76 protein-coding genes, 1 tRNA gene, 1 pseudogene and 1 CRISPR repeat array (2 of these 79 running past the window's edge) are annotated in these 115,343 nt (G+C 47.6%); of the genes and pseudogenes, 41 read left to right on the top strand and 37 right to left on the bottom strand.

Going from position 1 to position 115,343, the window contains the following annotated elements; genetic code table 11:
• The 3 genes from S7335_RS14390 to S7335_RS14380 all read left to right on the top strand — a co-directional run.
• A protein-coding gene (locus tag S7335_RS14390; protein WP_006456969.1) for a hypothetical protein crosses the window boundary here: on the top strand, positions 1 to 650 show its 3' portion. It extends 238 nt beyond the left edge of the window; the window shows 650 of its 888 coding nt (coding positions 239–888); the start codon falls outside the window, past its left edge; the stop codon is at positions 648 to 650.
• Between the two features lie 366 nt (positions 651 to 1,016).
• Positions 1,017 to 2,048, top strand: a complete 1,032-nt coding sequence (locus tag S7335_RS14385; RefSeq protein WP_006457022.1) for a formamidase — start codon at positions 1,017 to 1,019, stop codon at positions 2,046 to 2,048.
• A 75-nt stretch (positions 2,049 to 2,123) separates the two neighbouring features.
• Positions 2,124 to 3,452 carry a cytochrome P450 gene (locus tag S7335_RS14380; RefSeq protein WP_006456645.1) on the top strand — a complete coding sequence of 443 codons (1,329 nt, stop codon included), beginning with the start codon at positions 2,124 to 2,126 and terminating at the stop codon, positions 3,450 to 3,452.
• 34 nt (positions 3,453 to 3,486) lie between these two features.
• Here the strand turns inward: S7335_RS14380 and S7335_RS14375 are convergent, their stop codons facing one another.
• Both S7335_RS14375 and S7335_RS14370 read right to left on the bottom strand, forming a co-directional pair.
• Positions 3,487 to 4,209 (bottom strand): dienelactone hydrolase family protein, encoded by a 723-nt coding sequence (locus S7335_RS14375; RefSeq protein WP_038016264.1) that lies wholly within the window; start codon positions 4,207 to 4,209, stop codon positions 3,487 to 3,489.
• 104 nt (positions 4,210 to 4,313) lie between these two features.
• On the bottom strand, positions 4,314 to 5,120 hold the full coding sequence (locus tag S7335_RS14370) for a fatty acid desaturase (protein WP_006456566.1): 807 nt from the start codon (positions 5,118 to 5,120) through the stop codon (positions 4,314 to 4,316).
• A 313-nt stretch (positions 5,121 to 5,433) separates the two neighbouring features.
• Between S7335_RS14370 and S7335_RS14365 the strand changes: the two genes are divergently transcribed.
• Positions 5,434 to 6,660 carry a TetR/AcrR family transcriptional regulator gene (locus S7335_RS14365; RefSeq protein ID WP_006456633.1) on the top strand — a complete coding sequence of 409 codons (1,227 nt, stop codon included), beginning with the start codon at positions 5,434 to 5,436 and terminating at the stop codon, positions 6,658 to 6,660.
• A 305-nt stretch (positions 6,661 to 6,965) separates the two neighbouring features.
• Here S7335_RS14365 and S7335_RS14360 read toward each other — a convergent pair whose 3' ends face one another.
• Positions 6,966 to 7,412, bottom strand: a complete 447-nt coding sequence (locus tag S7335_RS14360; protein WP_006455333.1) for a YaiI/YqxD family protein — start codon at positions 7,410 to 7,412, stop codon at positions 6,966 to 6,968.
• A 365-nt stretch (positions 7,413 to 7,777) separates the two neighbouring features.
• Here S7335_RS14360 and asnB point away from each other — a divergent pair, with 365 nt between their 5' ends.
• A complete protein-coding gene (gene asnB, locus S7335_RS14355) occupies positions 7,778 to 9,268 on the top strand; it encodes an asparagine synthase B (protein ID WP_006457601.1) in 1,491 nt (496 codons plus the stop codon).
• Between the two features lie 89 nt (positions 9,269 to 9,357).
• Here asnB and S7335_RS14350 read toward each other — a convergent pair whose 3' ends face one another.
• From S7335_RS14350 to S7335_RS14335, 4 genes are all read right to left on the bottom strand, one after another.
• On the bottom strand, positions 9,358 to 10,272 hold the full coding sequence (locus S7335_RS14350; protein ID WP_038018466.1) for a glycine betaine ABC transporter substrate-binding protein: 915 nt from the start codon (positions 10,270 to 10,272) through the stop codon (positions 9,358 to 9,360).
• A 47-nt stretch (positions 10,273 to 10,319) separates the two neighbouring features.
• Positions 10,320 to 11,393, bottom strand: coding sequence for an ABC transporter permease (locus S7335_RS14345; protein ID WP_006455283.1), 1,074 nt, complete (start codon positions 11,391 to 11,393; stop codon positions 10,320 to 10,322).
• Between the two features lie 63 nt (positions 11,394 to 11,456).
• A complete protein-coding gene (locus S7335_RS14340) occupies positions 11,457 to 12,137 on the bottom strand; it encodes an ABC transporter permease (protein ID WP_006454026.1) in 681 nt (226 codons plus the stop codon).
• A gap of 63 nt (positions 12,138 to 12,200) precedes the next feature.
• Positions 12,201 to 13,337 carry an ABC transporter ATP-binding protein gene (locus S7335_RS14335; protein ID WP_006455078.1) on the bottom strand — a complete coding sequence of 379 codons (1,137 nt, stop codon included), beginning with the start codon at positions 13,335 to 13,337 and terminating at the stop codon, positions 12,201 to 12,203.
• 430 nt (positions 13,338 to 13,767) lie between these two features.
• Between S7335_RS14335 and S7335_RS14330 the strand changes: the two genes are divergently transcribed.
• Positions 13,768 to 15,459, top strand: coding sequence for a PucR family transcriptional regulator (locus S7335_RS14330; protein WP_006453851.1), 1,692 nt, complete (start codon positions 13,768 to 13,770; stop codon positions 15,457 to 15,459).
• Here the strand turns inward: S7335_RS14330 and S7335_RS14325 are convergent.
• Entirely contained in the window at positions 15,394 to 16,722 is a 1,329-nt protein-coding gene (locus S7335_RS14325) for an SRPBCC family protein (RefSeq protein WP_050765897.1), read from the bottom strand. The two genes, S7335_RS14330 and S7335_RS14325, sit on opposite strands and share 66 nt — an antisense overlap.
• A gap of 3 nt (positions 16,723 to 16,725) precedes the next feature.
• Positions 16,726 to 17,964: an N-methyl-L-tryptophan oxidase gene (gene solA, locus S7335_RS14320; RefSeq protein WP_006457725.1), complete on the bottom strand. Its 1,239-nt coding sequence runs from the start codon at positions 17,962 to 17,964 to the stop codon at positions 16,726 to 16,728.
• A 174-nt stretch (positions 17,965 to 18,138) separates the two neighbouring features.
• Between solA and S7335_RS14315 the strand changes: the two genes are divergently transcribed.
• The 3 genes from S7335_RS14315 (at position 18,139) to S7335_RS14305 (ending at position 21,860) form a co-directional block, all read left to right on the top strand.
• Positions 18,139 to 19,854 (top strand): amidase, encoded by a 1,716-nt coding sequence (locus S7335_RS14315; RefSeq protein ID WP_157620249.1) that lies wholly within the window; start codon positions 18,139 to 18,141, stop codon positions 19,852 to 19,854.
• A gap of 245 nt (positions 19,855 to 20,099) precedes the next feature.
• Positions 20,100 to 20,711, top strand: a complete 612-nt coding sequence (locus tag S7335_RS14310) for a pentapeptide repeat-containing protein (protein ID WP_050765896.1) — start codon at positions 20,100 to 20,102, stop codon at positions 20,709 to 20,711.
• A 171-nt stretch (positions 20,712 to 20,882) separates the two neighbouring features.
• On the top strand, positions 20,883 to 21,860 hold the full coding sequence (locus tag S7335_RS14305) for an alpha/beta fold hydrolase (RefSeq protein WP_006456667.1): 978 nt from the start codon (positions 20,883 to 20,885) through the stop codon (positions 21,858 to 21,860).
• Between the two features lie 83 nt (positions 21,861 to 21,943).
• On the opposite strand, the gene S7335_RS14300 is transcribed toward S7335_RS14305, so the two are convergent.
• Positions 21,944 to 22,432: a nucleoside deaminase gene (locus tag S7335_RS14300; protein ID WP_038018458.1), complete on the bottom strand. Its 489-nt coding sequence runs from the start codon at positions 22,430 to 22,432 to the stop codon at positions 21,944 to 21,946.
• Between the two features lie 117 nt (positions 22,433 to 22,549).
• Here S7335_RS14300 and S7335_RS14295 point away from each other — a divergent pair, with 117 nt between their 5' ends.
• The 8 genes from S7335_RS14295 (at position 22,550) to S7335_RS14260 (ending at position 30,203) form a co-directional block, all read left to right on the top strand.
• Positions 22,550 to 23,620, top strand: a complete 1,071-nt coding sequence (locus S7335_RS14295) for a BMP family protein (RefSeq protein ID WP_006457147.1) — start codon at positions 22,550 to 22,552, stop codon at positions 23,618 to 23,620.
• 9 nt (positions 23,621 to 23,629) lie between these two features.
• Positions 23,630 to 25,162, top strand: coding sequence for an ABC transporter ATP-binding protein (locus tag S7335_RS14290; protein WP_006456275.1), 1,533 nt, complete (start codon positions 23,630 to 23,632; stop codon positions 25,160 to 25,162).
• A complete protein-coding gene (locus S7335_RS14285; RefSeq protein WP_006456960.1) occupies positions 25,149 to 26,222 on the top strand; it encodes an ABC transporter permease in 1,074 nt (357 codons plus the stop codon). Before S7335_RS14290 ends, S7335_RS14285 begins: the two co-directional genes overlap by 14 nt.
• Positions 26,223 to 26,260: 38 nt before the next feature.
• A complete protein-coding gene (locus S7335_RS14280) occupies positions 26,261 to 27,181 on the top strand; it encodes an ABC transporter permease (RefSeq protein WP_006457585.1) in 921 nt (306 codons plus the stop codon).
• 211 nt (positions 27,182 to 27,392) lie between these two features.
• On the top strand, positions 27,393 to 27,776 hold the full coding sequence (locus S7335_RS14275; protein ID WP_038018456.1) for a pentapeptide repeat-containing protein: 384 nt from the start codon (positions 27,393 to 27,395) through the stop codon (positions 27,774 to 27,776).
• A 415-nt stretch (positions 27,777 to 28,191) separates the two neighbouring features.
• Positions 28,192 to 28,749, top strand: a complete 558-nt coding sequence (locus S7335_RS14270) for a DM13 domain-containing protein (protein ID WP_006457179.1) — start codon at positions 28,192 to 28,194, stop codon at positions 28,747 to 28,749.
• Between the two features lie 20 nt (positions 28,750 to 28,769).
• Positions 28,770 to 29,681 (top strand): shikimate dehydrogenase, encoded by a 912-nt coding sequence (locus S7335_RS14265; protein ID WP_006456820.1) that lies wholly within the window; start codon positions 28,770 to 28,772, stop codon positions 29,679 to 29,681.
• Between the two features lie 51 nt (positions 29,682 to 29,732).
• On the top strand, positions 29,733 to 30,203 hold the full coding sequence (locus tag S7335_RS14260) for a hypothetical protein (protein ID WP_006453748.1): 471 nt from the start codon (positions 29,733 to 29,735) through the stop codon (positions 30,201 to 30,203).
• 121 nt (positions 30,204 to 30,324) lie between these two features.
• Here S7335_RS14260 and S7335_RS14255 read toward each other — a convergent pair whose 3' ends face one another.
• The gene (locus S7335_RS14255; RefSeq protein ID WP_006457308.1) at positions 30,325 to 31,173 is read right to left on the bottom strand and encodes a hypothetical protein; all 849 of its coding nucleotides are present in this window, start codon (positions 31,171 to 31,173) and stop codon (positions 30,325 to 30,327) included.
• Positions 31,174 to 31,743: 570 nt separating this feature from the next.
• Complete coding sequence (locus tag S7335_RS14250; protein ID WP_006455119.1) at positions 31,744 to 32,346, bottom strand: YqhA family protein; 603 nt, start codon at positions 32,344 to 32,346, stop codon at positions 31,744 to 31,746.
• A gap of 671 nt (positions 32,347 to 33,017) precedes the next feature.
• Here S7335_RS14250 and S7335_RS14245 point away from each other — a divergent pair.
• On the top strand, positions 33,018 to 34,679 hold the full coding sequence (locus S7335_RS14245; protein ID WP_157620247.1) for a hypothetical protein: 1,662 nt from the start codon (positions 33,018 to 33,020) through the stop codon (positions 34,677 to 34,679).
• Between the two features lie 133 nt (positions 34,680 to 34,812).
• Positions 34,813 to 35,880 carry a hypothetical protein gene (locus S7335_RS14240; protein WP_006456029.1) on the top strand — a complete coding sequence of 356 codons (1,068 nt, stop codon included), beginning with the start codon at positions 34,813 to 34,815 and terminating at the stop codon, positions 35,878 to 35,880.
• A 20-nt stretch (positions 35,881 to 35,900) separates the two neighbouring features.
• Here the strand turns inward: S7335_RS14240 and S7335_RS14235 are convergent, their stop codons facing one another.
• Both S7335_RS14235 and S7335_RS14230 read right to left on the bottom strand, forming a co-directional pair.
• A complete protein-coding gene (locus S7335_RS14235; protein WP_038016259.1) occupies positions 35,901 to 36,590 on the bottom strand; it encodes a hypothetical protein in 690 nt (229 codons plus the stop codon).
• The gene (locus S7335_RS14230) at positions 36,587 to 39,166 is read right to left on the bottom strand and encodes a CHASE2 domain-containing protein (RefSeq protein WP_006454501.1); all 2,580 of its coding nucleotides are present in this window, start codon (positions 39,164 to 39,166) and stop codon (positions 36,587 to 36,589) included. The genes S7335_RS14235 and S7335_RS14230 overlap by 4 nt, the downstream gene beginning before the upstream one ends.
• 176 nt (positions 39,167 to 39,342) lie before the next feature.
• Between S7335_RS14230 and S7335_RS14225 the strand changes: the two genes are divergently transcribed.
• The 7 genes from S7335_RS14225 (at position 39,343) to S7335_RS14195 (ending at position 59,462) form a co-directional block, all read left to right on the top strand.
• Positions 39,343 to 41,583 carry a caspase family protein gene (locus S7335_RS14225; RefSeq protein WP_006457403.1) on the top strand — a complete coding sequence of 747 codons (2,241 nt, stop codon included), beginning with the start codon at positions 39,343 to 39,345 and terminating at the stop codon, positions 41,581 to 41,583.
• A gap of 69 nt (positions 41,584 to 41,652) precedes the next feature.
• Positions 41,653 to 42,642: a tetratricopeptide repeat protein gene (locus tag S7335_RS14220; protein WP_006456145.1), complete on the top strand. Its 990-nt coding sequence runs from the start codon at positions 41,653 to 41,655 to the stop codon at positions 42,640 to 42,642.
• 3 nt (positions 42,643 to 42,645) lie between these two features.
• The gene (locus S7335_RS14215) at positions 42,646 to 45,660 is read left to right on the top strand and encodes a CHAT domain-containing protein (RefSeq protein WP_006453680.1); all 3,015 of its coding nucleotides are present in this window, start codon (positions 42,646 to 42,648) and stop codon (positions 45,658 to 45,660) included.
• A gap of 34 nt (positions 45,661 to 45,694) precedes the next feature.
• Positions 45,695 to 50,353 (top strand): tetratricopeptide repeat protein, encoded by a 4,659-nt coding sequence (locus S7335_RS26035; RefSeq protein ID WP_050765893.1) that lies wholly within the window; start codon positions 45,695 to 45,697, stop codon positions 50,351 to 50,353.
• A 129-nt stretch (positions 50,354 to 50,482) separates the two neighbouring features.
• Complete coding sequence (locus tag S7335_RS26030; protein WP_006453571.1) at positions 50,483 to 53,701, top strand: CHAT domain-containing tetratricopeptide repeat protein; 3,219 nt, start codon at positions 50,483 to 50,485, stop codon at positions 53,699 to 53,701.
• 46 nt (positions 53,702 to 53,747) lie between these two features.
• Positions 53,748 to 56,381, top strand: a complete 2,634-nt coding sequence (locus tag S7335_RS26025) for a CHAT domain-containing protein (RefSeq protein ID WP_006454237.1) — start codon at positions 53,748 to 53,750, stop codon at positions 56,379 to 56,381.
• A gap of 135 nt (positions 56,382 to 56,516) precedes the next feature.
• On the top strand, positions 56,517 to 59,462 hold the full coding sequence (locus S7335_RS14195; protein ID WP_006457098.1) for a CHAT domain-containing tetratricopeptide repeat protein: 2,946 nt from the start codon (positions 56,517 to 56,519) through the stop codon (positions 59,460 to 59,462).
• A gap of 123 nt (positions 59,463 to 59,585) precedes the next feature.
• Here S7335_RS14195 and S7335_RS14190 read toward each other — a convergent pair whose 3' ends face one another.
• The 8 genes from S7335_RS14190 to S7335_RS14155 form a co-directional block, all read right to left on the bottom strand.
• Positions 59,586 to 59,912: an AzlD domain-containing protein gene (locus S7335_RS14190; RefSeq protein ID WP_006455622.1), complete on the bottom strand. Its 327-nt coding sequence runs from the start codon at positions 59,910 to 59,912 to the stop codon at positions 59,586 to 59,588.
• A gap of 16 nt (positions 59,913 to 59,928) precedes the next feature.
• A complete protein-coding gene (locus S7335_RS14185; protein WP_006456919.1) occupies positions 59,929 to 60,699 on the bottom strand; it encodes an AzlC family ABC transporter permease in 771 nt (256 codons plus the stop codon).
• Between the two features lie 53 nt (positions 60,700 to 60,752).
• Positions 60,753 to 61,604 (bottom strand): AraC family transcriptional regulator, encoded by an 852-nt coding sequence (locus S7335_RS14180; RefSeq protein ID WP_006453563.1) that lies wholly within the window; start codon positions 61,602 to 61,604, stop codon positions 60,753 to 60,755.
• Positions 61,605 to 61,683: 79 nt separating this feature from the next.
• Entirely contained in the window at positions 61,684 to 62,466 is a 783-nt protein-coding gene (locus S7335_RS14175) for an ABC transporter permease (protein ID WP_038016256.1), read from the bottom strand.
• Between the two features lie 54 nt (positions 62,467 to 62,520).
• A complete protein-coding gene (locus S7335_RS14170; RefSeq protein ID WP_006454929.1) occupies positions 62,521 to 63,378 on the bottom strand; it encodes an ABC transporter permease in 858 nt (285 codons plus the stop codon).
• Between the two features lie 272 nt (positions 63,379 to 63,650).
• Positions 63,651 to 64,964, bottom strand: a complete 1,314-nt coding sequence (locus S7335_RS14165; protein WP_006454002.1) for a PotD/PotF family extracellular solute-binding protein — start codon at positions 64,962 to 64,964, stop codon at positions 63,651 to 63,653.
• Between the two features lie 367 nt (positions 64,965 to 65,331).
• Positions 65,332 to 66,537 carry an ABC transporter ATP-binding protein gene (locus tag S7335_RS14160; RefSeq protein ID WP_006457446.1) on the bottom strand — a complete coding sequence of 402 codons (1,206 nt, stop codon included), beginning with the start codon at positions 66,535 to 66,537 and terminating at the stop codon, positions 65,332 to 65,334.
• Between the two features lie 22 nt (positions 66,538 to 66,559).
• On the bottom strand, positions 66,560 to 66,898 hold the full coding sequence (locus tag S7335_RS14155; RefSeq protein WP_006453985.1) for a hypothetical protein: 339 nt from the start codon (positions 66,896 to 66,898) through the stop codon (positions 66,560 to 66,562).
• 353 nt (positions 66,899 to 67,251) lie between these two features.
• Between S7335_RS14155 and S7335_RS14150 the strand changes: the two genes are divergently transcribed.
• From S7335_RS14150 to S7335_RS14135, 4 genes are all read left to right on the top strand, one after another.
• The gene (locus S7335_RS14150; RefSeq protein WP_006456938.1) at positions 67,252 to 67,674 is read left to right on the top strand and encodes a gamma-glutamylcyclotransferase; all 423 of its coding nucleotides are present in this window, start codon (positions 67,252 to 67,254) and stop codon (positions 67,672 to 67,674) included.
• Between the two features lie 2 nt (positions 67,675 to 67,676).
• Positions 67,677 to 69,092 carry a dihydropyrimidinase gene (hydA, locus tag S7335_RS14145; protein WP_006456012.1) on the top strand — a complete coding sequence of 472 codons (1,416 nt, stop codon included), beginning with the start codon at positions 67,677 to 67,679 and terminating at the stop codon, positions 69,090 to 69,092.
• A gap of 1,106 nt (positions 69,093 to 70,198) precedes the next feature.
• Positions 70,199 to 74,551, top strand: a complete 4,353-nt coding sequence (locus S7335_RS14140) for a LamG-like jellyroll fold domain-containing protein (protein WP_006455176.1) — start codon at positions 70,199 to 70,201, stop codon at positions 74,549 to 74,551.
• 72 nt (positions 74,552 to 74,623) lie between these two features.
• On the top strand, positions 74,624 to 76,291 hold the full coding sequence (locus tag S7335_RS14135) for a BamA/TamA family outer membrane protein (protein ID WP_006455187.1): 1,668 nt from the start codon (positions 74,624 to 74,626) through the stop codon (positions 76,289 to 76,291).
• Between the two features lie 73 nt (positions 76,292 to 76,364).
• Here the strand turns inward: S7335_RS14135 and S7335_RS14130 are convergent, their stop codons facing one another.
• Entirely contained in the window at positions 76,365 to 78,293 is a 1,929-nt protein-coding gene (locus tag S7335_RS14130; RefSeq protein ID WP_006455603.1) for an ABC-F family ATP-binding cassette domain-containing protein, read from the bottom strand.
• Positions 78,294 to 78,589: 296 nt separating this feature from the next.
• On the opposite strand from S7335_RS14130, the gene S7335_RS14125 reads away from it, so the two are divergent.
• Positions 78,590 to 79,630: a fatty acid desaturase gene (locus tag S7335_RS14125; RefSeq protein WP_006456693.1), complete on the top strand. Its 1,041-nt coding sequence runs from the start codon at positions 78,590 to 78,592 to the stop codon at positions 79,628 to 79,630.
• Positions 79,631 to 79,716: 86 nt separating this feature from the next.
• Here S7335_RS14125 and S7335_RS14120 read toward each other — a convergent pair whose 3' ends face one another.
• Positions 79,717 to 81,429 carry a DEAD/DEAH box helicase gene (locus S7335_RS14120; RefSeq protein ID WP_006457666.1) on the bottom strand — a complete coding sequence of 571 codons (1,713 nt, stop codon included), beginning with the start codon at positions 81,427 to 81,429 and terminating at the stop codon, positions 79,717 to 79,719.
• Positions 81,430 to 82,521: 1,092 nt separating this feature from the next.
• On the opposite strand from S7335_RS14120, the gene S7335_RS27330 reads away from it, so the two are divergent.
• Positions 82,522 to 83,001: a Na-translocating system protein MpsC family protein gene (locus tag S7335_RS27330; RefSeq protein WP_006454398.1), complete on the top strand. Its 480-nt coding sequence runs from the start codon at positions 82,522 to 82,524 to the stop codon at positions 82,999 to 83,001.
• Positions 83,002 to 83,238: 237 nt separating this feature from the next.
• On the opposite strand, the gene S7335_RS14110 is transcribed toward S7335_RS27330, so the two are convergent.
• Entirely contained in the window at positions 83,239 to 83,628 is a 390-nt protein-coding gene (locus S7335_RS14110; protein WP_006456556.1) for a hypothetical protein, read from the bottom strand.
• 881 nt (positions 83,629 to 84,509) lie between these two features.
• Between S7335_RS14110 and S7335_RS14105 the strand changes: the two genes are divergently transcribed.
• Positions 84,510 to 85,766, top strand: coding sequence for a sensor histidine kinase (locus S7335_RS14105; RefSeq protein ID WP_006454363.1), 1,257 nt, complete (start codon positions 84,510 to 84,512; stop codon positions 85,764 to 85,766).
• Between the two features lie 17 nt (positions 85,767 to 85,783).
• Here the strand turns inward: S7335_RS14105 and S7335_RS14100 are convergent, their stop codons facing one another.
• The 5 genes from S7335_RS14100 to S7335_RS14080 all read right to left on the bottom strand — a co-directional run bounded on the left by S7335_RS14100 (position 85,784) and on the right by S7335_RS14080 (position 91,853).
• Positions 85,784 to 86,653, bottom strand: a complete 870-nt coding sequence (locus S7335_RS14100) for a glycosyltransferase (RefSeq protein WP_006455230.1) — start codon at positions 86,651 to 86,653, stop codon at positions 85,784 to 85,786.
• A gap of 82 nt (positions 86,654 to 86,735) precedes the next feature.
• The gene (locus S7335_RS14095; RefSeq protein ID WP_038016253.1) at positions 86,736 to 88,055 is read right to left on the bottom strand and encodes an O-antigen ligase; all 1,320 of its coding nucleotides are present in this window, start codon (positions 88,053 to 88,055) and stop codon (positions 86,736 to 86,738) included.
• Entirely contained in the window at positions 88,042 to 89,502 is a 1,461-nt protein-coding gene (gene wbaP, locus S7335_RS14090) for an undecaprenyl-phosphate galactose phosphotransferase WbaP (RefSeq protein ID WP_227500000.1), read from the bottom strand. The genes S7335_RS14095 and wbaP overlap by 14 nt, the downstream gene beginning before the upstream one ends.
• Before the next feature lie 148 nt (positions 89,503 to 89,650).
• Positions 89,651 to 90,811 carry a glycosyltransferase gene (locus tag S7335_RS14085; RefSeq protein WP_006454410.1) on the bottom strand — a complete coding sequence of 387 codons (1,161 nt, stop codon included), beginning with the start codon at positions 90,809 to 90,811 and terminating at the stop codon, positions 89,651 to 89,653.
• Between the two features lie 259 nt (positions 90,812 to 91,070).
• Entirely contained in the window at positions 91,071 to 91,853 is a 783-nt protein-coding gene (locus S7335_RS14080) for an aldo/keto reductase (protein WP_006453611.1), read from the bottom strand.
• A gap of 124 nt (positions 91,854 to 91,977) precedes the next feature.
• On the opposite strand from S7335_RS14080, the gene S7335_RS14075 reads away from it, so the two are divergent.
• Positions 91,978 to 92,916: a LysR family transcriptional regulator gene (locus S7335_RS14075; protein ID WP_006454262.1), complete on the top strand. Its 939-nt coding sequence runs from the start codon at positions 91,978 to 91,980 to the stop codon at positions 92,914 to 92,916.
• A gap of 55 nt (positions 92,917 to 92,971) precedes the next feature.
• Here the strand turns inward: S7335_RS14075 and S7335_RS14070 are convergent, their stop codons facing one another.
• Together S7335_RS14070 and S7335_RS14065 are read right to left on the bottom strand one after the other, a co-directional pair.
• The gene (locus tag S7335_RS14070) at positions 92,972 to 96,211 is read right to left on the bottom strand and encodes a cyclic nucleotide-binding domain-containing protein (RefSeq protein ID WP_006454053.1); all 3,240 of its coding nucleotides are present in this window, start codon (positions 96,209 to 96,211) and stop codon (positions 92,972 to 92,974) included.
• Positions 96,208 to 97,788 carry an MFS transporter gene (locus S7335_RS14065; RefSeq protein WP_006454946.1) on the bottom strand — a complete coding sequence of 527 codons (1,581 nt, stop codon included), beginning with the start codon at positions 97,786 to 97,788 and terminating at the stop codon, positions 96,208 to 96,210. The genes S7335_RS14070 and S7335_RS14065 overlap by 4 nt, the downstream gene beginning before the upstream one ends.
• 237 nt (positions 97,789 to 98,025) lie before the next feature.
• Here S7335_RS14065 and S7335_RS14060 point away from each other — a divergent pair, with 237 nt between their 5' ends.
• Together S7335_RS14060 and S7335_RS14055 are read left to right on the top strand one after the other, a co-directional pair.
• A complete protein-coding gene (locus S7335_RS14060; RefSeq protein WP_006454455.1) occupies positions 98,026 to 98,793 on the top strand; it encodes a ferritin-like domain-containing protein in 768 nt (255 codons plus the stop codon).
• Positions 98,794 to 98,873: 80 nt separating this feature from the next.
• Complete coding sequence (locus S7335_RS14055) at positions 98,874 to 99,965, top strand: aromatic ring-hydroxylating dioxygenase subunit alpha (RefSeq protein ID WP_006454913.1); 1,092 nt, start codon at positions 98,874 to 98,876, stop codon at positions 99,963 to 99,965.
• 18 nt (positions 99,966 to 99,983) lie between these two features.
• On the opposite strand, the gene S7335_RS14050 is transcribed toward S7335_RS14055, so the two are convergent.
• Entirely contained in the window at positions 99,984 to 102,833 is a 2,850-nt protein-coding gene (locus S7335_RS14050) for a cation-translocating P-type ATPase (RefSeq protein ID WP_006457034.1), read from the bottom strand.
• Between the two features lie 107 nt (positions 102,834 to 102,940).
• Entirely contained in the window at positions 102,941 to 104,806 is a 1,866-nt protein-coding gene (locus S7335_RS14045; protein WP_006455778.1) for a serine/threonine-protein kinase, read from the bottom strand.
• A gap of 225 nt (positions 104,807 to 105,031) precedes the next feature.
• Between S7335_RS14045 and S7335_RS14040 the strand changes: the two genes are divergently transcribed.
• Positions 105,032 to 106,909, top strand: a complete 1,878-nt coding sequence (locus S7335_RS14040) for a M3 family oligoendopeptidase (RefSeq protein ID WP_157620243.1) — start codon at positions 105,032 to 105,034, stop codon at positions 106,907 to 106,909.
• Between the two features lie 131 nt (positions 106,910 to 107,040).
• On the opposite strand, the gene S7335_RS14035 is transcribed toward S7335_RS14040, so the two are convergent.
• The 3 genes from S7335_RS14035 to S7335_RS14025 form a co-directional block, all read right to left on the bottom strand.
• Complete coding sequence (locus S7335_RS14035) at positions 107,041 to 108,162, bottom strand: saccharopine dehydrogenase family protein (protein WP_006457610.1); 1,122 nt, start codon at positions 108,160 to 108,162, stop codon at positions 107,041 to 107,043.
• Between the two features lie 208 nt (positions 108,163 to 108,370).
• Positions 108,371 to 110,152, bottom strand: coding sequence for a bluetail domain-containing putative surface protein (locus tag S7335_RS27815; RefSeq protein ID WP_006455245.1), 1,782 nt, complete (start codon positions 110,150 to 110,152; stop codon positions 108,371 to 108,373).
• 939 nt (positions 110,153 to 111,091) lie between these two features.
• Entirely contained in the window at positions 111,092 to 111,529 is a 438-nt protein-coding gene (locus tag S7335_RS14025; RefSeq protein ID WP_006456227.1) for a peroxiredoxin, read from the bottom strand.
• A 677-nt stretch (positions 111,530 to 112,206) separates the two neighbouring features.
• Here S7335_RS14025 and S7335_RS14020 point away from each other — a divergent pair.
• The 4 genes and pseudogenes from S7335_RS14020 to S7335_RS14005 all read left to right on the top strand — a co-directional run.
• Positions 112,207 to 112,905: a sigma-70 family RNA polymerase sigma factor gene (locus S7335_RS14020; protein ID WP_227499999.1), complete on the top strand. Its 699-nt coding sequence runs from the start codon at positions 112,207 to 112,209 to the stop codon at positions 112,903 to 112,905.
• Between the two features lie 89 nt (positions 112,906 to 112,994).
• Entirely contained in the window at positions 112,995 to 113,999 is a 1,005-nt protein-coding gene (locus S7335_RS14015; protein ID WP_006454825.1) for a DUF1822 family protein, read from the top strand.
• Between the two features lie 284 nt (positions 114,000 to 114,283).
• A tRNA-Val gene (locus S7335_RS14010) sits at positions 114,284 to 114,357 on the top strand.
• A 375-nt stretch (positions 114,358 to 114,732) separates the two neighbouring features.
• A CRISPR array of direct repeats spans positions 114,733 to 115,055; the repeat unit is 37 nt; unit sequence CTTTCAACCCACCCCGTCCAAGATGGGTGATTGCGAC.
• Positions 115,056 to 115,177: 122 nt separating this feature from the next.
• A pseudogene (locus tag S7335_RS14005) lies at positions 115,178 to 115,343 on the top strand (tyrosine-type recombinase/integrase); it runs 362 nt beyond the window's last position.

Here is a 115,343-nt window from a genome sequence, read left to right as displayed (position 1 = left end):
GAGAATTCCTACAGCCAACCCAAGATGGGACACAATACGGCTTCGAACGGGTCGCTCATTTTTTACCTTACTATCTTCCTGGAGGAGAGAGCTGTAGCCTAGAGCCTCGACGCTCAGCCCTAGGCCTACTTTACGGCTGCTATGGCGAAGCAGCTTTCGAGATGACAGATCTAGCGCCAATCCAGTTTTTCACAAAATCTCAACTAACGACTTTACAAAAAACCCTTACTCAAAAAGTTAATGTATCGGCCACTTCTAGCGTAGGACGCATGTTCGATGGCGTGGCTTCTCTATTGAATCTGCATCACTACGTTGGATTCGAAGGGCAAGCAGCACTGACACTTGAATTCGCCGCCACTCAATCTTCTACAAGAAGTGTTTATCCATTCACTGTGACAGATACTTACCCCAACATAATTGATTGGAGAGAAACTTTCCAATCAATTGTAGAAGACTGTCGTAATGCGGTGATGACACCTGTAATTGCAGCAAAGTTTCACAATACGCTTGTAGAAATCGTGGTAGAAATTTCTCACCGAACTAATAACTCTCAAATTGTTCTAGCGGGTAGCTGCTTTCAAAACAAGATCTTAATTGAGCGGGCTATTCGCCGTCTCAGCGCAGAAGGATTTACTCCCTATTGGATTTAATTCACTTCATATTCAGCGTAGAAACATAGTTCTAGATGAAATATCTCTAGTAAGCTCTTTGATAGTAAACTCTCGGGTCTTACTGGTTGATTTTTGCTGGTTGATGTAGGTTCTAGTGCAGACGCAAGAAATGCAAGCTGAGTAATTCTTTAAAGCTCTTAGCAATCGTAATGTCGCTTAAATGACTGAGCAGATACTCAGACGTAAACACTTCTAAGCTTTCAACAGAAGCTTAAATGCCTGCTCGAATACACAACTACGTTCATCATTCCTGCAACAACCGCCACAGAATTGCTTTGCTATTTCCTTGTAGTTTAATACCTACTTCAAACTAAGAACCTTGAAAATTTTCAAGAGGACATATCAATGAGCGGACTTGGCGGACTCAATAAATCTCCCAACGGGGTCGTACTAGGCATGGTACAAGCGCAGCTTCCTTCAGTCGCCACTCCAGACGATCTGGCCGCTCAAACCAAGGTTATTTGCGACATGGTTGCCAAAGCTCGCCGCAACATGCCCACAATGGATCTCGTTGTCTTTCCTGAATATTCGCTACATGGCCTTTCGATGGACACCAATCCTGACATCATGTGCCATCTAGATGGGCCAGAAGTCACCGCCTTCCGCCAAGCCTGTATCAATAATCGGATTTGGGGTTGCTTTTCTATCATGGAATTCAATCCTAACGGCAACCCCTATAACAGCGGTCTGATCATCGATGATGATGGGGAGCTACAGCTCTACTACCGCAAACTTCATCCTTGGGTACCTGTCGAGCCCTGGGAGCCTGGAAACATTGGTATTCCAGTCTGCGACGGTCCAAACGGTAGCAAAATTGCTTTAATCATCTGTCATGACGGTATGTTTCCCGAAATGGCCCGAGAATGTGCCTACAAAGGTGCTGACATTATGCTCCGCACCGCTGGCTACACGGCTCCCATCCGTCATAGCTGGCAAATTACCAATCAGGCCAATGCCTTTTGTAATCTTATGGTTACGGCTTCAGTGTGTATGTGCGGCACCGACGGTACCTTTGACTCTATGGGTGAAGGCATGATTGTCAACTTCGACGGTCAGCCATTAGTCATGGGTAGTCACCGCCCTGACGAGATCATCACCGCTGAAGTTCGCCCTGATCTAGTCCGCGAAGCTCGCAAACACTGGAGTGTAGAAAACAATATCTACCAGTTTGGGCATCGAGGTTACACGGCTGTCAAAGGCGGTGCTCAAGACTGTCCTTATACCTATATGAAAGATATGGTAGACGGCAACTATCGTCTACCCTGGGAAGATGAAGTTGTCTATACAGATGGCACCTCCTGTGGCTTTAAGGCACCGACAAGAGACTATCAGGGAGAAGAACTCCCGTTAGCAAATGTTGAAAAGACAGTAAGCTAACTAGATCATCTTCTAGGCACCTATCAGGTTGTGTGTTTAGGCTGTATCAATTAGCTTAGACGTCTGCTGACTCTTATGATCAATTCCCAACGTAGTGCTTTACCGCCTGGCGATTTCGGTCTTCCAATCATTGGCAAGACACTGGATTTCTTCACCGACCCCGACTTTGCTAGCAAACAACATGCCAGGCATGGTCCATTGTTCAAGACCCGTCTGCTTAACCAGCCGACTGTTTTTATCAAGGGGCCGGACGCCACCCGGTTTCTGTTTAGTCAAGAAGGCGATCGCGTCGTCGTCACTTGGCCCCCTAGCGTCAAAGCTCTATTGGGACCGCTTTCTCTAGCGCTACAAACAGGCAGTGTGCATGCCGGACGTCGCCGCCTCATGGCTCAAGCGTTTCAGCCTAGAGCGCTAGAAGGCTATATCGATACTATGGTCTCTATCAGCGATCGCTACTTTCAACAATGGACCGAGATCTCAGCTCAAGACGATAGCTTGACTTGGTATCCGCAACTACGTCGCTACACCTTCGATATTGCCTGCAAGCTCTTAGTCGGCTTAGATGATGCATCTAAGACAACATTAGGAAATTTGTTTGAGGTTTGGTGTGCAGGACTATTTTCGCTACCGATAAACTTGCCTTGGACGGCCTTTGGCAAAGCGAAGCGTAGTCGAGAGCGGCTGCTAGTGGCACTAGAGGCGTTGATACGCGATCGCGAACAATCATCCTATTCTCCTGCTACCCCTGATGCTTTAGAACTATTGCTAACTGCCAAAGACGATGATGGCAACTCTTTGACTATCGAAGAGCTAAAAGATCAGGTACTGCTATTGCTATTTGCGAGGCACGAAACATTGACTTCTGCGCTCACTTCTTTTTGTCTACTAATGGCACAACACCCAGAAATTAGAGCAAAAGCTGAAGTAGAACAGAACGAACTAGCAGATCAAAGACTAACGCTAGAAACGCTCAAACAAATGACTTATTTAGAACAAAAATTAAAAGAGGTATTACGAATGGTGCCACCGGTCGGTGGCGGATTTCGCCGAGTGCTAAAAACTTGCGAGTTTGATGGCTATCAGATTCCAGCAGGATGGATGGTTCTCTATCAAATCAAACAAACTCACCAAGAACTAGAAATATACGCTCAAGCAAAGAAATTTGATCCAGAACGATTTGATCTAGAACAGTTTGAGCAAAAGCGTAAACCCTTCAGCTATATCCCGTTTGGTGGTGGCCTGCGCGAGTGTTTAGGCAAAGAATTCGCCCGTTTAGAGATGAAGATATTCGCCGCAAAGCTGCTACGCGATCATCGATGGGAGCTGCTGCCAGAGCAAGACTTAGCATTCACAATCGCCCCAACGCCTGTTCCCAAAGATGGTCTCAAAGTAAAGTTCTTTTGACTTTCACCCAACTTCCTATCAGGCTAACTAGCTCTCAATCTGACAGCTGCTCTGATAGAAAGTCTTGCATCACTTTCCATCCTCGCTCTGCTGCTGACGGTACAAAGAACATCCCTTCTGCTTTTGCCTGCGCCTTTGGATTTGTAAACGCATGAGCCGTATGCCCATACATATGAATCTGCCAATCGGCTTCCTTTTGCGTTAGCTCATCTGCTAAGGCTACCGTCTGCTCAGGCGGTGAAAGCGGATCTTCCCATCCATGTAAGACGAGTACCGCCGCTGAAATATTTTTGGCCTGTGCCACAGGTGGCGGATCGTATATTCCATGAAAGCTGACAACGCCTTTTACGTCCGCGCCACTTCGCGCTAGATCCAGCACACACTTTCCGCCAAAGCAGAATCCAATCGCGGCGATTTGACTTTCATCCACTTGAGGCAACGCTCTTATTGTCTTTAGCGCCAACGCCATCCGCGACGCCAACAATGCTCTATCTCCATTGAGCACTGCCATTAGCGACCCAGCTTCCTCTGGGGAAGTCGCACGCTTTCCTTGGCCATACACATCAATTGCAAATCCGACGTAGCCAAGCTCTGCCAACAGTTCTGCTTTCTGGGTCTCAAAATCAGACTGACCCATAAAAGTAGAAGTGATCATCACCCCTGGTCTAGGTTCGCTGTGGGTATCATCCCAGCTTACTGTCCCTTCGAATGGATTGCCCATCTCGTCTTCGTACACCAGTGGCTCTGTAACAATCACAGCGCTTCTCTCCGGCTAAAAAGCAATGTTCAAACGCTATCACATCCAGAGGGCGATCGCCCTACCTACCAAGCCCTTCTAAAGCTGAGTAATCTACGTAATCACTAGGATAAAACCCTTGCTTTCACCGGCGGCATCACCACCTTAGTCGCTAGCCCAGCCGACTGTAATCCTTTAATCAACCACCAAGTCGTATCAATTTCCCAGGGTCTCAAACCAGACTTGGCCATCTTTGGAAACGCATGATGGTTATTATGCCAACCTTCGCCATAGGTCAGTAGAGCCACCCACCAAAGGTTACGAGAATTGTCATCACTCTCAAAATTGCGATAGCCCCATAAGTGGTTGGCAGAGTTAATCAGCCAAGTACAGTGCCACAGCAGGACAGCTCGGACAAACACACCGTAAATTACAAATGACCAGCCGCCGACAGCATACAGCGCAAATGCAAGAGGAACTTGCAAAACTAAGAAGTATCGGTCGAGAAAAGCATAGTAGCGATCGCGAGCAATATCAGGCGCATACTGCGCATACACCCGACGATCAAAGACTTCAGGCTTCAAATAGAACATCCATTGCATATGGCTCCACCAAAATCCCCTCGCAGAAGAGTAGGGATCTTTTTCTGTGTGCTCGGTGAAAGCGTGATGCTGACGGTGCCCAGCCACCCAAAAAGTGGGACCGCCTTGCATCGCCAAAGCGCCGATAGTCGCAATAATATACTCTAGCCACTGAGGGACTTTGAAGCTACGGTGGCTAAGCAATCGGTGATAGCCCAAACAGATGCCAACGCTGCCAAAAAGCCAGTGAAAGGCGATCGCCATGCCTAGTGCCGACCATGAGAAAAACCAGGGAGCAAGCAGAGCCACACCGTGGACAGCAGCAAAAAAGCCAACACTAGCCCAGCTCATTCTGTGCGTAGTCGGCTCCGCAACTGATGATGAACGGCCCCGAAGCCGTGTAGGTAGATTACCAGTCGTCATAATTGTCCGGTACATGCTAAAGTGCATGCAAGTAATACTTACATCTACTAAGTTAGCTCTTCTATCGCAAACATGCAAGTATCGCTTTCATTTTTCTACAGGCCGGAGGCTGTCTCCAGTTCGCTCGTAAATGGTAGAAGGCCTATAGATAGTTCAGATTTCAGATGATTTGAGGAACTTGTAGGATGCTTATAGTCCTGAATTAAATGAACCATGTACTTAGCAGATTACCGGTGAACTAATGGCTGAAAGAAGGTTGTCTAGCCGTGAAAAAATTGTAAAATCGGCGCTAGAGCTCTTCATCCAAAAAGGGACTATTGCCACAACCACAAAAGAGATTGCAGAGCGGGCAGGCGTTAATGAAGTTACGCTCTTTAGACAGTTTGGTAGCAAGCAAGGCTTGCTTCTAGCCGTTTTAAAAGAAGCCCCGGTCCTAGATAGAATGCAAGCAGCACTGTCAGAAGTTGCCGGTTCAAACCAGCCATTGATCGCTTATGGGGAGACGACTCTAGAGCTGTTAGGGCAAATACCAGAACTCACGCGATCACTCATTTGCGAATCAGGTCAATCACCCCTTGAAAACCGCCAAGCCCTAGGTCAAGTCCTAAAGCAAGCCAACCTACAAACCGAAGGCTATCTACGCAGTACTCAAATTGCGTGGTCAGGGCTCTCTATCGAAGCCACCGCTACCCTACTGAATACGTTAGTCATTGGCCATGTCATATTATCGGCAAGCAGCGGTGGTCTTTGGCAAGACCAAACAAATTTTCTGCAAATGCTAAACGATTTGTCTCAACTGCAAAATCAAGCAGAGGATGCTATTGAAAGTAACAATGAAGCCAGTAATACTCTCACCGTCCCCGCAGCGTCAAACAATGCGGTGATTGATCTACCTGCTGAAGTCGTGCGATCGCTTTTTCAAACCGCTAAGAAACTAGGCCCGCAGCAATATGCTTTAGTCTATGTCCTCTTTGGCGCTGGGATAACCATAGAAGAAGCTGCAGAGCTCACCTCACCTTGCGTTTTTGCTACCAAAAGCCAGCACCTGCTAACGATTACCGACAAGATCGCTAACTCTCGGCAGCGGCAGGTACCCGTGAACCGTTGGATCATGGGAAATCGCTACGGCACCTATTTAAAGAATCCGCTGACTCAATGGATTAAATCCCAGCCAGATGAAAAGACTACAGTGTTTGTTTCAGCTGATAGTAAGGCACTAGAAACCGCTGGGTTACTAGCCCTATGGAACTCGATTGCAAGTGGGACTACAACCATCACAGGTAACCGTGCAACGCCTTTTCAGGCACGCCAGACTTGGTGCATTGAGCTTCTGATGAAGGGGATGAGCATAGAAAACTTGAGCATCTTGTCCGGGATGAGCTTTCAAGAACTCGAACCTTACGCTCGTCGTGCAAAAGAGAAAGCAGCACTAGAACAGGCTCTGGCAATCGATCAGAAAAAGAATTAGCCAGTGATCTAGCCTGAACTCACCTCCAAACTCAAAAGCAAAACCTTATTCAATTGCAGAGGCAGAATAGGGCATGAGAGTCATTAGGCTAAGTAAGATGATCAAACCAGCAGCAAAAAGCATTAGAGTTCCCCAGGCTGCCTGGTTTTGTCTGATCTGCTGCCTAAGAGACGTCAGGATATTTAAAAGCATCATTGTTTACCGCAAAGCTGTGATGCTTCTACCCTATAGAAAAGATATGAGGAAATGTTGAAGTACTGATTGCCATTAGTAGGTTTCGCTCTTAATTGTCCAAATCCAACTCCTTACTGATGATGCTTTGCCAAGAATCGATCCAAGCGATTTGCAAAGTTAGCTTTGTCTTTGTTGTTTAGAGGCGGCGGCCCGCCACCTATAGGCTCTGCGCCGCCTCTAAAAGACTCTAGAAAATTTCGCACCGAGAGCCGATCACCAATATTGCGAGCAGTATACTCCTCTCCTCTGGGTGTAAAGACATAGCCTCCTTTTTCTAGCACTTTCGCCGCCAGTGGAATGTCTGCACTAATCACTAAATCGCCTGATTCTAGCAGTTCTACAATTTTATTGTCAGCTCCATCAAATCCTGGAGGTACCACCAGCATCTGTACATCGGTAGGTACTTGCACCGGATAATTAGCCACTAGCGTCAGTTGACAGTTCGTCCGCCTTGCAGCTCGAAAGATAATTTCCTTGATAGCGTTAGGACAAGCATCTGCGTCTACCCATATCTTCACGGATTTCTCTCCATACCTCTTTTTTCCGTATGTCTAAGTTTAGTGCTTTATAAGACGGACGCGTTTTAGTCGCTGCTCAGTATCCATCGAGGTTTGGCAGTTCGCTCATTAGTGGGAGGAATAACGCTAAATGGGAAAAAGAAAGTGCGTTATCTACCCTGGGAAATGACCATAGTTAGCCTGATACGGCCGTCAATCAGTCGATGAATAAGCCAGGTGATGAATAAAACATCACCTCCTGTCATAACGAACTCGATCCAGCTGATAGCAATGCCAACGAGGCATCATCACCTAAGTCGAGAGAAATGAGGTAACTTTGCCGTGTTACGCTGACAACGCAGAAACCAAGACGTAAAGGATTAATTATGTGTGGTATCGCTAGTGTCTTTGGTTCTAATGCATCGACACAATATGACGTTTCCTCTATTTTGTCGCATATCGTTCATCGGGGACCAGACGATACTGGAGTGGCCAAAGGAGATAGTTGGGCGCTAGGGCATCAGCGTCTCTCTATTGTGGATGTGGCTGGTGGACATCAGCCTATGCAAGCTGTACCAACACAGCTCTACAGCATTTGTAATGGTGAAATATATAATTTTCGAGAATTACGATCGCACCATTTCTCGGACTATTCCTTCCAAACAGAAGCAGACAGTGAGATTCTCTTACCCCTCTTTCAGCAGTTTGGCAAAGAGCTGGTTCAGCATTTAGAGGGGATGTACAGCTTTGTTATTAGTGATGGCGAGGAATGGCTAGCGGGGCGCGATTGCGTTGGCGTTAAACCTTTGTATTACGGAACTACAGACGACACTATATTCTTTGCTTCCGAGCTAAAAGCATTGGTCAACTGCGCTGAGCGGATCTACGAGTTTCCCAGCGGCCACTACTATCACTCTCAAGCAGGCTTGGTGCCTTACTATCAGCTGCCTAAGACAGTCACCTTCGAGAAAGACGTCGACACTATCGTTGGCGATATTCGGCAGTCGCTGACCCAGAGCGTTCAAAAACGGCTAATGTCTGACGTCCCTGTCGGTGTCTTCCTCAGTGGCGGTCTAGATTCAAGTATCGTTGCTGCCTTGATGAAACAACAGGTCAAAGAGCTACATTCTTTTTCTGTGGGACTGTCTCATTCACCTGATCTCAGGGCAGCTCGACTGGTTGCAGAACATTTAGGCACTGTGCATCACGAATATGTCTATTCCGAAGCAGAGATGCAGACCGTTTTGTCTGATGTTATTTACTATCTAGAGTCTTACGATCCGGCTCTTGTTCGTAGCGCGATTCCTTGCTACATGGTCTCACGGTTAGCTAGTGAATATGTCAAAGTTGTGCTCAGTGGCGAAGGGGCAGATGAACTCTTCGCAGGCTATAGCTACTTCGCTGAATACGACGATTCTATGAAACTGCATCGAGAGGCGATCGCAATTCTTCAGGGTTTGCACAACCTCAATCTACAGCGAGTTGATCGCATGACGATGGCCCATAGCTTAGAAGGGCGGGTGCCGTTTTTAGACATTGACTTTATCGAACGCTGCATGTGCATCGACCCGCAACTGAAGCTCCAGTCCCCTTCTAGACCTGAGAAATGGCTACTGCGCAAAGCGTTTGAGGACTTGCTGCCACAGGAGATTGTCTGGCGTGACAAGATGGAGTTTGCCCAAGGATGCGCGTCTTCAGGCCTCCTAGAACATCACGCTAAGGCTGAAATTTCTCAAGAAGCGCTAGCCGCAGCAAAGTTGCAGGGACTGCCTGTTGATACTCAAGAAGAGCTATTCTACTACCGCATTTTTGAGCAGCATTTTCCCCATCCAGACGCGGCTAAGGTCATTGGTAGGTGGGGCGGAACGCTTCACTAAGGAGTAGAGTTCCGCCCTGGCACTCCTTGTCATGGCTTAGAGGCGAAGGTGTCTTATCTTCAACCAACGTTACAGCCAGTTGCTAACATCTAGCTGCCAATCAAACCATTCTCTTCCAAAAACTCTCTAGCCACTTCATCGGCCTCGCGCCCATTACCCGAGACTTCCCAATTCAGCTCTTGCATAGTATCTGCGTCAATCGTTGCAGAAAGCTGATTCAACAGCTCGGCTACCTCTGGATGCTCGTCGACAACTGCTTGTCTGACAATCGGCGCTGCGGGATAGGGCGGCCAGAATTTCTTGTCATCTTCTAAGACCAGCAAATCGTAAGCCGCGATTTGTCCGTCTGTACCAAAGCCAGTAGTCACATCGATCTCACCTTCCTCGATGCCTGAATACAGTAGGCCTGGATCAAGCGCAACAATCTCTTCAAAGTTGAATCCACCATAGGTTTCTCTTAATCCAGGAAGACCATCATCTCGTTCGGTAAACTCTTGAGTGGTACCAAAGGTTAGATCGCCACCTTTAGTAGATAAATCGCTGACATTTTTGATGTCTAACTCTTCTGCTTTTGGCTTAGTCATTACCAAAACGTAGGTGTTGTTAAAGTCTGTAGGCTCTAGTACCGCTAGCTCAAAGTCGTTAGCATAGGCATCTTTTACCGTGCTATAAACCGTATCCGCGCTCATGCTAGAGTCAAACTCCATGCCCAAGTGAGTTAATAGCGCAGTGCCAGTGTATTCAGGGTAAATGTCAATATCGCCGTTAACGATAGCCTGATGGTTTTCGCTAGAGCCGCCTGCGGGCTTATAGTCTGCATCAAAACCCGACTCATCTAACAAAATCTCGTAGAGGTTGCCAAGGACGTATTGCTCAGTAAAATCCTTTGAGCCAACTCTAATTTCTGGCCCACCTCCCCCACCGGTACAGGCCGTAATGATCGTCATAGAAGCCGCTATAGAAGCGCCAATTAAGCTGTGGGTAAAGGGTCGTCTCTTCAACATCAAAGTCATCCTCAAGGGAGATAAAACAAACGTTAGCAAACAGTTGCCTACGCAGAGGGAGCGGTAGCCACAATACGACTAGGATCAGCCTGACGAGCGCGGTAATTCAAGATGAACTCATAGCCTGTGATCAGCGCGATCACAAATACCGCAAACAGCAGCAACCCAATTCCAACCTGCAATTGACCCACGCTAATTACTATACCTACTGTAAGCCATATCAGCGAGGCGATCGCCAGCCCAGCAGTAATCGCAGAAATGGCAAAGGCATACCCCTTCAATCGAGGCAGCATAGCCGCCAGCAGGCTCATTACCAAAACCGGTAACCCCACTGCTCGATACTCACTATGCAGCCCAGTTAGCACCGTTGGCGTACCCGCGCTATCAACTGTAATATCCCAGGGAAGCAAAACACCGAAAATCAACGGCATAACTGCTGCGGCGAGGAGCACAGCCATTAAGCCAACTGCCGCTTTTGTGTGTTCTTTTAGCCCTTTGGGGGTTGCCCAGCTCTCTAACCGGCCAAACGCTTCTTCAAAATAAAATGCCAGGAGGGTAGCAGGTAGTGCGCCTGCTAGCATCACATGGTCTCGATTGAGAGAATGTCCGCGCAAGATCAAATCACCAAGGCCACCGCCGCCAATAAAGGCTGCTAGCGTTGCACTAGCGACTACCACCACTGCCGCTGTACGAACTCCTGCCATGATAATGGGAATGGCAATCGGTAGCTCTAGCTGCATCAAAATTGCGCGATCACGCATTCCCATCCCTCTTGCCGCCTCTTTCGTATCAGCGTCTACCTGCTCAATTCCAATCGTCGTGTTGACCAGCACAGGCAAAGTACCAATGAAGCTCAACGCCAGTAGAACAGGCGGCTTACCAATGCCCAGCAGCGGCAAAGCTAATGCCAAAATTGCCAAGCTAGGAATTGTTCGGCCAATTTTACTGAGCGTTAGCAGCGAGTTTCTTAGCCAGGCGACTCGCGAACCTAAAATCCCAAGGCCAAGGCCAAGCACAATAGAAATAGCCAATGCAACAAACGTGATGATGAGATGTTCGCTCAGCGCATTGGTAAACACCTGCGACTCATTGATGATGTAATCAAATATCTCTCCGAACACAGGAAGATCTCCCCTTTTTTTCTTTTCTTTTGGTCTATTTCTATTAAAACGACAATCGAGAATCTATCGAGCGGCCGACCCCGGTAAAGCGTTCTCTATTCGACTAATCGCCCAGTCAAACACAATGGCCAGCAACGCGGCCCCGATTGCCCCTGCTACGATCTTGTCGTTGCGTGTTCCCCCAGCGGAGATACCTTCAAAAATTAGGCTACCTAAGCTGTCGGCCCCAAAAAATGATGCCAGTGTCGCTAAACTGATAGTGGAAACGGTGGCAATTCGAATACCGGCGAAAATGACGGGCATTGCCAGCGGCAGCTCTAACTGCATCAAAATTGCGTGATCGCGCATCCCCATTCCCCTGGCCGACTCAATAACAGCCGGATCAACACCGTTAATGCCGACCGCTGTGTTACGGATAATCGCGAGTAAAGAGTAAAGCGTTAACGCAACAATGGCGGGCCTAAAGCCAATGCCAAAGATAGGAACTAGCACGCCGAACATCGCTAAGCTAGGCACGGTATAGAGCATTCCAGCGAGCTTGATGACTGGATCGTAGAGCGATCGCACCCGCGTAATCAAAATGCCAATTGGCACGCTAATGAGCACAGCAAACATCATCGTCACTAGCGTAATCAGCAGATGTCCAAGCAAAAACTCAAGCACTCGATCGGGGCGACCCACCCCTGGAATGTAGTACAGCAATCCGTCTTTAATGCTGATAAAAAACTCAGCTAGATTCTCCATCTTCTATCTTTCCTCTTCTATTTGACTTCTGCTATTGATCGAATCTTTGAGAAAAGGGAGTTTTCATCTAGCCACTGCCATTTCTGGTTTTTGCCGGATTAGCCGCTGAGCATCGTCTGCAGACACCAGGCCAACTAGGTGTTTTTGATTGTCGATCACCGGTAAAAAACGAATGCCATAGCTCAGCATCGCTGAAAAGGCATCGCGCATTGTCGCTTCTTCTTCTGTAGTTGCAACAATATCGCTAATCATCTGTGATGCTAGCCGACTGGGGTTCATCTGAGCATCTTCCAAAGTAACGTAGCCAACTAGCTTTTGTAGATCGTCAACAATAAACAAGCTTTCCATATCATGCCGCCGCATTTGACTGATGACCTCAGCGCCCGTGTCATTGTAGTTGCCGACCGTAGGCGTTGTCTGCATGACCTCACTCACCCGTACCAGCGTTAGCTTTTTCAAACCTCTATCCGATCCAACAAAGTCTGCAACAAAGGGATTAGCTGGTTTAGAGAGAATATTCTTAGGCGTATCTAGCTGCTGGAGCACACCACCAACCTGCAAAATGCAAATAAGCGTCCCCATCTTCAGCGCTTCGTCAATATCGTGAGTGACAAACATAATGGTTTTTCTAAGCTGCTTTTGCAGACGGAGGAACTCATTTTGCAAGCGATCGCGCGTAATCGGGTCAATTGCACCAAACGGTTCGTCCATCAGCATCACTGGCGGGTCCGCAGCCAGCGCTCTAGCAACACCTACCCGCTGCCGCTGTCCGCCGGAGAGCTGTCTAGGATAGCGATCACGAAACTGAGACGGATCTAGCCCAACAATGTCCAACAGTTCATCAACGCGGCGAGCCGTACGCTCTTTGCTCCAGCCCAACATATCGGGCACGAGAGCAACATTGTCTTTAATGGTAAAGTGCGGGAACAATCCTACCTGCTGAATAACATAGCCAATACTACGTCGAAGCTCGATTGTATCTTGCTTAAGCACGTTTTTCCCGCCTACAAAAATAGTGCCACCACTGGGCTCTATCAGGCGATTTACCATCTTCATGGCGGTTGTTTTCCCACAGCCCGAAGGACCAATCATGGCACAGGTTTCTCCTTCGGGCACAGAGATAGTCAAATGGTTCACCGCAGGCTGATCAGACCCTGGATACACTTTCACTACGTCATCAAACTGAATCATCGGTATCATAGGAAGCGGCCTGCTAACGACTTAGTAGTGGACTGTTAACGGATGTTTCTATTAAAGATAAACTGGTGCGCGACTGCTTCGACTAAACAAACGGAGAAAATTTACAGAAGATAAGAAAATGATGAGAATTAGCTAGCCTTGATAGGCTAAGGCTTTTAGTTGCTTCAATCTAACGCGCAATTGAATCTACAGATGAATTTACAGAAGCCAGCGGTGTAAAATCCAGCGGTGTAAAATGTCTAAACAACGATTGCGAGCAACCAAAAACTACGGTCTAACTGAACTGTTTTGAACGAGTCGCTTTCAGCTATTAGTATAGTATTTGCATACTTAGAATGAGTTTGTTCCAAGCACTACAAAACAGTGCGAAAAAGAAGATAGATTTAGAGAGGAAAATCTTCTTATAGCGATCTAACCTTTGAAAGTGGATATGCTCACAGTTCGCAAGGCTTTGAATCTGCCAATTTTCTCATCAACTCGATTAGTTGCTGGTAAAAAAGGGCTAGATAATTCGATTAATTGGGTCCATACAGTCGATAAAACAAACGCCCACTACGAATGGGAGCGGCAGGGCGTTTTGCTATTGACGAGCGGTCAGGGATTGTATGTAGAACCAAAGAGCCAAACGATGCTGATTTCTAAGCTGACTCAGCTAGGATTTTCAGGGTTAGTGCTCAGCACCGGCCACTACTTTGATCGAACGCCAAAGATTATTTGCCAGGAAGCTAACCGCCTTGGATTTCCTATTATTGAAGCACCGCCCGATCTGCTATTTATTGAAATTACAGAGGCCGTCCTCAAACGCACGGTTAATGACCAGTATGCACTGCTACAGCAGTCGGCTCAGATTAATCAGCAGCTAACATCACTTGTGCTACACGGCGCTTGTCTAAATGGTTTAGCCGAAAGACTTTCTGCATTACTTCAGCGATCGATTACGATAGAATCGCCTTCATTTCAGATACTAGCTACGGCCCAAGCGAGCGACGTAGATAGCGCTTGGGCGCATAGTCTTTCTATCAAACGGACAGCGCCAGAAATCACAGCGCATCTGACTAAAAACAAAGTTTACCAACAGCTGATAGAGACATCAAAACCGCAGAGGTTACCCGCAGTACCAGCGCTTGGAATGACAATGGAACGCATGATTGCACCGATTGTTGTTGGCGAAGAAAGCTATGGTTATATATGGCTGATTTCAGGTGTGCAGCCGCTAACGCCTTTAGATGAATTAGCCCTGAATCATGGCGCAACGGTCGCCGCGCTAATTTTAGTGAAAGAACAAGCCGTTCAAGCGGTAGAAGATCGGCTGCAGGGCGACTTTTTTAGTCAGCTGATTGCGAGCGATCGCCCCTCCTTGAGTCAGCTACAGGCACTAGCTAAAAGGTTTAACTATCACCTTAACTACGCGCATCAGGTTCTAGTCGTTCGGCATTCTTGCATCGCCCCTGCTAGTCTTTCATCCCTAAGAAGATCACTTCAGTCACAGCTTAGCCAGTCTTGCTTCTCATTTTTATTAGTCGCTCTCGAAAGTCATTTTGCGATTGTTCTAGAATACCATCCAGAGCAAAGTGATAGATTGATTAGCGAAAAAAGAGGAGAAGCGCTTGCTGACAAGATACTGTCAACACTTGACCAGACGGCTGAGAATTTAGTCGTTGGCGTAGGCTCTATTTGTATGGGGGAAGTGGAGGCTACTAAAGGGCTATTAGAAAGCTATGAGCAAGCCCAAGAAGCAGCGCACATTAGCCTTCTACTTTGTAAAAGATCTCAATCCGTAGGCGTGAGATACCCACGGGCACTCGCCTTTAAAGACTTGGGTTTGCTGCACTGGATTTATCACCTTACCCCAGCGCAGAGATCGGCCAACGCTTACCTACAGCACGTTCGTACATTAGTTGCCCACGACCGAAAGCGAGGAACGCAGTTGCTAGACACGCTAGAAATTTACCTCGACCATGGCTGTTCTATTTCAGAAACGGCCAAAGCACTTTATGTCCATAGAAACACTCTGCTAAATCGGATTAAAAGTATTGAATTACTTTGCCAGCTCGACTTAAGAGATGCCGTTCAAGGCTTCAATTTGAACGCTGCTGTTAAGAGCTACCGGTTGCATGGCTGAGCGAGATTCTTTGGCGTCAATATCACGGGAAGTCTCCTGCAAAGGTAGACCGAAAGCTTCGCGATTTGACTGAAGCTTGCGAATATACCAATCAAGAAAAGAGACAACAGAAGATTCTATTATCGGGGAGAGCTGTCCTGGTTGATAGACAGAAGAACAGATGCCCGCATAGTTATTTTCGCAAAGCATCCAGTCTTGTTCGCTAGTTGCCTGCCAAATAGCCACAACCTTTTCAAGTTCATAGTCGATGCCTTCGATAGCATCTTCGTCTACTAAAAAAGCAACTTCTATCTGGGTTTGATGGGCGTTGATAGGTATCACCCGAGTGGTCATCGTGTAGTCAGCATTCGCATGGGCCCAAAAGTTAGGTAGTCCTATTAGTCGCAAACTACCAACCTGTTCGCTCGGTAAATCACCCATCAGAGGTGCAGTAAGCTGTCCGTCCAGGCTCTCAGTCACAAACCCATCTTTAAGCGGAAAGCGAGAAACTCGAAACCAAGCGCCGTTTGGAAAACTCACCTCGTGAGGGTTTAGACCCATTGACTTCCAGAATTGATAAGCCTTGGCCAGTTCTTGTTGGAAGCGGCTGTTACTCCCACGATTATCACCCGGCAGCCCGGCATCATAGTTCGCGCTGATGAACTCAGGATGTGCGACTTGGCAGTGGTAGCACTCTCGGTTGTTCTCGAGAATTGTTTTCCAGTTGGCATTTACGACGTAGCGATCGCGTCCAGCTACTTTTGCTTTCTCTAGTCGATGCGGCGAAAGTTGAGGAGCGATCGCCTTGAGCGCAGCCTCAAAATCTGGTGGCTTAAAGGACAAACAGATAAACACAAGGCCGCAGAGTTCTCGTAGCTGAGCGCAGTATAAAGGATAATCTTTTGGCTCAAAGTTGTCTCCCATAAACCGAGCCGCCTTAAGATGACCGTCTAAGCCATAAGTCCAACCATGGTAAGGACAGACTAGCGATCGCGCGCAGCCCTTGGTTTCGTTCGTTAGCCTTGAGCCTCGATGACGGCAGAGATTAAAGTAGGCCTTTAAGGTGTCTCGGCTCTCGCGGATAATGATTAAGGACTCAGTGCCAATCGAAACCGTGAAATAATCTCCCGGCTCTCGCACCTCGCAGCTATGCCCTACAAACAGCCACTGCGTTTGAAAAATGTTCCTCATTTCAGCAGCAAAGACCTCTTCGTCTGTATAAAAAACCTGAGGAAGTGTCATTCCAGACTGATAGCTGCTGAGTATCGAAGGGAGTCTGTTCATCACTTACACCCGCAGCGAAGGAACAAAGTCTTGCTCAACTAGCGCAGGACGATTGAAGCTAAATGGAGAGATATTGTGCTGAGAAACACCATCAATCGCTAGTTCGCTCAAGATTTTACCCAGCAGACTAGCAAACTTGTAGGCATGCCCAGCACCAACTGCCGCAAAGATTTGAGGATACTTAGGCAGCGCGTCGAGAATAAAGTCTCGATCGGGTGGCATGGCATACAGACAGGTTTTGCTATAGAGGGTTGGCCCTGTAAAGCCTGGGATTTGAGTTGTTAGAAAGTCTCTGAGCTGCTGTTCCCTTTGAGGATTGGGCATAAAGTCTCGGGTTTTAGTCGTGACGGTATGCCCGGAAGCATCGATGGCAGCCTTGGTAGCCACCTCGCCGTAGACTGGAAAACCATAGTAGCTAAAGTCATCTTTCCATTGAAAAACCGGAAACTCTCCTATCGAGAACGCTTTTAGATTGAGCGTGGAATAGTAGCTAACCTGCTCTTGAGTCACTTTTAGCGGTAGCTGCATGCCTACCGACTCCAACAGTTTACTCGTCCAAGCTCCGGCAGCAACAACAAGGCGATCACAGGTAAAAGCCCCTTGTTCTGTTTTTACCAGCACGCCCTCTCCAGAATCCCCAGGCTGAAGGCTAATCACTGGACAATTCTCTAAAACAGTTGCGCCGGTGCTACGTGCCAGAGAAATATGAACAGCATTACCCCGAGCCGGATCGACAATTCCTGTCTGCGACTGGTAAAGGGCTACGATTTCACCCTGAGGTTGGAACTGAGGAAAGCGATCGCGTAGCTGCACGTTATCCCACCGTTCGTATTCAATACCTGCAGCGTCCATCGCAATGGCATAGTCTTCGACAATCTGACGATAGGGCCGATCTTTGTAGGCGATCTGCACACCGCCCGTCTTAGTCACTGGCGCCACGCCTGATTCTTTCGCAATCGTGTCCCAGGCCTTGTACGCATAGGGTGTTAGCCGGGCATACTTTTCTTGGTGGTAGGCCAGTCGAATGATCCGTGAATAGTCCTGAGATCCTCCATTTGGATGAAACAAAGAAAACTGCTCAATGCCTAGAACTGATGTGCCCGCTCTTTTAGAGAGCCAATAGAGTGCCGCGCTACCAATACCACCACAGCCCAAAACAATGTAGTCAAAATGGGATTTCAAAGCAGAACTCGCTCTTTCAGAACGAACGATAAAGCACCGAGTAGAGAGTCGGTAAGCCATCAATAGTAGTGACGGTGCCAGAGAGAATTCAAGAGCGATCGCGCACAATATTTCAGACCTATCTCTGTGCAAACTGCACAACCTGTCTATTCAGAAGCGTCTGCTACCGATTGATTTTGTCTGTCCATATAGACTCTATCAATCTTGCCTACCCAAAACGCTCTGACAACACTTATGCGGCACTTGCAGACAACTGAAAGCATCATCGACAGCAGCACTGATGTTAAGCAGTCCGAAGTTAAGAAATCTATTGATGAGCGATCTAGCCGCCAAACAACAAGAACACTTCAAAAGTCTCTAGCTTCAGCAACCGCAAAATTATTCACGCTCAACCTTGAGACAGCAACAATTGCTGATATTCATCTGGCATTCGAGGCCAAAACGCTCACCGTTGAACAGCTAGTTCAGCTCTATCTGAATCGAATCGAAACATACGACAAACAGGGACCCGCGATCAATGCTTTGATCAGTATTAATCCTAATGCGTTAGCAACGGCTCGACTGCTAGATCAGTTCATGCCTCAGAAGCTTAGTTCGCTCTACGGCATTCCTATCATTCTTAAAGACAACTTCAACACCATCGATTTGCCGACTACAGGCGGCTCTGCTGTTCTAGCAAACTCAATTCCCCCCGAGGATGCAGTCGTTGTCAAGCGACTTAAAGAAGCAGGGGCAATTATTCTTGGCAAAGCCAACATGAGCGAATTTGCACTCTCGGCGGGCCGATTAGGCTACAGCTCCCAAGGTGGCCTTACGCTCAATCCGTACGATCTAAACCGAGATGCTTCTGGTTCAAGCAGTGGCTCGGCAGCCGCGATCGCCGCTAACTTTGCTGTTTTCAGCACGGGTTCTGATACTGCTGGCTCAATTCGTGGGCCAGCTTCTTTTACAGGATTAGTAGGCATTAAGCCCACATCAGGTTTAATTAGCCCAAAGGGCGTTATTCCTTTAGCACCGTCAGTAGAGGCGAATGGCCCCATTGCCAAAACAGTCACCGACGCAGCAATTGGACTTGGAGTGATGGCTGGCCTTAGTTCAAACAATTCGGCTACGCTAGGAAGCATAGCAAAACCCTTCAAAGACTATACGCAGTTCTTAGACGTAGACGCTTTGAAGGGTGCTCGAATTGGAATTGTTCGAGATTTTTTGAGCGGCAATCCAGAGGTTGATCAAATCTTTCAAGACGCATTAGGCACTCTATCGAGCTTGGGTGCAACCGTTGTAGAGGTAAAACTTTCTTCTGATGGGTTGGCCGTTGATAGCTATGGCCACCTACTTGATTCGATTATTCAATCGGAGTTTTTCCCGCAGATTGAAACCTATCTACAGACACTCGATGATGCGTATCCAAAGACGCTAAAAGCGTTGATTGAAGCTAGTTTAGATTCTGATCTAATGAGTTCTAATACGCCTGTTAATCCAAACCGAATTGCCCTCTACCAAGCGTCTATAGAAACTGGGGGACTTTCTAATTCAGAGTATGTAGCAGCGATCGCTCAGCGCTTAGATCTTCAAGATGCTGTCTTTAGCACTTTCTCACTCAGTAATCTAGATGCCCTGGTTTATCCCACTGTAGACGGTTTACCTTCACTAACCAAAGCAAACAACAGCAATGAACTCAAAGACTCAATCTTCCCTCACGATTTTGATTCAATCAAAAACGATCCCTACCGAGTTGGCTATTTAGCTAACTTGACGGGCTTTCCAGATATCACTGTCCCTGCTGGATTTACGCAGTCAGCGCTACCCGTAGGGCTTTCTTTCTTTGCACCAGCCTATAGTGAGCCTAAGCTTTTAGGATTAGCTTACGCCTTCGAGCAGGCAACGAAAGTCCGACGCAACCCAGTCAATACGCCACCATTATTTGGCGAAGCTATCGGGGGTGAGTAATTCTATCTATGGCAAGCTGTCGACCAGAACAGTGGCGTACTCGGTATTGTGATGCAGCGTGATCGTAACAGAGCGGCTGCTAAAAAGGTTTTCGCAAATGGCTGAAAGCGAAGTTAGATTTATCCATTGCAAGTAAATTTACATTTTGTTACATTAGTACTGTTAACTTAACTTTACATTACTACTGCTAATACTTTCAAAAGGCTTAAGCAGTCTTTCAGGTTAATGAGGTACTAGCGTTAGGTGTGGCAGATTGGATGAATGCTTGTCAGCTAGGTGCGATCGCACTTTCAAAAAAATATCGAGCAGGCTGTCGTAACTTTGAGCGAATTGATCTCAAAGATCATCATTTGGTCTCATTTCAGCTTTCTAACACGCGACTTTGTTGGACAGATCTGACCAATGCTGATCTAACTGATAGCTTCCTAGATCAGGCGGATCTAACCGGCGCTATGATGTGGCGTACTCAGCTTAATTATGCTCGTCTGCTGTGGGCGAATCTCCATCAGGCGGTCATGGTTCGCTGCGAAGCCGATAGCGCTAACTTTACGGGTGCGAACTTGCACCGAGCCGACCTGCGTCTAGCTAGTTTGAGAGGCGCTTGTCTTGCAGGCACAGACCTACGTGGTGCCAAACTCTGCTACAGCGATTTGAGCGGCGCTGACCTAACCGGCGCTGACCTAACCGGTGCCGATCTGACCGGCGCCAACCTAACCGGTACCTGCATTAAAGCAGTTTGCTGGCGAGCAGCCGTCCTCCCTCAAGAACAGGTCGATCTAACAATAGCCGCTGACTTGAAGCAAGCAGTCGCCGAAATGGACAGTGATCCGAAACGTAGACCGCTGACGGCTGTTTAACCTAGCCTTAAAAGCAACTTATTGCCACTTCGCTGCGTCTTATATGCCCTCTTATACTAGAAGATCGCTTTACCCTTCCAAAGCCTAAGAGATTGTGCTTTGACATTGTGTAGAGCAACGTGGCGACCCTGATAAGTGCAGATTGCGGTGAAAATCTCACTCGAGGAACATATGGAGTTTTATACCTGGCAAGCGTATCGCTGTGCTTATGAAACAATTTCAGCCGATACGCTTTCACCTGATACGCCTTTAGATAATCAGTCGTCACAAAAGCCCGTATTGGAAAATAGCCCACCGGCACTGCTGCTTATTCATCCGATAGGCGTTGGTCTTTCTCGTCATTTCTGGCAGCCTTTCATCGAAGCTTGGCAGACTGCTCGTTCAGCCCAGAAAATTTACAACCTCGATCTACTGGGCTGCGGCGATAGCGATATGCCACGGCGGGCCTACTATCCGCAAGACTGGGCTGAGCAGATTGCTTACTTTATCGACCAGATAGCACAAGAGCCGGTTGTTCTTGTCGTACAAGGTGCGCTATTGCCAGTCGCGCTCAAGCTGATGAGTTTACCGGCAGCCACATGGGTGAGAGGGCTGGTTCTTTCTGGTCCACCCGCTTGGCCACTGATGACAACTTCAACACCAACTTGGAAGTCAAAGCTAGCTTGGTCTCTATTTAGTTCACCTTTGGGTAGTGCGTTCTATCGATATGCCCGGCGAGAAGAGTTCTTAAAGTCCTTTTCTGAGCGACAGCTATTTGCAAGGCCTGAAGATGTGACGGATGACTGGCTAATGATGCTGCGTAAGGGGTCACGCAATATGAACAGTCGATATGCGGTATTTTCCTTCTTAGCGGGGTTTTGGCGAGAAGACTATGAAAGTGCAATCAACAGCATTCAACAGCCTGTGCTAGTGGTAATGGGTGAGAGTGCCTCTACGATTGATCGAGATGTAGCTAAGCAGGTTGATAAGGTTGCCCAAAAGTCGCAGCAAAGACTAAAACCTTATCTAGTTCACTTGCCCGTTGCCAGTGGAGTGGGCATTGCCGCCCGGAACATTCCGCCTTACGAATCGGCCTACGATTTTAGTCAGGTAGTTCGCACTTTTGTTCAAAATCTCCCTGGTCAGCCCGATCGAATAAATAAAGAATAGGCTTTATTCGTCTTCGATCGACACTATGGATGCTTCAGATGCTTTTAGGGAAATAAACCTCTAGGGGACAAAACCGGTAAAAACTACAGCATCCTTTGCCAGAAGCGTCGATGAACAGCTGCTATTTCAGACTCAACTTCAGCCACTGGCCCTTCAATCGTAATTGACTTTTGACCTCGACTAAAAACCTCTCGGCAGGGCAAGTTTAGAGTTGGGTTCTCAGAATGATTTTTGGTAATTTCTAACAAGGTTGTTTCAGAAAGACCGTACACTAACCGTCCAACATTCGCCCAGTATTGAGTTGCTGCGCACATGGCGCAAGGTTCGACTGTTGTATAAAGGGTACAGTTCCACAAGTATTTAGCACTAAAGTTAGTCACTGCGGTTCTCAATAGAACAGACTCGGCGTGGTTCACCGTATCGACGTTGCCTTGCGCCATCAAAACGGTCTGATCATCAGGAGCAACCAAGATTGCTCCAAAGGGATGATGTCCAAATTGCTGAGCGCGCATGGCAATTGTATTCGCGTAACGTAAATGCTCGATAATCTGGGTAGAAGTTAGATCACTCATAGAACAAAGAGGTAGGAAACTACGCTGAAGCGTTTCAGTAAATTTGAGCACCGAATCGCTCTCCTGAATCTGTCTATCGTATACAGTGAACTGGAAAGTCTACGGGAAGGCATACCGATGGTAGATCGTTTTAACCGACGCCGATTTTTGGGATATGGCGCAGCTACTACATTCAGCAGTATCTTACTTAAGGCTTGCGCTTCTCCTAGCACAGAGGTAGAAAACACAAACGTAGAGAGTGGTGATTCAAAGGCAGATTCAGCGGTCAAGGGGCTAGCGATCGCCCTGCCCGGAACAATCACAGATGGAGGCTGGAACCAGCTAGGCTATGAAGGAGTCAAACGTGCGGGCGATCAGCTTAATATAGAGGTCGCCTATGTTGAACAGGTTGATAACGCCGATCAAACAGAGGCCTTAGCCGATTTTGCCCGTCAGGGGTACGGGCTAGTAGTTGGGCATGGAGGCCAGTTTGATGCAGCCATTGAGCAGGTAGCACTTGACTTTCCAGAGGCTTTCTTTCTCGGCGTTAATGGCGACATCGCCGGCGACAACTATGCCTGTGTACGCACAAACTACAATCAAATGCTGTATCTTAGCGGGATGATTGGCGCGGCTATGAGCCAGTCAAAGAAGCTAGCTTACCTAGCCGGGATGGAATTTAAGTCTACGCAACAGCAGGGCGCAGCGATGGACCTAGGTGCGAAGGCTATGGATCCAAGTGCTGAAGTTGTGTCGAGTTTTGTGGGAGATTTTAATGATATTGCCAAGGCTAAGGAGTCAGCGTTGGCTTTGATCGCTAGTGGCGTCGATGTCATCTTTCATAATCTAGATAATTCAGCCCCAGCAGTTTTACAAGCTTGTGAAGCAGCCGGTATCTATGCCATCGGCAATAACGTCGATCAGTTTGAACTAGCACCCGAGGCCATCTTAACCAGTGCCATCCAAGATATTGGTGGCGCCATCACCGAAGTTGCCGCTCTATCAGCTACGGGCGAGATTGAAGGAAAGAAATATGTCATTGGATTAGAAAGTCCTGAACTTGTTAGGTTTGGAACTTTCAATCAGGCCGTACCGCCAGAAGTACGAGAGCAGGTAGACGCGGTGGCGGCTGATATGGTGGCTGATAAGCTCACTTTTGAAGACACTGAAGAAAATGGTAAAGCGTCTGTCAAAGTCGTCATGTCGTAAGAGGTTTTTATGGGCAATCTGCGCCTAACGGCAATCACAAAGCGGTTTGGTGCGATCGCGGCAAACGACAACGTTTATCTGACTGTTCGTGAGGGCTCTATTCACGGTTTGCTCGGTGAAAATGGAGCTGGTAAATCCACCTTGATGAACATTCTTTCTGGACTCTATCAGCCAGATTCAGGAAAAATTTTTCTAGGGGAAGAGCAGATACAAATTAGATCGCCCGCCGATGCAATTCGTTATGGCATTGGCATGATTCATCAGCACTTTATGCTGGTAAATCAGCTAACAGTGGTAGAGAACGTAATTTTAGGCCAGTCGAAAAGAGCGGGCACGGGGCTACGGCTAAACCTAAAAGAACAATCTCAGGCGATCGCCCACTTAGCAAAAACCTACGGTCTAGAAGTGCCACCAATGTCTGTTGTCAGTACGCTTCCAGTAGGAATACAACAGAGAGTTGAAATTCTCAAAGTTCTCTATCGTCAGGCTCGCATCTTGATCTTAGATGAGCCAACAGCTGTCCTAACGCCAAGCGAGATTCAGTCTTTTCTAAACGTTTTGAAGCAGCTCGCAGCTCGCAACCACACCATTATCTTTATTAGTCATAAGCTAGACGAGGTAATGGCTGCCTGCGACGAGGTAACGATTCTTCGGCGTGGCCAAGTCATCAGAACTCTGCCTACGAACAAAACCAGCCGCACTGAGCTAGCACGGCTAATGGTAGATAGGGCCATTGAGATCAATACTAGACCGTCGCCTCAGCGAGCGGGTGATGTTGTTCTTGATATTCAAGATCTTTGGGTTAGTGCTGAACATCGAGAGGTAGCGGCGCTACAAGGGCTATCTTTACAGCTGCGAGCGGGTGAGATCTTTGGAATCGCCGGTGTTGATGGCAATGGGCAAAGAGAACTAGCCGATGTGATCGCCCGCCTTCTGCCTATTCAAAAAGGCTCAATTCAAATTATCTCTCCAACGCCCTCAACCAAACCTAGGTCTACCTCCATTGCCTACATCCCGGAAGATAGACAAAAGCAGGGATTAGTCCTCAGCTTTTCGATCGCTCGAAACCTGATTATCAAAGCTTTCTCCAAGCTACCTTTTTGTCGACAGTGGATACTCAGGAAAAAAGAGATCACCGCTCATGCCAACCAAGCAATTCAAGCTTTTGACATTCGAGCAAGTAGCCCACAGCTTAAGGCTAGTCAGCTCTCCGGTGGTAACCAGCAAAAGATTATTTTGGCCCGCGAGTTAGCAGGTCGTCCGGCGCTGATTATAGCAATGCAGCCAACTAGAGGACTCGATATCGGCGCGACCGCAGCCGTTCAGCAAAGTTTACTCGCCCAGCGAGGGCAGGGCGCAGCTATTCTGTATATCTCAACTGAATTAGAAGAAGTCATGGCAATGAGCGATCGCCTGGGCGTTATCTATCGCGGCCAGCTAATCGATAGTCTAGATCCCCATACCGCCACACTAGAGCAAGTTGGCCTGTTGATGGCAGGTCAGGCCTCAGCAGAGCCTCAGGAGTCTAATGGGTCTGTCTAGACGCCTGCAGAATGCGCTGCAAGCAGCTTGGCCACCCGTTGTTGCCGTATTAGCTGCCCTACTGGTCGGAGCCCTACTGATGCTAGTCGCGGGCGCCAGCCCAATCGCTGCCTACAGTGCGTTGTTTCGTCAGGCACTCACCACCTACTTTGGCTTCGCTGATACGCTAACAAAGACAACACCGCTTCTATTGGCTAGCTTAGGCGTCTTAGTAGCACTTAGGGCCGGACAGTTCAATCTAGGCGCAGAAGGCCAGCTCTATATGGGCGGGCTAGGAAGCTTATTAGTAGGTCTTGCATTTCCAGACTGGCCAATATGGATACATCTACCGCTGGCACTACTTGGGGGATTTAGCTTTGGAGCTGCGTGGAGTGCGATCGCTGGATACCTCAAAGTCGCCCGTGGACTAAACGAAGTGCTCACTACCTTACTCTTGAACTACGTAGCCCAGTACCTAATCAGCTATCTTGTCAACGGCCCGCTCAAAGCTGACAACGCTCCAAGTCCTTTTTCTGAGCTAGTCGCCGCCTCTGCTCGCCTGCCGACAATTTTGCCAAAAACGCAGGCCCATGCCGGTATTTTTCTAGGATTAGCGATCGCCATTTTACTGACTGCTGCCTTTGCGCTCACGCCATGGGGCTACCAGGTAGATGCTGTCGGCCAAAATCCGATTGCCGCTCGCTATGCAGGCATTTCTACGAATAGAACCCTCTTAAGCGTAATGGCGATTTCAGGAGGACTCGCTGGGTTAGCCGGCAGCAGTGAAGTCCTTGGCCTCAAGCGCCGGCTGTTTGAGAATTTTTCTCCCGGATATGGATTCGACGCGCTGGCGATCGCCCTGCTCAGTCGAGGTAATCCTGCCGCGGTCATTCTCACCTCATTTTTCTTTGGCGCTATTCGTAGCGGCGCTAATGTCATGCAACGCAGCGCCTCTGTACCGGTTTCTATCATCTATGCCATCCAAGGCCTGATTGTTCTTTTTGTCGCTATTAGCCTAACCTTAGACACTCAAAGTAAAGTCAGCCTGTTTAATAAACCAATCGATAAGCAAGAAAGTTGAATGACCAGCATTCATACACTAAGCTCTCTCTACCCTCTATGACACCCACCGATCTTCTATCAGACTTTCTTTCGGCCTGCCTTCGGCTTAGCGTTCCGCTTGCATTTGCGGCTATAGGAGGTTTGATTTCAGAACGCTCAGGTGTTCTAAACATTGGCCTAGAAGGCATGATTTTAACCGGTGCTTTTGTCAGTGCCGCTACTGCTCTGGTACTTACAGACCCTTGGTTAGCAGTAGGATTGGCCGTTTTTGCAGGCGCTGTTGTCGGTCTTTTGCATGCCTATCTTTGTGTCAGCTTGGGTGTCAATCAACTAGTCTCTGGGCTAGCGATTAACCTTACTGCTGCAGGTCTGACGACCTATGGCGCCAGGCTAGCATTCGAAACCGGAACAGTAGCACTACCCGGCATCGAACCTTTGTATATTCCTAGATTCCAGCAGCTTCCGATCGTAGGTGTATTTTTCCAGCAAGATCCACTTTTCTATTTCCTGTTGTTTCTGCTTCCCATAGCGACATACGGACTTTTTCATACTCATTGGGGACTATCCTTGCGGGCCGTGGGTAATGCACCTTCAGCCGCCGATACAGCCGGTATTTCCGTTAGTAGCGTTCGATACTTCTGTGTCATCATCTGCGGCGGCCTCTGTGGACTTGCAGGCGCTTATCTGACCCTAGTCCATGTTGGATTTTTCACTGAGAACATGAGTGCGGGCAAAGGGTTCATCGCACTAGCCGCACTTATCTTTGGTCGCTGGCATCCTATTGCTACTACGCTAGCATGTCTTCTATTTGGCGCCACCGAAGCGCTCCAGCTCCGCATTCAAGCATACGGTCTAGATATCCCTTACCAACTGCTGGCAATGCTTCCTTATATTATTGCCCTAGCTGCCCTCACAGGTCTTGCTGGCAAAGCGACCCCTCCAGCAGCTTTAGGCATTCCATACCGAAAAGAGAAATAGGTAAGCAGTAACAACTAGGTCAGTGAGCTTTCTAGGCTTTGATCAGGCGCTGTAGGGACAGTAATCTTCTTCAACTGCAGCCACTTGCTCATGGCTATGGATTCTAGCGCTGCAAAGGATAAAAGTTGACTGCTTAACAACGGTTCAAACTGTGTGCAAAATTGCTATAGATCGCACTATGGTGAGTAATGATAGTTTCTTTATGGTCGCTATGTCTAAAGCTGATTCACCCATTGAGACTGCTGAGGCTTTACTCTCTGCCTACAAGTCACAGCAGCGAAATTTTGTGCATGCAAACTTACCAGGTGCGGATCTAAGTGGCGTAGATCTAAAGGGTGCGGATCTAAGCTATGCAGATTTGAGTTCAGCAAACTTGTCGAAAGCCAATTTACGTGGCTCAGACCTAAGCTATGCCTCTCTTGTCGGCGCTAACTTGAGCGAGGCTGACATGCGCGGGGCGATGTTACTTGGCACCGATTTAAGAGAAGCAACACTAGACAAAGCGTCCTTTAAAGACGCAGACTACGATCCCCAAAAAACTCACTTTCCTCTAGACTTCGATCCGAAAGTCGCTGGAATGCAGGCAGACTACTAGCACTTTCTAACAAAGTAGAAGATAGCAAAGTAAGAATTCACCGACGCCCTGGAGTTTAGACTTGCTGTTGGGATCTGAGGATGAACAGCCAGGGTTGCTGGCACACCTTGAAACTGAGTTAGCTTAGGCGTCTAGCAGAGTGGTGGTTCAAAATTGAATTAAGACAAGCACGTGTCTATGGAGCACTTAGCTTGTCGTTTCCAGCAGCTAGTCGTATCTCAAAGATTACTCGAAAAATAGACCATGCATTTCTCAGACTTTCTTTGAAACTCCTTTTCTTCACCTCAGTCAACGCTTATCGAATTTTCATACGCCATTTTGAGGTGGCCATCATACTGATATCAACAAGGCAAAGCTACCGTCGCTCTTAGCCTTTATCCATCGATATCAGGGCCTTTATAAAGGTATTCGTCTTATGCAATTTACTTCTATCAGACAGCAAATTCAGCGCATCGGCTTTGCGACACTTGTAACCGCGGTTGCCTATCAACCCGCACTACAGGCCCAAGGACAACAGCTTCCTCAACCCTCTCCGACTGCTCCGGTGATTAGTACGCTGGTTGCGCTAAATTCCAATGCCAAGACTGCTTCAGTCAACCTCGTTCAAGCAGCTTCGTCAACTAGTCAAGTCAAGTCTAGTCAGCCTACTGAATCCGTTGATTCTGCCCCTTTTGTCGGCGCGGGACATCCCACTAGCGGCGCAGCTCAAGTGGTTGCAATCGATGGGCAGTCCTACTTAGAATTTGACTCGGCTTTTAGCAGTGACAACGGCCCTGATCTATTTGTGCTCTTGCACGCCGAAGCAGTACCAGAAAGTTATAGTGCTGACAAATACGTTAATTTGGGTCGACTTCAATCGGTAGCAGGCGAACAGCGCTACGCTATTCCTGAAGGTGTCGATGTAAGTGCGTTCAAATCAGCGGTTATTTGGTGCCGTCAGTTTAATGTTACGTTCGGTTACGCTACGCTCTAGTCATGTATAGATAAACAGACATGACCATCAAAGGAACTACTCAGCTACTAGGAGTAATTGGTTACCCAATCAAGCATTCGTTTTCTCCGCTGATGCACAACGCGGCGATCGCGCATTTGCGAGAAACGGGTCCGGCTGACTATGTCTACCTGCCGTTTCCGGTTCACCCTGAAAATCTAAAAGATGCGATCATAGGGTTCAAAGCCATCGGCCTGCGAGGATTCAATATCACAATTCCTCATAAGCAGACTATCATCCCTTTGCTAGATGAAGTTAGCGAGGTAGCCAAGGCAATTGGCGCAGTCAACACCGTCTGGTACGGCACTTGGAACAAAGGCGACGATAGTAGCCAGGAATCCGGCTGGTGTGGCACGAATACAGATGCTATTGGCTTTCTTTCTCCTCTACAGGCATTAAAGCAAGACTGGACCAACACGCGCGCTATCGTTCTTGGCAATGGCGGGGCCTCTAGAGCAGTTGTCGCGGCCTGTCATCAGCTCGGCTGCAAGCGAATTAGTGTTGTTGGTCGCAATCTTGAGAAGCTGGCCTGGTTCGCCGAAAGCTGGGCAAATAGTCCTGATATTGCTGCTCGGCTAAAAGTAATGACTTGGGAAGAGCTACCCGATCAACTACAAAGGGCTGGCCTTGTCGTCAATGCAACGCCAGTGGGAATGCACCCTAACACAGACGCTTCGGTGCTAAGCGATGACGAGCTTGCGCTACTACCTACAGGTGCGATCGCCTACGATTTGATCTACACGCCACGGCCAACCAAATTTCTCAGGCAGGCAGCAGCAGCCGGGCTGACCACTGTAGACGGTCTAGAAATGCTCGTTCAACAAGGTGCTGCTGCACTAGAAATTTGGCTAGATCGGCCTGCTCCTATAGATATTATGCGCCGTAGCCTGTTAGATCATCTTGCACAGGCCTAAAGCGTCATCGAAGACGGTAAGCTAAAAGGATATTAGGCTAGCAATTTCGTCATGATTTCACTTCTACGCACGCGAGTACTTCCACTGCTTCTAATCAGCTGTCTGTGGTTTCTAAGCTGGAGCCCAGCTGCCTATGCACTTACTCAAATCGATCTCAAAGATCTCGTTGCCGAAGAGTGTCCTGCCGATGCCGCCTACGCTGAGAACCTCACTACTAGTGGTTCCTCAATGTCTGCTACTTGCTACCTAGTAAAGGGTACCGCTGTCAACAACTCTGCAAGAGATATTGTTGATGCCGACATCTTCGGTCGGATCTTTGACGCAGAAGGCAATGCCGTTATGAAAAATCGCTATCGGCTTGGTGGGATTGAATATGTTCCTATGGGAGAGAGTGCCTTTTCTTTTAGAATCTCTGTTCCCTCCGTTCAACCTGCACCGCTGCGCTTAGAAAAGTTCAAGGCTTCTGGATTTGCCAGTAAGGTGCGTCGCTTTCAAGAGTGGAATCAATCGATTGATGAATAGCGTTGTAAGAATTGAGCGAATAGAATGCTGTTGCTCAAAGTTTTCTCTATAGTCATTTTTTATAGTCAATAGAGGCTATCTCCGATTCAATAGATGGCCTCTATCCTACTACCTTTGGCAATTAGGCCGAAACAAGTACTTTCTCTTGTTCTTTGACTAACTGCATTTGAGCATTCCAAAAATCAACCCACAGATCGCAGTACTGCTCGCACATTGCTTCAATGTTTTCATACTGCTCAGGTGATAGAGATTGCATCAGGATATACCAAAGATCGTCCTCATGAGTATCATCATCTCCTTCAGACTGCTCATCGTCACTAGCACCATGAACCATGTAGTACCCTTTTGAAGTGTCAACCCCCACTGTTTTGGCATTATCACGAAGCGGCGAACTGAAAAGAACAACCACTCTCTCCCCAGCTGCAAGCAAACTAACTACCTGAGAAAGATCGTCATAAGAACTCTCTAAAAAACTTCTTAATTTGCGAGAGAACTCACTAGGTTTATATTGTTCTCGTTCAATCCGATCAATACCAAGCTCATCGAGCACTTCCTCGTAGAGGGGATAGTGAGCGCCCAACGCATTTCCTCGATAATAGCCAGAGTCATCAACACCTGGCTTGAATCCAAACTCGTCTAGGACGTTAAGCGTCAGCAGAAAACGAGCATACATCTTTACACCAGACTCAAAATCAGGTTCGAGCTGCTTGGTCTGCACTTGAGCCATTAACAGAGCATCTGTAAATATCTGAACAATGGCATGTCGATATTCTAAATGAATTTGTTGGATAGCTTCTAGATCGAACGTAGAGCTTCTCAGAGCTTTGATAGCTGGATGTTTAGAAACTGGATGCTGACCGATGCGTTCACGAAGGCGATCCAAGAATTCACCGTTTTGCTCCCATCGCTCGTTGGGAACGCTTTCTTTCAAAAGTTCTCTAGCTGACTGTCGAGGATTGTTGAGTTGCATTATCGTTAGTCTCTAATAACTGTTACAAGATACCTACTTCACGGACGCAGGCCTCTCTATATTGAACAGCAATATTTAAAAATATTCAGTCATATTTCATAATAATTACCTAAATGCGTCGAAAGATATATGAGCTAATAATTTTGATATATTAAACAACAGTAGTTTCACTGAACTTCTACCCATAAGCATCTTCTATGTATCCATCTATTTACGTGAATTCTCTATCTATACGCCAGTAATCGGTCTTTTTACCGACTTTCTAATGCAGCTAATTTTACCCGAAAAAGTTCGTTCTTAAACAACCAAATGGTTACTTACTATACTGTTTATTGTCTACCTAGTTGATACATTCAACAGCCTAATCGCTACAGATTGAAAGCTCGTTGCGAGCTTGAGCTATAGATATCTCTTGAATTTTCTATCAACGTATTCTCACCTTCTTTGCTTGACCTTTGGGGTTGAACGTTTTACTCAACTCCCTACTCACGAATTTTAGAAATTTTGGGAAGATACCTCTTGACTTTCTTTGATAGTTTTAGGAAGCCTTTGATACTATTTTATTCCCCGCTAGTCGACAGGACGCTTCATTCTAATTGCTGAAGAGTTAGAAGAATCTTCCTTCGCCACTTGGGAACGACTGTTGATAGTTGTTTCGTGCATTTTTGTATATTGCAACTGGAGAAGATAGCTACTGACAGAAATCAGTAGGATAGCAAGCGCACCGTAGGCTAGATCACTAGCTTGGTTGAGCTCTAGTCCAAGCATTCTTTTGAACAAACTGACGATTAGTGCAACTACAATCACTTGCACCAGCTTACTCTTTAGCTCTTCTAGAGATTCACTTTGTAAAATATTGACTTCATGTTCGAACTTAACATCAATCTCTGAGATGAAAAGTTCGTAGATGCCTAAGGCGAAGATAAGTAGAACAATACCGATTAAGTAGTGATCTACGCCGCCGATAATATACGAGACTATCCGATTCGTGATATCGCCTTCAGGATCGCTCACATCAAATCTTAAACTAAACCCTGCCCAAATATCTAGAGTACCTATGATGAAGAACTTGACAGCGCTTAATAGGCTAAAGATGACGGGTAATAGGACGAAAAATCTGAAGTTCCAAATAATTGTCTCGAAGGTGATCTCTATTTTCTTGGATAGTCTCATAGATTCTCTCGACAGCACTATGTGTGTCTGATGGGGCGCATCTAATCAGGCATGTCTAACTATGGTAAATTAGCTGACGATATACGATTGAACTATACTGTGCCACGGCATGGACTCTGCCTATGTAAGGCTATGTAACTAAACCAACGTAATCAACATAAATATGTCAATCGTTAGATGCACTTGTTCGGTGTTATCTAGCGGTTGAAGGAAATTAGGTATGAGCGGTCTTAAGAAAGCTTGCGTGCTCGCCAAAGGTTAAGCCTTGAAGAATTTATCGCTTTAGACCCAGACTACCGAGTACGATGAGACCCTGACAAAGGGCTAGTAATGCCTAAGCTGATAATGCCTAAACAGTTTCAGACAATTCTTAATCAGAGTCTGGCGCAATAGCTGCTACTAGAGGTCGGGCTGTAGGGGTTATGGCTGTGCTCTCTATCTGTATTGAGCCTTAGGCTCGGCGCTACGCTAGTCAGTGAAAAGTGATGGTGCGAACTGTCACAGCTATCTAGATTGAGTTGCGTACGCAGGCTAGCTTGAAAGGTGAATAGCTACAGAATTGCGAGAGATATGTACAAGTGGTGTATCTTGCGGTTCTGTTTGTTGATAGGCCCGCCTGTCCTACTATGCGTCTTTCTCGATTTCGCTCTTTTCTGGCAACTGTACTCGTCGTGACTTTTCTCGTAGGGCTGTTTGGATATAACGCTCCTGTGAGGGCGAATTATCCTGGCTATTCTATAGAGCATAACTTTAGTGATCGCCCCGGCAGGAACACTGGCCGGGGCGATCACCACAGCAACTACCAATTAACCGAGCGTAGGCAAGGCAGTTTTGTGTTTGGTGTAAAAGGGCGAGATGGACGAGATGGGCGAAGCGGGCGTACGGCTCAAGACGCACCGGATAGGGCTATTGATCTGATAAACACACCGCTGTCGGATACTTTCTACGATTTTTCAGGAGCTGAGGGCGAATCAGGAGAAGATGGAGCGCCAGGTGAGATTGCTCAAAGTTGCCGAGCGCCCTATCGCCCAGCCTATTCACTGATTGGTGCTGATGGCGGTGATGGCGGTGATGGCGGTGATGGCGGTGATGGGGGTAACGGCAGTGACATCTCTATCTACTTTGAAGATGTAGCAGTGTTGAAGCAAGTGGCGATCGCAAACGCTGGGGGAAAGGGCGGTCGTGCGGGTCGAGGGGATGTGGGTGCAGATGGGTGCGAGTGCGTGGAGCCCACTTGGATAGTGAAGTTCTGCGAATGGGAAGTTTGGCGACGGCGAAACCCTACAGAGGATCAAACTGAAGATTCTGAGTGGGAATATGCCGCTAGAAAAGTAGTTCCTTGTACAGGCGTTAGACATCTTGATGTGCGAGAGCATGTACCGTCTATCGACAGCCGCGACTATATTCCTAGAAGATACTCAAGATATGCGGATGACTACCGCTATGATCTTCGCTATCAAGGAGTTTCGCACGTTAGAAGCTTTGGCTGCGAGGATGGCGATCGCGGCAAACCAGGCGCTGATGGGCGCGATGGTGGAGAGGGCCGCTACGGTAGCTTTCGCTTGATTCCTCGCGGTGATATTCCTCAAGAGAGAATTGAATCTAGTGGCACACTGCGCACGCAGCTAGGTCAAACAGTCGAGCTGGTTAAAAATATTTGGGAGCAAAGAACAGGGTTGCGATCGCTTCTGAGTCCGGCCTCTGACACGCCTGATAGCTACGTGTACCTCAAATCAACTGAGCGACCAAAGTATCGCCTGGAGTGGGCAGCAGAGGAGACTCCAGAAAGTTTAGGGGTAGCGGATGTGCGTACGAGCGTTGAGGCTAGTTCCATAGGCGATCAAGCTGTGCTTAATCTTGATATCCCTGGCACACTGGACTATCGCTTGAGTGAAGCTTCGGGAGTGCAGGTTGCTAAGATTACGGGGGGATTTTCGCCCAGTCGAGTGCAGTCCTTTGAGCTAGAAGCGGTGTTTGCCACAGATGGGGAGAGTGAGCTAGTTTTAATCGACAGAGGAGAACTGCGAAATCTGCTCTCTCAGATAGAAATTGAGATCGCGCTACTAACTAAACAATCAGCTAGTGGCCTAACAACGGAGACCTATCAACTGCGGCACGAGGCCACTTTCAATATCAGAAAAGGAACAGAACCCATCGACTTGGGTAATCTTAAGGTGGTGGAAAACACCTACACTTTTGACCTAGGCAACCGATTTAAACCGTGGTTAAAACCAGGCTACGAGGCGCTGTATGAAGTGAAGATTCTACAGACAACGAATAGCGGCACAGTCTATACACAAACCGAAGAGATTCCCTTTCAAGTTGACCTGTGACCGACAGACTAATGCTCTTTAGATACATATTAAGAGACATAACGGTACTTAAGATCGCTGCTCGCTCTAGCGCATCATTGTCGGCATTAGATTAGCAAGAAGATCTTAGAGCGCCAACGCGTTTCTTTTGAGTATGTCGTTTTCCTTTGATGCCGAAGCCACTCAACAGCGGGTCGATAGATTCTGGCAGTTGCCAGCTAGCTTCGGCACTGAGCGCAATGCTTATCACAACTATCTCAATGAGATTGTCAGCGATCGCTATGCGCTAGTTAGGGGGCTACAAATCTTGCGAGATGAGCTACAGTTTGCGGCAAATAGTCCTACAGAAATGAACGTTTGTGGAGCCGACCTGAGCCTGCCAAGCGTAGTGACGACACTTGCCTATACAAACTGTGGCGATCGCATTCACCAGGGCGAAGCCACCAAACGCTATCGAGATGTCGTCGCCTCGCGATTCGCAACTCTCTCAGAAATCGGCGAACTAAAGCTAGAAGCTTTTTTTCCCGCTGGCGGCGGTACAGACAATGGCGCCACGCTCGCCCACGTGACCGTTGCCCACGAGCTTGACGAACAACTCAAGCATCGACTCTATGCAGGCAACCCCCAATCAATCTCTCTAGTCGCCATCGATCTTAAAACGCATGTTGGCCGGTTACGAGAAGGTAATAGGCACGTCGTCTATGGCAAAACCCGTGAGTCTCCGTGGCGAGAGCCTAGAGCAGCCTGTGGTGCAATTGTGGGCGCACTGAACGACTACCACCCACAAAATTTGATCCATCGCCGCATTAGAGGCGATTTAGGAGAAAACAACTTTCAGTATCTATCACAAAATCATATCCTCACTGATGAAGGCGTAGATATCACGATGGCAGTAGCAGCTGTGATTGTTGCCATTCGAGGCATCCGAAATACTGCGATCGCCCTTGGTCAAGAAATGGATGAACGCGGCGTCGCTCATCTAACTGCTAGCACTACCGTCAATCGCCCCTCTAGAGACGATTTGGTGATTTACCTTGCTAGAGCGACTGTATTCAATGGAAGAATCCGTCTTCAGGGCTTAGGGCTAGATGCCAAACGCTACTGCGCTGGTCTAGTGAGTCACGCAGGCGAAAAAAGGCTGCAGCTACGCTATAACAATTGGAATAGTGAGGATTTACCTATTGAGGAAATTAACTACAAAGTACGAGATTCTGGGCTATGAAACGTGTGAGATAGAGAGACCTACTCGCATAACCTATCTACCGTCTCTTGCCGCGCTTCTACTAGATCTACATCCGTTGAGTTGATTAAAAAAAGAGATTGCAGTGCATCCGTAGGCAGCCCTCGCGCGGCAAAATACTCTACCCTCGTCAGTTTTGAGGCTGCTATCCCTGCCACCTTACTCTCTGCAATAGCCAATCCATTCGCCACTAGCTGTTGCTGGGCTCTAGACATCACCTCAAACGAAGCAGAAGCAATCGGTGCCGTTGATTCCCCATCATCATAGACCTGCCAACGATAGAGGCGACCAGATTGTAAAGGCTCCCCTTCGTATTGCACGAATCTCTGCTGTAATTGCGGCTCATACTCCCACATCACAGCGTTGTTCACACTATCTACGACTGCCATCTTTGCGATCGCTCCTCGCCAAACAAAAACAGGACCTTCATGCCACACCAGCATTTCTTGCCCAGCCCAAGCGGGGGCTAACAAACATAGCTCACCTCTAGAAATAGTGGGCGGATCTTGCCATTCATCATCTCGAAAAATTCTCTTAAACAACTGGCGAAACGAGAAATCTCTAGCGGATAGCTCTCTTTCAAGAGTTTGCGCGCTTGCTGCTTCAATTTGAACACTCATACCCGCTGACCATACAGTGGGCACTAGCAACATCGATATACCAACAGACTTTAGTACAGCGAAAAAGGTCATAAGAGACTTGAAGATTGTTTAGCAGCAAAGACAGTAGGTAGAACCATTGGCAGACAAAATACCCAGACGGTAGCAACTGGCAATAGCCAAGGAAGCAACAGTTGGCTAGTAACACCTAGCTGTAGGCTAAGCCCACCATATCCCAAACTAGCTCCTAGCAACGCAAGTTGCCGATGACGGTAGGGAGGCTGCCGGCGCTGGTAAAGCCAAACAGCTCCTGCGCCTACAAATACGCCAATGCCCACTAGCCAAGTATCTGGAATGGGTGTCAGATAATGCCTTCTAAGAAAGTGATGAACGGCGTAGGCGTTGGTTTCGCCGCCTGTAAATCGAGTCATTCCCCGCGATTGGTCACCTGTTTGAGATCTCCAGAAAGCGATCACACCTGGCGCACTAATATAATCTCTAATTGCGCCAGTTCCCGCTTCATCGTAGGCACCTGAAGCGATAATAATAACCTGATTTTGCCAATCGATCTGATTCGCTAGCTGCGCCTCTGGGAAGTGTAAAAGCTGATAAGCACTAAGTTTGCTGTAGATTGCATCAGGCGGTAGTGAGTAATCTAGCAGAGGGTGCAGCCAGCGTTGATTCCACCAGCGTGAGATACTTGCCCACGGAGAAAGTCTTAGCCCATAGAGATCGCTTGGCACTAGATCACTATCTTGTCGTTGTACAGTGGTGAGTAGCGTGCGGCGATAGTCAGTTTGGCTATCGAGATCGGGAGCGATCGCCAATTGCAGTTCGGTCTGGAGATCAGCTTGACGGACAGTTCGTTGGGCTGCCTGGTGAGCTGTTTGGGCGATCGCTAGCAGATATGAGAAAGGACAGCGCTCTACACAACTACTCCCTGCTGGCAGTACCCGCAAGTACCCTCTGGGTGTATTGGTATAGCCCTGCATTGCCCAGTTCAGACTAGCGAGATCTTCTCTAACTCCAACCTCGCCTTCAGGCTGTAGAACCGAACCGAACACTAGTGTGGTTCCTTGAGCTACAGACTCAGAGACTGCTTGAGCAAAGCGCTGATCGTTTTGCTCTTGAGCGCGATCAAGCAGATAATCGATCCCTACTACCTGTGCTTGTAAGGCACTGAGCCGATCGAGAATGCTAGCAAGATAAGCTCGGTCGATCGGATTTGGAATCCCGTTTGGAAAGCCTTCTCGGATTGATAAGTCATCGATCTCTACTAAAGTCACGGGCGACGGCTCTGTGGGAACTTGCCTAGTAATGCTTCTGTAAACAGCTTGAACCTGTAGGCGCCGAGCGGTGAGTGCCTCAGTTGCCGGATTAAACAAACTCAGCCCTGCAATCAGACACAAGGCGGCGGTTTGCCAACGGGTATGCGGCAAAAGCTCGTTGATCCGAGCCCGCCAGCCAACGGGCTGTAGCCGAAATAGAACAGCATCGCTGTGGCGAAAAAGAGAAGGAACGAGATGAGCCGATGGGTAGGTAAGATTACTTTTCGAACGTAGGAACTGACTCGCTTTTTGCAAGGCCGTATGCACATCGTCAAAGCTCGCAAGACTTTGCATGAATTGAATTAAAAAGAGTTGGGCCACACGGTTATGTATCGGCTCGCGCATAACGGCAACCTGGTTTAGACCAATATCGATCAAAGCGTTGGCGATATCGAGTCCTTTGCAAGAATTGAAAAGTGCAAACTTTAGTCCCCGCTGTTTGGCTTTTCGCAAATAAGGATCTAGCTCGCGCAGTGAAAGCGTAGTCTGTGGGGCGATCGCAATTTGTCCACCTACGGCATTAGCCTCATTACTATGACCAAAGAACAACAGCATATCCCAGCCAGAATCTCTCTGAATGGTGTCGCAGATCCTTTGCTTTAACCAGGTAGTATCTACACCTGGCTGCCAACCTATGACCGTAATTTGGGCAAGCCGCTTTAGGGCAACAATCGCCGCTAGCTCTGCTTCAAAATCTAGACCCGTATCGTCACCTAGAATGACTAGCACCCTAGCAGCCGTATGGGACCGGCGAACCTGCGTGAGCGCTTCATGTACGTTCATCGGCAACCGGGCAATGCGTACGAGTCGGTTTGAACCATACTCAGCGTTGATCTCCCACTCTTCCCAAGGCCACCGACCTAGGTCTAATGGATCGCAGGCAACTAACAGATCTAAACCTACTGAGCCTTCTCCAATAGGTTTAGCAGGCGGTGGCTCAGCTATTCTTCGCGCTAGCTCACTGCGAATATCGAATAGCGCCGCATTCCGCAGCCATTGGTGAAATTCATACAGGAGCTTAGCTTCAGCCTGTACAAGTTGTCCATGCCAATCGGTTTTAGCCGTAAGCTGGCCAGAGGTCACAGCTCGCCCTCTTAGGCCCAAGTTCGTGCCTAAATTAAGACCGGAATCAGGGCCAAGGTTTGGATCTAAATTCAAAGCGTCCGGACGCAGCGCCGATTGATAGTAGTTTAGATAGACTCGCTGCCAGCTTTGATAGAGGGCTTCTACCTGAGCGGGATACGGAAGCTTTGCGGTGAGTCGACGACCTCTACCCCAAGTCAGCTCAAAAAAACAGACCTGTTCGACCTGAGTGACTTTTAGGCTATAAACATCTGTCATAAAAAAATTGTAGACCGGATGTAAAGAGGTTTTTCTGGCGGTTTATGAAGTTATTCAGATCATTCCATTGACTTTGTAACTTTATTTTCTACGGTTGAAAATTATCTGAATAGGATGTGTTTACGTAGAAAGATACCTAGGTAACGATAGTTTATTGCAGGATTTAGACCCGAAATATGAAGCGTCGACATTTTTTACAGTTTGCTGGCTCTACCCTAGCTGCAATGGGCCTAAGTCAGGCAAACTTTTTAAAGCAGGCAGAAGGATATAGGCAGGCGATCGCCCAGAGCACTCCCCGTAAGCTAGCGCTGCTGGTTGGTGTAAATGACTACCCCAGCCCAATTCCTGACTTAGGCGGCTGCCTGACCGATGTGGATTTGCAGTATGAGCTACTGGTGAATAAGTTTGGCTTTGCGCCCTCAGACGTGCTCAAAATTTCGGACGGTGAAGATATCGGTCCCACTCGGCAGAATGTGCTAGATGCCTACAACGAGCACCTAGTGAAGCAGGCCAAACCAGGAGATGTCGTGGTATTTCACTATTCGGGTCACGGTGTGCCGGTAAAAGATCCTGATCCAATCTATGAAAATAGTGATGAAAATGGCGCGATTATTCTGAATGATCCGCTGTCTAATGTCGGTGGGGGTACGCCCAAGCTGCCAGTGATTACGGGCCGCACGCTGTTTTTGCTAGCGCGATCGCTTCAAACCAACAACGTCACGACGATTCTTGATAGCTGTCATTCTGGCGGTGGTACGCGGGGTACTGGCCGAGTTCGAGCGATCTCTCGCGATTTGCTTAGAGCTGGCAGTTCTGGCTATGAGGCCATTCCTGCGGAGTTCGAGTTACAGCGCCAATTGCTAGCAGCCCAGGGACTTTCCCCAGAAGACTTTTTAGCAGAGCGAAAAGCGGGCATTTCCAATGGATTGAGCATTGGTTCAGCCCAGTTCAGTGAGTTAGCCTTAGACGCGCCTTTTGACGGCTTCAAAGCAGGCGCATTTAGCTACCTGCTCACTCGCTATCTGTGGCAGCTACCCGGTAGCACCAGAGCAGAATCTATCCGTGTAAACCTAACTCGCAGCACCAAAGCCGCCGCTGCTGCCAAACATCATTCACAGGTGCCTTTGTTCCAGGCCGCACCCGGTAGCGATAGCCTAGATAAGCCGATCTACTTCACATCGCCAGCTAGCGGACCAGCAGAGGCTGTTATTACTAGCATTAGCGGCGACGAAGTTGAGTACTGGCTAGGCGGTCTCTCTGCTCAATCTTTAGCACTCACCAATGAAGCCCTGCGATTCACGGTGCTAGATGCCGCCAGAGAACCGGTCGCAGAGATAGAACAAGCTTCGCGGAACGGGCTACGGGCGATTGGTAAGAAAATATCGGGAGAGGGAGAGCCGAAGCCAGGAATGCTGCTGCGTGAGACGCTAGTGGGATTAGAGAGTAATCCACAGCTGAGAGTTGGCGTACATGAATCGTTAGGAGAAGAGGTTGATCAAGCGATCGCTGCTTTATCTAACGCGCTAGTTTCTGAAGGCAGTGGGCGATCGCAGCTAGAAGTCACTGCTGTCGATGGCACCACTCCATTGGACTATATCTTTGGTCGTATGACGGAAGAGTATAGAGCTGAGCTGATCGCCGAAGGCTACGAAGATACTCTCCCTCCTGTGAATACACTTTCTCTATTTTCTCCAGCGATGGAGCCCACACCTACTTCCTACGGGCGCATAGACGAAACGGTTACCGCAGCGGTGAACAGACTAAAGCCTCAGCTCAAGCTGCTGTTAGTCAACAAAGTATTAAACGCGCTATCGAATACCGCTTCTTCTTTGGAAGTATCCGGTGAGATCTTTACCGTCGGTGGAGGGCCTTCGCTACCTTTGTCTGGTTCTAGAGCGCTCAATTCTGAAGCGCGATCGCTTGACTTAGAGATTGAGCCTTTCAATGCCGGTAGTCAGCTTAGAATTCGCGTCCAGAACAGTGACCCGAATCAATCCCTGTATCTAAGCTGTTTGGTAATTGATCCTTCTGGCAAAATGACGGTGGTTTATCCCTACGAATGGGACGCGCCAGAAGACGCGGCCCTAATCGCACCTGATTCTGAAGTGGTCATCCCCAAGCCTGAAACGGGCAAAGCTTTTGAAGTTGGTGGTGCTGGCTTTTTAGAAGTAATGACCATCACTAGCACGGGCTCTTTGCGCAACGCTCTGCGCGGACTGCAGGAAATTTCTCGCAGTGCGGATGGCTATGTGCCAGTCGGTGGTGATGACAGTATTGGATTCCTAGGCTCTTTGCTCAGTGACTTTGACAATATCTCTCGGAATGCGACTTTTGGAGTAGCAGATGTGAATAGCACTGCCAGTGTTGTCGATGGCAGCGCGATCGCTATCTCTTCTACCGTGATTGAGGTTGCATAAGGAAATGCATAAGTCAGAGCATCTAGAAAAATAAATGGAAGAGCAAACGTGAGAGGAAGTAGAACTACCGTGGCAAATCGATTTCAACGACTGTCAGTATTGGCGATGTGTGTTCTAGGTATTAGCTGTATGCCAATGATTTCTTTGAGGGCAACTGCGCAAGAGACCACAACTACAGAAGCAGACTTTGAAGCAACACTTGAAACACTGACTCAAGAAGAACAGCTAGAGCTAGCCTATAGAATGAAAGGGGCCTCTCAATGGCTGCATCAAGAGGGCCGCTATGAGGAAGGCATTGCTAATGGCCAAAAGGCGCTAGCTATCTTTGAGCAAATACTAGGACCAAATCATGTAGATGTTGCCTACATGCTAAACGACCTGGCAGTCTATTACCATACCGTAGGGGAGCCAGAGACTGCCCTTTCGCTGTTAGAAAGATCGCTGGCCATTAAAGCAGATAGCCTTGGCACCTTTCATCCAGAGTATGCTGCAAACCTCAGTGATATTGCCATCATGCATTACGAGCTAGGCGATACTGACAAGGCAATTGAATTCTATGAAAGAGCCTCAGACGCACAGAAAACCGCAATCGGCGAGGACCATCCAGACTACGCTAGAACGCTCAACAACTTAGCCGAACTTCATAGAAGTACAGGAGATTATCCAGCAGCGATCGCAACTTACGAGCAGGCGATCACTGTCAAAGAAGCTGCCTTAGGCCCAAACGATCCAAGTCTGGCGATATCGCTAAACAATTTGGCCGGGACTTATCGAGAGGCAGAACAAAATGAAGTAGCATTACCTCTCCATGAAAGGGCGATCGCAATATTAGTCGCAGCCTATGGCGAAGAGAACCCTACGACCTTGACAGCCTACGGGAATCTTGCACCAACGCTCAACAATTTAGCTTTGGACTATCAAGAACAAGGTAACTATGACCAAGCGGTTTCTCTGTTTGAACGCGCTATTGAAATTATCATTAACGTTCATGGAGAAGATTATCCAGGGCTGAGCGTAGTTTCCGAGAATTTGGCAAATCTTCGAGCAGCAGGTAGATAAAGCATGAAACTCCGACAGCGCCTCTTCTTAGCTGTTTGTATGGTTAATCTGAGCGGCTTTCCACTTACGCTTGCGGTCACAGCTCAACCCGAACAAACCACGACCTCATCTCAATCGATAGAAGCTGCAGACGAATTAATTGAACAAATTGCATCGCTCTACACAGCAGGTAACTACGCAGAAGCATTACCGCTCGCTATAGAAGCTCTGGCGATCAGGGAAAGCGCTTTGGGCCTAGAGCATCCAGATACAATCAACAGCTTAAAAGATGTGGGCGAGCTGCACTTTCAGCTAAGTGACTACGACTCTGCCCAGTCGTTCTATGAAAAAGCCTTATCCCGTAGTGAAGCAGCTTTAGGCCAAGATCATTACACCACTGCTGTAGTATTAAACGGTCTCGCAAAAGTGTATGTAGAACAAGGAGACTACAATCGCGCTATTCCTATGTTTGAAAGAACTGTTGCGATTATTGAAAATGCAAATGGCGCTGAACATATCCATGTTGCCTATGCGCTGACTTCACTGGGCAAAGCCTATGTCGACGTCGGCGACTATGAGACGGCATTGCCTGCGTTTGAGCGATCACTTGTGATCAGAGAAAGCACCTTTGGCACAGAAAGTGAAGACTATGCGTCAGGGCTGCATTCTATCGCCAACCTCTACGCTGCGACAGGTGATTTTACAGCGGCTATTCCGGTCTATGAGCGAGCGATCGCCGCATACAAAGCAGATCCACAGAGCGAAGATACTCGCCTAGCGGCTAGCCTAGCGGGTTTAGGTTCGACTTATCAAGGTCTAAACAACTACTCAAAGGCCACACCGTTAGTAGAACAGGCACTTGAGATATTAGAACAAGCCTATGGAAAAGAGCACATCCGTATCGCCAATACGCTGGAAAGTTTGGGCTCGATATACTCTGGACAAGGCGAATATACAAAGGCGCTGCGGCTGTACGAGCGGGCGCTATCGATCAGATCATCTACCTTAGGCAGAAATCATTACTTGGTTGGCGCTAGCCTCAACAATTTAGCGCTACTATACGCGGCAAAAGGCGATCATATTCCAGCTATCTCGCTCTACAAGCAAGCGCTCGTAGTATTAGAAGCTGTCTTTGATGAACCAAATACCATCATCGCCTCGACGCTACACAATCTGGCTCTAGCCTATACAAGTCAGAACAATTTTGACACAGCGCTGCCCTTGTACGAACGCTCAATTGAAATTACGCGATCACTCTACGGAGACAACCATCCAGATACAGCTCGCGCACTAAACAGCCTAGGCGATCTCCAGCATGAGAACAACAATATAGCGCAGGCCATCGATTTATTCTGGCAGGCCAATGCTATCGAAGAATTTAATCTTAATACAGTTCTAGCAAGTGCTTCAGAATCTCGAAGGCAGGAATACATCAAAGGGATTTCGGCTTCGATCAATGCAAACATTTCTATTCATCTGGTCGACTCTCTATCTGATACTGACACGAAGAGAAAGGCAGCGACTCTAGCCGCAACCACTATTTTTCAAAGAAAAGGAAGAATTTTAGAGGCGGTTGCTAACACTTCCCAAGCACTTAGAGCCGATTTATCTGCTGAAGAAAAAGCACTATTTGATGAACTTAATACGGTTCGATCAGAACTAGCAACGCTTAAGTTTGATCGCGACCGTCTCCAAGCTGATACGGACTATAGCGATAAAGTCCAGGATTTAGAAGTTCGCGCGGAAGAACTTGACGAAGCGTTGGCCCGTCGCAGCGCAGCGTTTTCAGCAAGTTCTGAAGAAATCACCATAGAATCCATTAGCAGAAATATTCCTAGAGACGCTGCTCTAGTTGAGTTTGTTCGCTATCACGCGTATAGTCCGCATGTTCGCGAACGGGGATACCGCTATGCGGCCTATGTGCTAACAGATCAAGGGAATATTCAGGCCGTAGATTTAGGGGATGCTGAGCCAATTGAACAGTTAGTTTCTGAGTTTCGGCAAGCGCTCAGCAATCGTTCTGAACGGGCTAATGCGATCGCACAGCAACTGAACGAACAGTTGATTTCCCCCATTCGCCCTTTTCTGTCGGGCAAATCTCATCTGTTAGTTTCTCCTGATAGCCAGCTGAATTTAATTCCGTTTGATGCCTTAGTTGATGAACAAGGTCGATATCTGATTGAAAGTTATCAAATTAGCTATCTCAACACAGGCCGGGATCTGCTAAAGCTTCGAGCAGATGTCCCGAGTCGTCAAGCGTCTGTCGTGATTGCCAATCCCAGCTTCGAAGGCAGTACTAGCGGTGCGGGTGAGGGTCAACGATCGGTAGATGCGAATTCTCTATACTTTAGTGCACTGCCAGGAACAGCATCTGAGGGCAGCACGATTGCCTCGCTACTGCCTGCTGCAACCCTCTTAACCGAACAACAAGCCACCGAAAGCGCTCTAAAGCAAGTCTCTGCGCCCAATATCTTGCATATCGCCACTCACGGCTTCTTCTTACCAGACGTCGCATTTGTTGTTCCTGATGCGAACAGCAGAGCGGCTAGCTTTGATCTAGTCGATGTGGAAACGCCCGCGCAGGTAACACCTAGCAATCTAGAGAATCCTCTATTACGCTCGGGACTAGCTTTTGCGGGCGCTAACAGCCGCAGCAGCGGTAGTGAAGATGGCATTTTTACCGCGCTAGAAGCCTCTGGATTGGATCTATACGGAACTAAACTAGTTGTACTCAGTGCCTGTGAGACTGGCATAGGCGCGGCGAGTAGTGGGGAGGGGGTATATGGATTGAGGCGGGCGTTCGCGATCGCCGGGACCGAGAGTCAGCTCATGAGCCTGTGGCAAGTGGATGATATGGGCACTAGCGAACTAATGCAGCTCTACTACGAGAACCTGATAGAGAGCAAGCAGGGTCGCAGCGAAGCGCTACGGAATGCTCAATTGGAACTGTTGAACACGGGTACATACCAGCATCCATACTACTGGTCCTCGTTTATCTTTTCCGGCGATTGGCGGCCGTTAGAACAGGTGAATCCATAAAGAAAAATAGTACAGAGTATTTGCCTTGACCGTTATGTTCTATCAAAAGCCAGCCCTGCTCTTTTTGCCTATTGCGGCTACCTTCCTGATTAACCCGGCGATTGCTCAGTCAATGGCGGAGGAAACAGCGGCAGACTTACTGACAAGTCAAACGATAGCTCATACGGTTGAGGAAGATAGTACAGCCGCAGATGCTTTGTTCCAGCAAGGAGAAACGGCGTATCGGGCCGGGGATTACGATACGGCAATGTCAAGGTGGGAAGTCGCGATCGCTCACTATCAGCAAACGGGCGATATAGAAGCTGAAGCGATCGCACTCAACAAACTAGGACTAGTCAACAGAACATTGGGCCAGTATGATGACGCGATTGACTACTTTACCCAAAGCTTGAGTGCTGCGCGCAGTAGCAGCAGTGCAGAAGCTGAGGCAATTGCTTTAGATAGTCTTGGTACCGTCTATTTATTGCTAGGAGACTATTCAGAAGCGCTACCGTTATTTGAAGAGAGTTTAGAAATTAATGAAAGTATCGATAATCATATTGGCAGAGCTGACAACATAGACCATATTGGTAGCGTCTATCTATCTCAACAAGATCTAGATCAACAAGATTTACCTAAAGCGCTTAGCTACTATCAGCAAAGCTTAGAAATTAGTCGGGCGGCGAGCTATAGAGTAGGCGAGGCGCGTGCTGCTGTCAATCTTGGCATCGTCCACTTTACGCTAAAAAACTACGAGCAGGCGATCACCGCTTATGAACAAGCAGTCAATCTAAAAGAAAAGGTGGGCGATCGCCTTGGAACTTTGCAAGCCATTAATGGTTTGGCAGGTAGCTATGCTCTTATCGAGCGCTACGATGAGGCGCTTGAGGCTTATCAGCGAGGCATCGTACTTAGCCGTGAGATCGGCGATCGCGCTAGCGAGGCAGATATTCTAGGGCTAATAGGCTATGTTCAACAATCCTCTGAACGCTACGCAGATGCGCTGGCGTCCTATCGACAAAGTCTAGAGCTAGAGAGAGAACTGCAAGACGATGCAGGTGAAACATTGATGCTATCTGCCATTGCTGAGCTAGAAGCAGAAATGGGCCAGTACGCAGAAGATGTCTTCATCGCACAGGAAGCTCTGAGGCTACAAGAAGCAACATTAGGAGAAAACCACATAGACGTTGCCGATAGCGTGGACCGCTTAGCGGCACTATATCGGGCACAAGGGGACTATGCAGCTGCGCAGCCTTTGTATGAGCGGGCCTTATCAATTCGCACAACAGCGCTTGGAGAAAACCATATAGGCGTGGCATACAGCTTGAATGGGCTAGCAGTACTACATCAAGATCAAGACAACTACGAAACCGCACTACCGCTGCATGACCGTGCTTTATTAATCTATGAAACAGCCTTGGGGAAAGATCACCCAGCCGTTGCTAATAGCCTGAATAACTTGGCGCTACTACACTACTATCAAGGCAGCTATTCAGCTGCATTACCGCTGTATGAACGGGCGCTATCGATTCGTGAAACAGCACTAGGAGAAAATCACCCAAAAGTCGCAGTTAGCTTAGTTGGCTTAGCAAACTTATACCAAGATCAGGGCAGCTACACAGCTGCATTACCTCTATATGAACGGGCGCTATCGATTCGTGAAACAGCGTTAGGAGAAAATCATCTAGACGTGGCTCACAGTTTGAATCATATAGCAGCATTTCACTATGAACAGGGTAACTATACGACTGCCCAGCCTTTGTATGAACGGGCGCTATCAATTCACGAAACAGCGCTAGGAGAAAATCATCTAGACGTGGCTACTAGTCTAGGCAACTTGGCATTAGTGCATACAAAGAAAGGAGACTATACAGCCGCGCAATCACTATACGAACGTGCATTGACAATCTACGAGACAGCGCTAGGAGAGAATCACCTGAAAGTGGCTACCAGTCTGAATAGCCTGGCAGGCGTGCATCAATATCAAGATAACTACGCTATCTCGCAATCACTCTATGAACGCGCTTTAGCGATCCGTGAATCAACCCTAGGAGAAGACCATCTAGAGGTCGCCGCTAGCTTGAATGACTTAGCAATGCTGCATGCAGAACAGGCCAACTATACAACTGCGCAATCGCTACACGAACGTGCTTTGACGATTAAAAGAGCAGTATTAGGAGAAAATGACCGATCCATCGCTACGAGCTTGAACAACTTAGCGATGCTGCATGTGGATCAAGGTGACTATACAACTGCGCGATCGCTCTATGAACGTTCCTTAGCAATTCGCGAAACAACAGGAAAGGAGTCTATAGACACCGCCCTTGTGTTAAATAACTTAGCAGAGCTGTATAGAATGCAGGGTATCGGTACGTCTGCACTGCCACTATATGAACGCACTCTATCAATCTATGAAACAGCACTAGGAGAAAGTCATCCAGACGTTGCTACTATCCTAAGTAACATGGCACTTTTGTACACTTCGCAGCGCAACTATGAAACTGCACTAAGGCTACATGATCGCGCTCTATCAATTCGTAGAGAAGCTTTAGGAGAAAACCATACAGCTGTTGCTTCCAGCCTGAGCAACATAGCATCACTGTACTGGTCTCAGAATAACTATGCGGCTGCACTCCCGCTGTATGAGCGGGCTTTATCAATTCGTGAAGCGGCTTTAGGAGAAAATCACCCAGATGTTGCGCTTATCCTAAGTAGCCTAGCGGAGCTGTATAGAGCACAGCGTGACTACACAGCTGCGCTACCACTGCAAGAGCGGGCTTTATCAATTCGCAAAACGATATTTGGAGAGAATCATCCAGAGGTTGCAACTAGCATAAGTAACTTAGCAATGCTGTACTCAAATCAAGGTGACTATACCGCTGCACTCCCTCTACAGAAACGCGCCTTATCAATTAACAGAGCAGTACTAAGGGAAAATCATCCTACTATTGCAGCTAATCTGAACACGCTGGCGGAATTGTACTGGAATGAAGGTGACGTTAGTCAAGCTATCGAACTATTTACAGCAAGCAACAGAATAGAAGAAGAAAACCTGAGTAGTATGCTGCTAGATGCTTCAGAAAAGAGGCGGCAGCTTTATATACAGGGATTAGAAACACGAACAGACATCAGCATCTCTCTCAATATGCGTAGTGCGCCTGAAAACTCTGCTGCGGTTGAGTTGGCCCTATCTACCATTCTACAGAGAAAGGGCAGAGTGCTAGATAGTACTGCCCAGTCATTACAGCGTTTACGTGAACAGTTAACGCCCACGCAACAACAGCTGCTAGACGAGCTTAGTACTACCCGTGCGACCCTAGCTAATTTGCGCTCTGTCGGCATAGGCGATCGCACTCCTCAACAGTATCAAATAGAACTCACTCAGCTAGAGACAAAAGCAGAAGCAATAGAAGAACAGCTATCTAGAGCCAGTGCAGAGTTCAGAGAGGAAACCACACCTATTTCTATCCCAGCTGTACAAGAACAGATTCCTGATAATGCTGCTTTAGTCGAATTTATTCGCTATACCTTATACAACCCCGAGAACGGTGCTCCTGCGTGGGAGGGCGATCGCTACGCAGCTTATATCCTCACTCATCAGGGAGAAGCCAAAGCTATCGACCTAGGACTAGCTGAGCCTATCGACCAGCTAGTCACGCAGCTTCAGAGTGCACTCAGTGCTCGATCTGCTAACACGACTATGATTGCTCGTCAGCTAGACCAAGCGCTAATGGCTCCTATACGTCCGCACATAGCGAATAAAACTCACCTTCTCCTCTCCCCTGATAGCCAGCTAAACTTGATTCCTTTTGATGCTCTTGTCGACGAAGACAACAGCTACCTAATCGAGACTTACCAAACTAGCTATCTTTCCTCTGGTCGTGACTTGTTGAAACTTCAGGAAAATGCTTCTAGCCAACAGCCGCCTATCATCATTGCCAATCCAAACTATTCAGAAGTGGTGCCCGCCGCTGCAACAGAGAGCAACAATAGCAGGTCGGTTGATTTCAACAGCCTAAACTTCGCTCCTCTCCCCGGCACTGCCAAAGAGGCCGCAGCTATTGCCCCGCTTCTCCCAAACGCTACAGTCCTCGTCGAAAATGACGCTAGCGAAAACAATCTTAAGCAAGTGAGCGCGCCTAGTATTCTCCATATTGCCACTCACGGGTTCTTCCTTCCCGACGTGAAGTTCATTCCCCCTACTGATCCCAATAGCCGGGGCGGTCTCGGTGCTAGCTTTAATCTAACTGATACTGAAGAGCCAGCACAAATAACGCCCAGTAATTTAGAAAATTCCTTACTACGTTCTGGTCTTGCCCTGGCGGGTGCGAATAGTCGTAGTAGCGGCACAGAAGACGGCATCTTTACTGCTTTAGAAGCTTCTAGTCTGGACTTGAACGGAACCAAGTTGGTGGTGCTTAGCGCCTGTGAGACGGGAGTAGGTTCTATCCGCAATGGTGAAGGGGTATATGGATTGCGTCGAACCTTTGCCATTGCTGGAGCCGAAAGTCAGCTAATGAGCCTATGGCAAGTAGATGATACGGGCACTAGCGAACTGATGCAGCTCTACTATCGAAACCTGATAGAGAGAAAGCAAGGCCGTAGTGAAGCATTGAGGAATGCACAGCTAGTCTTGTTGAACACAGGCACCTATCAGCATCCTTACTACTGGTCTTCGTTTATCTTTTCGGGTAACTGGCGATCGCTAGAATAAGTAAACGCATCTAGAAAAACCTTTTTCAAACCTATCTCTGTGACTATGCGCTGCCAAAAGCTCACTCTCGTTCTTGCGTCATCAATATCAATCGTTTTTTGGGCGCTGTCGGCTACGGTAGCTTCTCCTATGCAACAGAGCGATCGCAATAGCGCCCTCAATACGCAGAGCGACAGTTCAGTACTCATAGCGAGCGAAAGCAACGCCGGTCTGCTGTTTCAACAGGGTGAAGATGCTTACTGGACAGGCGAATTTGATAAGAGCAGACAGCTTTGGCAACAGGCGCTAGCTGCGTACGAAGAAAGTGGCGATCGCACTCAATCAGCCGCTACGCTGAACAAAATTGCAATTGCGTACCGAGCTGTCAAAGAGTATCCAGAAGCATTGGAATACCATGAGAAAAGTTTGACTATCGCGCGTGATGCTAATGATCAAAAAGGGATTGCGATCGCCCTAGACGGTATTGGCACTGTCTATGCAGTCCAACGTCAGTATCCAGCGGCGCTATCCGCCCTCTCAGAAAGTTTATCTATCAACCGCAGTATTGATTACAAAAAAGGAGAAGTCAACAATCTAAATCATCTAGGTCTACTGGCAGTCCAGCAGCAAGACTTTCCAACAGCGCTTGATTACTATGGGCAGAGCCTAACGCTCGCTCAAGCAACAAACTTTCTAGAAGGCGAGACTAGGGCGCTCATGGGTCATGGATTTGCATATCATAGGCAAGCAGACTATGCTGAATCGCTTAGCTATAATCAACAGGCATTGATGCTGAGCAGGCAGTTAAACAAACCCTTGCTAGTGTTCCTCTCACTCAAGAACACTGCTATTAACTATCTTCGGTTAGAGCAGTACGAGGCGGCTGCAGATGCCTATCGTCAGAGCTGGGAGCTTGTTAAAGCCTTCCATAACGAAAGAGAAAAGGCGCACATATCAGAGCAGCTAGGAACAACCTACCTCAAGCTAGAAAACTATTCTGAAGCGCTGGGCTACTACCAGCAGAGCCTATCTATCAGACAATCTATGCCAGAGCGGATAGCCAACCGCAGCAAAGAAGCTCAGGCACTAAAGAATATAGGCTTTGTTTACAACAAGCTAGAGGCGTACGATCAGGCGATAGAATTCTATAAAAGCAGTCTAGCGATCGCGCAAAGCCTCAATCAGACTGACGATGTGTCTCATACGCTTTTGCTACTGGGTGTCTCATACGGCCATAACGAAGAGTATATCGAAGCCATCGACTACTATCGTCAGAGCGTGGATCTGCTGCCACCTGAAAGGAAAAAGAGCGTACTCTATACGCTGGAAAGAACGCTGACAAGAGCAAAAAGAACCTACATACAAAGAGAAAAGATAGAACCAACAGAGATGCTGGCGATATTAGAGGGCGCGCTAGCTCTCTATGAGGCAACAGGCATAGACGAGACGTTTTCCGATCTGTTTATAGACGATAGCGTAGAGCTAGGCGCAACTACAGTCGGTATTCGCAGTGTTGTTGGTCCACTGGCAAAAATGCACTGGGAGCTAGGAAACTTTGATCAGGCTATCTCATTTCTAGAAAGAGAAAGCTCGATCAGAGAAAAAAATATGATCGAAAATCTAGGATTTTCAGGAACATCTGTAGCGCTGTCAGGGCTTGATATTACTACCTCTAGCTACGAGTTGAACGCATCTGTAACGGCGTTCGTAGACAATTTGACCGATAGCGATACGGTTGCAGAATTGTCTTTGCTTACTATCCTCAGGCGAAAGGGTAGAACGCTAGAAGGACTAGTCGCTCACTCGCAGCGGCATCTATCCGGTGCGGATGAAAGAAGTAAAGAGCTATTAGCCGCACTAAGAGATAAAAGTACGTTACTTTCAAACCTGTATTTCAACGGTGATAGTTTTTCTGACGAAGACTACGAAGCTAGAGAGAAAGAGATAAAAGCAGAGATAACAGAGATAGAAAAAGAGCTAGAAGAGATTGGTGAGGCCGCTGCGCAGCAGAGCAATCAGCAGTTTTCAGAAATTGTATCGACTAAGGCAGTTAGAGAGTTGATTCCGACAGAGGCAGCGCTGATAGAGCTAGTGACCTATCGTCCCTATGAAGTAACAGGTTTTCTCTCTAGGTTTACAGAGCCTCGCTATGCAGCCTATATTTTGACCAGAGAAGGCGAAATCCAGGCGGTTGATCTCGGCGCGTCAGCAGTCATCAATCAACAGGTGGCTCAATATCGTAAGGCACTAAAAAATCGCTCTGCCAACATTGATCAGATTTCTAAGCAGCTTAGTGAATTAGTGATCGCTCCGATTCGTCCTTTGATTGGAGATAAAACGCAGCTCCTAATCGCACCTGACGATCAGCTCAACGTGATTCCTTTTGAGGCGCTAGTTGATGAACAAGGTCGGTACCTAATTGAGGCTTATCAGATTAGCTATCTATCTTCTGGCCGTGATCTAATCGGCTTTCAACGTGCTGATTCTCAAGGCAATACGGAAGGTGTGCGATCGCCAGTCATCATCGCTAATCCCGACTACGCTAGCCCAGCCGAACGCTCAACAGATCTAAGCTCTATAGACACCGAGACTGTTCCGATTAGTAGTAATCCTAACAGCAACTCCAACGTCAATCTCAGAGCTGTAGAAGTAGACAAGCTGACATTTTCGGCACTGCCGGGAACCGCAGTAGAGGCCGATAAAATTTCTACGTTTCTACCAGACGCCACTGTCCTTACTCAACAGCAAGCCACCGAAAGTGCTATTAAGAAAATAGCCTCACCTAGTATTCTTCACATCGCTACTCACGGATTCTTTCTGCCTGATGTCCCTTCAGCGCAGAACGGCGATAGTCGTGGCGGATTAGGCGCTAGCTTTGATATTGTTGATGGTACCTCTACAGGAGACTTGCTCCCTGTTGATATAGCAACCGAGAATGCGTTGCTGCGTTCCGGGCTAGCTTTGGCAGGCGTGAATGTCCGCAGCAGTGGGGGCGATCGCATCACAGAAGACGGCATTTTCACCGCATTAGAAGCCGCAAACCTAAACTTGAACGGTACACAGCTAGTGGTGCTCAGCGCCTGTGAAACGGGTGTGGGCACAATCAGCGACGAAGACGGGGTGTATGGGCTAAGGCGGGCATTTGCTATAGCGGGCGCAGAAAGTCAGCTAATGAGCCTGTGGCAAGTAGATGATATTGGCACTAGTGAACTGATGGCGCTGTACTACGAGAACTTGATAGAGAAAAAACAGGGCCGTAGCGAAGCGCTGAGAAACGCCCAGCTAGAACTGTTGAATACAGGCACCTATCAGCATCCCTACTACTGGTCTTCATTTATCTTTTCTGGCGATTGGGCTCCGTTAGAATAAGTAATTGAGCTGAGAAACTACTATATGGACCTATGCGTTTACGACTATGATTACTCGAAATTTGGTTCTGACAAGTAGAAAGAAAAGACTATTGCAGATCTGCAGCGCAGCGCTTTGCTTTATAGGGGCGCTCTGCCCTACTTATACGGCGTCTGCACAAGTGCGAAGAACGGGTGAAGGAATCGTCAGTTCCAATGGCCGAGACCTAGTCGTCAGCAATATCCAAAGCCTCGAAAGGAAAATAGTAGAGCTATACGAAATGGGCGCTGACTATGAAGCAGAAGGAAAATACAGCGCAGCAAGATCAGTTTACGAAGAGATTTTTGCTCTGTTTAAGACAGAAAACATAGAACATCTCAAGGCTATTGCTGATAGAACACCTGCTTTAGGCGCGGCAGTCATGTCGTTAGTAGAAATTTATTGGGCCGAGAGAATGCCTGAAAAGGCAGCGGCTGTCTACGGCACGCTGATACCATTGCAGGTGAATGGAGAAGGTGTGCTCGGAAATATTGGAACTAGAGAAGAGCACGACAGTTTAGCAGTCTCTTATAGCGAAGAAAGAACAGGCGAACTCATTACCGAGAGCATTCATAGCACTAATGAAGACCATGCTCTGATTCGGCGAGCTTTCTCTACTGCACTAGTCAAAAAAAGCAGAGTTTTAGATGCGATCGGCTTGACTGCTATTTCTACAAGCGAAAACATCAGTCCGCAAATACAAAGCGAACTTAATACGCTATATAGAGAACTAGCAGACTTGCGCCTAGCTACGAGTTCAGCTCAGTCGGTTCGTACAAAGAATCCTTCTGTTACTGCGCTAGAAGACAAGATCACAAAAATCAACCTTGAACTCTTAAGAAGAGATCGCGATGTCTTAGAATGGCTAATCCTACCGCCTGCCAATACGGATATATTGGAGAAAGCACGAAGAAATGTGCCTGCAAACTCAGCGCTCATAGAGATCGTTGAATACATTGATCCTAATTCAAATAATCGCCGCTACGCTGCATATGTTTTGACCGCACAAAGCATCAATGTAGTTGACATAGGTGATGCGGCAAAGATTAACAGTCAAGCCGCAGTCTTTAGACAGGTGCTACAGACTAAATCTGCCAGGGCCAAAACTATTGGCCGACAGCTAGACGAACAGATCATGCAGCCAGTTCGCTCACTGCTAAAAGACCAGATAGGAGAGCGAGACATAGAGCATCTACTCATCTCTCCAGATAGCTATCTTAATACTATTCCCTTTGAGGCATTGGTCGATGAGACAGATAGCTATCTGATTGAATCCTATCAAATGAGCTATGTCGCTTCTGGCAAAGATATAATCCGATTTGCAGACACTCGTGCTAGTATCCAACGTAATGCACACAGGCTACCGTTTGTGGTTATTGCTGATCCTGACTATGATACTTCTAGCCTAAGAGAAGAAGAAAACGCTGAGAGAGCGATCGCAACCGCTGTCACTAACCGCCGCTCGGTTGATTTTGAAACGTTGTCCTTTATAGATCTACCCGGCACGTTACAAGAGGCCAACCTGCTCAAGAATCTAATTCCTAGAGCCATCTTCTTGACTCAAGATGAACCCACTGAAAATATCGTCAAGCAAATACAAAGTCCCTTCATCCTACACTTTGCTACCCACGGATTCTTTCTATCTGACAAGCTCGAAAGAGAGAGCAACACCAACAACCGAAATGCTAGCTTTGATCTTATTTCAACTGAAGGAACTTCCCAAGTAGATCTTAGCGGTGTAGAAAGTCCCTTGCTAAGAGCTGGCCTAGCGCTGACAGGTGCGAACAATCCTGGTGAGGAGGGCGAAGATGGTATCTTGACTGCTTTGGAAGTCTCGGAGATGGATTTGCGCGACACAGAGCTAGTCGTGCTGAGCGCTTGTGAAACTGGCTTAGGAGCTGTCAGTAGTGGCGAAGGCATATACGGAATGAGGCGTGCATTTACGATGGCGGGTGCAGCTAGTCAAGTACTCAGCCTTTGGCAGGTGGACGATACAGGCACTAGCGAGCTGATGTCGCTGTTTTACGAGAATTTGATTCAGAAGCGCCAGGGCCGCAGTGAAGCCCTGCGTAATGCCCAAATAGCGCTGTTGAGTACGGGCACCTATCAGCACCCATACTACTGGTCATCATTTATCCTCTCAGGAAACTGGCGACCTCTGATGATAGAAGACGAATTAGGTCCCGATCTACAGATAGCACCAGATCATAGAGCTAGAATAACCACAGAGAACTTCAATCTTGATCGGCAAATTGAAGAATATAAAGAAGTAAGAGCATGGCGAGATCAGATGCTTGCAGAAATGCTTGAGCTAGAAGATCAGCGACGCTATGAAGAATTAGCAGAGAAAAGAAAAGCATTCAATCAGGTTATGGACAGCCGAACAGATCCAGATCTATTTAGAGTATCTATAACGCTGGTAGAAAATCTAAAAGAACGCAGGGAAGATCTGCATCTGCAACAGCGATATGCCGACGCTATCGAAGTAGCCAAAAAGACGATAGAGATTCTAGAGAGTGGAACAGAAGAGATGGGCCGCTATGACCTATTGATAAGCTGGCAGGCGCTAGCATTTCTCCAACAGGCTCAAGGGGCTGATGATATCACCATGTTGATGACTTATAAGCAGATACTATCTATTGATAGAGATCTCCGTAGATAGCCTAAGGAAAAAATAGCCTGAGGAAAAGCGATCGCACCCTTATTACTCACTGTAGCTCTCTTTGCTAACAACCAAGCTACAGGAAAAACAACTGCCAATCCAATCTGGGCATTATGTGAATATTTAACCTCTTCTATGACTAGCCTTTCCAAGCCTTTGCTGACGCTACTCGCCTCATCAGCTAGCGTTTCTATGCTGACAATACTATGGGCAACGTCATGGACGACAAGTACGATCGCAAGGCCGATCGAAGAAATCCACATTCTACAAAATCAGCCTGAGGCAAGCCATTCTAGCAATAGAGAAAGTGAGGCCGAGCGCCTATTCCAACAGGGTGAAGCTGACTATCAGATTGGAGCATATCAAGACAGTCGTCAGCACTGGACGCAGGCCGCTGCGATTTACTACGAAGTCGGTAACTATGCTCGGCTAGCCACAACGTTTAATAGAATTGCTGCCTCACTTCAGGCATCTGAGCACTATCCAATGGCGCTCGAATATTATCAGCAAGGGTTTGTAACCGCACAGCATGTTGACGATTTACAAGAGAGCGTGACTGCCCTAGACGGAGTTGGGACCATTCACACGCTTCAGCATCAGTATGAAGAAGCTCAAGACGCCTTAGAGCTTAGCCTAGCGATTAGCCGCAGCCTTGGCGCTCAAGAGATGGAAGCGCAAACTCTTTTGATACTGGGTTCGGTCTACAGCGATAGAGGACACTATGACCAGGCAATAGAGCTTTATCAGCAGAGCTTAGATATTGTTCAATCTATAGGTGAAGTAAGTGAATCAAGTGTAGAGCCACAGGCTCTGACCCTACTAGGGGCTGCTTTTGGAGACAAAGGCGACTATGACAAGGCTATGAGCTACTACGAACGTGGTCTGTCGCTGTGGGAGCCTGCACAAAAGAAAAGAGTCCTCTACCCGCTTCAAAGAACACTTGATCAGGCGATTGAGTCAGAGTTTGATGCAGTTCTCGAACGCTCATTAGATAGAGTGTTTGAATCTGCCGATGACTACAGCGGTGAGTTCGATGCGGATGTAGCAAACAGTCTGATTAAGCTCCTCGAACAGGGATTGGCTTTGTATGAGGCGGCTGGCGTAGAAGATACTTTCTCGGAAGTTCGCACCAAGTCAATCAAGCATAATAGAGAAGGTGATGAGGAATCCCAAAGCTTGACTACGACTGTTAGCAAGCTATCTGTGATTGAGCCTTTGTTCAGACTGTATTGGGAGATGGAAGAGTTTGATCAGGCGCTGGCTTTTTTATCTAGAGATAGCGCAATCAGAGAGAATGAGACGGCGACTAACTTTCTACTGCTAGATATGCAGGAGATAGAGATAGCGCAGCTACTTTCCTCTTTTAGCAGCTATGAGCTAAATGCACCTATCACCGCGCTTGTAGAAAAACAGCTAGATGGGAAAGATCTAGAAACAGCAGCAGAACTCTCTCTGCTCAACATTCTTAGGCGTAAAGGCAGAACGCTAGAAGGATTGATTCGCCACTCACAGCAATACTTGTTTCAAGAGAATCTAGAGACTAGAGAACTGGTCGTTGAGCTGGTAGAGAAGAATACGCTGCTGTCAAATCTTTACTTCGATAGTGCCAGCGATCCTGCAAGTGATGACTATGTCGATAGAGAGAAAGCATTAACAGCGAGAATTTCAGAGATTAGAGAAGCGCTGCAAGCAGCCAGCGCGGGCCCGGAGCTAGAAGATTTTCTTTCTGAAAGCGCTGTAGAAGAGTTAGCACTCAATTCTACTGGAGCCGTCGGTCGATTGATTCCTGAAAACGCGGCGCTAATAGAGCTAGTCACCTATTTGCCCTACCGCCCCTTTGAAGCCTTTGATGGGTTGACGGATTCTCGCTACGCGGCCTATGTACTAACAAAAAGCGGCGATATTCAGACTGTGGATCTAGGAGAAACCGAAACTATCAACCAGCTAGTCAGCCGCTATAGAAGTGCTCTAAAGAATCGCGCGGCCAATATCAACGAAATCTCTAGGCAGCTAGATGAAGCGATCATGGCACCGATTCGCCCTTTGATTGGTGATAAGACGCATTTGCTAATTTCTCCAGACGATCAGCTCAACGTCATTCCTTTTGATGCGCTAGTAGACGAGCAGAACAAGTATTTAATTGAGTCTTTTCAGATTAGCTATCTAGCTTCTGGCCGAGACCTGATAACCTTTGAAGCGAACAGTGCGGTGAGTAATTTTCGCCAGCAGCCACCAGTGATTATTGCTAACCCTGACTACAGCGTAGCTGAGGGCGCGGTCGATGCTGTGGCCTCTAGTAGTGATGATAATCGCCGAGCGATCGCAACTAACTCACTGAGATTTTCTGCCTTACCTGGAACCGCAACAGAAGCTGCTGCGATCGCAACCCTTCTACCAGATGCAACGCTGCTGACCGAAGCCGAAGCGACTGAGAGCAGTCTTAAACAAGTTGACTCACCTAGTATTTTGCATATTGCTACTCATGGGTTCTTTTTGCCAGATACGGTCTCCGCGGCTAGTAAGAATAGTCGTGGTGCTAGCTTTAGTTTGATAGACACCGATACCGACGCGGCAGATAGCTTAGAAAGTGATTTGTTGCCAGTAGAGGCAGCTACAGAAGAAGCGCTGTTACGTTCGGGGCTGGCGCTAGCTGGGGTAAACGAAAGGCGCAGCGGCGGTGATCGCATCATAGAAGATGGCATATTTACTGCGTTAGAAGCGGCTAATTTAGATTTGCAGGGAACGCAGCTAGTGGTGCTGAGCGCCTGTGAGACTGGCGTAGGCACTATTAGTGATGAAGATGGGGTGTATGGACTGCGGCGGGCGTTTGCCATTGCGGGCGCCGAAAGTCAGCTAATGAGCCTTTGGCAAGTAGATGATAGGGGTACTAGCGAGCTGATGTCATTGTTCTACGAAAACTTGACGCAAAAGAGACAAGGGCGCAGTGAAGCTCTACGGAATGCTCAAATCGAGATGTTGAATACGGGTACCTATCAGCATCCTTACTATTGGTCTTCGTTCATCCTTTCAGGAAACTGGCAACCCTTAGCCATCGGCGACGAACTAGAACCAAGCCAGTAGCTAGAGCGAGGCCACGAAACGGGCTCAACTACACTAAGATAAGATCTTTACTCTCATTTGGCCTGTTGATTTGAAGATAGCTACGTTAAAACTTTGCGTCTTAGAAGCTCCTATTCCAGGCTTTTAGACTAGCAGACCCAATAGTGTTTGCCAGCAAAAGAAAGTCGCCATCCCTAGAACAATAGTAAGTAAGAGATTTTTGGTGAGTAAGCTCACTAGGATGGCAGTGCTCGCGCCTACCAACCTGGCATTCTCATAGCCCACTGCCAAACTGCCTTCGTTCAACAATACTTCGGGGACAACGATAGCCGTAAGGACAACCGGAGGAACATAGCGCAAGGCATTGAGCAAAGTAGGAGAAAGCACAATACGACTACTCGCACCAAACATGATGTAGCGAATAGCAAAGGTTGCGATCGCCATACCACCGACAATCAAAACTTCGTTCATAGTCATTCTCCTATTATCAAGCTTGTTTAGGGTTAAGCATCTTTTCGCAGAGCATACCTGCGCTAATTCCTGTGATCGCCGCTACCATCAGTCCTAACTTGTGCGGTAGGCCATACCCCAACAGCGCGGTCACACCAGCAATCCCTACCGCTATACTCATCGGCTTATTCTTCACGTACGGTACGATCATGCCAATAAACGTGACAGACATCGCAAAATCTGATCCCCAGTCAGCCGCATTGGGCACTAGCTGACCAACGGTAATGCCTAGCAGCGTACACAGCTGCCAGTTCAAGTACATTGCCAGCGCCGCACCTAGGTAATACCAATGTTTAAAGGTAGATTGAGCACTTGACTCATAGCGGCAGACACCAACTGCAAATGTCTCGTCCGTCAGCCAGAACGCCATGGGAACTTTCCACAGCTGCGGCAGTTTCTTCACATAGGGCAATAAGCTCACGGCATATAGCAAATGTCGTAGATTTACCACGAAAGTAGTCAACACAATTAGCAGCCAGCTAGTTTTAGCTGCAATCAACCCAACCGCAATAAACTGCGAAGAGCCAGCAAATACAAAGAGCGACATCGCTAGCGTGCCGTGCGCAGATAGCCCAGATGCGGTGGCTAACGTACCGAAAATAATGCCAAACGGAATTGCTCCCACAATCAAAGGAATGATGTCTCGCATTCCCGCCCAAAACTCGGATCTGGGCGTAGGGTGGGTGGGGGGATTGTCCTTACCGAAAAAGCCTTTGCCAAACAGGCTAGATAAACGAGACTTTTTCATAAGCTAGAGACCCTCTATGCGCCAAGATCTTTAGCCTACTGGGCTAGTAGCGCTTAGTCTTGTACGTTTTTGCAACCCTGGATATACTGCCCTGGCGTGACGCCAACAATCTTCTTAAAGTGTCGGTGCAGATGACTTTGATCGACAAAACCGGTCTCAACGGCTGTTTCTGCAATCGACCGGCCTGCAACCAGTAGCCGCTTTGCTTGATAGACCCGGACCTGAGTTAAATAGGCATGTGGCGGCAGGCCCACCTCTGCTTTAAACGATCTGAGAAGACGTAGGGGCTTCAGTCCAACTTGTGCTGACAACTCACCTAAAGAGACGTTGTTGGCGTAGCAAGCGCTAAGATAGTCGCGGATTACCTGTACTGCCTGATGCTCTTTGCCAATCGCTTTGACCACAGGGCGATCGCTTGCATATCCTCGAATTAGCTGCGATAGCCCCCACAGGAAGCGGGACTCTCTTTCTAACGCGGAAGGGGAGTCTTCGAGGACGCGGTGCAAAGCTACTAGCTGACGATTAAGTAACCTATCGTGAATGACAGGAGAGGCAAAGTAAGGCAGCGAACTTATCTGGCGTTCTCTAAGTTCCGAGGCAGCTTGCCAAAACCAGTCGACAGCAGGCAGCAGTGTCCGGTAGGTCCATCCCGTTGCTAGGGCAGCCTGTCCGGTATGCATCTCTCCGGGATGAGTGATAACAATACTACCGGCTGGCGCTGTATGGATTGCCCCTCGATATTCAAACGCCATCGCACCTGATTCAACAATTGCAATCCCAAAGCCTTCGTGGGCATGGCGCGAAAAAGAATAGTCGATATAGGTGGCGCGCAGCATCTCTAGATCGCGCAGTACAGGATCCCGCCAAAATTTCACCTGCTCTTTTGGCTTTGCGACGCGACGCATGTATGTTTTCTGACTAGATAGGGTTTTTACAGTTTAGTACGTAGAAAAGCAAAAATATTCAGCCCAGATTAAACATCGCCTAGCGAGAGAAAAACTTGTAAGCGCCAAACCCAGCGGCAATCAGCGTCACCGAAAATAGCGTTGTCAAGGTTCCAAGCGCATATAAAGCTGGAGAGGTCACGTTAGTTGTCATACCAAAGATTTCCAGTGGCAGCGTGTTGTACTGACCGGACACCAAAGAGGTGCGAATAAATTCATCATAGGAAAGCGTAAATCCCAGCAGCGCAATTCCAATCAGGCTTGGAAAGATGAGAGGTAAAACCACCTCACGAAACGTTTGAACATCACCCGCACCCAAATCTCTAGCAGCCTCCTCATAATATGGATTAAAGCGATTGAACACACCGAGCATAATTAAAAAAGCAAACGGTACCGTCCAGGTCAAATGTGCGCCTAGACCGGATGTGAACCAGTTGGTTTGGATACTTAGAACCTGGAAAGTAATGCCGATGCCAAGCGAGATCAATACGCCTGGCACCACCAAACTAGAAATAGTGAGATAAAAAAGTGCCAAAGCGCCTCTAAACCGAGCCCGAAACGCCATACTTGCCATTACACTGACCACAATTGCGATCGCCACGACTAACAGCCCTAACCAAAACGAGCGTTGAAACGACTCTACAAAGCTACCCACTCGCTGCTCTTGAAATACTTGGCCTAGCCAGTAAAAGCCAAAGCTACGCACCGGGAAGGTCAGCGCCCCGTCTGGTCCTTGCAACGACAGCGTGAAGATCGCCAGCATAGGACCATAGAGGAAAAGCACAAAAAGAGCGAAGAAGACGGTAAGAAGTTTTTTGGCCATCGTCTCTAGACTAGAAGGGGACAAAGGAAAGAAGGGAATAGAAAGCAAAGCCTATTACAGCTCTTTGCGAATATCAACGACTCGTAAGATACCGGTTACAAGCACTAGCGTAATCAGTAGTAGGATCACCGCGTTTGCTGCTGCCAGTGGATATTGCAAGCTACCAATCTGCGTGCTAATGAGTTTGCCAACAGAAGCAGACTGACCACCGCCCATCAGTCGCACCGTGACATACTCACCCATCGTTAGCGTCACGACAAAGATAGAACCAATCGCAATGCCCGGAGCAGTCAACGGCAGGATAATTTCTTTTAGAACATCGAAGCTAGAGGCGCCCATATCTCTAGCTGCAGTAATCAGCGTTCGATCGATTCGCATCATACTGTTGAATACAGGCGCAATCATAAAAAAGTTATATAAATGGACCATGCCTAGAACAATCGCAAAGTCGGAATAGAGAAACCACTCCACAGGCGTCTGAACAATGTTTAAATTCAGCAATAGCTGATTGACTAATCCTTCTCGCCCTAGCAGCGGAATCCACGAAATCATGCGAATAATGTTAGAGGTCCAAAAAGGGATTGTGCAGATCAAGAACAGCAGCACCCGTATACTTTCGCACTCAATGCAAAAGGTGAGGTAGTAAGCAATAGGCAGCGCGATCGCCAAGCAGGTTCCCCACACTAATGCGACGTATTTGAACGTATTTATATAGGTAGACAGAGAAACCTGGGAAGTAAAAACGTTGATGTAATTATCGAATGAAAAAGCAGGCGTCATCGCATAACCGTTGAACTGCCAGAAACTGACAACCACGATCATGACGATAGGAAACACCAAAAACATCAAGAATATTATCGCCTGTGGTGTCGCTAGGGCATAGGGCTGTAAGGCTTTCCAGGTTCTATACATAGTTTCACTAAACGATATAGTTCTATAGTTCGGCTATCGATCAATATTAGGTGAGGGGTTCTCTCAAAGTGTCTAGTCTGCTTTTCTAACCAAGGACTGATACTGATATAGCAATGTGCGGATGCATCCTCTGCGAGAAGGCAAAGCCTGCGGGCATTGCGAATCACTTAGCCTAGTGCAATACAAGGGTTGTAGCCAATGACTATGCCATAAGCTAAGTGACCAAAGCGATATATTCAAAAACAGATCAAAGGTAAAAAGACTTTTTTCGCCTATGCCGCAATGAACTCATTCCACTTTTGCACCAGGTAAACCTGTTCATCCATAGTTGAATTCCAAACGACAACGTTACCCATTCGCTCTTCAAACGAGCCTCCGTCTCTTACCGCACCGGCTTTCTCTAAGGTCGTACCGAACGGATCAACCATATCAACCGCAGCTGGTTTCCCTTCGTACCAAAAGTCCCACTCTTCTGGTGACATAAACTTTTTCGCATTCTCAGGCACCGCACTGTAGTAACCCTGGCGACCTAAAAATGCACCCACCCAGCCATCGAGTAGCCAGTCGATATAAGCATAGGCTGCATCTAGCTTAGCCCCTTCCATCGCAGCCGACATACCAATACCACCACCCCAGGCTCGATAGCCCTCCTTCAGTGGCGCATAAATGCATTCTAATCCTTTTGCCTTCACTGCTGTCACCGCTGGAGACCACATTGACTGCAAAACCACTTCCCCTGAAGACATTAGATTCACTGACTCATCAAATGTCTTCCAAAAAGCCCTAAACTGTCCGTTTCGCTTTTGTTCGATCAAAATATCTGTAACCTGATCGATTTCTGCTTTCGTCATGTTTCCTTTGTCGCCAAAGGTCATCAGACCGGCTGCTTCTACTACTAGCGCCGCATCCATAATCCCAATCGAAGGAATATCTAGAATTGAAGTCTTCCCTCGAAATGCCGGGTCGAATAGATCAGCCCAGCTAGTAATCTCTTTATCTACTAGGTCAGGTCTATATCCTAAAGTGTCTGCGTTGTATTGAAATGGGATGAGGGTTGCCCAGTTTGTTGGCGTGTCCGAAAACTCGTTTGAGTCTTTATCCTTCAAGTACATTACCTTGATAGGCGCGGTTCCCTGAGCATCCTCAACGGGTAATCCATTAAACTTGCCAGTTGTAAAGATCGAGACAATCTTGTCAAAGCTTTTTACTCTGCTAACATCAATGGCCTGTAAGTTTCCCGAAGGAATCACTAAGGGCAGGCTAAAATACTCACCATCAAACATGTCATATTGCCCAGGTTGGGTAATGGCAATCTGATTGTTTTCTTCAGTGCTAAGTGCTTTTAGCTCAATGTTAAAGCCCAGATCTTCTTGGGCTTTATCTCGAATATCATTAATTTGGGCAACACCCGTTCCAATGAAGCGGAGTGTGACATCTTTGATATTGTTCGCATTTACTTCAGGGCCAGTCGCTGGATTGTTAGGCGTACCTTCTGGAGCCTCTGCTTGACCGCAGCGAGCAGTTGCCAGTGCTGCGCCGGTAGCTAGTCCAGTTTGCAGTAAACGTCTACGAGTGAATTTGGGCATTGTTTCAAATAGTTTAGACAACTGATATGCAGGCAATAGCGACAAATGCTCTACTAGAATAGAAGTTCATTGAAGTCAACTTCCCTAAAACAAGAACTTAGTAGAATACTAAAGTCTGTTAAAACAGTAGTCTCCTTAAGCAGTCGTTTCCGTAGGGTAAGCCATTTTTACAGAGTGAGAGCTAGTCAGAACCGTTAAAATTCTGTCACAGGCTAAGGGGGGAGATCTAGTAGAGATAGCCTATTAAACAACAGCTTGCGAAAAATAAATACTAGCAACGTTAGTTTCCTTACAAATTTTAGTGCTGGCTCCTTAGTGACCTCTGCCCATAGCTGCTCTGTTAAGTCACTAGCTCTATACTGCCTATCTAGCAAGGCAGGAAAACACAGTCTTTAGCTAGCCAGCGAACAGAAACAGCCTGACCGACAGCAAGACCAGCGCTCATCCAGTCGGTAGTCCTGACCTTATACAATAGAGGCTGTTGGGTTGCTTCTAGCACCAGAGAAACGCGCGTGACGTATCCGGTCATCTCTACATCCGTCACCCGGGCGGCTACCGTATTGATTCGAGACGCACTGCCTGGAGATGAGGATGCGCTGTTAGCTGCGAAAGATCCTGACAAAGGTAAGAGTTCAATCAGATCAGGTCGGACCGAGCAAGCCGCTTCAGATCCTATAGATGTTGGAATTCCCTGACAAAAGATTTCACCAATTCCTTCAACATTCAATCTGATCAGCTCGTGGTTAGTTTTGTTTGAAGACGTATCGACAATCTTTCCAGTAAAGATGTTGTTATCCCCAATAAACTTAGCAACAAATTGAGAGGCGGGCGCGGTAAAGAGTTCAGTAGGTGTAGCGACTTGGTCGATGTGGCCATGATTCATCACCACAACCTGATCGGAGAGTGAGAATGCTTCTTCTACGTGGTGAGTTACTTGAATAAAGGTAAGCCCAAACTGCTGCTGAATGTTGCGTAGCTCGCCGCGCATTCTAACGCGAAGATTCTCATCAAGCGCACTTAGCGGTTCGTCTAGCATCAGCACCTGGGGCCGAGTCACTAAGGCTCTAGCAAGCGCAATTCTCTGCTGCTGGCCACCACTAAGCATATTCGGACGACGGTTGGCGGTATGGCTCAGACCAACTAACTCTAGTATTTCACCTACTCTTCGCTTGCGATCGCCTGCTGAAATACCCTGCATTTTCAGCCCAAAATCTACGTTTTGCCAAATAGTCTTATGGGGAAAAAGCGCATAGTTTTGGAACATCATAGCGGTGTTTCTTTTTGCGGGTGGCAAATGAGTAACTCGCCGATCGCCGATATAGACTTCGCCTTTTGTGACGGCTTCGTGCCCAGCAATCATTCTGAGCGCCGTCGTCTTACCACAGCCGCTAGGTCCTAATAAACAACAATAAGCGCCCTCTAAAATATCTAGAGTGATGTCTTTGATAGCGGTGAAGGTACCATATTTTTTGGTGACTGAGCGCAAGGAGACACCAGCTGTTTCTACCTTGCTGTGAGTGAGTGCCTTTGGGATAGCCGTGGAAACCGGTGACTTAGTCTCTGATAAGGTCATATGCTTTCCTATAGGAATGGATTCAAGAACTTAAGAGCAGTGATAGTGTTGGTCTAGATCTAGCTAGGGTATGGCAAAGTACATTCGTGCTGTGAGCACAATCATTGGGATAAGCATATTCATTCACAGCAGAACCAACCCCTGATTCACTAGGTCCAAAGATATTACCAGCTAGATTAAGTCTTACCCGCATACCGGCTCGACGTATCCATCGTTCTCCTAGAGCGCGGGCGCAGCAATCTACTTGATCACGATCTACTTGATCAAACGCTGTTTGCTGCACACCACTGCTGCTCAGCTTACCGATTGGGGCAACGTCAACGATACTTTGCATTAGGCGATCACGGTTGACTAAAACCATAGAGACAGTTGTGCTCACAAGCCCCCTTTAAGGTTCTTTGGTTCTTTCTATAAAGCGCTCTATAAAGCGCAAGGTTCAATCATAATCTTTGAGTACCAAGGCGGGTTGTATCAGGTTTATCCAAACGAGTTGGTCGTCTGTGTCTGTCTACTCCGCCTCTCCCTTCGGAAGTGCTAGTGCCACCACCAGGTATCCTTAATAGGGACACCGGAACAATTAAACTGGCACTTACGATTGGTCAAAGTATTACCCAAAGTATCGCTAAGTATCATTGGCACCCTTAGAGAGCTGATTTCTGGTAAAAGTTGGCTAGTAATCTTTAAGCTGAAATTACTCAGTCCGGTCAACTTCTTATGTCTAAGATCCCTTCTAAGTTTGTGTTTATCTGTGGCTCAGCCCTAACAGGTCAGCCTGATCACCAAAATCTACAGTCGGCTACGCTGATTCGAGAGGCCAAGACCGCACCCCTCTATCGCCTGCATTCAGTCAAGGACGGTTGGCACCCGGGCATCTATGAAACTGCTGAAAACGGAATCTCTATTCCAGGAGAAGTGTATGAGCTAACGCTAGAACAGTACGAGTATCTGGTCTCGACAGAACCACCGGATATGTATCCAGAAGAGATCACTTTAGAGAACGGAGAAGTTGCGACCGCCATGCTTTATCCCAAAGCGCTGATCGAAGAGAACAACTATCCTGATATCTCTCATATTGGTGGATGGGCTGCCTACAAAAAGCAACAGCAGCAGACCGAACAAAAGCAATCTAAGGAGTAACAATGAGCAAAGTGCTAATCAAAGGGGGCCGTGTAGTTACCGCTGTTGATGACTATGTTGCGGACATACTGATTCAAGCTGGAAAGATTGAAGCGATCGCTCGTTCCTTAGAGATAGAAGATGCCCAAGTCCATGATGCTACAGACCTACTGGTTCTTCCAGGGGGCATCGACGTGCATGTTCATATGGAAACGCCTATGGGGAACGGCGTCTACACCTGCGACACTTTTGAAAGTGGCACAATATCGGCGGCTTTCGGTGGCACAACCACAATTATTGACTTCGCTCAGCAGTTTCAAGGGGAAAGCCCCAAGCTAGCACTTGATCGTAGATTAGCAGACGCTGCCCCGCAGTGCTGCGTGGACTATGGCTTTCACGTTATCTTGACCGATGCCAATGCGGACGCGATCGCCGAACTCCCAGATCTTGTAAACCACGAAGGTGTCTCTAGTTTCAAACTGTATATGGCCTATCCCGGCGTCATGATGGTAGACGATGCGGCTATATACAAAATCATGCGAAAAGTCGGCAGCCATGGCGGCATGGTAAACGTACATGCTGAAAATGGAACTGTTATTCAGGCATTGATAGAAGAAGCCCTGGCCGCTGGTAATACCTCTCCTAAATTTCATCAGCTCACCCGGCCTCGGTTAATGGAAGGAGAAGCTACCCACCGAGCCATCCGCATCGCAGAGCTAGCAGAGGTTCCGGTCTATATCGTTCATCTTTCGGCAAAAGAGGCGTTAGATGCGGTTGTAGAAGCGCGCGATCGCGGTATTCATGCCTTCGCTGAGACATGCCCTCACTATCTTTTTCTCGATGAAGTTCAATACAATCATCCAGGATTTGAGAGCGCTAAGTATGTGATGACCCCTCCCTTGCGCGATCGCCGCTGCCAGCATGAACTTTGGCGTGGTCTTCAATTTGATGATTTGCAAATTGTCTCTACTGACCACTGCCCATTTTGCTTCAACGAAAATCCAATGGGACTTTTAAAGTCTAAGCGTTACGGCCAAGACAACTTCAACAAGATTCCTAACGGCGCCCCTGGCGTAGAGCTGAGACTCGAGCTGCTCTACGACGGCGGTGTCCGAACCAGCAAGATCAATCTCAACCGGTTTGTGCAACTCACTGCTACCGCTCCTGCCAAAATGTTTGGCTTATTCCCCCGAAAAGGAACCATCGCCATTGGTAGCGACGCCGATGTCGTCTTATTTGATCCTAATAAAGAACACACGCTCAGCGCTAGCACTCACCACTCCAACGTCGACTATTCTCTTTTCGAAGGACGGAAGATACAGGGTAAAGTCGAGAAAGTCTTCCTGCGCGGAGAGCTAATTGTAGACGGTGAGCAGTGGCTAGGTAGTCCTGGCATGGGGCAATACATCAATCGAACTGCCTCAGGGCGCATACTGTGAGCCCTTAAGCTTATTGAACCAAGGTTAAAGCTATGGAAAGATAGAGCTTGTGAATAAGCCAAGCGATACCGGAAAAAAGTATGACCTAAAGCATCCAAAACATAGCGAGCTGCGTAATAGCTATGTCCAAAGAGTGTTGTATCAACCATTTGGAACTTCACTATTTAACAAGCAATCTATCAGAAGTAGGAAAACAGAGGTAATAGATGGTCGTCAGAGTAGCTCATAATCAGTCTGCCCAGTCCAGGCTAGATATCACTTGTACAAGCAGACACTATCTATATCTTGTACAAGCGATTATGTCTAACTATGCTCATTCAGGTGTTGTCCCGATATATGTCCTCTGTTAGTCTGCCTACTCCATCACGTGTTGCTTGAATAACAGGACTTACCAATTCGTGTTTACCGCTCTGTAGTTCCAAGTTCCATCTGTCTATTCCTTTGAACAAACACTTTGGCCTAAGGAAAACTTACAACAGGTAGCTCTAGCAAAAGACGACAAACAACTTAACGATCTTTTGTAACAATTTTTCTTGATATATCTACAAACTAAGCCACCTCAGTACCCCAAGGATCTTAGAACGAAAATAGAGGTAACCTTCTTTAGACTGCTTTCTTGGCTGGTTTCTTCTAGCTAGCAGCTATCCTGCGCTAAGTCCATTTTTTAGCTTGGCTTATTGTCTCCTTCACAGAAAGGATAGTTGTTTTTAGCACAGGTGAAATCACTCCGACAGAGCGTAGCGGAAAATCATGTGTGATTCTATAATCTTGTTCTATCAGGTTTTTTTTGTGTGTTTACAAAATTGAATCCGGAAAGGGTTTGAGGAAGGTTGAAGGACTAGATTGTACGAGTTTTTCTCGCATGGTCAATTTCCATCATGGTGACTATAGACTCCGTGTGGCAGCTATAGACAAGGTACACAATTAGGTGATATCAGGAAGGCGTGCTTTCGATGTAGATAGGTTATATCAAGTATTCTGCCGTATCGAATCAAAACTTCTATATTTTTGCCTTGTTCTTAACAGTTTTCCTCAAAGCTTGTTTTGAGATATCTCTTCTCTCGTCACTTTTTTCAATTAATTGAGTTTAATAATAGGAGTTTCTGATGGTTGATTTCAATTTGGATGGATTCGTCAACGAAGGCGTGATCACTAGTGGGTTAGCTGCACCCATTGCCCTTACCTTTCTGCCTGACAACCGCATGCTACTGCTAGAGAAAGGTGGGCAAATCTTCATTGCCGATCCTAACTCTGGGCAGAAGTCTCTTTATCTAGATATCTCTGACATCGTTAATTCTGGAAATGAGCGTGGTCTGCTAGAGATAGCTATTCCTCCAGATTTTGACCCCGACCCGACGAGTGGCAATAATCAAATTTACCTCTTCTACACGCGCTCAGGTAACACTAACAGAGCGGTGATTGCTGAATATCTACACGAGGAACGATCAGGCGACCTAGATAGCAGAGCCAGACGTAATAGCGAAACTATCCTGTGGACCGATGTGGATGGGTATGTCTCTTGCTGTCACTACGGCGGCGGTCTGGACTTTGGACCAGATGGGAAGCTCTGGCTGACTAGCTCAGACAAGTTCAATACCTCTAACGGTGGCGAAGGCGGCCCGGATGATGACTGGCCGCTTGACCTAGAAAGCACCAGCGGTAAGATCATCCGCGTCAACCGCGATGGCTCTATCCTAGACGGTACAGACGGCTGGCCGGCTAACCCTTATGTTGATGGCACGATTGATGGACCTTACCCTAGTCTGGCCGCGGACGGACAGCCATATGATCCAAACAAATATATCTGGGCTTATGGACTACGCAATCCGTTCCGAGCTGATTGGGACGAAGAGTACGGCAAATTCTACATCGGTGAGGTCGGCGGCAACCGCAGACGCTCTACCGATGATATCCACGTCGCTTCACTCGACCAGGCCGGCGCTTTCTATGGTTGGAACTTCTATGAAGGTGTCAACAACGCCGTTCTATACAACCCGGATAAGTCACCGTTCAACCCGGTTGAGTTTCCACAACCCGATACTGACCTAGCCGACCCGAGCACTGGCGACTACTTTTCTGCACCAATCTACGACTTTCCGCATGCGTCTTTGACTGGCGGCTTCGTCTACCGAGGCGATATGTTCCCCGAAGAGTTCGATGGGGTCTACTTCTTCGGCAACTTCGAGGAAAAATACATCAAGTTCTTAGACCTGAACGCTACTGGCGACGAGGTTGAGGGCATCTACGATTTCAAACCTAGCGGTAGTATCTCTGGAGATGCGCCTAATATAGTCTTCCTAGAAGAAGGGATTGACGGGGCGCTGTACTACATCAACTATGAAGCCAACGGCGGCCAGGTGCAGCGTATCACTTTTGGCGCTAACGGCAATATGGCCCCCTTCATTATCTCTTCTAATGTGACTGATGACCAAGGTGACCCAGATGACCAAGCTGGCGACACAGCACCCCTGGGCATTACCTACAACGCAACTGTCGGTGACAATGACACTCAGCTCAGCGATTTGACTTTTAGGATCAACTTTGGTGACGGTACGATCGTCAATGGGTCTCCAGACCCGAACACAGGTGAGATCTCAGTTGACCACCAGTACACAGCCGAAGGAACTTATAATGCTACCCTTCGCGTTAGAGACGGATCGAACACAACGCTAGCTGAGCCGATCACTATCACGGCTGGCAGCTTTAATAGTGCGCCTACATTCCAGTCGGTTAGTTCAGACCTTGCCTTCATCGACCCTGGTGATCAGGTAACATTCACAGCCGTGGTTGCCGATGCGGATGACCCGGTGAATACGCTTACCTATACGATCGACTTCGGCGATGGTACACAGACTTCTGGCACTCCTAACAACGATGGCACCATCGAGGTCACTCACATCTATGCAGATGACGGCATCTACAATGCCTCTTTTACTATCTCGGATGGCGAAGCTGACCCAGTTACCTCTGATAACCTTCCTATTAGAGTGGGGGCTTCGAGCCAGCTACCGGTGACCAACGGTCTGGTCTTTCAGGTAGAAGCCTTTACCAAAATTGGCTTGGATGGCACGACCGTCACTGAGTGGATTGACCAATCTGGCACTGGCAACAATGCGCTAGCAGCGGGCGACCCGCAGTACATCGACGAGGCAACACCATCTGGCCAACCGGCTGTAGCGTTTGATGGCAATGGTGACTATATCTTTCGCGAGGCAACCCTGCAAGGGTTTTCCAGCGGCAACGAACCTCGAACCATGTTCTTTGTAGTGGACTACGAAGACGTCACCAATGGCGAATACGCTGGACTCACCTATGGCAAAGCTGATAAGAATCAAGCCTTCGGTCTGACTCTAGACGGCAACGATGATGACTTCACAGTTCAAGGTTGGGGGAAAAATAACGACCGGCGTACTGACGTTGATGGTGTCATCAATCCCGACAATGGTCAGCAACGTGGTTTTGTCTCTCATGCCGTAGTCTTTGATGGGGCTACTTACAGACACTTCGTAGATGGCGCGGAGATTGACTCTGGTAACAAGACTTACAACACAGTCCTTGAAAAGCTGCTGATTGGTCAGAACCTTGATGGCGGTGAAACGCCGATGACTGTTGCTGCTGCCTATATCTACAATCGCGCTTTGAACGCAAACGAGTTTGGGGCGGTCGAAAACTATATTCAGCAGACCTATCTAACGCCTCTGTCTAGTAATAACCTACCTATGGCAGTGAACGATCCAGATGGTGGGAGGGCAGCTCTATTCGCGACTAATGAGGACACAGCCTTTACTACCGGTAACGTGCTCGACAACGACAGCGATATCGATGGAGATCCGCTGAGCGTAAGCGATGTCGATACTACTATCACCATAGGCGAAGTCACTAACAACGGTGATGGCACCTTCGACTATGACCCGAACGGTCAGTTCGAAGATCTCGACGCCGGCGAAACTGCTACCGATAGCTTCTCCTACACTATCTCAGACGGCAACGGTGGAGAGTCAACCGCAACTGTCACAGTAACTATCAATGGCGCTGATGAAACTGGTGCAAATCCATTACCAGTGACTAATGGCCTGGTAGCTCAGTTCGAATCAAACACTAATGTTATTGAAGGCAATGGCGTTGTTACTGGGTGGCTAGATCGCTCTGGCGCAGGCAACAACCTGCTCGCATCCGGTAACCCACAGCTAGTTGAAGATGCCACACCAACTGGTCAGTCGGCTGTTGTGCTAGATGGCAACGGCGACTATCTTTTCCGCGATACAACGCTACAGGGATTTGCTAGTGGCAACGAACCTCGAACTATGTTCTTTGTAGTGGACTACGAAGACGTCACCAATGATGAATACGCTGGACTCGCCTACGGTAAGGCAGATAAGAACCAAGCCTTCGGTCTGACTCTAAACGGGAACGATGATGACTTCACAGTTCAAGGGTGGGGAAAAAATAACGACCGGCGTACTAGCATAGACGGTGTGATTGACCCTAACACTGGTCAGCAACGCGGCTTTGTTTCTCATGCAGTCGTGTTCGATGGCACGACATTCAGGCACTACGTGAACGGAGAAGAGATTGACTCTGGCAACAAAACCTATGACACAGTCCTTGAAAAGCTGCTGATTGGTCAAAACCTGGAAGATGGTGAAACGCCGATGAGTGTCGCTGCTGCCTATATCTACAATCGCGCTTTGAACACAAACGAGTTCAATACAGTCGAAAACTATATTCAGCAGACCTATCTAGAGTCCTCAAATGGTGGAGGAAATCAGTCAGATGGACGTGTCACCGACGACCTATTAGCACTTTACACGTTTGAGGAAGGAAGCGGTCAGACCGTTAGAGATACCTCTGGAACAGGTAATGCTCTCGATCTAAGTATCGATGATCTAACGGGTGTAACCTGGGGAGACGGCTCGTTGACCCTCAACGACCCTACCTTGATCTCCACAGATGCATCACCAACCAAGTTACTCAATGGCCTAGCTGACGGTAATATCACCATCGAGGCATGGGTAACACCGGAGAATACTAGCCAAACCGGACCAGCTCGAATTGCCACATTCTCTCAAAATACGCGCAGACGCAACTTCACATTGGGTCAAGCGGGTGCGAAGTTTGATGTCCGGCTACGAACAACTGCTACTTCTAGTAACGGTAGACCATCGGTTGCTTCTCCAGCTGGTTCGGTCGATACTGACCTTACCCATGTGATCTATACCCGGACAGCAGGTGGAGATGCATCAATGTATATAGATGGTGGACTAGTGACTACTGGCACAGTAGGCGGTAACGTATCTAACTGGGCTTCAACGCACCAGTTTGCCCTGGGAAATGAGCTTGGGGCTTCTGAGCGGCCTTGGCTAGGCACTCTAGATCTAGTTGCTATCTACAATCAGTCATTCGACGCTAATGAAGTGACACAAAACTTCCTTGTAGGTCCTAATCCGACAATCACATAATCCCACACCTAACGGTCTGGTCTAATCCAATTTGACGTCATCAGCACGGCATTACGCTGTATTGTGAGGACTATGTTCTATGAGCCGCTGTCTATTAAACAGCGGCTTGTCGTTGTTTGGGTTGCCTCTGTGAAAGTTTACTTGCTATCGTCTGCTTTCCCTTCTTGGAAGTTGAAAAAAGTAAGCCGGATTGTGCTAAGTGCTGTAGTGGGTCCTGCCTTCGTATTCAACCTAGGAATTGGTGGTAAGAATCAAGCACTATTTGAGGGGGGTGCGATCGCATCCCAACCCATAGATGCCCTTCAAGCTTCTATCTCTAAGACCGGTGATCCCCATCTGAGCGCTTCCCAAATAGGCACTTCACAACTACCCCAAAGCACTATTGCTGATATCCAGGTTCGCGTCATTGATGAATTAGGTGCAGTTCATTCCATAGATGCTCCGTATGAGTTTGTTCAGGCATTCAACCTACAGCCTGGGGATCCTTACGATCCTCAGGCGATAAAAGTTAGTCTTGCAAAAGTTGAAGACTTAGCTGAACAGATTACTCTAACGACCGAACCGACCGCAGACCCGCATCAAGTTGCATTAGTGGTGACTGTTCGAGAGCCGAACAGTTTCTTTTGGGGCTTTGGTAGATTTTCAAGACCTAGGATTCTTGCACCTAGTGCCCTTATAGGCCCATTTCGACCTGATGTTACCGACACTGTTTCCAATCGCGCGGTTGGATTTTCTGTTGGTGCCTATGCAGGACTTGATAACATCGGTAATAGTGGTCAAGTTTTAGCCGCTGGTGTCGTAGGTGGTGTCAATGCCTTTGGTGTTGAAGTTGACTACGGCTACCGACTAGATGATAGTTCAGGAATCGTGGTTAACTTCGCTAACCAGCGCGGCGTAGAAACTGAATTTGACGAAGGTGAAATCGATATTGATACTCCTAGTGGCGACGATCCTTGGGTCCATCGCATTGGCGGGGGTGCGGCGTATTTTCGCAGGTTTAACCCAGCACTATCAGCCTCAGCGGGTCTTGCCTATCAGCGTGTTACCGTCAGAGATGGTGCTTTCTCGGGTGATACCTTTGCCTTCGATGAAGTCGGTAACCCGCTCACTGTCAGCGATAGCGGCGCAGATGATTTGTTAACTATCAAACTCGTAGGCGCACTGGACTATCGAGACGATCCTATTGATCCTGCTAGTGGATCAAGGCTGTTAGTTGGTATAGACCAATCTATTCCTGTGGGCAATGCTGGTATTTTCTTCAATCGAATCAGTGGTAGCTATACCCACTTTATACCGCTAAATCTATTTGGGTTTGCTCAAGGCAATCGCACCCTTGTTCTCAATGCCCAAGGAGGTACTATCATCGGTGATGCTCCGCCTTACGAAACGTTTAGTCTTGGTGGACCCAATTCTATTCGCGGCTACAGCAGAGGCGAAGTCAGCAGCGGGCGCAGCTTCGTTCAAGCGACGGCCGAATATCGCTTTCCCATTGCTAACTTTAGTACTTTCAATAGGGCCATTAATCTAGGTGGCACACTGTTCACAGACTTTGGCAGCGATTTAGGATCAGGTGATACTGTTATTGGTGTTCCTGCTGAGGCAAGAGATAAACCCGGCAGTGGTTTTGGTGGAGGTATAGGTCTGCGAGCCGTCACTGATTTTGCCACGGGCAGAGCAGAACTAGGTGTTAATGATCAAGGTGATATTAATGTGTTGTTCAGTGTGGGCGATCGCTTCTAGACCGCTTTTTTCGCTCACCTTAGATAGCTAGATAGCTAAGATAGCTGAAACCTTGAATATCTATCATTCAAGATTAAACAATTAGCTCAGCAAGTTCCATCCATCTTTCTGTAGCAGTGTCGATCTCTTCAGAAATCTCAGCAATCTCTTCAGAAAGCTTTTGTAGTTCCGCGTAATCACTAGGTGGGGTTGGATACAGTAGCTTTTCCAAGTCTGCTTTCTTTGCTTCTAATTTAGGAATTTTTGTTTCTAGTGAAGCATATTCTCTTTTCTCTTTGTTTGAGACTTTTTTGCTTGAAGAGTTATCAGCAGACTTAATAGTTTTCTTTTCTGCCGATCGCTTTGAAGTTTGAGCTGACTTTTGTTCTACTTTTTGAGCAGAATCTTCTTTTTTCTTTGTTTCTAGATAAACGCTGTAGCTACCTGGATAGCGTCGGATATTGCCACCAGGCTCTAATGCGAAGATATTTCGCACAGTGCGATCTAGAAAATAGCGATCATGTGAGACGGTGATAACGCAGCCTGTGAAGCTTTCTAGATAGTCTTCTAAGACGGTAAGCGTTTGTACGTCTAGGTCATTAGTAGGCTCGTCTAGGATTAAAACGTTGGGAGCGCTAAGTAGTACGCGCAATAGGAATAGACGGCGTTTTTCTCCTCCAGAAAGTTTGTTGATAGGGGTGTACTGCTGGTTGCTAGTGAACAGAAAGCGCTCTAGCATCTGAGAAACACTGATCTGGCTGCCGTCGGCGGTGGTAACGAAAGAGCCTTCTTCTTTGAGATAGTCCATGACGCGCTGTTCTTGATTCAGCGCTTCGAGCAGCTCTTCGGAATGCTGATTGAAGTAACCGATATGAATGGTCTGGCCAATATCGACGCTACCACTGTCAGGTTCAAGCTTGCCAGTGATGATGTTCATTAGGGTAGATTTGCCAGCGCCGTTACCGCCGATGATGCCAATGCGATCGCTTGCGGTAAATTCATAGGTAAAGTCTTGGATGAGTGTGCGATCGCCAAATGACTTACTGACCCCTTCTAGCTCAATGACTTTCTTCCCGATGCGCCGCCCGGCCGTATCAATCTCAACCTTTCCTTGCGTCTCTTTAAAGGTCTTCTCCTTCATTTCATCAATTCGCTGAATCCGTGCGTTCTGCTTGGTACTACGCGCTTTAGGGCCTTGCCGTAGCCAAGCCAGTTCTCTACGCAGCATCCCCTTAAACTTTTGCTGAGAGCTAGCGGCTGAGGCCTCTTGGTCAGCTTTTTTCTCTAAGTAGTAGGCATAGTTGCCTGCATACGTATACAAATCAGCTCGATCAATTTCGATGATGCGATTAGTGACGTTATCTAGAAAATAGCGATCGTGCGTGATTAGCACCAACGCCCCTCGAAACTGACCAAGGTAGTCTTGCAGCCACTCCACCGATTCAGCATCTAAGTGGTTGGTTGGCTCGTCCATTAGCAGCAAATCAGGATCGCTCATCAGCGCGGTTGCTAGGGCCACCCGCTTGCGATAGCCGCCGGAAAGATCACCCACTCTTGCATCAAAGTCTTCAATGCCCAGCTTGCTTAGGATAATTTTGGCGTTGGTTTCTAGCTCCCATGCACCAGAAGTCTCCATCTTTTCACCAACGATCGCTAGCCGATTCATGAGTTGATCTAGCTCTTTTCCGGTCGCATGAGACATTTTGTGCGACAGTGTCTCGTACTCTCTCACCAACTGCATCTGTTCACCACAGTCAGCAAACACCTGATCTAGAACCGTAAGCTCTTCATCGATATCTGGCTGCTGCGGCAGATATACAAGCCGTGCTCCAGATTTTGTTAGCCGTTGACCGCTGTCGATTGGCTCAATACCGCCCATCATTTTTAGCAGCGTTGATTTACCAGAGCCGTTGACGCCGATAACGCCCACTTTGTCATCAGGCTCAATGCTAAAAGATCCGTCGCGCAGCACTTCTTTGATGCCGAAGTCTTTGCTAACAGATTGAAAAGTGATCAGACTCATAGAAACTTAGTTGAGATATTAGCTAGAGAACTAGGCGAAAAAATGAGCAAGCAGCCGGCAAAAGTTGAGTAGAAAGGGCCGTTATGTAGTGTTTTTATCCTATGGCAAAACCGTAAAAGCGACCGACAAGGGCAGAGCACGCCAGAAAAATATGTTCATGCCCACCGTGCAATCTCGCTAGTGGCCACCCCCTAAAATGGTATAAATGTTAAGGTTTCTGAAGCATTTCTGATTCATGACAACAAACGCTTAACGAAAGAGATGCTTTTCTTCGATTTTTATAGGAGTGTTGACTTTTGACCGCCACGACAGAAAGGTTTGCGACTGCGCGTCCCGTGACTCCAGAAACATCCCTACAGCTCAAAGACATTATCCGTAGCCTCCCTCGGGCTTATTTTGAGAAAGATTCGACTAAAGCCTGGCAGCACGTTCTTATCAGCGTATCGGCCGTTATCTTAGGCTACTGCGCCATTATCTTTCTCCCAGCCTTTTTGCTTCCGTTTAGCTGGTTTTTCACAGGCACTGCGCTCACTGGTTTTTTTGTAATTGGTCACGATGCTGGTCACCGCTCTTTTGCTAAAAAACGTTGGGTTAATGATTTAGTAGGTCATCTCGCCTTTTTGCCGCTGATCTACCCATTTCACTGTTGGCGTTTGCTGCACGATCATCACCACTTGCATACCAACAAGATGGAGGAAGATAATGCCTGGACACCACTACTCATCGAAGACTATCGTAGCTACTCTCCAGTGATGCAGTTTCTTCAGCGCAGCATCCGCAGCTACTTTTGGTGGGTGGGTTCGATTGGTCACTGGGCAATGTATCACTTTGATCTAAGAAACTTTAAAGAACGCGATCGCGCTAAAGCCGCCTTCTCTATTGCTGTCGTTGCCATCTTCGCCGCAGTTGCCTTTCCTACTTTGATCGTAACGACTGGTATCTGGGGTTTCGTGAAGTTCTGGCTATTGCCTTGGATGGTCTATCACTTTTGGATGAGTACGTTCACCATTGTTCATCACACCATCCCCGAAATTCAGTTCCTCCCAGAGACCAAGTGGAATGCAGGCGCAGCTCAACTAGCGGGTACAGTTCACTGCACCTACCCCCGTTGGGTTGAATTTCTCTGCCACGATATCAATGTCCATGTGCCCCACCACGTTTCGACAGGCATTCCCTCATACAACCTACGTGCGGCCCACGCCAACCTTAAGGAAAACTGGGGCGAGCATATTGTCGAACGCAAGTTTTCTTGGAAGCTAATGATGTCTATCGTTAGTCAGTGTCATCTGTATCACCCAGACAAGGCATATCAGTCTTTTCGTGACGCAGGGTTTTAGCATCGAGTCCGCTTAGCCGACGAGTTCAAATTCTCAGAAATGAGAGATAGCTCAAGGGCCGAGCGGAGTCAAAATCCAGCTACATATTAGACAGTAGCTTTATCTTTGCGGCGCTTCTTTTTGAAAGGAGGGCCGCTTCTAGTATTTCGACGACGTTTGGGCTTACCCTCGCGCCAGTTGCCCTCGTCGCGGGTCTTGCCCAAGCTAGTGATATTCATCGGGTGGTCCAGAACTTTCACGCCCCTAAGTAACTCAAAGGTCTCTTTTGGAATACCCACAGGGAGATCAACCGTGCTGTAGTCGTCATACACGCTGATGCGACCAATATATTTATTAGCGAGGCCGGTTTCGTTAGCGATCGCACCCACAATATGTCCTGGCTTCACCCGATGATTTTTGCCAACTTCCACGCGAAAGCGCTCCATACCCACGCTGTGGGTAGCTGCCCCAGAACCACCATCGCGGCGCTTTGGTTTAGTCTTTTCCTCTAGCAGCAGCGGTTCATCACCTTGCAATAGCTTCGCCAAAGCACCCGCAATCTCAATAGCGGGCACATCATGTTCCTGCTCATACTGTTCCAAAATTTGAGTAAAGAAGGCCGAGTCTTCTTGTGCTAGCGCGTTAGTAATCTTCTGTTTGAATCGCTCTATACGCTGGTCGTTAACAACTTCTGTTGAAGGCATCTCCATTCGCTCAATTCTTTGCCTGGTTGAGCGCTCAATAGAGCTAAGCAAGCGCTTTTCACGGGGCGTGACAAATAGAATTGCTTCACCTTCGCGGCCAGCTCGGCCCGTGCGGCCAATCCGGTGAACATAGGCTTCAGGATCGTAGGGCATATCGTAATTGATCACATGACTGATGCGCTCTACGTCCAGCCCTCTAGCGGCTACATCGGTTGCGACTAAAATATCAAGCTTGCCTTGCCTCAGGCGCTCTACTGTACGTTCGCGTTGATTTTGGGGAACATCTCCGCTTAGCGGCGCCGTGTTATAGCCTCTAGCTTCTAACTTTTCAGAAAGCTCTACGGTGGCTACTTTGGTACGCACGAAGACAATCATGCCATCAAAGTCTTCGACTTCTAAAATTCGGGTCAGTGCGTCTAGCTTGTGATAACCGCTAACAGGCCAGAAGCGCTGACGGATCGTATCCGCTGTTTTAGACTGATTTTTGACCGCTAACTCTTGAGGTGAATTGAGATATTTTTGAGCGATCTTGCGAATGGCAGCAGGCATGGTGGCTGAAAAGAGTGCCACCTGACGAGACTGGGGAGTCTGGGAGATAACCCATTCGACATCTTCAATAAAGCCCATTCGTAACATCTCATCGGCTTCATCTAGCACAAGAAATTTTAGATTATCTAGCTTTAGCGTGCCGCGCTTGATATGATCAATGACTCGCCCAGGGGTTCCGACAATCACATGTGCGGCTCTTCGAAGCTGCTTGAGCTGAACATGGTAACTTTGACCTCCATAGATAGGCAATACATGAAAGCCTTTCAAGTGCGAGGCATAGCTCTGAAAGGCTTCGGCTACTTGCAGGGCAAGTTCCCGGGTAGGCGCTAGTACCAACGCCTGGGGATCGCTGTTCGAGATATCGATTTGTGAAAGAATTGGCAGAGCAAATGCGGCCGTTTTTCCAGTGCCCGTCTGTGCCTGACCAATAATATCCCTACCATCTAAAATGGGCGGGATGGTGAGTGCCTGGATAGGCGTTGGTGTCTCATAGCCAGCATCTTCTAGAGCTTTGAGGACAGGAGGAATCAGTGAAAGGGTTTGGAACGAGGTTTCGTTTGCGGACATAAAAACAACCTAGAACCTAGGTGAATAGAATAGCGAGTAAACAGAATAATGAAGAGAATTTGTCAGTTCGAGATCAGCGCATTTAGATCAGCGCACCTAGTTAATGCGTTAGTCAGCTCATATTAGGGCCAGAGACAGCTAGTTGGTTGCAACCCACCGAACCTAAAGCACCAACCGGACCTTAAAGCGCCAATAAGTACGAAAATACGTACGCATGGCTAGGTGAATAGACTTGTATGAAAATCCGCAACTCGCTCTGTTTCAAGAAAAACTTAGCTTCAAGAAAGCTCTGGCAAACTGTCTAGGATTAAGACTAGGCATTGCCGAATCAATTAGGGAAAGTAACTTATGCTATGAACTCGGTAGGATGACAACAGGCATCAATTCAAAGGGCGATAAAGCAGCCTTAGATTGCCTGTCCCTTTTGAAGTGTGAAAGGTAAAAACCGACTCACCGAGGGTGCGTTGCAACGTGGGGCCTATCCCAAAACGGTCAGCACATAAGTCTCTCCTAGACTTATGTAGCCTTCAACCGTGTAATCGCTCTTGCTCATTGTAGATTAATAAGCGTCTTGAGATCTCGTTTGAGAGACGACAAGCAAAATTGCCAAGGCTGATAGTGTATCGTCTTTTGCCGGGTAAGAGCAACCACTATCAGAATTCTTTTGTAACAGCGGTCTCACCCTCAATCCCTACAATCTCGATCATGATGCTTCTAGCTTCAGCAGTGGTACGGCAGCGGCGATCGCTCTTAGCGCAACTGCCACCAGGATCGAGCTACTCGAAGCGGGCAACGACGAGAGGCCTCACCGCTGCGGGCAGACTTATCTGTTGCTCTGTAATGGTTTTAACCAGTGAGTAAGTAGGCTTAGAACATCACAGAAATTTTGTTTAGGTGTTGAACCCCGCCCAATTTATTCGGCTATGCACCTGTGGTAAAAAAATTCCTTTTTCTTTAATATTTATTTACATAAGTTAAAGTGCTTGTTTCGCCTCTGGTGCTGCTTCGTCAATACAGGCTATTGAGTGTACTGACGAACAAGAGCTGAAAAAGCAGCTTGCTTCTTCAGTCCTCTTAATTCTTTAACCTCTCATGCAAGATCCTGTTCCTGCTAACAACAACACGGGTCAGTCACTAGAAAGACAAGTTTTAGAGAAAGCGTTGGGTTTGCCATCAGCATCATTTGCTAGCGCTGAACACTCCTCGTCTATCGAAGCACAGACCCGCCCTATCATTGATGAGCTATTAAGAACAACATCGGCAGCTATAATGCAACTCTATGAAGAGCGTTTAGGCAAGCCACCTCGGCTGGTGAGCTGTAACTTAATCTCTGATCGTTTAGTCGTATGGATAGAAGACAGCATCACCCCAGTGGAGAAGTTTCTTTTTTCGGAGGGGAATCAGGAAGCGCAACGGCTATGCTCTACAGTAGATAGGCTAATGTATCAACGCTTAGCTGCGCTGGTTGAGCGGCATTTGAAAGTAAGCGTTATTACTATGACTGCTGATACCTGTTACGAAAACGGCTGTACAGGTCTTATCGCCAAGCTATCAATGCTCTCTTCTACATAGCTTATGGCTATAGCAAACATAGTATGGCTATAGCAAAGTGAGGATGTATATCTTACCGCTCGCTTAGTAGGCGTTCCCTAGCGCCGTACAACGACGTGGGTTCTTACTGCTCGCTCGGTAAAGTCACCCTTGTCCAGTACCCGTCTTAGCCGATGAGCATGTCTTGAGCAACTTTACGAGAGCTATACGTAGCCTTGAACTATGCGGTTCTTACAAATATGATTGAGACCAGTTAGGCTACTTCGATCCTGCTAGGTAAGAGAGTTTTGCTGGCTGGCGATCGATCAAAACGAACAAGCCAAAATTCCGAGGGGTGGCTGGTTCCAATAAGGATATCTCAACCACCCCCAAATCGAACTCGCGTATGAGTGATAGTGCTAGCTTTCCCTTTAGAGTCTGGTTAATTGTTAGTCCTATATCGTAGGCAAGTTCTGGCTGACATTGTTGAAGCAAAAAACTCTCTGTTGCCGAGTATCTTCTCTCTACATTAATAACGATGTCAAAGCTCTCTAGTACCCGGCATTCAACTTGGCAAAGTTCGTAACCCAAAGCGATCTTGAATAGCCTTCTAACTTCGTTTTCTATAGGGGCTTTTAAAGGATGTAGATTATACAGCTGCTTTTCCATTGGATTATCAGAGTGTTTTCCATAGAAGGCTTAAGAAGGCTTAGATTCTAAAGACTCAAGGTGAGCTAAAGCATTGGTGCATAGGTTTCTATAACCCAAAAGATGCTGAGTGCTATTAACAGACACCTTGTGTATATACGCTCGATCTAGATTGACACCTATGAACTATGTTTTGAGTGAACTACTCCTTGATGGTAGAAGCTTTCTACAACGAGACCCTGCAGCGGAAGGCTTAAAGTACGGCAGGAAAACCGAGTATTTTATCCTCATATAGGCATAATTACTTATTGTTTGAGATATTTCCCGATGATTATGCATCTGCTAGCTGGTCACCTTGCGACCTTGTAGCAAGGAAGTTCTCTTTCTACCTTCAAGGAGCGTATAGAAAGAAGGATTGTCAGGGTTATATAGAGATAAGAAAGAGAGCATGGGTTTAGCTAGTTACTCCTTCATAATATCCATCGAGTCTTAAGACTTTATGATAGTTTTAGAAATAGTTGATAGTAGTTCAATGATGTACAGAGTGTACCTTACAACAAAGTAAAAAGACCTTAAATACAGTTGAAGAATGTACCATAAGAGAGATGTCTACTGTTGCAAAGTATGAACGAAAGTGACGTCGGCATGAATGATGAAAAGAAAGTACCTATTCCACCGATTGTTTTGACTGCTTGGTGTCTACATCAAGATGTATGACTTGCATGGTCCTTAGTTGATAGGGCCAAACTGTTCGTACCATTGATTGTAGCTACACTAAATATAGCTACAATCAATGGTACGAACCTACGGGGCAAGCCCTGGCAATTATTTGCCCCAATGGGCGGGGATTGAACTTAAAGCGATTCAAGATAGCTACATCCAATTTTAATCGGGACACAGCCTTGGCTGAATCTACTCAAAAATTAGGGAGAGACCTAAGCACTGCTCTACGTTGTAAAGCTGATGAGATTATAGAAGCCTGGGTAGGCGAAGTTCAGCGAAGCACCGTTGGCAGCTACGAGGCTGGGTTGACATACGAAGGTATACGTAGTAGAATTCCGCAGATTCTTGAAGCGATCGCAGAACGTTTGCCCTTAGCTTTTGATGACGATCAGAACACTGCGCAGAGTTGCTGTGAGAAAGATTGTCTTCTATCAAATGTCCAGACAGATATTCCTATTCGCGTAGAGCTTGGATTTGATATAGACGAAATGCTCCGAGAGCTTAGCATACTACGTACACTAGTCGTAACAGCCCTTAGCGTTGACTTGAGTACAGCAAGCCAATCAAGTACGCTCCTCACTTTGACAAACGTAGATGCGGTACTTAATCGTATAATCTCTCGATCGACCAGACGATATGCTCAATATCAGCTTGAGCGGGTAGAGCTAACATACACTGAACTGCTCTCGAGTAATCAGGAGTTAATCCGATTGGTGCAGATGCAGAAAGACAATGCTGCTCACTTAGCCCATGAGCTGAAGAATCCAATTCACGCCGTAGTTACACTTTCTTCTTTGCTACTAAGAAATAAGCGGAGGGTATCATCCGAGTTACCTGCAAGTGCGAGAGAGATTAAGCAGATTGAGCGGATCTATGATAATGGGAATCGGCTCTCCGCGCTAGTAAGCAACATGCTTGAAGTTTCTCGAAAAGAATCTTACGAGTTGGCACTCAAAATAGAATCAGTTTGTGTGAATGAGCTAGTTAGTAAGGTGGTTGATTCCTTGACTTCCGAAGCTTTAAAGAAAGGAATAACGCTAGTGAAAGACTGCACTCAGGCACCCCCTCAAATCAATATTGACCGTTTGCGCCTACAGCAGATTCTGATAAATCTAGTCAGTAATGCGATTCGGTATACGGATAAAGGAAGCGTGAAAGTTCGCTGCTATAGTATTGATGAAGAGCGTTGGACGCTATCTGTGTGTGATACAGGCAGAGGTATCCACATCAGTCAGCAAAAGAGAATCTTTTCACCCTACGTGAGAGTAGGAGAGGCGTCAGCTCACTCAGCAGAGAGTAGTGGCTTAGGACTAACGATCGTGAGTAAATTAATAGAGCTTCTACAAGGTGAAATCAATCTAGTTTCTGAGCTTGGAAAAGGATCCACCTTTTCTGTAACGCTACCTATTGATGCTCAACAACTCAACACTGTATAACTTGAACCCTCAACAACTCAATAGGTAGGAATATAGCTGCGCCACAAGTCCGAATAGATTACTTGTTTGCTTTGCCAAGGCTTATGATGTCCGCCACTCCAGTGGATAGCTTTCATATTTTCGGGGTTCTTCCACAAAAGCTTTGCTACCCAGTGAGCCTGACCGTAACCACAGCAGTTCCATTGCTTCGTCAATGGGATGTAAGTATCTTTAAACATCAAATTGAAGACAGTTTCATCACCTAAGTGATATAGACGATAGTTATTCTTTTCATCTAGTTCTAGGTAGTGCTTGAGTAGTTTGTAAGTTTGATCTGTCCAAAAAGAGAGATCGGTGAGTAATACTCCGCTATTAAACGTACTTTTGAACTTACGAAGATCAGAGAACACTTTGAGTGGATTACTAAAGTAGAAGATTGCTGGGAAAAATTGAGGTACAGCAGCGAGATAGTTTTGTGAGGTGAGGATGTTGCCTTGAGTGAAAAGCGATCGCACATTGCCTAGCACAATAATATCCGCATCAAAATAAATCATCCGGGCTATATCTGGAAACACGTCTTTAAAAAATAATCTTGCGTACTGCATGTAACGAGAAAGTCGTCTTTCCTGTTTCTTTTCTCTGAATTTATTGTCTAGATACTGTTTTAGATAAGAAGGCGGTGTGAACTCTTTAACTCGAAACTCTACCCGCTCGCAATCATATTTAGCCGAGAAAGCTTGCTTTAGCTCTTCTTCAAAGAAAGCGCTTTCGCCAATTGGTACCACGATATTAAACCGCAGCGGAACCTCTTCTGTCCTATGGGTTGTATTAGTTAAGATAGAATTAATCACTACCAGCAGAGGCACTTGCAGGGTGCGGTTAACGGAAAGCGCAATATCAACAGGCATAAGTTAGGCCAAAAAAGCATTTGAAAAAGACCAGCTAAAGCATTGTAGCCTCTGGTCTTAGTGTTGTAGAGAAGATTAGGAATCAAGGGGTATTTCTTCTGTGCGAAGTGTTGCCACCTTGAGCAGACATCGCATAAAGCGCAGCTAATAGTCCCCAAGCTGCAATATTGAGCCGGGCGTCAAACAGTACTACATCAAAGAGGGAAAACGACAGACAAGCGAAGAATGCCAGCAAATAGCTAAACAAAATTGCGCGATCGCCCTCGGGCAGTCCAGTCTTTCTCGCGAAATAGGTTCGAAGCGCCCGGTAGAATATCGCGCCACAGATCACACTAAACCCAATCATTACCGGTACACCTGATTCACTTGCCAAAAAGAGCCAAATGTTGTGAGCATGATAAATGCTGTCATTATTAGGAATGCTACCTGGCGTATAAAGCTCCCTTAATCCAGAAAATCCCCAGCCTGTCCAGGGGCGCTGGTAGATCATGTCGATAGCCAAATGCCAAATCCTAACTCGTGGATCGTTTATGAAGATATCCCCTGAGAGCGATCGCCCACCAATTCCAAATGCATTGATTGCACCTGCTAGAACCCCAACACCGATCACACTAGAGATCCAGACTTGCTTGTATCTACGAGCCATGTAAAGTGCGATCATCACTAGCACCAAGGCGATCAATAGCCCATTGCGCGAGCCCGTACAGAAAATCGCGCCTAGACAGAGTAATACAGAAAGTCCTAAAGCCAGTCGATACCGAGCTACTGCGCTGGGGTTCGCTGCGACTCTATTAGAAGTAGTTGATACTCTATTGACCGTCTCCTTTAGCACCAATCCTAAGCCTAGACCCAGCACTAAAACGAGATAAGCGCTGAGTACATTAGGATGATCAAACAAGCTGCGCGCCCGGTGACCAAAGTAAGGTTCTTCGTAGAGCCACTCTATCAGCCACATCGGTAGCCAAGATGCTTTTATCCGTGGAATGAGCCCTTCAAACTTCAAAGCGTATTCTATCAGCGCGATCGCACATAGTGGCACCGCGCTTAGAACCAGCCACCGAGCCAACCGCTCTAGCACAGCAAAGGGACTAGTGATCATCGCTGGAGAGGTAACCCATACTCCCCACAGCACAAAGAACGGGAGAAAATTTGTGAGCTGTAAGAAGGACTCCCCCCGATTGATGCCAAAGCTTGCGCTCAAAAGAAGCCCTATTGTCAGCCAGCCAAACCCTGTCCCGATGCATTTTTGCCAAACCTGATGACCTCGCTGCATCATCGCTGTCACTATCAAGTAAGCTATTACCAGCATGACGCCATACATTACGTAGGGAAGGCACACCATGCTAGCAAACCACAGCTGATTGCGCGTCAACCCACTGCTCAACGTTCTAATACGCGCCATCGCCTGCTAAAACTACCTTCATAGTCCGAGCTAGAATATAAATATCTAGCCATACTGACCAGTTTCTAACGTAATAAGTATCCAGGTTGATTCGCTCAGCGTAGGTAAGGTTATTTCTACCCGATACTTGCCACAACCCTGTAATTCCAGGGAGTACCTGTGAGTAATAATCAAACTTATCCCCATAGCGCCATACTTCGTCTTTGACGATTGGCCTAGGCCCTACCATACTCATCTCACCTCTAAGCACATTCCATAGCTGCGGCAACTCATCTAAGCTAGTTCGCCGTAGGAACTTACCTATTTGAGTAATACGAGGGTCGTCCTTAAGCTTTTGATCTTGATCCCATGCCTTTCGTAGCTGTGGGTGACACTCAAAATACTGAGCTAGAACCTGATCGGCATTTGTTACCATCGATCGAAACTTCCATATCCTGAATAGTTTTCCTCCTCGACCAATTCTTGTTTGCTGATAGAAGATCGGCCCTGAAGAACCACAAAAAACTAACAGGCTGATAAGAGCAATTAGCGGCAGACAAGCTAGCCCTATTAGGACAACTAGTGCCTTATCAAGTGCTGCTTTGAGCAACTTAGGACCTAGAAAGAATAGCTGCTGATGAACCTCTAAGCCTAGTACGCCGCCAAGGTCTTTGGCAGCTATCCCTAATGCCGCCATACCAAACAGATCAGGAATGATAATTAGATGCGGAAATGTCTTACCATAGCGATCTATCAATGGCAAAAGCTGCTGATAAGACACCCCTGGCATGGCAACAATAGCGTAAGGAATTTTGAAGTCACTCGCAATAATAGGTGCGATTTTCAATGGACCCACTACTGGTATGCCCGCTAAGTAGCCTTGTTTCTTGGGGTCGTCATCTAGAACAGCTACCGGCTCTAATCCCAAAGACGGATGCTGTTGCAGCATGTGGATTACCACCTCCCCCGATCTACCTGCTCCCATGATGACTACCGGAAATCTCCACCAAGACCGAGAGGCGCAAAGTGATCGCGCTCCATAGCGTCCGCTGATCACTAGCAGTAAAGATAGCAGCCACGCACTTAGAAAGATATTCCAGCCGTAAAGCTCAACCCCTTGAGACAAAAAGATAGATGTCCCCAACAGCAGATACATCAAAGTCGTTGTCAGCGACAGTCGCCGTAGTTCTTCAACTGGATTAATGGCAATACCAGGGTATAGACCCGCCAATGCATAAGCAAGAACAAAAAGCCCAATTACAGGCCAAAGGCGCCAGTATAGTAAAGGGTCAAATTGACTGTTGAGCAGTTGAATCCAAACACTGACAAAACCAGCTAGACCATGACAAAGCACATCAATGCCAACCATGATAGCTAGAGTAAACCTGTAGAAGTGAGGTACAGGCGCAATAGCACGGCGAATGTGAGCGGTATAATCTTCTTTAGACTTGACAGAAAGATAACTCATCATGCGTCATTTCTCATGTGTTATTTTCGACTCCTGCCAATATCTAGTAGTAAAAGACCACAGACTTGAGCTACGGACACTCGAACCAAGGCGCACCTAACACAGGTAACTTTTGGACGTTCTTGGCATCATAGCAACAACTACCTACCTAGCTATCAACAATATCAGCTGTTTGGAACCGCGCCCAAGCTTGCTCCACAAAAGCCTCAAAACGAGCTCTAAAGCGGACTACTGCGAACTTTTCAGCATGGGCTCTTAATATCTCTGGATCAAACAGTGCTTCACTGTTGTCCAGTTGTCTGACAGACTCTATCAAACTTTCTACCGTCTGATCTACAAAAAGTAAGCCAGTCTTGCCATGAACGACTGTCTCCGCTTGGCCTCCTTTTGCATAAGCAATAACAGGTGCACCTGCAGCTTGAGCTTCTACAGGTGTAATTCCAAAATCCTCTTCTGGAGGAAAAATAAAACCTCGACAGCGCTGCATATAATTTTCAACAACATCATCAGGCTGCCAACCCAAAAACTGGATGTTACGCTTGGCTGTTTGTTCTAAAGCTAAGCGACTATCACCATCTCCAATGACAACGAGGGGCAAACCTAACTGATTGAACGCCTCAATGGTTAATTCTACGCGCTTATAAGGAACAAACCGTGACACTGTCAAATAAAAATTTTCTCGCTTTGCATCTGCTACGAATCGCTGCGTATCTACAGGGGGATAGATAACACAAGCGCTACGACGATAGGTTTTCTCTACTCGCCTAGCAACATAGCGCGAGTTAGCAACGTAGCAATCAACTCTATTCGCGCTCATCACATCCCACAGGCGCAAGTAGTGCAAAACCACCCGAACGAACCAGCTTTTTGGTCCTTTGTCCAAACTAGCGTGCTTTAAGTACTGGTGTTGAAATTCCCACCCATAGCGTAAAGGCGTATGTACATAGCAAATATGCAATTGATCGGGGCGGGTAATTACCCCTTTAGCTACCGCATGATGGCTAGAAATAATAAGGTCATAGGCAGATAAATCAAACTGCTCTACCGCTAAAGGCATAAGCGGTAAGTAACTGCGAAAAGCACGTTTCGCAAAAGGAAGCTGCTGAATAAACGATGTCGTAACTGGCTTATCTTGAATAAACGCACGTTGATGCGCCGGCAAAAAATCGACCAGGCTATAAAGATGTGCCTGAGGATAGATATCTAGAATCTGTTGGACAACTTTCTCTGAACCAGCGCAACTTGCGAACCACTCGTGAATCACAGCAACTTTTCTCACAGGCTCTTTCGCAAAATCGCTACCAACCATGACCTTGATGAGCTAGGCCCTTACACAGCTTACAGCGTTATCAACGACCTTATTAACGACCTTTGTTGTATAGCTGCTCTTCTGCACGCTCGTATTTCTCGCTCGTATCTCTATGGAAGAAGTCTAGAGAGGACCGCTAGAGTCAATAAGTGAGAGGTAACAGGATTGATTTAGCATTGATTCAGCATTTAAAGTGTCGTCAAAGCGCAACGTTATCAGCAGTCTTATCATCGGGGCTACCTGAAATCTTCACCTGAGTTTACTGAACGAGATTCCAGGCAGTCATATTCTCTTCTAAGTGAGCAATTGAGGTAGTACCAGGGATGACAATGATGTTGGGCGATCGCATCAATAGCCAAGCCAAGGCTGCTTGTGCAGGTAAGGTTGCTCCTTGCTTCATCGGATTAGCCCCTAACGGGCCATAGGGAATAAACGCAATACCTCTTTGAGCTGTATAGTCTACAAGTGAGTTCTGCTCTTGCTCGGCTTGGTTGAATCGATTTTGAATGGAGGCGATTGGCGCTACAGACAGTGCTTGGTCTAGCTGCACTCGGTTCACATTCGAAAGCCCAATCAACCGGATTTTCCCCGCTGTCTGTGCTGCTCTTAATGCTTCTACCGACTCTTCGATCGGCGTTTTTGGATCGATCCGGTGCAGTTGAAAAAGATCTATTCTATCTACCTTTAAATTCTTTAATGCATCGTCAATCTGTCGGGTGAGTGTTGCTGCTGAACCATCCACCTGAATATTGCCAGGCGCGGGCTTGTCTATACCGCCTTTGGTCGCAACGACCGTTGGCGAATGTTTTAGGTTGATTGCTTCTCCGATGAGCCTATCTACATATTCGGGTCCATATGAACGCGCTGAATCGAAGAAGTTCACGCCCAATTCTACAGCCCTTTGCAAAAGCGCTTTTCCATTCTCCCACTGTGGGTATGGGCCAAAATTTCCTGGTTGTCCAGTCAAGCGCATCGCACCATAGCCTATGCGGTTGACGGCTAATTCGTTACCGAGCTGGAAGGTTTTGTTGGTTGCTATCACTTAGTGTGTCCTCTTTCGGGGGTCTCTCAATCCAATATGGCAGCTGGGAAAAATATCTGGTAGACGAGTAACAAAAATAGCTGTTATTCTTTTTGCGTATAACCAAACCTATTGCTGACAGTCTGTGAGTAAGTCACTAGATCGACTAACCCTTCTACAAACATTTGTGCGTATTGCCGATGCAGGCAGCATCAGCGCTGCCGCTCGCGATTTAGGCTTGTCTCAACCGTCGGTCAGCCGTCAGCTAGCTGAGCTGGAGTCTCGATTTCAGACTCAGCTGATGCGACGGACCACGCATTCTCTTTCGTTGACAGAAGCAGGCGCGGAGCTGTTAGCAGATAGTCGGCAACTGCTAAATGACTGGGAGGCCTTAGAAGAAAAGCATATAGAGACTGGTGAAATGCTGCGAGGCGGGCTGAAAGTTGTAGCACCTGTTGCACTTGGACAGCTTCATTTGATAGACATAGCCCTTCGGTTTCAGCAGCAGCATCCGCTGATTTCCCTCTCTTGGCAATTAGAAGATGGCAACATTCGATTTTCAGAAGTGGGATGCGACTGCTGGATCAAAATCGGGCCTATTCAAGATAATTCACTCCAAGTAGAACCATTGGGTGAAGTAGAGCGGTTGGTAGTTGGTGCTCCTGAAGCAATCACGCACTTTGGCTCTCTAGAAACACCTAGAGCAGTAGCTAAATTCCCCTTTATTGCGCTTAGCCCTTTCGAGGGTGGGCAAATCCCATTAACCAACTTACTTGGGAAGACAATTTCAATCGCGCCCCCAGTGCGAATGAGTACGAACAATATCTTTGCCCTACGCCGTGCAACCCTAGCTGGACTAGGACTATCGGTAATGCCCCGCTGGCTAATTCAAACAGAGTTAGAGAGTGGGCAATTGATAGATCTTCTACCGGAATGGAGAGCGCCGAAATTGACTATACATTTGGCCTATCTACCCAGGCGACATCAGCTCAGGCGATTACGCGGTTTCATAGAAGTGATGAGGGCATCAGTACTGGATATTTCCGGCGTAGAAGAGAGCTTCATTGCCAGAAAAGCCGGGTGAAGAACTCTTTCTAGAATGTTCCTGCTCACAAGGCTTAGAGTTATTCCAAAGACGACTAGCTATCGACTTGCCTTTCTAACAACGGTCGCATGTCAGTAGTCTTTTCTAAGCGGTAGTGGTCGGTTTGCCGGAGTCGCTGACTCAAAAAGCGACAGATTTCTAAAATCATGTGAGGCCGCTGAGTGATCAAACTCAAGAACTGATTTTTCTCTAGCTTTAGCAGGGTGCAGTCTGTCTGTGCGATCGCGCCGTCCCACAGCGGTGCATCGTCAAACAAAGCAACCTCACCAAAATAGTCGCCCTTCCCTATCTGTCGCAGCGATCGCTTCGCTCCATCAATCTCTTTAACAAGCTGCACTTGCCCTTCAGCAATGATGTATAAGTGAGCTGCAAGGTCACCCTCGGTGAAGATCGTCGCGCCCGCAAGCACTTGGGTTTGATCTAGATTCTCATCAATCAGCATCAGCTCGTCTAGCGAGAGATTCTTAAATAGTGAAACGCTCTTCAATAGCAGCAATCGGTTCATAACGGTTTTAGCAGGCAAAGTAGTTTCAAAGATTTGACTCGCTACCTGTTTTACAAACGGATCTGGATCATTCACTAGCGTAGCTGGAACCATTGCCAAAGCAATGAGTGCGCCTGACTTAATCCAACGGTCATTTGATTCTAAAGCCTCTAACAGCAGCCGGTAGCCTTTTGTCTTCAACCAGATTGGCGTAACTCTACTAATTTCCTCCCCTACAGACTCTGTGGTCGATGGTGATACTAAGGCTTCTAGTAGTGGCATCAGCGGCACCACAAATCGCCGATGGTTAAGTGAAGCAAGTACTTCGATAGCGTTTTCTAATTCTACTTGAGCATTAGTCGCTAGCAGCCGGTTCACAGCGTTCACCGTACGAGCATGCCCTAGTGCTGAGAGGATATAGAGTACTTTCTGAATCAGACGACTATGATAGTCGACAATCGCTACGCTCAGCGCCTGCCAACTAGGCGCCTGAGTAGGTATCTGTGCTTGCCAGCGACAAGTATCAGAAAGTAGTGCATAGCTTGGTGCCAAGTAGTCAAACAACACATTGCTTGCGTAGCGCGATCGCACTAGACCAATCGCTGTAATGGCCGCATTCACTACCTCAACCTGGGTATTGTTTAAGCTAGCTTTGGCTAGATCAACCCCCGCCCGACCGTATGCAGCTAGAGCTCTAGCCGCCTGTGCTCGTACACGCGGATCGTCATCGCCTAAGCAGTCACCGATGGCAGGTAGTGCCTGGTCACAGCAATTAATCCGCAGCAGGTTTAGAGCCGCAATTTTGACCGTAGGATCGTAGTGATTCAGCTTACTTTGAGCCATATAAGCGGTGGCATCATCACCTCGATAGGTAAGCGGCTGTAGCGCCTCTAGTCCAGTGCGAACAATATCAGGGCTAGTTTGTGTCAAGACGACGTTAGGAATAAGCGGTGCTAGACGCGGCTCTTTGCTGTAGGCAACGACTCGTGTGATGATGCGCGCAGCCTTAGGCGTAAGCGGATTAGGCCAAAAGGCAGCGTCGGCTTCCTCTATACCCTCTACGGCACCATGTGGGACGAAGTCTGCTGAGGCTTGAGCTGAGTCAGAAGAATTTGCGATTAGGTAGGCAATCTTGGCCAGTATTCTCATATCTTCATGAGGGTCAGCTAGCCACTTCTTAATGTCTTTCGCCGCTGGAATATCGTGATTGATTAGTAGTATTTCTAAAGCAAAAGCTCTTAGCTCAGGAGCCTGTAGCTTAGAGCTAAATGTTGCTTGAAGCTCGGGCGAACTATGACTAAACAGCGCAATAACGTGTTCGTAGACTTGGCTATCAGGTGGGCTATGAGAGGCATGTGAACTCACCACAATCGATTCTACTTCTAGAAGAAACCGATCTGGATGACCCATGCGCGCTGCCAGTTCGAGTCCTTTGATCTGGCTATAGCGATCGCCGTCAGTTAGCAGATCTTTAACGGCTGTGGTGGACTGGGGCGTTAGCTGAATGGGATATAGATCAAACTCATCGAGATCTAGACTGTCTGAGCGAATCATCGCCTCTAGACCGCTCGCGTAAAATCGTCCCATTGGTAGACGCACTAGCAGCAGCAGTACTGTCAGACCCGTTACAAGCCAAGCAACCTGAACCAGGCTTAACCTGGTTTCACTGATCCAAAGTAGCGTTCCAGCCAAGGTCAGCCCTACCGCGTAGATAAGTCCATCACTCAACGAACGAATCCGCCCAACGAACTCTCGCGGAATTGCGTTGTAGTTAAGCTGATGGACAGGTAGGTTGATCCCCTTATACAGAGCATCGCCGTTAACATGCAGTCCTATCGCCGCAGGCAAACCAAAGTGGAAGAGTAGCCCGGCAAAGCTGGCTAGGGTGGTGAGTGGATACACCGGATTCATCTGTGCTACACCCAACGTTTTTAGTAGGGGCCGCGTCGCTCCATAGATGACCGCCACTTGTACCAGACTAATAACAATTCGCATTCCGCCCAAAAAGCCGGTCAGCGCTTGTTCACTAAAGTGGCTACCGTAGATGCTGAACCATAAAAATTCAGAGCTGGTGTAGATAATGACTAGTAAGAAGCTGCTACTAGCTAGAAATAGCGCTAGTGGATAGCGTCTTACTAGCTCTGGGAAAGTGCGTAGCGATTCGATAATACCTGTAGAATGATTGGCCTCGCCTACGTTTACCCGCCGCTGCGATCGCTCTAGATAGATCAGCTGCGCCACCCCAATCAAGAACACCACCGGCATGAACAACAGTAGATCTCGGGTTCTAAAATAGTGCGAAAGCAGTGCGGTTAGACCCCCTCCTAACAGCGTACCTACGGCTTGAGCAATGCCAATATAGGGGGCGTAGCGCTTATACTCAAGCGTCGTAAAATAGTCCGTCAACAGGCTGGGATAGAGCACATTGTTGTGAAAGTCCCATTGAAAGAAAATCGCAATTAGCAAAATGTAGTAGGCATAGGCAGACTCTTGAAGTAGCAACAGTCGCAGTCCTAAGATGACACCCACAGATATCAGCAGCACATAGCGAAAAAGCTGCGGTCGACTGTAGCGATCTACGATCTGCGAGAACACTGCGTAGGCGGGCATTGAGCACAGCCCAATCAAAATGAATGCCTGGGGCAAATGCTTAGCCCCTACATGACTAACAAATAGTGAGTTGGCGATCGCCATTCCTAACACGCTGTATATCAGCACTGTTACTGCTAGCAGCAAGAGCTGAGACAACCGGTCTAACTTAACTAATTTGGGAAAGGTATCGGTTGTCATGAGGTTGCAGGCTCTCCCAAACGGCTGTCGTCAGCGGAATCTACAGCTCTGGGACAATCGTCTAATTGATCGCTCTTCTCAGTTGCACTATCTGCCGATTGCTCCGATGTGTGTCCTGATATTTCTACTGGCCTGCGCGCGGAGACTGGTTCCGGTAGCGGTTCTGATAGTTGCTGTACCTGTACAAACGGCATAATTACTGCCGCCACCAGCAAAAAGAAACCGCCTATCACCACTGCCATCAGCCGATTGTCATGCAGCCAGTGTTCCATGACCCAGCCAAATCCTAAGGCAATGCCGATCTCTGGCAGCACAATAAAAAAGTTGAAAATGCCCTGATAGATACCTCGCTGCTGATTGGGAATGGCATAAGTCAAAATTGCGTAGGGGATCGATTGAGCACTTGCCCAAGTCAATCCGAACCCCACCATCGGCAGCAACAGCATCCAAGGCTGATGCACTAGCAGCAGTGAAACCAAACTAACCCCACCGCAGGCTAAGCAAATACTGTGAACCGCCTTGCGACTAATACGACGGGTTAACCGTGGCAGCAGTAGAGAAAAGGGAATGCAAACTGCGTTGAACATAGCAAAACACAGGCCAGCCCATTCAATTCCTGCATTGTACAAAGCTGCATCGTTCTGGGCTGCGCCGAACAAGTTGCGAGCCACCGCTGGCGGAAAATATAGAAAAAAGCAGAAAATTCCTAGCCAGGTAAATATCTGTACCAAGGCTAGCTGCTGCATCGTCTTCGGCATCTGCCGCAGTACCTGCAACGTTTCTTGCAGGCTATTAAAGATGCCACCGTGTTCTGCCTGCCGCCGTTCAAATTGAGCTAGATCTTTGGGTGGTGACTCTGGAGTGGTGACTGCCGTCCAAACCGTTGTTCCTAAAAATAGCGCTGCGCCTATATAAAAAGAGAACTCTACTGTTAGTGGAATGCGTTGGCTAGGACTCGTTGAGGCATCCACTCCAAACAAATGGCTGAGCAGCCAAGGCATGCTAGAAGCTGTAATTGCCCCTAGTCCAACCATCACACTTTGCATAGCAAACCCCTGCGTGCGCTGCTTTTTAGGCAATAGGTCGCCGACGAATGCCCGAAACGGCACCATACTCACATTGGCACTCGTGTCTAACAGCCACAGCAGCCCTGCCGCCATCCATAAGGTGGATGAACTTGGCATAAGTACTAACGCAATTGCCGCCGCGATCGCCCCACCTAATAAATAAGGCCGTCTGCGTCCCAAAGCACTCCACGTGTGGTCACTAAGATTGCCAATAATCGGCTGCACAATCAGTCCTGTCAATGGCGCTGCTAACCATAAGATCGGCAAGTTATGAGCGCTAGCTCCAAGGTATTCAAAGATGGAACTCATATTGGCCATTTGCAGCCCCCAGCCAAACTGAATGCCTAGAAAACCAAGGTTCATATTCCACAGTTGGAATAGGCTGAACCGAGTATCGTCTAGAGGTAACTTGTCTAGCGGGGGCTCATCTGGCTGCACTTCACCTGGCTGCGTCCCGTCGCCCGCGGCTGTTTCCTGTAGATCAGGGGGTCTTTCTCGAGCGGCGGACATAAGGGGTGTCTCCGATTGGCTAACTGGCTAAAGCGACTGGCTAGAGTGACTGCGAGCTGGAAATCTACATCAGTCAGCTTTCCCACTATAGCTTTGGCTACTTCGGCTTTGGTCACTTCGCTTGGCACTTTTCAATCGGGCTTCTGACACTGTATCCTTTCAAACCTCACTCTTCGGAAAAGATGACTTGAGGTGTGTAGCAAATATTACACGCAAGTTTGAGTCGAGATACTTTTAATGATTGCAACGGCACCTAGTCAAAACCAGCGCAGTGACGTCGATATTGGTACTAGCAAGAACTGGGCAATTACTTTCTCTCAAAATACAAAACGGTGGCATCAGTTTGCTAAAGAGATTGATTTTTCGACGCTACGACTCGACTCTCAGCTAGTTGATTCAATCAAAGTCTTTCAGCTAGGAGAATGCTCAGAAGGCAGAACGCTAAAAACACTTGCTATCCTTCATGCCCAGCAAGCTGAGGATCCAGACTATCTAATCGCGATACAGCAATTTATCAAAGAAGAACAACGCCATGCTCACTACATGGCAAAGGCGCTGCGCTCGAATGACATAGAGCCGATTGAGAAGCAGTGGAGCGATGGACTCTTTCGTCAGGTGCGGCAGCTATGTGGATGGGAGATGATGATTTCGGTACTGTTGAGCGCGGAAGTAATTGCGATCGCCTACTATTCTACGCTCGCCAAAGCTAGCAGTGATTTTCAAGCAAGGCGGCTATTCGAGAGAATCTTACAAGACGAAGCCGTGCATTTACAGTTTCATGGTGAGCATTTGCGGTATGCTCGTCGGGGTAAATTGTCAGTTCGTTGGGCGTTACATAGGCTGTTCCATCAGCTAGTCATCACACTAGTCTGGCTAGAGCATAGGCATGTGCTCATCTATCAGTTTCCTTCGTTCTCCCGCTTCTCTAGGCGATGCAATGAGCTACTTATGGCTCTAATGCGGACACCCAGTACACGCACACCCAGTACATCAACACAGTCCTAACCGTTATGTATGTAACAGAACAATCGGAACCCTTCCGTCAGGATCAGCCCTAAGATCAATGCAGTATGGAGTCCTTGAAAATGACAGTTGCGAATTCTTTGGCTGCGCCGAAAAAGCCCAACAGCCTAGGTCACAGCGCTAAGAAGCGCTATCCCAAGAACTGCACTTTCTCTGAGACGGATTGGGATGCGATCGCACCTTTCTGGTACCCTATCGCCTTTAGCAAAGACGTCACAACTGAGCCGGTTGGCACCACGCTGCTCGATCAGCGGCTGGTGATTTGGCGACCCCCAGCCTCATCGGGTTCGCAGCTTTGCGTAGCTAACGATATCTGTATTCACCGTGGCGTGCCACTAAGTATGGGCCACATTGAAAATGAACAACTCATCTGTAAATATCACGGGTTTCACTACAGCGCTAGCGGTCAGTGCACTAAGATACCGGCTAATCCAGAGGCCAAAATTCCAGCTCGGCTCTGTCTAAAGACCTATCCGGTCAAAGAAGCCTACGGTCTAGTTTGGACAACGCTGAGTGGGGATGAAAACACGCCGCTGCCTGCTTTTCCTGAGTGGGAAAACGATGACTATCAGCCTATCTTGCCAAATTCAGTAGATGTCAGTGCGGCGGCGGGACGGCAGATGGAGGGCTTTCTAGATGTAGCGCATTTTGCCTGGGTGCATTCGGAGTCTTTTGGCGATCGCAACAATCCTGTCGTACCTAGCTATAGCGTTACGCCCACGGCTCACGGACTCAAGGCCGACTACATCAGCACCGTTAGTAATTTTCCCAAAGGATTTCAGCACCACGCTCCGAAGAACTTCCAATGGCTCCGCGCTTTCGAGGTTTTCCTTCCCTTTACTGCTTTGCTTCGCGTCCATTTTCCCAATGAGGGCCGCCTGTGCATTCTGAATGCGGCCTCTCCGATATCCGCTCGCCAAACCCGCGTCTTTTGTCCGATCGCCCGTAACTTTGACAAAGATCAGCCACTCGAACCGGTCTACGACTTCAACTATCAAATTTTCAATGAAGACAAGGAGATTGTCGAAGCTCAATACCCAGAAGATCTCCCTCTCGATCTAAGCGTAGAAACGCACATTGAAGCTGACCAAACTTCTATCGCCTATCGTAAAGGCCTAGCTGCGTTAGGCCTTAGTAAGCTGTATACGGCGTAGTTTGATTCTCCTTTTGACTTAAGGCCGTAGTGAAAGGTCTGGGTGAGTTGCGTGCTTGGTTCGACTGCGGATAAATAGTTTCTCTAGCTCTAGCCAGACGAACAACAGCGAGCTAAAGCCAACACAAACTAGCAACTCCGTTATTGATAGATAGTGCGTACCAAAAAAGTTACGTAAGGGGGCAGCGTAAATCAGCAGTAGCTGCAAGAGAGTAGTGACGACAACCGCTAGCAGCACGTAGGGATTAGAGAACTGAGACATCTCTAGTGCCAATCGCTTGCTAGAACGAACGGCGATCGCGTGGCCCATTTGAGACAAACACAGCATAGTAAATACCATTGTCTTCCATCGCTCTGGGCTGCCGATCGCTAGTCCTGTCTCGCTGTGAGTATAGCCATACGCCCATAGCATTAGTGATATTGCCAAAATCGCAAATATTATCCCTACTCGCACCATATACGCGCCGAGCCCTCTAGCAAAAATGCTCTCTTCTGGATCGTGCGGCGGCCTGTCCATAATGTTTGGCTCCGATGGCTCTAGTGCTAGAGCTAAAGCCGGAAAACCATCGGTCACTAAGTTCATCCACAAGATCTGTAGCGGCGTCAGTGGAACAGCAACAATCGGTAGCAACAAAGGAGAAAGCGCGATCGTAATCACTTCTCCAATGTTGGAACCCAAAATATACTTGACGAACTTTCGAATATTACCGTAAACAACTCTTCCTTCTTCTGTAGCAGCCACAATTGAAGCAAAATTGTCATCTAGCAGAACCATATCGCTAGCTTCTTTACTGACGTCGGTACCGGTAATGCCCATGGCAATACCGATGTCGGCCTGCTTTAGTGCCGGTGCATCGTTCACACCGTCCCCTGTCATTGCCACCACTTGTTTTTGAGCCTGCAGCGCCTGCACGATTCGCAGTTTATGTTCAGGCGAGACTCTGGCATAAACGCTAGTCGAGGAAACAACAGACTCCAATTCTGTTGTACTCATCTTTTCTATTTCTTGCCCAGCCAAAGCGCTCGCCCTGTGTTCGTTCACCAGTCCAAGGTCCGCAGCGAGCGCTTTGGCTGTAAGCGGATGATCGCCAGTAATCATAATTGGACGAATACCTGCCTGCTGACAGCGTTTGACAGCTTCTCTTACTTCTGGGCGGAGAGCATCGATCATAGAGACTGAGCCTAGCCAAATCAAATCTTTCTCTACGTCGGCTTCCGTCAGTTGCTGAGCGCTGTTAGAGCCTTCTGCTAGCACTTTCTCCATTATCGGGCGATAGGCAAAGCCTAATACTCGACCGCCTGCGGATGCAAAGGAGTCTACCTTTTCTAAGATCTGTTTTCTATCTGCTTCGGTGAGCGATCGCGCTCCTTTCCCAACTTGACTACAGCATGCTAGCAGCAGCTCTGCTGACCCTTTCGCAAAAACTGCATATGGCGCGTTAATTCCCAACCGATTACTCTTTGGCACAGAGACAACAACACTCATTCGCTTCCGCTCAGAAGAAAATGGGAATTCCGCTAGTCGCTCAAACTCGTACTCTAACGTTTTCTTTTCTAGGCCTGCCTTCGCCGCTAGCGTCACTAAAGCACCTTCAGTTGGATCTCCAACAATTACCCACTTATGGCTACCTTGGTCATCGACTTCGGTTTGCAATGCTGCGTCGTTGCAAAGCGCACAGTCCAACAGAAGAAGAGCGAGCGCTGGTTTTTCTAGGGGCTCAATTTTTTTTCCACTCAATCGAAATTCACCCTCTGGCACATAGCCCTGTCCGCTGACTTCAAAATCCTGCTCAAACGGTAATCCTGATACATGTATGTGCTGTACAACCATCTTGTTCTGCGTCAGCGTGCCGGTTTTATCAGAACAGATGGTTGTCACCGATCCTAGCGTTTCTACTGCAGGCAACCGTCGAATCAGCGCCTGTCGCTTGACCATTCGCTGCGTACCCAGTGCCAAAGTCACAGTGATCACAGCCGGGAGGCCTTCTGGCACCACAGCTACCGCCATGCTTAGCGATACCGTTAGCAGCTCTTCGAAAGCAGACCATCCCATTGCTAATGAGCCACCAATGACAACTAATGCCACTAGGGAAAGCGATCCGACAACCAGCGTTCTACCTAGCTGATCTAGCCGCTGCTGCAAGGGGGTTCTTAGCTCAGACACAGACTGAATCATAGTGGCAATTTTGCCAAGTTCAGTTTTCATGCCAGTTCTAGTCACTAGCATCTTGCCCCGGCCATGAACAATTTCTGTTCCTTGAAAAACCAGATTCTTCTGTTCAGCCAGGTTAGTATCAGCCGCAAGAACCATGTTTGCCTGCTTCTCTACTGCCTTTGCCTCACCCGTCAAAGCAGATTCTCTCGCATGTAGTGTGACAGACTCCAACAACCGCCCATCTGCCGCAATCTGATTCCCTGCTTCTATCAGAACAAGATCACCTGGTACTAGCTGCTTGGCAGAGACTTCTCTAGTCTGGCTAGATCGCACAACGGTTACGTTTGGAGAAGATAATCCTTTAAGCGCAGCTAACGCATCTTCTGCTTTACTTTCTTGAAAGTAACCTAGAACTGCATTTAAAAGAACAATCGCGCCAATGGCGATCGCATCTTTAGGAAAGTTCCCAGCCCGTAGATCCAATACCGCTGCTACAACCGCCACTGCGATTAGCATTAGCAGCATAATGTCGGAAAACTGATCGAGCAAGATCCTCAGACGGCTGCGTCTTCCGGTTTCTACTAGCTCATTAGGACCATATTCATTCAGTCGATTTTTAGCTTCTTCTGCCGAGAGTCCGTTGCTAGTGTCTGTGTCAAGTGCTGCTGTTACGTCGTCAATGCTGAGCGTATGCCACTGCTGAACTGTCGTCATGAAGATAGCTCCGCCGAATTAGAGCCACTTAGTGTAGTGCTCAAAGTGTATAGCAACATCCGTGTAAAGAGGGATCTTCTAGACGCTAACTTTCTAGTCTCTGGCCTTTAGCCTCTAACATAGATGTGGACATAGCCATGGCGATTGCGTGTAATCGTGCCTGATAGTTCCTGCGTAGTAAAGTCATAGTGATCGCGCTCTCGATCAATCACCGCATTGAGTCCTGTTTCAATCTCCACCGTAGATTTTCCTTCTAGTGTCGAGAGTAAGGTTGCCCGGATTTGATAGCGATCAACAGCAGGTGAAAAGGTGACTTCTGACTGCCGCACTTTCTTCGAGTTAGGATCAAACACATACGCTAGCCTGACCCGATTTGGCATCAAGCTATAAACGCTTGTGGGAAAGCCATTCACAGTCGAAGACTGAGTTGGGCTACCTAATCGCCCTTCTACTCTACTTTGAGAGCTACCGGGTGGCAGACCAGGAATCGGCACAATCTCATTAGAGGTTCCCGGCTGAAGATTATCTGGATTACCGCTATCGCCTAGCAGTAAAGGGGGCGTTTGCTCACTGGCCTCAGTCGGTTGTTCTGGTTCAGGCGGCAGTGGAACTACCTCGGTAGGTTCTTCTAAGGTCTCGCTTAGGGTTTCCGACTCTTCATCTACCTGCTCTTGAGCATCTTCCAACTCATCTTCTTCTGGGACGACTTCGATCGGTTCTTCTAGAATCGGTTCTGGAATTTCAATCTCTGTTGAATCAAGTATTGAAGGATCTGTCTCTCTACCCAGAATCTGTTGCACTGTCCAAAAACCACCGGCTGCAGCTAGCCCAATTAGCAGCAAGGAGATTGTCAACAAACCACAGCCACTTCCTCGCTTTTGAGCGCTACTGTCATCTGAGCGACTAATCGGTCGATTGACTGGCTGATTAACAGGTCCTACTCTTGTTTGGTGGGTTCCAGGCGCTGGAACTGCGACCGTCTTTGCAGAAGTGTTGACTGGTAGCACTGGGTAGTCTGACTGGTAGGCTGGCGCGACGACTTTAGTGGGAAACTGTGAGGGAGAAGCGGGCGGTAGCGGGACGGATGGCTTGCGCTTAGAAGCCGACGATTGTGGGCGGTTGAGAAATCCAGTCTGCTGTTTTGTTTTCTGGGGCGTGGACAGTAGCGATAGCCATCTAGCAACAGATTGAGGCCGATCTTTTAGCTCAATCTGCATGCCCTGCGTGATCGCATCTACTACCACCTGGCTAATTTCTGGGCGTAGCTGCTGAATGGGAATTATTGGCGTGCGATCGCGTAACACGGCTGCTACTGGCACCTCTGCTGTCAGTAGCAGATACAAGGTTGCTGCAAGTCCATACACATCTGTCGCTGCCGAGCGCTGCGCTTTGGGCAAGTACTGTTCAATGGGAGCATAGCCTTCTGAGACAATGCTGGTGTGCGTTTGCGACGGGTTGGGAGTCAGCTCACGAGCAATGCCAAAGTCAATTAGAATAGCTTCTCCGGTGAGGTCGTGAACCATGATGTTTTGCGGTTTGACATCTCGATGCAGCAGTCCCTTGGTATGAATAGCCTGTAAGGCGTTGCCAATCTGCTGGATGTATCTAAGCGCAATGGTCTCGCTCAGCGGCTGCGGTCCATTCGAAGGATCAAAAACAATATCGTAGAGCGATCGCCCCGGGATATAGTCCATCACCATATAGGGCAAAAAATCTTCTACAAAAAAGTCAGTCACCCGTACCACGTTAGGGTGCTGGCACAGCGCTAGTCGCCTAGCCTCATCTTGAAACTGCCGCTGTAAATCATCCAGGTTCGGCGCTGTCCAAAAAGACTCATTGAGCGTCTTGATGACGACTACTTGTTCTAGATATACCTGACGGGCTCTAAACGTGAGTCCAAACCCTCCACGGCCTAGCACCGACTCAAGTTTGTATTTACCCCCCTGCAAGCGTTTTCCAATTAAACTACTCATAACCTATCCCAGTGATCGAACCCACCATCGTCATTATTCTGTCTTGTTCCCTACTTCACTGACAACGTGGCCTATTACGCTTTTCGCTCTGACCGCTATCATCGACTGCGTTAGCTAGGTGTTAGCTAAAAAGAGTTGCTAGCATTTCGCCTTCCTCATAGGATTTGTTTTCTGACCTTTGCTTTCTCTCCAAAGCAGCGATTTCTTACCCTCTCTACTTTCCCTATGCAAACCCTAAACCGCCTAGCCACCGCCTACCCCACAACCTGGAACAACGCTCGCTTTTTCTCTAGTACTGCTGACCCGCTGATTGCAACTACCGTCGATCAGCTACGGCAAGATATCGATGCGATCGCCACCGCTTGCCAACCTTTCACCGCCAAAGTCGTTACGGCTGAAGCGATTGAGCCCAGCGACTACGCTGCCCTAATTGAGCAAATTCGACCGATTCATTTACAGCGCAACGATGTTCACAAGCGACTGGGCAACGTGAGTACTTATATTTACACCGCCCTTAGCATCGACACGCAAGATGCCAACGCCAATAGCTGGATGCCCATCCTCCAAAAGCTTAGCGCCGACCTCTTAGAAGGCATGACGCCATTTAATGTCTTTCTCCAGCGCGCTAGCGAAGATTTCATTACTGCCCTTCTCGCAGACCCAGCGCTGAGCGAAATAGATTTTCTACTTCATCACAGTCGCAAAGAAAAAGATTTCCTGCTCGGCGTTGCTCAAGAGCAGCTAATAACTGCGCTAGCTACTAATGGACTCCATACCTGGGGCAATCTCTACACCGAGCTAGCCGGTACGCTCAAGTGCGAGGTGCAAGCTGAAAAGATGGGACTAGCCCAGGCCGCAAACTTACTAAGCCATCCTGATGCGGAAACTCGTAAGGCCGCCTGGGACGCTATTCGTAGTATCTGGGCTACCCAGCAGGCGCCTGTTGCAGCGGGCCTCAATGCAATCAACGGTTGGCGTCTAGAAGAAGCTAAGAAACGATCACACCGGCGTCAGCTCCACTACTTAGACAAAAGCTGTCACCAGAGCCGAATCGATCGAGCGACGCTTGATGCGTTGATGGAAACAACCTATCGAAATCGGGAAATCGGACAGAGGGCCCTAAACGCAATGGCTAAGGCATTAGGTCAATCTCGACTGCATCCCTGGGATGTGATGGCGCCTGCTCCAGTCTCTAAAGAGGACTATGGGCAGAAAATTGAGTTTGAAGAGGCGATCGCTCTCATTGCGAATGCCTTTAATCAGCTCACCCCAGAGATGGGAGACTTTGCCATCATGATGGCCCAAAAAGGCTGGATAGATAGTCAACCAACGCCCAACCGGGCTACTGGTGCCTACTGTACCAAATTCTCTAATCCTAGAGAGCCGCGTATCTTCATGACGTACGAAGGCACCATGACCAATGTACTCACGCTGGCTCACGAGCTTGGTCATGCCTGGCACAACTGGGTAATGCGCGATCTGCCAGCGATGAAATGTCGCTACCCAATGACCTTAGCAGAAACGGCCAGTATTTTCGCTGAAACCCTCGTTCGCGAAGCTTTGATGGCGCAGGCCGATACGCCTGCTCAAAAGCTAGAGATTGCCTGGCAAGATGCCCAAAGTGCCGGTATCTTTTTACTCAATATTCCAGCTAGGTTTGAGTTTGAAAAGCGTTTGGTAGAAGCGCGTAAGATTGGTCCACTTCGCCCTGATCAGCTGTGTGAGATGATGGATCAAAGCTGGCAGCTTTGGTTTGAAGAAAGTCTTAGCCAGTATGACAATCTTTTCTGGGCTAGCAAACTACACTTCTCTATATCTAGCTTAGGCTTCTACAACTATCCCTATCTATTTGGCTATCTCTTTAGTCTAGGTATCTACGCGCAACAGCCTGCCCCCGACCATAGTCCCCATGCCCAGGAGACGTTCAACCAGCGCTACACCCGCCTACTGCGTGATACGGGCACGATGAGTGCTGAAGCCGTTGTCCAACACCATCTTCAAAAGGACCTCAGCCAGCCGCAGTTTTGGCAAGATAGTTTATCTATCGTTGAAAGGTCTGTTGCTAACTTTGAGCAGCTTGTCAGTGAAGTCTCTTGTCACTAGAACATTGGCTCGATTCTAATGTCAAAGATATTAATTTGTTGATTGAGATCTCATAGTCCTGTGCTTGTGTCTAAAATCTTTATCTAAGACTTTCTAGGATCCAAAAGAAAAAGCTAGCAGCTATGCAAGTCTTAAAAGTCCTGCTTGATTGCTATTTTTCTTTGAGCCAAAGTCTCTTCAAATAAGGGAGTAGATAGCGCTTGTTCTACCGACCAAACGCCAGGCTTGTTTAGTCTTCCTGAAAGAATTAGCTGAGCGATCGCGCCTGTTCCACATCCCGCACAATAAGCGGTATCCTCGTGGTCTAGTGTCGATAGATAAGTAAGAGGTTCTCCGTCTTTCTTCCCCTCGATCTCAACTCGCATAGCAATACCGACACCCGTTCGTGAATCGGTGACCTGCGTCATCTGATAGCTGATTTTAGAAAGCGCTTCGATTACAGTCTTGTTCTTTAAGATGCCACTAGGCAATCTAGCCATCAGCCAAGTCAGCCGGTTATAGTAATCCGGCACAGAGCCAAACTTAGTCACAATGGTTTTGAGTTCTGGAAAGGTATCAGCTATGGTCAGCGCCTCGACGGTATTGAACCAGTACACGCCGCCTTTGCCATAGCGCGGAAAGGTTAGGACTTCTCTTTGGCTATAGGGTGCGATCGCTTGCCAACGTCCATTCACCTTCGACATAAACGGCGTCTGCAGTTCTATGAACGTCGTTCGCATGACGGTAAGACCAGCGCCCCCCGACCCAGCGACTAGGTAACTAAGATGTACCTTCTCAGCAGTGTCTAGCTGTTCTATACCCTGACGCACCATACTGCCAGAAATGCCAGGGAAGACGCCGGTGCTGATAATCGCAGTTACGCCAGCTGCCTGGGCCTCCTCGCCATAGGTCAGTGCCTGATTTACATAGTCTGGACTATCTGCCACATCTAGATATGGCTTGCTTTGATTAATGCAGCTAGTGAGTATGTGATGATTGCGGCTACGAAAAGGACCAGCGCAGTGAACAATCAGATCATGCTGAGCGATCACCGCTTCTATTGCTGCTTCATCATCCAAGCTCAAAGAGCAATAGGTTTGAGAGTCTAGCAGCGTGAAAGTCGGTGTTAGACGACGACCTGTCAGCGTTACCTGGGCGCCTGCGTATTTGGCAATATCGGCAGCAACGCTGCGGCCAATTCGCCCACCACCGCCGATTACCAATACCTTTTTGGCCGATAGAATCATGTCGCCATTTGAACCAGCTATCGTCATAAAACACCGCTGACGATAGCTAAATCATACAACTATCGTCAGCGGCGTTCTATGGGGTGTTCTATGCTAGCTGCTTGAGCGCATACTTGCTGTTCGTCAATAGGAGCTTGCCAATGGGAAAGAACGAGAGAGTGTTATTCTCGCAGAAAGCTAAAAGTAACTGCTTTAAGTGACTGCTATAGAGGTAGCCGTAGTTGGATAGCTGTAGTTATACGATTGCCAGTTCGGCTAGTGAGCCGATAAACCCAGTGATTTCGACTATACTATCTGCTTTTTCTTGGAACCCTGCAGTACCGTCATTGAACGCAAGGAATGTGCGAACGCTATTCCCGCTTCCCAGCGTGAAGGCTACTGCAGTCTCGGCGCCAAAGGCTGACTCATCTAGCAAAGCACTAATGCTGGCTTCGTCAAGAGTAGCCACGCTTCCTACCTGCGCAATATCCCCAGCCGCAATAGCAGGGAAAAACCCTATAGCAATCTGATCAATTCCGGCTTCTAAGTCGGTGATATGGTCGTAGCCAGACAAACGTGAATCTTTGAGATGACGTAGATAAAAGGTATCTCTGCCGCCACCACCCAAAATCATATCAGCCCCTGCGCCACCCCGTAAGAGGTCGTTGCCTGCACCACCATCGAGCGAATCACTGCCCCAACCACCGCGCAGCACATCGTTTCCAGCAAGGCCAGCTAGGATATCATCGCCACCATTACCGCGTAGTTCTTCGTCTTCGTCTGTGCCACTGATTACATCATTCAGGTTAGAACCAAAGAGCCGCTCAATGCTAGTGAGGGTATCACCTTCAGCTTCACCACCAGTTCCAACACCGCTATCTAGATCAACGTTAATACCTGTTGCTGAAGTACGATAGTCAGCTGTATCTATACCGCTGCCACCTTTTAGCATGTCGGCACCGAGACCACCAATCAGGAAATCTTTCCCATCACCGCCCTCTATCGTATCGTTACCTGCACCACCGCTTAGCCAGTCATTGCCATCACCGCCAATGATCGTGTTAGCGCCATCTGTACCCACAATCTGATCGCGATCGCTAGTACCTTCAATGAGGTTGACACCGCTACCTGCATTCAGCGTTCCAAATTCGTAGGTGTATGTGAAGTTGAATACTCCATCGGCATCAGAATCGATTGAAGCGCTAGTTTGGTTTCCCAGCACATCATATGTATAAGCATAGATGCGGTTTGGCCTACCGTCAGCGTTGCTATCTAAAGTCTCCCTAATCTGGTTACCCGCTCTGTCGTAAGCAAAAGTAGTAATGCGTTCGGCAGTACCGTCGGCGTTGGTATCTTCTCGTTTGCTTGTTCGATTACCAGCTCTACTGTAGGTAAAAGTAGTGATACGCTCAGCGACGTCGTCGGCGTCAAAGTCATCAACAACTCTAACTAGTTGGCCTTTGCCATTGTAGGTAGAAGTGCTAATGAAAGTCGGTTTACCAGCAGCAGTCGGGTCAAAAAAGACACCAGTCTGGTTACCACCAGCGTCGTATGTATAGTTAGTGATACTATTAGGAGCGCCATTAGCGTCAGTATCATCTAACTTCCGGATTAGGTTGTTGTCGTCGTTATAAACATAAGTGGTTTGACGATCAGTCTCCCCGTCGCCATTACCATCGTAAGATTGGCTAGTCCTGTTACCTTTCTCGTCGTAGGTGTAGAGATAGCCATAGTTAGGAGAACCGTCTGCGTCAGTGTCATAAGACTCGCTGAGCAGATTCCCATCATCATCGTAAGTAAAAGTTGTTTTTCGATCGGCGAAGTTGTCGAGGTCAGTGTCTTCGATGCGATCAATTAAGTTACCGTCCGCATCGTAATTAGAGTTGGTAATAGAGTTAGGCATGCCGTCCGCATTAGTATCCGTAGAAGTTCTGATTCTGTTCCCGACCATATCATAAGTGTACGTGGTAATGCGGTCGTAGATGCCATCTGCGTTACCGTCGTATAGACTTTTTAACAAGAAAAGTGAACTGTTCATGAAAAATTTATTCGGATAGCTTGAGGGATTTGTAATACTAGAAACAACTACACTTTTTTTCTTGGCCAGCGAAATTTCTGATCGGTCTCCAAGTAAGATCAAAAGTGTGATGAGTCAGCGCCTTCAGATAGTGCGACGCAAAGGTATTAATAGGCATGCAGGAGAAAGAATTCAACTTCTACTCATCTACTGAGCAGTTCTTTTGAAAGATTCTTTAGAAGTAGAGAGACAGCAAAATGAAGTAATAACGGATGTTGCTATCGATGCCATAAAATGCCGAAGATACTTGCCGTCTCTACTCCTAACAAAGGTGCCGATATAAAAAACACTAGACTAGCTTGTGGAAGGGGACTCGGTAGCTTTTCAGAAGATATGAATGAATTATTCGAGGTGATATTAAGGACTGCTAGTAAGGTCTGCTTTTAGTGTCTGTAGTCCCTAGCTTTCCCACTTATTCCCACCTTTAGCTGCTTTTCCCACTTTTATCACCTTTGAGTGTGTAGAGAACAATCGCATAAAGTAGAAGTGTGTAAAGTGCTTGATTGAATCTTCTTAAGGTATATCAGTTCGCTAGCTGGCATGGGTTCACAAAATTTATCCAGGGGCATGCATTCCGCATCTCTATGTCTGCTCAGATTCTAAAGTTGTTCAAGTAAGTTGTCAGTTTTTCTACAGTTGATTGAGAAATGAATCACGTAATTCATGTATACAATGGCACGCTCATCTATAGTCAAAAAGGGAAGAAACACGCAGGTTGACGACAATGTTCATTGGTTTCTTCTTATACTCAGTAATCTTTACGATGGCATAACTGTACTTTAGGCTTAGTAGTTGAGGATAATACTTCTGCTTTAATGTTTTCTCGAGGAGAATTAAGTTGCGTTGGAGAGGGGCTCAGGTGGGCATAGCAGGCTATGCCCACAAGGTAGTTGTGTGCAGCTATGTAGCTAAACCAGCAAGCACATCGTTGGCATGAGTTTCGGTATTGATACTGTCGTAGACTTTGGTAATGGTGCCTTCACCATCGATAATGAATGTCACTCGCTTTGCATAGCCACCGCCTTCGACGTCAAAAGCTTTGGCAATCTTGCCATCGCTATCAACGATAAGCGGAAAAGGTAGGTCAAACTTCTCTTTGAATGCTTTGTGAGAAGTTTCATCGTCCATACTGATACCAAGAACAACAATGTCTTTGTCTTCGTATTCGCTGTATGAGTCGCGGAAGCTTTGAGCCTGCTTTGTGCAGCCAGGCGTATCATCTTTAGGATAGAAGTACATCACAACTGTCTTACCCGAAAAGTCGGATAGAGAAACGCTGTTACCAGCATCGTCGGTAGAGGTAAAGCTGGGAGCTTTTGTGCCTTCTGAGAGTGCCATTGGAATATCCTTTCTATGGTTTCATCGCGTTATGACAACTGTAGTTATCACGCCTCAGTGATTCTAACAATGATCGCGTGACTGAATCAGCCTTGATTGCTCTAGCAGAATGAAAACACACCTCAATTCACTATCAGCCGCGACGAGATTAAAGCGGTCTACGTAGCAGGCAAAGCGGCAGTGATAGAGCTAGTTGAAGGGTTAACTGCTCAGCACTTAGTGTCAGTCAGGACCAATCGAGTGCGATACGATGGTGGCGTGAAAGGCCTGATGGTATATCTGTGAACGCCCAGGTGTGGCCGTCGGATAGAACCCGTGAAGTGCTCTAGGAGGTGTTTCGTACTGAGGCTGGCAACAATGACTTTTTGAAGCCATAGAGTAAAATAACGTTTAGGTAAAGCTGAATGTAGAAGCTATTACTTACCTAACCGTTCTATCATAAGTAGCGCTATCAGTTATTCATACTACTGATGCTAGCGTTTACATTGACGGTTTTTGGGCGCTAGGTCATGGAAGTAGGTTGAAGGTAGGGTCATTATCAGCATAGCTATGAGGCAACTATCTAATCGCTGATACGTTTCTTCCAATGTTTTCTTTCAATATCGTGGAGAAAGTTGCAGAAGTTTTCATTCCAGTGGTGATAGCTGATTAATCCTGCATTTTTCATGAGAGGACACATGGGTAAAGTCTCCGCCCCTAAAAATGTGCTTCAGCGTATGTATACATCTAGCGATCGCCCTGAGTCACTATTAGATCTAGTCCAGCAGACATGCCAACATCCTATTGGCAGCCGTCAAAGACAGAAAGGATTAACTAAGCTGATTCAAGTCCTCACCGAGCAACTTTGGCACACCTATGATACCTACTACCCAGATGCGCTGCAGCAAACTTGGATATACTTTTGCCGGAACCTCTGCGAGGCGACAACAGCAAGAGCCTATGATCCTACCCGGGCTAAACTAACTACTTGGCTAAATGCTTATTTAAAGCGTCGCCTTCAAGACTTTCAGATTGATGAAAACTATCGGCGCGCCAATATTCAAAGTCAGTCTAGTGGCGTGGCTTGCAAGGAAGATGGCACAGTTTTAGATCCTATCGATAGGCTTCCCGCTCCTCCTGATATTCCCCCTCTACTAGAGCAGGTTCGTACCTGGGCACAATCTGATGCGGACAATACGCTTAAATCTATCTACATCAGCCAGTATCCTAATGTCACCGCTCAGCTCTTAATTCTTAAGCGCTTGCCGCCAGAGACCCCCTGGAAGCAACTCTCTCAAGACTACGGACTGTCTATCGGTACGCTAAGTAGCTTTTACAATCGCCGATGCTTTCCCTTACTTAGAGAGTTTGGCAAGTCGCAAGGATACCTTCAATAACCTTTCAACATAATTATAAGAAGCCGTTTTTGGCGGTTTATAAAACTACTTACTCACTATTGTCACCCCATAAAGGCGGGGATTAGAACATGGTTACTACCACCTATTCTCAACAGTCCGGTATTGTTATACCTATTACCACTGAGTCTATGCAGATTGCAGGGCGATTTGCTCAGCAGTGCTCTATTCCCGAGAAGGCTGAACAAATTAGACAAAACACGTTGGCTGTCTGTGCAGTCAATACCTACTTACAGCTACTGGCTATTCCAACTGACTTAGCCGATAGCGATAGCTGGAATCCAATCATGCAGTTAGTAGCTAATGTTGCTGATATCAAACTGCCTGATATTGGTACCTTCTCTTGCCGACTAATTAATTCAAGTAGTGAGACCTGTCAGATTCCGCCCGAGGATTGGTATGGCCATGCGGGCTATATAGCGGTCCGTCTAGATGAAGGTACTCGTCGGGCTACATTAGCTGGTTTTAGTGTGGACGTCCCTCAGATGGAGTACGTTCCTACAGATAGGTTTGGTCCGATTGAAACGCTCATCGATCAGGTTCACCAGCTACAAACGTCTCAGTCTTCAGCAGTATCGAGTCAGCTAAGCACTGCTCCGAGTGTTCTTAATCAAATTGGCAAATGGGTAGATGGCATTATTGCCGAAGGTTGGCAAACAGCGGCGGCGTTGATGAATCCGACTGAGCTCGATTTAGCATTTCGCACCTCTGCAGATTTGGTCTCACCTACTCTAGATACACCGACAACTGTAACTGATATTAGCCGTGCCAAGCTAGTTGACTTAGGGACTCACCTTAGTCAATCAGTTCGAGTTGCTCTAGTCGTTCACATTACTCAAACTGCCGACAGACGGACTAGCTTTATTCTACAGGTGCGTCCTCTAGGAGAATCGCTCTATCTACCAGAGGGTATTGAACTTACTGTACTCGATGGAAACGACGCTGATTACCTAAAGGCAACCTCTAGAGCGATTGATAACTACATCCAGCTTCGATTTAGTGGCCAAGCCGGAGAGCAGTTTGGTGTTCGTATCAAGCTAGGTCAACGTACGCTTAGAGAGCAATTTATTATTTAGCCATTACAGTCCTATACAGTCGGATACTGTAATAGACATAGTAATTCTGTAATTCCGCTGAATGCGTACTCATAAATGCATACTCATGAAGGAGGCTACGCCTACAGCAGATTGCTATATCCAAAAAGACAAGAGACAATCAAAAGTTAGTCAGAGTTCCTGGAAGCTTCATTCTCCTGTTATCACATACTTTGAGATGCTATTTTCCTGGGTGATCTCAAACAAATCTTGCCTTTACTAAGATCACTATGGTATATTCAATGGCCACTGTAATCAATCCATAAGGACGTATAGCTCAGTTGGTTAGAGCGCATCGTTGACATCGATGAGGTCCGCCGTTCGAGTCGGCGTACGTCCATTATTGTACAGTGACACATTGTTTGTCATCGGTGACAAATTAGTGTCGTCGAGGACAAATTGATGTCACCAAGACAAATTGATGTCGTCCAGTTGGTGGTGACAAATTAAATGTCATCCAGCGACCTTCAGGAATCATTTGTTGCCAAAATGGAGGGCACTAGGACATACAAAAGACTTCCTTTTGTTGCTAGATAGAAATATAAGGAAGCTTTTTGTACGGAAAGACAATATGCCAGCTACTTGATGATAGCCAAGTAAATGCACTACATAAACTTAACCTACATCGTTGATTAGGATGTCAACGATGCGCTCTCTTTCAACCCGCCATTCAGCTTGCTCTTAGCAGTTTCATCAGTAACCACATATTCATAGACTTTCAACCCACCCTGTCCATGATGGGTGATTCCAACAAAGCAGCACGTGATGAGAACAACGCACTATTTGCTTTCAACCCACCCCGTCCAAGATGGGTGATTGCGACTTGATTGAATTTAAAGCTTGCACCTAGTCCATAAACTTTCAACCCACCCCGTCCAAGATGGGTGATTGCGACTTAGGCCGTGTCCTGCGCAAAACTGGCTCTCTCACTTTCAACCCACCCCGTCCGAGATGGGTGATTGCGACTGCTGGTTATATGCATACCAAGTATTGAAACTTTTCTTTCAACCCACCCCGTCCAAGATGGGTGATTGCGACGGCGGCCTTCTAAACCCCTTGTAAATTAGGGGTTTTAGCGTAGGTTTGCGCGGATCGGAACATCTATCCCGGATTAAAGACTTGCCCTTGTTAAGAGAGGGAATTTCAATCCCCTGTATTCCTTGCATGGAAAAGGATACAGGGTTTGCGCGAACCTCTTCCATATTGTCAGATTATTGCATCGTAGTGGGGCACGAATTTCAGAAGTTTTGGCACTTGACCTTGAGCAAGTCAATCTCGAACAACAGAAGTTCCAAGTCATCGGCAAAGGCAACAAACAGCGCTGGT

Source organism: Synechococcus sp. PCC 7335 (assembly GCF_000155595.1).
Taxonomy (GTDB): Bacteria; Cyanobacteriota; Cyanobacteriia; order Phormidesmidales; family Phormidesmidaceae; genus Phormidesmis.
Note: the sequence above shows the minus strand (reverse complement) of the source record. Positions and strands in the feature narration are given on the sequence as shown.

What these genes read in the sequence shown, in the direction of transcription:
- S7335_RS14110 (WP_006456556.1), bottom strand. Translation starts at nt 83,628, where the DNA reads ATGGAAAAGCAGCTGTATAATCTACATCCTTTAAAAGCCCCTATAGAA.
- S7335_RS14385 (WP_006457022.1), top strand. Translation starts at nt 1,017, where the DNA reads ATGAGCGGACTTGGCGGACTCAATAAATCTCCCAACGGGGTCGTACTA.
- S7335_RS14335 (WP_006455078.1), bottom strand. Translation starts at nt 13,337, where the DNA reads ATGATACCGATGATTCAGTTTGATGACGTAGTGAAAGTGTATCCAGGG.
- S7335_RS14140 (WP_006455176.1), top strand. Translation starts at nt 70,199, where the DNA reads ATGGTTGATTTCAATTTGGATGGATTCGTCAACGAAGGCGTGATCACT.
- S7335_RS14180 (WP_006453563.1), bottom strand. Translation starts at nt 61,604, where the DNA reads ATGCGTCGCGTCGCAAAGCCAAAAGAGCAGGTGAAATTTTGGCGGGAT.
- S7335_RS14100 (WP_006455230.1), bottom strand. Translation starts at nt 86,653, where the DNA reads ATGCCTGTTGATATTGCGCTTTCCGTTAACCGCACCCTGCAAGTGCCT.
- S7335_RS14190 (WP_006455622.1), bottom strand. Translation starts at nt 59,912, where the DNA reads ATGAACGAAGTTTTGATTGTCGGTGGTATGGCGATCGCAACCTTTGCT.
- S7335_RS14050 (WP_006457034.1), bottom strand. Translation starts at nt 102,833, where the DNA reads ATGACGACAGTTCAGCAGTGGCATACGCTCAGCATTGACGACGTAACA.
- asnB (WP_006457601.1), top strand. Translation starts at nt 7,778, where the DNA reads ATGTGTGGTATCGCTAGTGTCTTTGGTTCTAATGCATCGACACAATAT.
- S7335_RS14025 (WP_006456227.1), bottom strand. Translation starts at nt 111,529, where the DNA reads ATGGCACTCTCAGAAGGCACAAAAGCTCCCAGCTTTACCTCTACCGAC.
- S7335_RS14035 (WP_006457610.1), bottom strand. Translation starts at nt 108,162, where the DNA reads ATGACGATAGCTGGTTCAAATGGCGACATGATTCTATCGGCCAAAAAG.
- S7335_RS14225 (WP_006457403.1), top strand. Translation starts at nt 39,343, where the DNA reads ATGAAGCGTCGACATTTTTTACAGTTTGCTGGCTCTACCCTAGCTGCA.
- S7335_RS14255 (WP_006457308.1), bottom strand. Translation starts at nt 31,173, where the DNA reads ATGCAACTCAACAATCCTCGACAGTCAGCTAGAGAACTTTTGAAAGAA.
- S7335_RS14305 (WP_006456667.1), top strand. Translation starts at nt 20,883, where the DNA reads ATGGAGTTTTATACCTGGCAAGCGTATCGCTGTGCTTATGAAACAATT.
- S7335_RS14160 (WP_006457446.1), bottom strand. Translation starts at nt 66,537, where the DNA reads ATGACCTTATCAGAGACTAAGTCACCGGTTTCCACGGCTATCCCAAAG.
- S7335_RS26030 (WP_006453571.1), top strand. Translation starts at nt 50,483, where the DNA reads ATGCAACAGAGCGATCGCAATAGCGCCCTCAATACGCAGAGCGACAGT.
- S7335_RS14175 (WP_038016256.1), bottom strand. Translation starts at nt 62,466, where the DNA reads ATGGCCAAAAAACTTCTTACCGTCTTCTTCGCTCTTTTTGTGCTTTTC.
- S7335_RS14120 (WP_006457666.1), bottom strand. Translation starts at nt 81,429, where the DNA reads ATGTCCGCAAACGAAACCTCGTTCCAAACCCTTTCACTGATTCCTCCT.
- S7335_RS14060 (WP_006454455.1), top strand. Translation starts at nt 98,026, where the DNA reads ATGATTGCAACGGCACCTAGTCAAAACCAGCGCAGTGACGTCGATATT.
- S7335_RS14165 (WP_006454002.1), bottom strand. Translation starts at nt 64,964, where the DNA reads ATGCCCAAATTCACTCGTAGACGTTTACTGCAAACTGGACTAGCTACC.
- S7335_RS14185 (WP_006456919.1), bottom strand. Translation starts at nt 60,699, where the DNA reads ATGAAAAAGTCTCGTTTATCTAGCCTGTTTGGCAAAGGCTTTTTCGGT.
- S7335_RS14370 (WP_006456566.1), bottom strand. Translation starts at nt 5,120, where the DNA reads ATGAGCTGGGCTAGTGTTGGCTTTTTTGCTGCTGTCCACGGTGTGGCT.
- S7335_RS14135 (WP_006455187.1), top strand. Translation starts at nt 74,624, where the DNA reads ATGTTCTATGAGCCGCTGTCTATTAAACAGCGGCTTGTCGTTGTTTGG.
- S7335_RS14150 (WP_006456938.1), top strand. Translation starts at nt 67,252, where the DNA reads ATGTCTAAGATCCCTTCTAAGTTTGTGTTTATCTGTGGCTCAGCCCTA.
- S7335_RS14085 (WP_006454410.1), bottom strand. Translation starts at nt 90,811, where the DNA reads ATGGTTGGTAGCGATTTTGCGAAAGAGCCTGTGAGAAAAGTTGCTGTG.
- S7335_RS14325 (WP_050765897.1), bottom strand. Translation starts at nt 16,722, where the DNA reads ATGAACAGACTCCCTTCGATACTCAGCAGCTATCAGTCTGGAATGACA.
- S7335_RS14315 (WP_157620249.1), top strand. Translation starts at nt 18,139, where the DNA reads ATGCGGCACTTGCAGACAACTGAAAGCATCATCGACAGCAGCACTGAT.
- S7335_RS14260 (WP_006453748.1), top strand. Translation starts at nt 29,733, where the DNA reads ATGATTTCACTTCTACGCACGCGAGTACTTCCACTGCTTCTAATCAGC.
- S7335_RS26035 (WP_050765893.1), top strand. Translation starts at nt 45,695, where the DNA reads ATGTTCTATCAAAAGCCAGCCCTGCTCTTTTTGCCTATTGCGGCTACC.
- S7335_RS14040 (WP_157620243.1), top strand. Translation starts at nt 105,032, where the DNA reads ATGCAAACCCTAAACCGCCTAGCCACCGCCTACCCCACAACCTGGAAC.
- S7335_RS14195 (WP_006457098.1), top strand. Translation starts at nt 56,517, where the DNA reads ATGACTAGCCTTTCCAAGCCTTTGCTGACGCTACTCGCCTCATCAGCT.
- S7335_RS14270 (WP_006457179.1), top strand. Translation starts at nt 28,192, where the DNA reads ATGCAATTTACTTCTATCAGACAGCAAATTCAGCGCATCGGCTTTGCG.
- S7335_RS14055 (WP_006454913.1), top strand. Translation starts at nt 98,874, where the DNA reads ATGACAGTTGCGAATTCTTTGGCTGCGCCGAAAAAGCCCAACAGCCTA.
- S7335_RS14330 (WP_006453851.1), top strand. Translation starts at nt 13,768, where the DNA reads ATGCTCACAGTTCGCAAGGCTTTGAATCTGCCAATTTTCTCATCAACT.
- S7335_RS14130 (WP_006455603.1), bottom strand. Translation starts at nt 78,293, where the DNA reads ATGAGTCTGATCACTTTTCAATCTGTTAGCAAAGACTTCGGCATCAAA.
- S7335_RS14095 (WP_038016253.1), bottom strand. Translation starts at nt 88,055, where the DNA reads ATGGCGCGTATTAGAACGTTGAGCAGTGGGTTGACGCGCAATCAGCTG.
- S7335_RS14070 (WP_006454053.1), bottom strand. Translation starts at nt 96,211, where the DNA reads ATGACAACCGATACCTTTCCCAAATTAGTTAAGTTAGACCGGTTGTCT.
- hydA (WP_006456012.1), top strand. Translation starts at nt 67,677, where the DNA reads ATGAGCAAAGTGCTAATCAAAGGGGGCCGTGTAGTTACCGCTGTTGAT.
- S7335_RS14380 (WP_006456645.1), top strand. Translation starts at nt 2,124, where the DNA reads ATGATCAATTCCCAACGTAGTGCTTTACCGCCTGGCGATTTCGGTCTT.
- S7335_RS14045 (WP_006455778.1), bottom strand. Translation starts at nt 104,806, where the DNA reads ATGAGTAGTTTAATTGGAAAACGCTTGCAGGGGGGTAAATACAAACTT.
- S7335_RS14020 (WP_227499999.1), top strand. Translation starts at nt 112,207, where the DNA reads ATGGGTAAAGTCTCCGCCCCTAAAAATGTGCTTCAGCGTATGTATACA.
- S7335_RS14265 (WP_006456820.1), top strand. Translation starts at nt 28,770, where the DNA reads ATGACCATCAAAGGAACTACTCAGCTACTAGGAGTAATTGGTTACCCA.
- S7335_RS14170 (WP_006454929.1), bottom strand. Translation starts at nt 63,378, where the DNA reads ATGTATAGAACCTGGAAAGCCTTACAGCCCTATGCCCTAGCGACACCA.
- S7335_RS26025 (WP_006454237.1), top strand. Translation starts at nt 53,748, where the DNA reads ATGATTACTCGAAATTTGGTTCTGACAAGTAGAAAGAAAAGACTATTG.
- S7335_RS14065 (WP_006454946.1), bottom strand. Translation starts at nt 97,788, where the DNA reads ATGTCCGCCGCTCGAGAAAGACCCCCTGATCTACAGGAAACAGCCGCG.
- wbaP (WP_227500000.1), bottom strand. Translation starts at nt 89,502, where the DNA reads ATGAGTTATCTTTCTGTCAAGTCTAAAGAAGATTATACCGCTCACATT.
- S7335_RS14215 (WP_006453680.1), top strand. Translation starts at nt 42,646, where the DNA reads ATGAAACTCCGACAGCGCCTCTTCTTAGCTGTTTGTATGGTTAATCTG.
- S7335_RS14250 (WP_006455119.1), bottom strand. Translation starts at nt 32,346, where the DNA reads ATGAGACTATCCAAGAAAATAGAGATCACCTTCGAGACAATTATTTGG.
- S7335_RS14295 (WP_006457147.1), top strand. Translation starts at nt 22,550, where the DNA reads ATGGTAGATCGTTTTAACCGACGCCGATTTTTGGGATATGGCGCAGCT.
- S7335_RS14290 (WP_006456275.1), top strand. Translation starts at nt 23,630, where the DNA reads ATGGGCAATCTGCGCCTAACGGCAATCACAAAGCGGTTTGGTGCGATC.
- S7335_RS14155 (WP_006453985.1), bottom strand. Translation starts at nt 66,898, where the DNA reads ATGGTTTTAGTCAACCGTGATCGCCTAATGCAAAGTATCGTTGACGTT.
- S7335_RS27815 (WP_006455245.1), bottom strand. Translation starts at nt 110,152, where the DNA reads ATGAACAGTTCACTTTTCTTGTTAAAAAGTCTATACGACGGTAACGCA.
- S7335_RS14235 (WP_038016259.1), bottom strand. Translation starts at nt 36,590, where the DNA reads ATGACCTTTTTCGCTGTACTAAAGTCTGTTGGTATATCGATGTTGCTA.
- S7335_RS27330 (WP_006454398.1), top strand. Translation starts at nt 82,522, where the DNA reads ATGCAAGATCCTGTTCCTGCTAACAACAACACGGGTCAGTCACTAGAA.
- S7335_RS14275 (WP_038018456.1), top strand. Translation starts at nt 27,393, where the DNA reads ATGTCTAAAGCTGATTCACCCATTGAGACTGCTGAGGCTTTACTCTCT.
- S7335_RS14285 (WP_006456960.1), top strand. Translation starts at nt 25,149, where the DNA reads ATGGGTCTGTCTAGACGCCTGCAGAATGCGCTGCAAGCAGCTTGGCCA.
- S7335_RS14015 (WP_006454825.1), top strand. Translation starts at nt 112,995, where the DNA reads ATGGTTACTACCACCTATTCTCAACAGTCCGGTATTGTTATACCTATT.
- S7335_RS14280 (WP_006457585.1), top strand. Translation starts at nt 26,261, where the DNA reads ATGACACCCACCGATCTTCTATCAGACTTTCTTTCGGCCTGCCTTCGG.
- S7335_RS14365 (WP_006456633.1), top strand. Translation starts at nt 5,434, where the DNA reads ATGGCTGAAAGAAGGTTGTCTAGCCGTGAAAAAATTGTAAAATCGGCG.
- solA (WP_006457725.1), bottom strand. Translation starts at nt 17,964, where the DNA reads ATGGCTTACCGACTCTCTACTCGGTGCTTTATCGTTCGTTCTGAAAGA.
- S7335_RS14340 (WP_006454026.1), bottom strand. Translation starts at nt 12,137, where the DNA reads ATGGAGAATCTAGCTGAGTTTTTTATCAGCATTAAAGACGGATTGCTG.
- S7335_RS14350 (WP_038018466.1), bottom strand. Translation starts at nt 10,272, where the DNA reads ATGTTGAAGAGACGACCCTTTACCCACAGCTTAATTGGCGCTTCTATA.
- S7335_RS14300 (WP_038018458.1), bottom strand. Translation starts at nt 22,432, where the DNA reads ATGAGTGATCTAACTTCTACCCAGATTATCGAGCATTTACGTTACGCG.
- S7335_RS14230 (WP_006454501.1), bottom strand. Translation starts at nt 39,166, where the DNA reads ATGACAGATGTTTATAGCCTAAAAGTCACTCAGGTCGAACAGGTCTGT.
- S7335_RS14240 (WP_006456029.1), top strand. Translation starts at nt 34,813, where the DNA reads ATGTCGTTTTCCTTTGATGCCGAAGCCACTCAACAGCGGGTCGATAGA.